Genomic DNA, 115,343 nt, shown 5'->3' on the forward strand with positions numbered 1-115,343 from the left:
ACGGGGGCGTCGCGGATGCCGGTCTCGCTGAAGACCGCGTAGGCGGCCTCGACCAACCGCTGCCGGGTCTCGGCTCTACGGCGCGTAATCCCTCTGGTCATCACACCAGCCTTATGAGTGACGCGATACACGATGCATCGGATACATCGTGTATTTACGATACACGGTGTATCCGCCCTGATGGGAGCCCCGCATGTCGTCGTTCCTCTACCGGCTGGGCCGGGCAGCGGCCCGTGGTCGCCTGCTGGTCGCAGCTCTGTGGGTAGTGCTGCTCGCGGTCTGCGGGGGAGTGGCGGTGCTGGCGAGCCAGGGCACCGACGACACGTTCGCCATCCCGGGTTCGGAGTCGCAGGACGCGCTCGACCACCTCGGCCGGGTCTTCCCCGAGGTCAGCGGAACCTCCGCCCAGCTCGTCCTGGTCGTGCCCGAGGGGCGGCAGGTCGACACGCCCGGCAACCGGGCCGCGGTCGCGGCAGCGGTCGAGCGCATCGGCTCGATCGGCCAGGTGGCCACCGTGGTCAACCCGTTCGGGCAGAACGTCACGGGCGCGGTCTCGGGTGACGGACGGGCGGCGTTGATCGCGGTGCCGTTGAAGGTGCAGCTGGCCGACGTGGAACCGGCGACGAAGGCCGGCCTGTCGGCCGTCGCCGGCGATCTGGCGAAGTCGGTGGGCGACGGCGCGAAGGTCCACACCGGTGGCGACGCGTTCTCCAACCGGGTGCCGAAGCTGAGTCCCACCGAGGGCGTCGGACTGCTCATCGCGCTGCTGGTGCTGGTGCTGATGTTCCGGTCGCTGGTCGCGGCCGTCATGCCGCTGGTGACCGCGATCCTCGGCGTGGGCGTGTCGATCGGCCTGGTCTACCTGGCCACCGTCGTCACCCCGATCTCGTCCACGGCGCCGATGCTCGCGGTGATGCTGGGGCTCGCGGTGGGCATCGACTACGCCCTGTTCCTGCTGTCCCGGCATCGCGACCAGCTCGCGGAAGGACTGGAGGTGGAGGAGTCCATCGCCCGCGCCACCGCCACCGCGGGTTCCGCGGTGATCTTCGCCGGTCTGACCGTCGTGATCGCCCTGCTCGGGCTGTCCGTGGCCGGAATCCCGTTCCTCACCACCATGGGAGTGGCGGCGGCGGTCGCGGTCGCGCTGGCCGTCGCGATCGCGGTCACGCTCGTGCCCGCCCTGATGTCCTTCGCGGGTACGCGCTTGCGTCCACGTGCACCGAAGCCCCGCAAACGCGCCAAACCGCAGGTGGCCCGGTGGTGGGTGCGCACGGCCACCAAGGCGCCGCTGGTGACGGTGATCGTGATCGTGATCGGACTCGCGCTGTGCGCGGTTCCGGCGCTCGAACTGCGGCTGGCGTTGCCGGACAACGGAACTGAGGAGGAAGGCAGCCCCGCCCGCGACACCTACGACGTCGTGGCGGAGCACTTCGGGCCCGGTTACAACGGTCCGCTCATCGTCACCGCCGACATCATCACCAGCACGGACCCCGTCGGGCTGGTGAACAGGCTCGCCGACGACATCCGCGGCCTTCCCGGCGTCGCGTCGGTGCCGCTGGCGACGCCGAACCCCAAGGGGGACACGGGAATCATCCAGGTCGTTCCCGCGACCGCGCCGGACTCGCCGCAGACAGACGAGCTCGTCAACCGGTTGCGTGACCGCGAACAGCACTTCCTGGACGCCTTCGGAACGAAGACGGCGGTCACCGGCATCACCGCCGTCGGCATCGACGTCTCCGCCCAGCTCGGGAATGCGTTGCTCCCGTTCGGGATCCTCGTGGTGGGGTTGTCGCTCGTCCTGCTGGCCATGGTGTTCCGGTCGATCTGGGTCCCGATCAAGGCGACCGCCGGCTACCTGCTGTCGGTCGGCGCCGCGTTCGGCGCCACGTCGTTCGTGTTCCAGCAAGGACACTTCGCCGAACTGCTGCGCGTCACCCACACCGGCAGCGTCATCAGCTTCCTGCCCATCATCCTGATGGGTGTCCTTTTCGGACTCGCGATGGACTACGAGGTGTTCCTCGTCTCACGCATCCGCGAGGACTACGTGCACCACGGCGATCCGCACCACGCGATCGAGACCGGCTTCGTGTCGGCGGCTCGCGTCGTCGTCGCGGCGGCGGTGATCATGTTCGCGGTGTTCGCGGCTTTCGTGCCCGAAGGCAGTTCCACCATCAAGCCCATCGCGTTCAGCCTCGCGGTCGGTGTGTTCGTCGACGCGTTCATCGTGCGAATGACCCTGGTCCCCGCCGTGCTCGCGCTGCTGGGCCACCGCGCGTGGGGCCTGCCGCCCGAGCTCGACCGGGCGTTGCCCGTGTTCGACGCCGAGGGCGACGGACTGGTTCACGAGCTGCGGCTGGCCGACTGGCCGGGCACCGACGAAGCAGTCAGCGCACGCGAGCTGAGCCTCGACGACGACCGCGGGCAACCGGTCTTCCGGGACGTGGATCTCCACCTTCCACACGGCGAAGTGCTCGTCCTGCACGGTGTGGGCGCGACCGGCAAGACCGCGCTGCTGTTCACCCTCGCCGGGCGCGTCACCAAACACCGAGGTGATCTGAAGGTCCTGGGCCGTGTTCTGCCACAACACGCCCACGCACTGCGCCGGGAGGTGGCCGTCATTGCTTGCCGTGCCAACACCAACCCCGTCGGTGAGGCCGCCGCCGCTCTCGCCGACGGTGTCGGCCTGGTGCTGCTCGACGACATCGACGTCGTCCTGCGCACCGATGCCCGGGCCGCACTGCGCGACCTGCTCGCCCGGCGCACCGCGTCGTTCGTGGTCACCTGCCAGGACCCCGAGCGCATCGCCGACCTGCTGCCCTCCACCGCCCACGTGCGCGCCGTGCGCCCGCAGCCCGTCGAGGTCTTCTGATGCTCAAGCCGTTCGCCAACTCGGCCCGCGCCCTCGCTTCCGGGCCGCTGACGTGGAAGACCTGGACCGGGCTGGTCCTCGTGCCGGTCGTGATCGCGGGTCTGCTGGCGTGGGCGTTCGCCACGCCCGACCGCAACCACGGCACGGCCACCGCCGCCGTGGTCAACCTCGACGAACCCGTCACCGTGAACGGCCAGATCATCCCGCTGGGACGGGAACTGGCCGGAAAACTGACCCACAGCACCGATTCGCCGTACAGGTGGGTGCTCACCGACTCCGCCGACGGTGCGGACGGCCTCGCCGACGGCACCTACGCCGCCGTGGTGACCATTCCGAAGGACTTCTCCGCACGCGCTACCTCCACCGCCACGGCGAAACCGCTGGAGGCGACCAAGGCCGTGCTCAGCGTGCAGACCACGTCGTCCGCGGGCGTCATCGACCCCGAACTGTCCGAAGAGGTCGCCCGCACCACCCAGCAGTCCCTCGACCAGCAGGTCGTGGAAACCTACCTGGACAACGTCTACATCGCCTTCGGCACGATCCACGACCAGATCGGCAAGGCTGCCGACGGCGCCCGGCAGCTCGCCGACGGCACCGGCCAACTCGTCCCCGGTGCCCGCCAGGTCGCTGACGGCTCGGCTCAGCTGAGCACCGCCGCCACGCAGCTCGCGGACGGGGCAGCCCAGCTCGCGTCCGGCACCGCCCAGCTCGCCACCGGCTCGTCGCAGCTGGCCGCAGCTGGCCGCAGGCCTCACGCAGGCACAACGCGACACCGCGCAACTCCCCGCGCTGACCAGGCAGCTCGCCGACGGCGCGAACCAGGTCGCCCAGGGCAACGAACAACTCGCCGCCACCGTGGTGCCGCTCGCCAACAGGATCATCGCCGCGATCGACGCCCTGCCCTCCGCCGCGGCCGGTGCCGCCGAGTTCCAGCGGCTGGCCGGTCAGTGCGCCGGCACACCGGAGTTCTGCCGCGAGCTGTCAGCGGCAGCCGACAGGTTCACCGCGGACGCCGGACGCATCGACGGTGCCAAGGCCACCGTCCGCGACGCCGCCGTGCGAGCGCGCGACTCCGTGCAGGCACTCGCTTCCGGCGCCCGTCAGGTGGCGAACGGCAACGCCACCCTCGCCGCCCGTTCCGCGGAGCTCGCCACCGGCATCGCCGACGCCGCCACCGGCGCGCGGAGGCTCGACGCGGGAGTCCGTCAGGCCAACACCGGAGCGCAGCAGCTGTCCACCGGAGCGGGACAACTCGCGACGGGAGCCACCCAGCTCGCCACCGGAGCCGGGCAGCTCGCCGACGGCGTGAACAAGGTCGACGGGGGAGCGCGGCAACTCGCGACGGAACTCGACAAGGGCCGCAACCAGGTGCCCTCCTACACCGATGCCGAGCGCGCCCACCTCAAAACCGTTGCGGCCGACCCCACCACCGCCACGGTCGAGAGCACCTCCGCGGGCAACCTCGGCATCCCCTTGTTCGCCGCACTGGCGTTGTGGGCGCTGGCCCTCGCCACCTACCTGGTCACCCAGGCCGTGCCGGGAGCAGTGCTGACCGCCCGCGAACCGACGTGGCGCATCATCATCCGCGCCGCCGTGCCCGGTGCCACCGCCGCCGCACTGGCAGCGCTGACCATCACCGCCGTGGCCGTACCCGCCCTGCACCTGGATTTCGCCCGCACCCTCGGTTTCCTGGCGGTCGCACTGCTCGCGGCCTGCGCGTTCGTCGCGCTCAACCAGGCGATCACCGCCCTCTTCGGCCGAGGCGGCCGGCTGGCCGCCCTCGCCGTGCTCGTGCTCACCGCCGCCACCGGCATCGTGATCACCCTGCCCGGACCACTCCACGCGCTCGCGGACTACCTGCCGACCCGTGGAGCGGTGATCGCTCTGCGGGCGGTGGCGACCGGCGGGCCGGGTCTGGCCACGGGAGTGGCGCAACTGTGCGCCTGGCTGCTCATCGGCGGCCTGGCCTCCGTTCTGATCACCGACCGCCGCCGCTACCTGTCCACCCGGCGGCTTCGCCTGCGCGCCGATCACCTGGCCGTCGCCGCCGCGTGACGCCTTCCTCGGCACTTCAGGGCCGTTGGACAGCGCAGCTGCTGGAACTTCCGCCACACCTCGGGAGGGAACGACCAGCCGCGTACGGAGCCGTCGGTCATCTTCACGCTGGTGTCGGCCTCGCTGTGCGGGCCGATCATCTTGGCGGAAAGTGCGCCCCATGCACTCCGCGCTAACGCCTCGATTAATGGAATGGAACTACGTTCTGCGGACTTCGATTTCAACTAAATGGGAGGGAGGTGTGGCGTCCGCCGCTGCTCGGCGTCGCCACAGCCTGCGGGCCGCGACGCCGAGCAGCAGGTGTCCCGCGATGGCAGCTCCCGCGACGACAAGGCCGAGTCGATAGCCGAGTCCGATGTGGATGACCAATCCCGCCAGAACCACCAGCAGGGTCACCAGACGAGCGACGTGACTCTTCACTCGGCGGCACCGGGCTTGTCCGCTCGAACGCAGTGCAGGAACCAGCTGACCTGAGTGGTCGACCTGATCTCGAAGCCGGCGTCGGCGAGCATGGGCGCGATTCGCTCGACGGGGTTGTCCCGCATCGTCTCGCCCGCCGTCGCCCCGACCAGGCGCCTGCCCAGCTTTCCCTTGGGTGGCAGGAAGTCCGCGATGAGCACCCGGCCGCCTGGCCGCAGCACCCGGAACATCTCGGCGAACGCGGCGGCGCGGGCCTCCGCGGGGATGTGGTGCACCGCCAAGCTGGACACCACCACGTCGAACGACGCATCTGCCTGGTCGAGCGCCTCCGCCTTGCCGAGCTGGAAGGAGCAGTGGGCGTTCGCTCGTGTCCGTTGTGCCTGGGCGATCATCGGTTCGGACACGTCGACGCCCACGGCGTGCCCGCCAGGCGAGGCCGCGTCGGCTGCGAGCGACGTGAGGTAACCGGGTCCGCAGCCGATGTCGAGGACCTCGTCGCCCGCGGTGACCTCGGCGAGTTCGACGAGGCGGCCGAAGATGCGCTTGCGGGTTCCGTTGAACGCCACCGCGGAGAACAGCTCGTACGCGAACGCGTGGCTGATGGCGCCGGGGGCGCCGTCGGGTGCTTTGCCGTGCAGGCGTGTCTTGTGCATCGACCCGTCCTAACTTAGTGACGACTAAGAAGTGGTGCGCCGAGCTTAGTCACGACTAAGTAAGGTTGTCTAGGATGCTTCCGTGACCGAACAACAGGCCCGTCGAACCCGGATGCCGGCGCAGGAGCGGCGCGAGTCGATCCTCGCGGCGGCCACCGAGGTGTTCGCGGAAGTCGGCTACCTGCGCGGCAAGACCTCGGTGGTCGCGCGCAAGGTGGGTGTGAGCGAACCGGTGGTGTTCCAGAACTTCGGCACCAAGGCGAGCCTGTTCGCCGCGGTCGTGGACCGCGCGGCCGAGTACGTCTGCCGCATGGTCGAACGCCTCACGACCACGAACCTGCCGGTGTCCGGCCTGCTCGAGACCATGCTCGATCCTGAGCACCTGGAGCACGTGCACAGCGCCGGCTCCGTCGGCGCGATCTTCGCCGACGCTTCCACCATCACCGGTGAAGCCGAGATCGAAGCCGCCGCCCGCAACGCCGTCCAACGGTTCGCGGCCGCGATCACCGCGTTGCTCGACCGCGGCCGCGCGGACGGAGAACTGCGTGCCGATCTCGACACCGAGGCTGCCGCCTGGTGGCTGCTCTCGTTGGTGTCGTCCCAGAGATTCCGCCAGGTGACGGCCGGCGACCCGAAGGCGGTCGAGGCGCGGCTGGCGGAGAGCACTCTGATGTATCTGACGGGTCGGTAGGACTGTCCGGTGTGGACGCCACGAGGGTGACGAAGGACAGGTTGAACAGCACGGCGAGCATGCCGATGACGGTGATCCACGCCGCGGGTTTCCCGTGCCCTCCGGTGGTTGCTCGGGCGTGCGGGTGTTCCGGAGCGCCGGCCTTCGCCGAACAACGTCCGCAAGCACTCGTGTCGACTGGAAATCAGACAGTCATCCGTGCGATCTTGCGAGTGCCGTCGCACCGGAACACCTTGCCCGGGTCAGAAGATCAAACAGCGCAGCCGTGAGCCATCGGTGTCGCAACTGGCGGTCTGGTCGTTGTGGATTCTGGTCCACTCGCCCTTCACGTGCCGCTTCCAGTTGGTCGGGGTGCCGAACGCCACCCAGTAGTCGACGTCGCTGAACGTGACCGCGTCGACGTCGACCCCCGTGAAGTTGCCGCCCCTGCTGTTCCCGTGGTGCAGGACGGTTTGGGTGCACCCCCAGATGACGTCCTTCCGGGTGGAGCCCCCGTCCTTGTTCCAGATGTGGCACCGGTGTGGTCTCGTGTTGACGTCAGCGGTGATGTCCTGGCTGGTGTACAGGTCGTGCCCGGAGAAGTTGTCCGCCCTGCCGCAGATGACGCCACCCGTGCAGCCCCCCAGCGGGGTCACGTCAGAAGCCGCGGCGGTCGACGTCGCCTGGGCGGGTGAACCCAGCGCGAGCGGGACCAATGACGCGAGACAAGCCACTACGACCCCGCGGGACAAGGATCGGGCAAATTTCGAAGAAAAAATGAACATGGCACTCCATTGATTGTGAGCTGAACTGTCGAAGTCCCCGCGGGAATAGAACTTTCTATCGGTGATCAATATTTGGGTACCGCCGGCAGTGAGTTGTTCGGCTTCCGGTGTCCAACGTCCTCGCACGAGTGACGAGGAGGCAACGCGTGATCGGCAAGTTGAGACGCTGGGACGAAACTCCCTCCCTGACCAGCGGATACGTCGGTCGCTGGGACGGCGCGAGGCGTGTCCCAGATCGTCGCGTTCGGGCGATGGACGAGATGGGTCGTTTCGGACACCCTTGAACAGTGGCCGCAGGCGGGGAACAGAATGGTGGTCGGCACGCGCGGGAGCTCGGCGACCGGCTGGAACAGCTCAAGACGGTCAGCGGCCTCAGTTATGACCGGATCGGGCGCAAGGTTCACGTGAGCAAGTCCGCGGTGCATCGTTACTGCCGAGGAACGAGCGTGCCGCGGGAGTTCGGCATTGTGGAGCGCATCGCGCTGGCGTGTGGTGCGAGCCGTGACGAGATGGCCGTCCTGTACGGACTGTGGTCACAGGCGACGACGCCCCACACCGATGTCGACGAGAGAATTCCTGCTGCTGCCCTCGATGCCGAGCGGCCACTGCCCACCAAACACGTCAGGTCCAGGCGGAGGCCGGCCTGGGCGTTGGTGGCCGTGGTGCTGATCGTGGTGGTGCCGGCGGCCGTTCTGGTCGGGAGCACAGCCGGGGGTGCACGGTTCGCCGCCGGAGGCCCTGCGCACCAGTCGGTCGAAGGTCCGGCGTGGACCTTGCCGCCCGCTCGGGTGAAGAGCGAACTGTTCGGGGTCACGATCAACAGTGCGACCGGGGCCATGCCCGCGTTCCGCGTTGGCGCTGTCCGTTTCTGGGACGGCGGAACGCGGTGGTCGGAACTGCAGCGGCAGCGCGGAGAGTTCGACTGGACGACGCTGGACCGCCTGGTCGGTGGCGCGGAGAAAGCGGGACTGCCCCCGATGTTCGTCTTCGGCAGCACGCCGAGGTGGGCGAGTCCGAACGGCCAGGCCGGCCCCTATCCCGACGGCACTTCGGCGCCTCCCTCCGACCTCGTGGACTGGGACCTGTTCGTCCGGGCGGTGGCCGAGCGCTATCGGGGACGGATCGAGGCGTACGAGCTGTGGGTGCTGGCCAATGACCGCCGGTTCTACACGGGCAGCATCGAGGTCCTGGTCGAGATGACGCGCAGGGCGAGCCAGATCATCCGCGCCACCGACCCGTCGGCCACCGTGGTGTGCCCCGGCATGGGCCGGTTGCAGACCGAAGAAGGTCTGTCGTTCCTCCGCCGTTTCGTCGAGCTCAACGGATACGACCACTGCGATGTGGCAGGCATCAAGCTGTTCCGCCCGAACGCGTCCGACCCTCCAGAGGCCATGCTCAACCTCACCACGGCGATCGACCGGGTGATGCACGATGCCGGCGTCCACCCGAGGTTGTGGAGCACCGGCACCGACTACTCGATCGCGACCCAGCCACAGCTCGACGAGGTCACCGCCCGCAACTACGCGGTGCGCTTCTTCCTCGTCGGGATGTTCGCGCGGGAGGTCAACCTCGAGCGTCTCTACTTCTACAACTGGGGCGGCACGAAAATCCCCATCGTGCTGCAACCGGTCGGTGGGGTGCCGACGACGGCCGCGCTCGCCGTCGAGCAACTGCAACGGTGGCTGCACAACGCCAGCATCCGTTCGTGCGGCAAGGGCCTCGGGGTGAACCTGCCGGCCAACGTCTTCGAATGCGTCTACACGGTGACCGACTCGGGCCAGACCTTCGACGCGACGATCCGTTGGACCGACAGGGGAACCGCCGCGGTCTCGGCGCCCCGCAACAGCTACGAGGTGTGGCACCTCGACGGGCCGGTGAAGAACATCCAAGCCGGTGACACCCTCATGATCACCGAGGAACCCGTTCTCATCGCCTCGAATCCGACAGCGCCTCGCTGACGCCGGAGGTCTGGACGTGAGCGAAAACCCCGAACGAACGCATGGCCGGTCGAAGGTGCGTGCCGCGGCGTACTTCTGTTGCGCCGTCGCCGGTTGCGTGCTGATCCTCGCGGTCGTGGTGGCGTTGGCGCTCACGGCCGACCGGCTGGGCGGTGGTGCCCTCTACTTCGTCGGCCTCGTCGCGGCCCACCTGATCTGCCAGCCGATCGGCAGGCACGTCGTCGTCAGGTGCTGGATCGGGTTCAAGCGGAACACCTCGGCAGACGGATGGTCCGCACTCCAGTCCGATCCCCGGCGTCCCGTGCTCTACCTGCGCTCGTTCCTGGTCGACGATCTGCTGGCGCGCACCGGTGAGACCGCGCTGGACTACTTCCGGACCGAGGAGGAGCGGCTCGCCCGCGCGTTCGCCGGGATCGGACCACTGGTGGCGATCGGGCGGCCGGGTGAGCCGCTTCCACCGGCCGGTGCGCCCCGTCTCTACGTCGGTGACGACTGGCGGGAGACGGTGCGCGAGCTCCTCGACCGCTCCCAGCTGGTCCTCGTCGGCGCGGGGCGGGGTGAGGGACTGCGCTGGGAGCTCGGCCAGGTCAGAGCAACCGTCGACCCGCGCCGCGTCGTGGTCCTGCTCCCGTTCGGGAACCGGGAGTACGACAACTTCCGCTCCGACGTGGCCGACCTGTTCCCGCACCCGCTGCCCGACCTCGCGCCGCTGCCCGAGGCCGACGACCACACGGTCCGGGCAGCACTGCACTTCCGCGAGGACTGGACCGCGGAGCCGGTCCGCCTCGGCACCGATCGCGCCACCAGCCTCGAGATGGCGCTGCTGCAGCAGCTCGCACCCGTCTTCGCGCACCTGGACGACACCCGTGCACCGGCCAGGCTGCAACGGCAACGCGATCTGAGGTGGCTGGCGCTGAGCTTGGCCGGTCTCGTCCTCCTGCTGTCCACGGTGTGGGGACTCCTGCGCGTCTTCGTGCTGCGCTGAGACCCGACCGGACCCTACGGCGCGGTGGCGTGGATGCCGGCCAGGACGACGTCGACGATCTTCTCGGCGACCTCGCGGGTGAACGGGTGGCGCCGCCGGTTGACGTAGAGGTACACCGGCCCGGACAGCAGCTCGGTGAGGAAGTAGCTGTCGACAGGCGGGATCTCGCCCCTGTCGACGGCACTCTCGAACCGCCGGCGGGCGGCGGCGAACTGCTGGTCGTAGGCAGCGCGCATCGCCTCGGCCAGATCCGTGTTCGCCGTGGCCGCGACGGTGGCCTGCAGCATGGCGCGGCCGACCGGGCTCGACAGCCGCTCGGCCAGCGCCACCAGGAAGTCGACGAGATCACGCCGGAGATCGCCGGAGTCGTGCAGAGGCGCGGAGTCCTCCGCGTACCGCAGCAACGCGTCTTTCACCAGCTCGGCGCGGTCCGGCCAGTTGCGGTAGACGCTGTTCTTGTTGACGCCGGCGAGCTCGGCGATCTCCTCGTAGCGCAGGCCGGTCATGCCGTCGCGGGCAACGAGCTCCATCGTCGCCGCGAGGATCTGCGATCGCACCCGAGCGTTGCGGCCGCCCGGTCGCGCTGCCGGTCGTGCGCCGGCGTCGGTCGGCTCCGAGGTCTGCAGGTTCTCCGGCACGCCCCGATTCTCACACCTCCTGCACGTGCCGGTGGACAGCTCGGTCGATCAAGGCTAGCTTAAAGAGACGAACTGTCTCTTTAAGGGGTTGAGGTGTGACCACGTCAGTCGGCACGGTCGAGGCCGGTGCGATCAAGATCGCCTACGCGGAGTCCGGCGCCGGCGAGCCGGTGGTCCTGGTGCACGGCGGCGAAAGCACGCACGTCCAGTACGACGCGTTCCGGCCCCTGCTGGGCGACGGCATCCGTGCGATCGCCTACGACCAGCGCGACTCCGGGGCGACGGTCAACCCACCCGGCCCGTACGGCATCCCCGACCTCGCGGAGGACTGCGTCGCGCTGATCAGGGGCCTCGGGTGCGAACGGGCGCACGTCTTCGGATCCTCGTTCGGCGGCTTCATCGCCCTGCAGGTCGCGGTGTCGGCACCCGACGTCGTGCAGTCGCTGACCGTCGGCGCCACCTTCGCCGACGCCTCGGCTCTGCGGGCACCTGTGGCGTCCGAGATAGTCGCGCTGTCGCCGGCGCGGCGCGACGCCCGGATGCTTGCCTTCGCCCTGTCCGAACGCGGGCAGGCGGACGCGGAGGTGGTCGCGAAACTCCGGGCGATCCTGGTCCACCGCTCACCGGAGGCGGACGCCCGGCGACTGGCCGCGGTTGCGGGCTTCGACCTCACCGGCCGCCTGTCCGAGATCACGGCGCCGACTCTGCTCGTCTACGGCGAGGACGATCCCGTGGCCACTCCCGAGGTCGGACGGAAGATCGCCGGCGTGATCCCGGGGGCGAGGCTGGAGGTGGTTCCAGGCGCACGCCACGGGATCACGGTGGAGTTCGCCCAGGAGACCGCCCGGCTGCTCCGCGAGTTCGTGCTCGCCCACCCGTCCCGATGAGTCCCGCTCGTCATCACCGTTGTGGAGAAACACATGAAGATCCTCGTCTCCGGCGCGGGCGTCGCCGGCCTCTCACTCGGGCGCGTCCTCGGGGTTCGCGGGCATCAGGTCACGATCGTCGAGCTCGCCGACCGGTTGCGCGGCAACGGTTCTCCCATCGACGTCCGCGGCGACGCGATCGAGGTCGCCGCGAAGATGGGCATCCTGCCCGCGATCCGCGACGCGCGGATCCGCATGACCGAGCAGGTGCACTTCGTCGACGAGAACGGCACGGCCGTCGGCCGGTTGCCCGCCGACATCGGCGACTCGCCCGACGACATCGAGATCGCCCGCGAGGACCTGTCCCGAATCCTGGCCGACGCACTGCCGGACGCCGTGGACCTGCGGCTGGGCGAGTCGGTGACCACGATCGCCGCCGACGACGGCCGGGTGGACGTCCGCTTCGCCTCCGGCCGTTCGGAGAGTTTCGACCTCGTCCTGGGCGCCGACGGCCTGCACTCGGCGGTGCGGCGGCTCGTGTTCGGTCCGGAGCGGAACTGGATCCGGCACCTCGGCCTCTACACCGCCATCACCGACATGCCCGGTGAGGCCGACGCCGAAGCCGAGCGGATCAACCCGATGTTCAGCAGTCCGGGGCACCTGGCCGGCATCGCCCGGTTCAAGGACAGGGCGATCGGTCTGCTGATGTTCGCGTCCGATCCCCTCGACTACGACTACCGCGACGTCGAAGCGCAGAAGCGGATACTGCTCGACCAGTTCGCCGACTGTCGCTCGTGGAGGGTCCCGGCCATCCTCGACGCGGTGCGCGCCGATCCCGACCTCTACTTCGACTCGGTCAGCCAGATCCACCTGCCGGCCTGGCACCGCGGCCGGGTCGCGCTCGTGGGTGACGCGGCCCACTGCGCGTCCCCTCTCGCGGGCCGGGGCACGTCCCTGGCGCTGACGGGAGCCCAGTTCCTCGCCGAGGAGCTCGAGCGATCGGGTGGTGACCACGTCACGGCGTTCCCGCGGTACGAGGCCCGCCAGCGGCCGTACGTCGACTTCGCCCAGGGCACGGTCGAAAGTGGTGGTGCGCTTCTCGTGCCACCGACTCGGGAAGCGATCCTCGCGCGCAACCAGCTGCTCCAGCCGGTCGCGGGCGGCCGGTAGCCGGACGAGGTGCGCGCCCGGCTCCAGCCCGTGGTCAAGTGGAGCGCGATCCGTGCCCGCCCAGCGCTCCCACCACCGCCCGAACCACCAGCTCGGCCTTGGACCTCCCGGCCTGGACGAGATCGGTGGCGTCCTCCGGCAGCTGGTCGGCCTCCTGCAGCAGGGCCAGGTAGACCTGGCGGCACCAGTCCGCGCCCGTGGCGGTGATCTCACCCGCCTCGCGCAGCTGGGCGAAGACCTCCTCGAGCCCGGCCGCGACCTCGGGGGTCAGCCCGCCGTGGCACCCGGTTTCGTCGCTCATGAGCTCCATGGCGAACCGGTGGCCGGCCTTGAGCTCGAAGACGATCTCGGTGAGGCGCCGGAAGGCCACGAGTGGAGGTGCCCCGTCCGCCCGCGACTGGTCGAGTGCCGTGAGGTAGCGCTGGTTGAGCTGCTCGGTCAACGCCTCCAGCAGTGCCCGGCGTGAGGCGAACCGCCGGTGCACGGTGGCACGGGTGAGCCCGGCCGCCTCGCCGATGCGTTCCAGCGACGCCGCCGGATCTGCGGCCAGCACCTCCTCGGCGGCCGCGAGGATCCGCGCGGTGTTGTGCTCCGCGTCCGCTCGCAGTCGCCGCCCCGTGTCTCTGCCCGCCGTTGCCACTCGGAAATGATACACGCCAGTATCACTTATTGCGCTAACTGTGACAGCTGTGTATCACTTAAGGGGAGGAGGTACTACAACATGGACCTGCAGCTGGAAGGCAAGCGAGTGCTGGTCACCAGAGCCAGCAAGGGAATCGGACTGGCGATCGTCAAGGCCTTCACCGCGGAGGGCGCGTCGGTCGTGGCCACCGCCCGCCGCTCGACGTCCGAACTGGAGCGCACCGGGGCCGTCTTCATCCCGGCCGATCTGTCCACATCAGACGGACCGCAGCGGGTGGTCGAGACCGCGCTGGCCCAGAACCCGCAGCTCGACGTGCTGGTGAACAACGCGGGAGGAGGCGACCCGTCGGACGAACTTCTCGAAGACCCGTTCAGCGGTGACGACGACACCTGGGCGAACGTGTTCGCGTTGAACCTCAACGCGGCTGTCCGCACCACGCGGGCCGCGCTGCCGGCACTCGCGAAGGCGCGGGGCGCCGTGGTGAACATCAGCTCCAGCAGTGCCCGCGACCCGCACACCGCGCCGTTGCCCTACGCGGCGGCCAAAGCCGCGCTCAACACCTTCACCCGCGGCCTCGCCGAGGCGGCGGCACGGATGGGTGTCCGGATCAACGCCGTCACCCCCGGTGGCACGCGGACCGAACTGCTGGTGGGCGAGGACGGGTACGCCGCACAGATCGCGGCACGGATGGGCGTGGAGCACAGCGATCTGATCGCGACACTGCCCCAGCAGATCGGCATGCTGACCGACGAGCTGATCGACCCGGACGAGATCGCCCGCGCGGTGGTACTGCTCGCCTCTCCCACCATGCCGAGCGCCATCGGGTCGAACTGGACCGTCCACGGTGGAGCGATGAAGTCCGCCTGACTCGTGCAAGGGGAGGCCTGGGCCCGGCCTCCCCGGCACGATGCGGCTACTTGAGCGGCGTGCCGCCCGAGTTGTGGTACGCGATCGTCTTGTTGATCAGGTTCCCGCCGTCGGACTCGACCGTGGTCTGTTCCTGCTGCCCCGGGCCGAACAGGAGGGCGGCGATGTGCGAGTTCGCCACCTGGTCGAGGTGCGAGAAGAACCAGTCGACCTTGTCGTCCTTGTAGTGGCCGAAGGTGTTGTTCTGCGCCGCGTTGCCCAGGGGGATCTGCCACAGGACCACCGGCTTGCCCACCGACTCGGCCATCGTCTTGTAGAACGCCAGCTGGGCGGCGGCCTTCTGGTCGGTCCAGAAGTAGTCGAGGCCGCCGTGGGCGGGCTGCGCGTACCAGCCCGCGTCGCGGTCCGACACGTCGGTGGCCAGGAAGTCGGCGTTCTGTGCGCCGAGGCGGGCGTAGTCCGTGACGCACTGCTGGGTGTTCTGCTGCCAGTCGAAGCAGGACAGGTGCAATCCCGCGGCGGTGTTCGGCGCGTACTTGTGCGCCATGTCGATCAGGCAGCGGGCGAGCCCGGCGGCGCTGTCCTCGTGCGATCCGCAGTCCGTCGGATTCGCTGCCTTGACCTGCGCGGCGATCTTGTGCGGGTCGCCGAGCGACCGGGCGAAGCCCCAGAAGTCGGGCTCGATGTCGATCATGTCGTGCGAGGTGCCGATCTTCTGGAGGAAGAAGCGGTAGTCGTTCAGGTACCGGGTGAGCAGGTCGGCCCTGTTGATGGCCTTGACCTCACCCGGACCATCGCCCTCGCCCGCGAGATCGCCGAGGTCGCGCAGCGAGTACCAGGTCCAGAGGAACTTCTGCGGGCGTGGGCTGCCCTTGTAGGTCGCCTGAGCTGCCTTGGAGTCCCGCCAGGTCACATACGTGCCGGGCGCCGTGGTGCTGCCGTTCCAGCAGCCCCACCAGCTCGTCCACGCGTCCTGGCAGCGGGCCGCCGTGTAGTAGTCAGACGAGGGCGCGGGCTGGCTGTGCACGTAGGCGTACTGCACGTCGAACGGCGCGGCGTTCGCCGAGGTGTCGTTCATCATCCCGCCGATGAGCACCTTGTTGCTGCCCATGAAACTCTTCGCCGAGCTGCCGCCGGGGGCGACCGTGGTCGTCGGAGCCGCCGACGTCGGCTTGGTACCGCTCGGAGCCTGGCTCGCCGGAGCGCTGCTGCCCGGCGTGGCAGTAGTGGTGGGCGCGGCGTTGGTGCTGGAGCTGCCCGCGTTCCCGGTGCCGCTGATGCTGCCGGCCGGGACGAGCTGCCACTGCTGGTTGGCGCCGTTCCAGTCGTGGTACAGCGCGATGCGGCCCCCGTCGGCCTTGGAGCCGATCGGGACCTCGACGGCCTTGTCGTTGAAGCGGTTGATCAGACGCACGTAGCTGTCCGACGACTTCTTCAGGTGGAACTGCTGGTTGGCGCCGTTCAGATCCTTCCACTGCACCACCTGGGAGCCTTCGGCCTTCGACCAGCCGTAGTTGTCCAGCACCTTGCCGGAGTACCGGTTCTGCAGCCGGTAGTTCCCGTCACCCGCCTCGATGAACTTCCACTGCTGGTTCGCCCGGCCGGTGCGGCTCCACTGGACCACCGGGGCGCCGTCGTACGCGGCGTAGCCGTAGTCGTCCAGCACCTGGCCGGTGCTGCGGTTGACCAGCAGGTACCAGAAGCTGCTGTCCACGGTTTCCGCCGAGGCCGTGCTGACCACGGCCACGGAGCTGCCCACGACCGCCAGGCCGACGGCCGCCCAGAAACCCCGACGCTGGTACAACCGACGACGGCGATGCGCCTGCGACCGCCTGAGAACAGCCGATGCGCGACTGCGGCGGGCGCGGCCGCCGTGTTCCGCCTCCGGGGGCGTGGATGGGCGGGGAAACATGCCGATGCTCTCCTTCAACCGCTGCCTCTGCCGAGACCTCTGTCCGGACACCACCCAGTTGCCGCCGCCCCTCGCAAAGGTTGCCCCGGACCGCCAAGTTTTTTCGGGCACCGCGCGCCGGCCGGCCTGCTCGGCGTTCATCAGGATCTGCTCGGCGTCGGTCTGCCCCTGCGCGGTGAGTCGCTTGCCGAAGATCCGGCGGAAGCCGAGCTCCTCAGCGGCCCTCCACATCCCGTGCGCTGGTGAGCGATCTTCAGCTGACAGGAATACGCGCGAAGGCGAATGGTGCCGGCCTCTCGTCAAGCCGACGCTCTTGGAGCGACAACGTTTCCAGAGACAGGAGGCAGGACGATGTCGATCACACGCAGGAGGTTGGCCCATCCGCTCATCGGCGCTGCGGTCGCGACAGCGGTTCTCGGCCTGGCCGCGGCGCCGTCTGTTGGCGCACAACCGGTTGCCGCGACAGCGCAGGTCGTGCCGGGCGCGCAGGTCCCGCTGGGGTCGCGGTTCATCCCGCCCCACGTGCGAGGCGATCGCGAGTTCGCCGGCCACGGACCACAGGTCGTGCTGGACGCGACACTCGTGCTGATGCGGTCCCGCATCGACGTCAGGTTGCACATGCGGGCGACCGAGACGATGTCGGACTGGACGACGGTCGAAGGGACCAGGACGACGACGATCTACTACGCCCCGACGGGGTTGTGCGTCTCCGGCGTCAGCGTCGGAACGGTCAACAACAGCCACTACCGGGACACCGACCACGACGTCGACGTGCTGACTCCCGGCGGCACGAGCTTCGTCAGCAAGTACGAGGTCGTCGGTGACACCAACGGATCCGAGGCGGGTACGCGCACCGGAGTCACGGTTTACACGAAGGCGTTCACGGTGCGACTGGTGCCTTGCTAGTAAGGGTCGACCACGCTCAGGTGTGGCATGACCATTGCCGCGGCCTCGGCCCGTGTGCGCGCTCCGGTGCGGTCGAAGATGTGCTCCAGGTGTTTGCGCACGGTGCTCACCGCGATGAACAACTCCCGTGCGATGGCCGCGTTGCTGCGGCCCTGCGCCGCCAGCTGCAGGACCTCGAGCTCCCGGCGGCTCAGCCGGGGCACACCGTCGCGCCTGCGCTGGGCGTCGAGGAAGATCTCGTACAGGTGCGGTCGGAGCAGCTGAAGCACGAGGCGGTCGCGTTCGCTGAAGTCGGCGCCGCTGTCGCGGTCGAGGATGATCCGACGCGTTCGGCCTGGTTGGACCGGCAGCCTGGCCGACAGCCGGTGCATCTGGGGCGGGCCACCCATCTCGATCACGAACGGAGTTCTGGCCAGCTCCGCCTGGGTGTAGAAGTCCGAGTACATGACGACGCTGTGGCGGTCGCCGGTGCGTTCCGGGTAGCCACACGGCAGGAAGTCCCGCCACAACGACCAGTACGGGTCGTCCGGGTCGACGCTGTCGCGCAGCAGGACGTGCTCACCGCACTCCGACCACTGTTCGACGAGGAAAGCCCCGTGCGGCGGGTCGAACTCGGTGAAACCAACGGAGTCGCATCGGATCAGGCGGCTCAACCCGTCGAGCGCCGCCCACGGCATCACACCGTCCGGATCGTCGCGCCTGCTCTCCTCCACGAACGTCACCAGCGCGCGGAGGTCGTGCTCGGACAGAAGCTCGGTCATCACCCACCTCCCGCGCCGAACGACGCTACGCCGCGCGACACCGCACCGGAATACGCTTGCAAGCGAATACAGGGACTCGTTGTGGTCATCTACCTGCTTTGCCGTCTGCTGCTGGCCGCGGTCACGTTGCTGGTCGGCAGTTTCCTGTCGTTCCTGTTCGTGGCGAGCGCGGGCAACCCGCTCGCGGAGGCACGGCTGCGCCCTGGTGTGACCGAGGCCCAGATCCGAGCACTGGAAACAGACTTCGGCTTGGACAAACCGGTGCTGCAACGGTATTGGTCCTGGCTCACCGGGTTCGTCCACGGCGACTGGGGGCGCAGTCTCGCGCTGGGCAGCGCACGAGCGGACGTCCGGACAGCCGTTCTGGACGCGGTATCCATCACCGCTCGGCTGGTCACCGCCGCCGTTGTGCTCGCAGTGGTGTTGGGAGTGCTGGTGGGCGTGCTTTCGGCGCTCGCCCAGTACTCGATCGTCGACTACGCCGCGACCGGGCTGGCCTACGTGCTGATCTCCATCCCGGTCTTCTGCGTCGCGGTGATCATCAAGGCCTGTGGGATCCAGTTGAACGACCTGCTCGAAACCCTCGGGCTGAGCAGGTGGCTCGTCACCGCGGGCCCGCCGGGGTACACCGATGGTCTGCTGGACCTTCTTTACCGGCACTCGGGGACGTTGGTGCTGCCGACGCTCAGCCTGATGGTGATCAGCTTCGCGGGGTACAGCCGGTTCCAGCGAGCGTCGATGCTGGAGGTTCTCGACTCCGACTACGTGCGCACGGCCAAGGCCAAAGGCATCTCGCAGGCGCGGGTCGTCATCAGGCACGCGCTGCGCAACGCGTTGATCCCCGTGGTGACGGCGTTCTCGATGGACTTCGGCGGCATCCTCGGCGGAGCGCTGGTCGTCGAGACGGTGTTCGGCTGGCCGGGCATGAGCCACCTGCTCGTGAGCTCGGTGCGGCAGTACGACCCGCACATGCTCATGGGCTGGCTCGTGGTGGCCTCGACCATGACCGTCCTGTTCAACCTGGCCACCGATCTGATCTACAGCGTGCTCGACCCGCGGATCCGCGCCCGCTAGGTTCCTCGCAGTGGAAGAGGCCGATGGGACTGGCTGGTCGAATGTGTTCTGGAGCCCGTGCTCCCGATTTGCTCCCCAACGCATCGCAAACGGCCCGCCGACGAAATCATCGACAGGCCGTCTGACCAGGTAAAACACACTGCGGCGTCGGGTACCTCTGGATTGCGAGATCGCCCGCCGGGCCGGTGCTCACGGTTGTGGCACGGACACGATGATGTTGCCGTTGTCGTCGAGGTGTGCGGGGTACGTGCGGATCGCTGGTTGGCCGGTGGCCGAGCAGCCCGTGGCGAGGTCGAAGGTGTGGTTGTGCAGCGGGCAGATGACGACGGTGTCGTCGATCAGGCCGTCGGCCAGTGGGCCGCCCGCGTGCGGGCAGGTTGCCTGGACGGCGCGGATCCGGCCGTCCCGCAACCGGAACACCGCGATCTGCTGACCGGCGACGACGTGTGCGCGGCCTTCGCCCACCGGGATGTCGTCGGCCCGGGCCACCGGGTGCTCCGCGCTCATCGCACCGGCACCCGGGGCAGGACGATCAGCGGGAGCGCGGTGCGGAACTGACCGGGGGTGACGGGGTTCTCCCCTTCCAGCCACGGATCCCGGTAGGCCGCCACGGAGGCCTGCATCGCCGCGTCCAGCCGGGCCGCGATGCCTTCGCTGTCCGACACCACGACGGCACGGACGTGGTCGATGCCGACGCGGGGGACGAAGGCGTAGGTCCGTTCCAGCCACCGGGCGTTCTCCCGGTAGTACTGCAGGAACCGCCCGGTGATGGTCATGACCTCGTCCGGACTGTCCACTGTGGTCAGCAGGTCGCCCTTGCGGACGTGCGCGCCCGCCGCGCCGCCGACGTAGATCTCCCAGCGGCCGCCCTCGACGGCGACCACCCCCAGGTCCTTGACCAGTGCCTCCGAGCAGTTGCGCGGACAGCCGGCGACGGCGAGCTTCAGCTTGCCAGGGCTCTCCAGCCCCTTGAACCGTTCCTCGATGGCGATCCCCAGCGCGGTGGAGTCACCGAGACCGTACCGGCAGAAGTCGGAGCCGACACAGGTCTTCACGGTGCGGAAGCTCTTGCCGTAGGCGTGGCCGGACGGCATGCCGAGATCGGCCCACACCTTCGGCAGGTTCTCCTTGCGCACGCCGAGCAGGTCGATGCGCTGACCACCGGTGAGCTTCACCAGCGGCACCTCGTAGCGCTCGGCGACCTCGGCGATCCGGCGGAGCTCGCCAGGGGTGGTCACCCCGCCCTTGATCTGCGGCACGACGGAGAACGTGCCGTCCTTCTGAATGTTCGCGTGCACCCGGTCGTTGACGAAGCGGGCGTCCCGCTCGTCGACGAACTCCGCGCCCCACATCATGCGCAGCAACGAGGTCAGCGCCATCTTGCTCGCGGCGTCCGGCCGCCCGTCGCGGGCGAGCTCGGCGAACACCGCGGAGACCGAGCGCAGCCCCCGCGACCGGATCTCGGCCATGAGTTCCGGTTTGTCCATCGGGATGCACGGCACGTACCAGTTCGCCGCGGGATCATCCTCGATCTTCCCGCCCGCGGCCCATTCGACGATGTCGGCGACCAGGCCCTTGCACGAGCCGCAGCCCTTGCCCGCCCTGGTGGCGTTCATGACCCCGGACAGCGTGCGTTCCCCCGCCCGCACGCGGGCGACGAGATCGGCCTTGCTCACTCCGTTGCAGTTGCAGACCTGGGCGTCGTCGTCCAGTTCGGCCGCGCCGACTGACGGAGCCGGTGTGCCGATGTCGAACAGGAGCTGGATGCGTTCCTCCGGCAGGGGCAGCCCGCGGTCGAAGGCCTGCATGAGAAAGGCGACCTTGCTCACGTCACCCAGCAGGGTCGCCCCGACGAGCCGGTCGTCGCGGATTATCACGGTCTTGTACACGCCGTGCCTCGGCTCGGAGAACTGCACGAACTCGTCGTCCTCGCGCTCGGGCTGCTTGAGACCCATGGTCGCCACGTCGATCCCGGCGACCTTGAGCTTCGTCGCCGTCCGCGAGCCGTGGTAGGCCGACTGCGGGTTGTGCCCGGTGACGTGCTCGGCGAGCACCACGGCCTGCTCCCACAGCGGCGCGACCAGGCCGTAGACCTCGCCGCGGTGTTGTGCGCATTCCCCGACCGCGTAGATGTCGTCGTCGTCGACCGAGCGCAGCTGGTCGTCGACGACGATTCCCCGTTCGACCGTGAGTCCGGAGACGATGCCGAGCCCGACGTTGGGGCGGATTCCCGCGGTGACGACGACCATGTCGCAGTCGATGCTGGACCCGTCGGCGAAGGTCACTCCCGTCACGATGTCCTCGTGCCGGATGGCGGTCAGCCGCTGTCCGGTGTGGACGGTGATGCCGAGCTTGTCCACCGAGCGGCGGAGCACGTGCCCGGCCTGGGTGTCGAGTTGCTGGTTCATCAGCAGCGGCGCGGACTGGACGACGTGCACCTCGAGTTCGAGCACGCGCAGGCCGTGTGCGGCCTCCAGGCCGAGCAGACCGCCGCCGATCACCACGGCTCGCCGGTGCTCGCGGGCGTGGTGAACCATCGCCGCGCAGTCGTCGAGCGTGCGGAAGCCGAACACTCCTGGAGTGAGTGTCTTGTCATCGCGCCACATTCCCTCGACGGGCGGGTAGAACGGCCGGCTGCCGGTCGCGATGATCAGCTTGTCGTACGGCGTGATCGAGCCGTCGTCGGCCAGCACCAGCTTGGCGAACCGGTCGATCCGCACGACGCGGACCCCGGCGTGCAACGTGATCCCGTTGTCCCGGTACCACTCCACGGGGTTGAGGAAGATCTCGTCCGCGTCGTCGGTGCCGGCGAGCAAGCCGGACAACAGGATGCGGTTGTAGTTGCCGTACGGTTCGTCCCCGAACATGGTGATCGAGAACATCCGGTCACCGCCGCGGTGGAGAATCTCCTCCACCGCCCTGGCACCGGCCATGCCGTTGCCCACCACCACGAGCCGCTGCGGGTTCGTCACGGCTTCCTCCTCAGATCTCGACCATGCCGAAATCGACCACCAGCGTTCCGGTCACGCCTTCGGGTGCGGCCACGTGGAGCTCGACCCGGGTGTCGCTGAGCAGATCCTCGACGACCCGCAGCGCGACGTGCGTGGACTCCCTCGCCCCGATGGGGAAGTAGCGCATGGGCTGCCCGTCGCGCATGAGCACCACGCACACCAGCTCCGCAGTGCTGTTCCCACCCCGGAAGTACAGCGGCTGCGCGGTGAACCCCAGTGGGACCACATAGGTCAGCGCCGGATCGAGCAGGAACGGTTTCTCCAGCCCCTGACCTTGGAAGGCGTAGACGCCCTGCAGGAATCGTGGCGTGGTTTGCACTTGGAGAGCTCCTCTCAGTCGATCCGGGACACCGAAACCGCGCAGGTCTTGAACTCCGGCATGCGGGAGTGCGGGTCGAGCTCGGGGTTGGTCAACGCGTTGACGCCCACCCAGTGGAACGGCACGAAAACGGTGTCCGGCCGGATGTTCTCGGTGATCCGCGCCCGGAACACCGCCGCGCCGCGGCGCGTGCGCAGCCGCACCAGCTCGTTCGCGGTGACGCCGAGCCGACGAGCGACGGCCGGATGCAGCTCCACGTAGGCGTCCGGCTCGATCGCCACCAGCGCGCGCACTCGCCGGGTCTGCGCACCCGACTGGTAGTGCTGGATCGACCTGCCCGTGGTCAGCCGGTAGGGGAACTCGTCGTCGGGCAACTCTTCCGGCTCCCGGTGCTCGACCGGGTGGAAGCGGGCCCGGCCGTCCGGTGTCGCGAACCGCTCGGTGAACAGCCGGGGCGTGCCCGGATGGTCCTGCGCCGGACACGGCCAGAAGACGCCCTGTTCGGCGTCGATGCGCTCGTAGGTGATGCCGGCGTAGTCCGCGGGACCGCCGGCGCTGGCCCGGCGCAGCTCGTCGAAGACCGTGCGTGGATCGTCGGCGAAGTACCGGCCACGGCCGAGACGGTCGGCAAGGGCACGCAGTATCTCCAGATCGGTCCGCACTCCTTCCGGTGGCGGCAACGCGCGCCGCCGCCGCAGCACCCGGCCCTCGAAGTTGGTGACGGTGCCGTCCTCCTCGGCCCACTGCGCGGTCGGCAGCACCACGTCGGCGCGCGCCGCGGTCTCGGACAGGAAGAAGTCGGACACGACGAGGAAGTCCAGTGCCCTCAGGCGATCTCCGACGTGGTCGCTGTGCGGTGCGGACACGACGACGTTGGACCCCATGACCAGCAGCACCCGCACGTCCACGCCGAGCCGGTCGAGCATCTCGTACGCCGAGCGACCCGGCCCGGGCAGTTCGCCGGGGTCGACACCCCACACCGCGGCGACGTGGGCACGCGCGGCCGGGTCGTCGAGCCTGCGGTAGCCAGGCAGCTGGTCGGCCTTCTGCCCGTGCTCACGGCCGCCCTGACCGTTGCCCTGACCGGTGACCGTGGCGTACCCGGAATGCGGACGCCCTGGCAGACCGAGGGCCAGTGCGAGGTTGACGAACGCGAGCACGGTGTCGGTGCCGTTGCTGTGCTGCTCGGCGCCGCGGGCGGTCAGCACCATCGCCGAGGACGCCTCACCCAGCAGCCGCACCGCCTCCCGCAGCGCGGCGGTCGGCACCCCGGTGATGCGCTCCACCCGGTCCGGCCAGTACGCCCGCACCGTCCTGCGCACCTCCTCGAAGCCGGCGGTGCGCGCCGCGACGTACTCCTCGTCGAGGAAGCCCTCCCGGATGGCCAGGTGCAGCAGCCCGTTGGCCAGCGCGAGATCGGTGCCCGGCACCGGTTGCAGGTGCAGTGCGGAACCGAGGGCCGTCGGCGTGGCACGCGGATCGACGACGATGTGGCGGGCACCGGCCGCGCGCCCCTCGTCGAACCACTGCATGACCGGTGGCATGGTCTCGGCCGGATTGCTCCCCACGAGCATGATCACATCGGCCTCGGCGATGTCCTGCACCGGGAACGGCATGCCGCGATCGATCCCGAACGCCTTGCCGGCGGCCGCGGCCGCCGACGACATGCAGAACCGCCCGTTGTAGTCGATCGACGCCGTCCGCAACGCCACCCTGGCGAACTTGCCGAGCTGGTAGGCCTTCTCGTTGGTCAAACCCCCGCCGCCGAAGCACCCCACGCTGTCCGGGCCGTGCCGCAGCTGACTGCGCCGCACCGCGACTGCGATGCGGTCCAGCGCGTCGTCCCAGGACGTCGGCCGCAGCGGGGCATCCCGGTGCGACCGCACCAGCGGCACCGTGATCCGTTCGGGGTGGTCGAGCAGTTCCGCGGCACGCCAGCCCTTTCCGCACAACCCGCCCCGGTTCGTGGGGAAGTCCTCCCACGGGGTGAGCACCGCAGGACGGTCTCCGGCCACCACACGGATCCCGCACTGAAGCGAGCAGTACGGGCAGTGCGTGGCGGTGGGAGCCGGCCGACCCATACGGACAGGTTCCGTGGCCCACGTTTCTGAACCGTTGTAGCCACGTTACGAAGCCCGTGAACGCCGAGTCCAGCGCTGCGCCGATCTCGCCGGACCGTCCCACGCCGACCGCTTCTGGCACTCCGGGGTTGTACGCGCAGTCACGAATTCTGCTGTCTTTCCTGTTGGACGATCCAGGCGCTGAGGTGGGTGCGGGTGGAGAAACCGAGCTTGCTCAGGATGCTCGCCACGTGGCCTTCGGCGGTGCGTCGGGTGATCACCAGCTGTGCGGCGATCTCCTTGTTGGTCAATCCCTTCGCGACGAGCTCGGCGACCTGCCGCTCGCGGCGGGTCAGTTGCGTGCCCGCGTGAGCCGTCACGGCGGCGGCAGGGGTAGCGGTCGTCGGCTTCTCGCCGAGCGCGTAGGCAACGGTTTGATCCGGACCGAAGCCGGCGCCGCGGTCGAACGCGGCCTGGAAGGCACGGTCACCGAGAGCCTGGCGGACCCGCTGCTCACACGCCTTGTGCGGGACGTTCCAGTACGGGGAGGTCTGCGGGAGTGACTCACCGCCCACCAGTGCCCAGATCCGGTGCGCAGCGCCGAGCAGCACCGCGGCCCGATCGTTCTCGCCCACCACGCCCGCGATCCACGCCAGCAGTTCGACGACCACCGCCGTGCCGATGGTGTCGTTGAAGGCGTGCGTGATCCGCAAACTGTCCTTGGCATGTGTGCTCGCTCGCGTCAACTCGCCGTGCCGCCATTCGATGTTGGCGAGCACGTGGAGCGTGGAGGCCCTGGCCCACTGTTCGCCGTGTCGCTCGCAGAGTTCCAGGCTTCGCCGGCACACCTCGGTGGCACGGGCGAGATCCTCGGAGTAGAGGGCCATGGTGGACGTGTTGTAGGCGATGATCAACGTGGTGGTCAGTTCGCCGGTGGCTTCGAAACGTGCCAGTGCGTTCTCGAACAACGCCGGGGATCGCTCCGGGTCGCCTTCCTGCCATGCCGCGGCTCCCAGGTTGGCGGTGGCGTAGGCCAACGTGGCCTCGTCGCCCAGTTGCTCAGCCAGGTCCCGGGACTCCTGCGCCATGGTTGCCAAGCCTGCGATGTCGCCTTGGATGACGGCGAGGTGGGCGTTGACACTCAGGGCGGTGGCCCGTTCCCCGGTCGGCTCGGTGTCCAGGCTCAGTGCGCGGTCCAGCCAGTGGCGTCCCTCGGCCGAAAGACCGCAGCTCAGCCAGTAGAAGTACAGGATCCCGGCCAGGTGCAGCCCGGTCCGGGACTCACCGGGGGTGCTGAGGCAGAACTCCAGTGCGAGGCGGAGGTTGGCGTGTTCGGACCGGAGCCGGGCGGCGATCTGGAGTTGGTCAGGGCCGAACCAGCGGGCCTCGCCGCGTTCGGCGAGGTTCAGGTAGTAGTCGCGATGTCGTTGGCACAGAACCATTTCTTGCCCGGCCGCGCGCAGGACTTCCTGTCCGTAGTGCCGGATGGTGTCCAGCAACCGGTAACGGGCCTGTGGGCTGTGCTCCTGGTCTTCCCGGATCAGGATCGACTTGTCCACCAGTCCGGCCACCAGGTCCAGCACCTGGTGGGGGTCGATGCCGTCCCCGGCGCACACCGCCTCGGCGGCGTCCAGGTCGAAACCGTCGGCGAACACCGACACCCGAGCCCACAGGATCTGCTCTGGGGGCGTGCACAGTTCGTAGCTCCAGTCGACCACCGCCCGCAGCGTCTGATGGCGAGGCAGTACCGCGTGGCTGCTTCCGCGCAGGAACTGGAAGCGGTTGTCCAGCCGGTGCAGGATCTGCTCCAGCGAGAGCACCCGCAGCCATGCCGCGGCCAGTTCGATCGCCAGCGGCAACCCGTCCAGCTGGTGGCAGATCCGTGCCAGCGTCGCGTGGTTGTGGGTGTTCACGGTGAAACCGGGCCGCACGGGTGTCGCTCGCTCCGCGAACAGCCGGATCGCCTCGTTGCTGACGAGTTTCCCCGGCTGGGGCGGGTTTTCGGGGTCGGGCAGCGGCAGCGGCGGGACCGCGAGGACGTGTTCGGCGGAGATGCCCAGGGCGTGCCGGCTGGTGGCCAGGATGCGCAGACCCGGCACTGCCGTGAGCAGATCGACCGACAGCTCCGCGCAACCGCCCGCCAGGTGCTCGCAGTTGTCGAGCACCAGCAGCAGTTGCTTGTCGTGCAGGTGGTCCACCACTGCTTCGCGGGGCGACCGCGCCGACCGGTCACGCAGCCCGATGGTGTCCGCGACAGTCTGGTCCAGCAACGTGTGGTCCTGCAACGCGGCCAGTTCGACCAGCCACACCCCGTCCGTGAACGCCCGTCGCATCCCGGCCGCCACCCGCACGGCGAGGCGGGTCTTGCCCACACCGCCGACACCGGTCAGCGTCAGCAGCCGGGTGGTGGACAGCGCCTGCCTGGCTTCGGAGATCTCCTTTCGGCGGTCCACGAAACTCGTGGCCTCGGCGGGAAGGTTGCCGCACAGGTGCGGCGGTTTCCTGCCCGATGTGGCAGGTCTCTGATTCATCTGTGTCATCCAGGGGCGAGCCGGATCTCAGGCGACCTGTTTGGCCGCCACGGGTAGGGAGTCGCCGCAACCGGCGACAGCGTTATCACCGCAGCACAGAGTCTGGCAGGACGATTCCTCGCGGGCGACGAACGTGAAAGTTGATCATGTTCGGGGGGATCGGCCATCGACCGGCACACCGATCTCCGTATGCATCCCGGTATTTCTCCCGGTCCCTCCGCGCCGGTTTCGGGACAACCTTGTCCCCCTCGAGTGCGGGAGGAAGCCAAGATGGCCGTCGGCTCCCGTCGACGCTCGCCCAGGAGTGTGGGCGGCGACGGTCCCCAGGCCCTTCACCTGGCGTCGGACATGCGGCGTCCCGCCAGGTCCGGTCCGGAGTTCCGGGCATCGGCCGGCCGGCACTCGAGCAGCGGGTGGCGCTTTTTTCGTCGATCTGTGCCGCCCGGCAGAGCGCGGTAGGGCTCCGGACTGTCTTTCTCCCCAGCGATCCGGCGCCCTGCCGCGCTCACTTCCTCGTCCACCACCAGATTGAGGTGTGATCACCGTGCAGGAGACGACCCGTCAGGACTCAGGTGATCGAGTGGGGGCGTCGTGATTCGCGCGCAGGCCTTCGGCGGAGGCGATGTGGTTCACCTCTGGATGCCGGATCCGGTGACCGTGCCCGGCCACGCCCTGTGCGGCGTGGCCGGTCCCGCCGTCCGCGAGCAGAACGGTCAGTTGTGCTTGTCCTGCTGGCGGACCCACGGGGGCTCGCTCGGGTCGGCGTTCACCCGAGCGACCGCGGCGCGCGGCTGCTGACAGGCGAAGCGAGTCACAGTTCCGTGCTCGCCGGGCTCGGTGCCGACGTCGGCGTGAACTGGACGGGGAGGGCCGACAGCCCTCGCATCCAGACCGATGGCCGCCACACCAGGGCATCGGGGGACACCGCCAGAGTGAGGTCGGGCAGCCGGTCGAGGAGGACCTCGACGGCGGTTCTGGCGATGATTTCGGCGAGTTCGGGCGCTGGGTACACACAGCGGTGTTCGCCGTGGCTGAAGGACATGTGGGCGCGGTTGCCCACGGAGTCGGCACAGGGGTTCTGCCGGATGCCGGCATCCGCGTTCGCGGCGGCGAGACCGAGGATGAGCAGGTCGCCCGCGCGGATGCGCTGGCCTCCGAGAGAGGTGTCCCGGGTGGCGAACCGGCCTGCCATGTTCTGCGTGGGTGTGTCTTCCCAGAGCACCTCGTTGAGTGCCTCGCCGATGCTGTTGCGGCCGCCGGAGAGAGCGAGGGCGAAACGGTCGTCGGTGAGCATCAGCCGGACGGTGTTGCCGATCCAGGCCGAGGTCGGCAGCTGGCCGGCGTTCATCACGACGACGATGTCGTTGACGATCTCGTCGTTGGTCAGAGCCGCCGGATGCCCCAGCAGACGTGAGGTCACGTCCGGGCCGGGGTGAGCCCGCCTGCTGTCGACCAGCTGCGCCACCGCACCGCGAACCCGCGCGAAGGCTTCGAGGGCGTCGGGGCCGCCGTCGAAGGCGATTCCCATGTCGCGCACCAAGGTTGTCGCCCCGGCATCGGACATGCCGCACGTCTTCGCCACTGCCAGCAGCGGAATGGGGGCGGCGTACTGCGCCGTCAGGTCGGCCTCGCCGGTGCCGGCGAAGGTGTCGATCAGCCTGTCCGCGATTCGTTCGCAATCCAGGCGGAGTTCGAACGGGTCGATCTGGGAGAGCGCGTCACTGACAGCGCCCGCCCGGCGCCGGTGCTCCTGCCCCTCGGCGAACAACATGGAGGGTTGGTACGCGAACAGGGGGAGCAGCGGCCAGTCCGGCGGGATCCTGTCCCAGGCGTTCCAGCGACGGGGGTCGCGAGCGTAGAGCTGGGGACTGCCGGTGACGTGGAGGAGTTCGCGGTAGCCGAGTACGAGCCAGGCGGGGATGTCACCGTCGAGCAGGACCGGGGCGACCGGACCGTGCTGGCGGCGCATGTCGCGGTACAACTGGCCCGGGTTGTGCTGGAACTTCGGCCCGTGCAACGCCGTGGCCCTGGGAGTGGCGGCGTGTGCCGGCGGCCGCGAGAAGTGCTGCGGAGTGGTCATGGGGTGGTCTCCTGGGCGGCGGACAGGGCGTAGAGGTGGTTGACGAGGGCGATCAGCACGGACTTGCTCGACTCACGCCATCGGGCGTCGCAATCGATCAGCGGCACCTCGTCGGACAGCGACAGGGCGTCCCGCACCTGGTCCAGGCTGTGCACCGGCGGCTCGAAGTTGTTGCGGGCGACGATGAACGGCATCCCGTGGTGTTCGAGCCGGTCGATGGCGTACCAGGAATCGTCCAGGCGCCGGGTGTCCACCAGGACGACCGCGCCCAGTGTTCCGGCGAACAGGCTGTCCCACAGGAACCAGAACCGCGCCTGGCCCGGAGCGCCGAACAGGTACAGCACCATGTGGTCGTCGAGGCTGATCCGGCCGAAGTCGAAGGCGACCGTGGTGCTGGTCTTGCCCCGCACGGCACCGACGTCGTCGATCCCGGCACCGGCCTGTGTCATGGTCTCCTCGGTGCTCAACGGACGGATCTCGCTGACGGAACGGACCATCGTCGTCTTGCCCACCCCGAACCCGCCGACGATCACGATCTTGACCGCGTCCGCGGCGGTGCCGGCCAGCGGGGGACAGTCGGTCAGGTCAGAGCTTCTGGAGTCCAACGAGCACCTTCTTCAGCAATTCGACGTTGGGCAGTCGCTGCACGCCCGCCTGGACCCTTGAGAGAGAGCGACCTTCCGAGGACTGGTCGTCGGCGTGAGAGCGGACAGAGGGGTGACGGGCGGAGACCCGGCCGGTGTCGAGCAGGTCGCACAGCAGGATCTTGACGACGCTGACCGGAAGGCCCAGCGCCGCGGAGATCTCCACGACGGCCATCGGCCGATGGCACATGTGCAGGATCCGGATGTGCTCGGACTGCATTCCCGGGCTGGGCCCGCGTTCGCTGATGATCAGGGTGACCAGATCGAACGCCGTCTCGTGGGCGCGGCTGCGCCCGCCGGTGACGGCGTACAGCCGGTCCGGGGTCTCGTCGTCGAACGGGCGTCTGGTCATGGTCTGTGGCTCGGTTCCTGTTCCCGCGGTACTGCGATCAGGTAGTCGCCGAGTTGCTCGACCAGCTCGTTCATGTTGTGCCCGACCAGACCGACATCGGCGGCTTCGGAGGCCACCACGGCGAGATGCGCGCCTTCTCCCGCCTCCACGATGAACAACAGCCCGCCGTGGAACTCGATCATCGACTGTCGCACCCCGCCGTTGCCGTCGCCGAACTCGACGGACGCACCGTAGGAAAGGCTCTGGATGCCCGAGGCGATCGCGGCGAGCTGGTCGGCCCGGTCGATGGTCAGCGCGGAGGTGTGGCAGAGCTTGAGCCCGTCCCTGGACAGCACCAGCGCGTGCTGGGCGCCGAACGTCCGTGCCAGCAGGTTCTCCAGCAACCAGTCGAGGCCGGGGTTGGTGGTGGTCATCTGGATTCCTCTTCTGGGGAGTGGGTGAGGTGACGGCCGGGGCTCTGGCTCCTGCTGGCCTGCCGGAACGTGCTGAACCGGTCGCCGATGTCGCCGCGCGGGCGTACCGGTCCCGGTTGAGGAGCGGGAGAAGGCAGGAGACCTGTCATCGCGGTCTGTCCGCGGCGGCGTTTGGGCAGGTCTGGCGGATCACCGGGCTCCGGCGCCGCGTGCGCTCCCCCGGCGGAACCGCTTGCCCGGGGTGGCGCCGCCGGCGTGGGCTCGGGTGTGCGCTCGGCTGACTGCATCACCGGACCGGTGCCACCGTTGCGCGGCTCTGTGATCAACTGCCGGGGGATCAGCATCACCACGCCGGTGCCCCCGCGCGAGGACGGCCGGAAGGAGACCGTCAGACCGTGCTTGTGGGCCAGGCAGCCGACCACCGCGAGCCCGAGCCGGGTGCCCGACAGCGTCGTGAGGTTGAGTTGTCCGGCGGAGACGGTCTCCGCGGCGCGGCGCAACGCGGCGGCGCTCATCGCCAAACCTCCGTCTTCGACGGTGACCACGACGCCGGCGTGCACTTCCTCCACGTACACGTGCACTTCGTCGGAGGGAGGGGAGAAGCTGGTGGCGTTGTCCATCAGCTCGGCGAGTGCGTGGATGACGCCTTCGGCGGCGTACCCGGCGACGGCGACGGTGCTGGTCGAGTGCATCCGCACCCGTTGGTAGGCACTGATGCGGCTGACCGCGCCACGCAGAACGCTCTCCATCACGATCGGCTTCGTCCAGCGCCTGCCGGAGCGTGCACCGGTGAGGACCGCGATGCTGTCCGCGAGGCGGCTGGCCTGTGCGGTGGTGTGGTCGAGTTTCAGCAGGTCGCCCAGGACGTCCTCGGCGCAACGGTTCTCCATGTCGCGCAGGTCCGCGAGCATGCTGGTGGTCAGAGCCTGCACCCGGCCGGCAGCGTTGGCACACGCCGACATCGCGGCCGTGCGCCGACGTTCACTGCGACCGATCTCGTGCGCCAGCGTCCGCACGATGCGCTGGTGAACGGCATCGGCCGGTTGCGGTACCTGGGCGAGCACGGTGTCCACCGATTCCCCGTCGCGCAACCGCTCCACCACTGTGCACAGCGTGTAGTCGTTGAGCCGCGCGGCGTCGGCCTGCATCCGTGCGATCTGCTCGCGGAGTTGGTCGGCTGCCTGTGCCGTGTACGCCGCGATCGCGAGGGCGATGCACAACAGGACGGATGCCGTCACGCTGAAGGCAGCGACGAGCGGGTCGTCAGCGGTTGATGTCCGGGCGGTCAGCCAAAGGCAGGTGCCTCCGATGACCACCACCGCGACCGGCAGGGTGAGCAGCGCTCGTCCGATCGGCGAACGCGTTGCCCGAAGGCTGACGGATGTCTGTGCGGCCATTGCTGGGTCCTCGAGGGCTGTCGGCGGCAGAGAAAACCTGGTTGTGCATGACTTCCGGCCAATTACCGTCCACAATGGATAAAGGTGTGCCGGATGGGTGGCGCGCAAAAGATTGCACAGCACGGCGGAGATTTTTGTCGTGGCGTTAAGCAACTGCTCACACGATGGCAGCAGCACCCGAGCATTCTGGCACCTCTTGTCGGGCTGATCGGCCAAATCACGTGCTGTTTCGTCCGGCTGAGCGCTTCGAACTGTCGACCCGTCACGGATCAGGAACCGGAAGTCGTCGGATCGGTGATTCATGAGCAGGTTCCGGACTGGCCGGGTGATCTGTGGCCATCGGGATGGTAGTCGCGCCGAGGATGTGGATGCAGTAAATGGTGACTCGACTGCGGAGAAACACGTATACCTGTTTTGTACGGGGAAGGGCGCAGTCCACGTGCAAGAAGCCGGACAGCAGTGCGCGAGTTGCTCGGTACTGCTCGCATCAACGTCGAAGGCCTGGAACCGGATTCGGTTCCAGGCCTTCGACCTGCAACGGGCGGGACCGTTCAGGCGCGTTCAACGCACGGAGTTGCTCCCGACCTGTGAGCGGATCGGCGCAGGGTCAGGTTGCGAGACCGATGAGGGCCGTCCCGGTGCACACCTCGACGACGGGACCGTCGATGAGAACGTGCACCGGTCCTGGCGCGTCGTGGACAACGGTCTGGGTCCCGCACGAGGTTGCGGTCACCGTTCGCCCCTCGTAACGGACTTCGGCAGATGAGTGATCATGACCGGCCGGCGTGGTCTCGCCGTCGGCGAGCAGGAGGTGCCGTACACCGGTCCTGCGATCGTCCGCCCCCGGTGCGGGCACGGCCGGGTGCGGTGTGAGCCGTACGAGGTCGGTGATGGCGTTGTCGAGGCTCAGCCGATAAGGAACGCTGAGTGCGCCGGTCCAGTTGCCATCGACGTCCGCGACCTCACGAATCCAGAAGAGCAGGCACGGTTCGCCCTCGGCATCAAGGAACCCGGTGGCCGCGTAGTGGCCGGCCCCGTACGTCAGCTGTTGCCATCGTCGTACGCGCATCCGGCCGTCTTCGAAGGTGCCGACTCCGGCGAGGACGTCGTGGGTCGTGCCGTCTCGCCACGTTGAGACGATGAGGACGTGCTGGTCGCCGATCTGGAGAAGTTGCGGGCATTCCCATGCCTCACCGGACGGTAGGGGGCCGGTCGGGGAGGTCCGTGTGCTCGCCAGCACGCCGTCGTACGTCCACTCTTCCAGGTCGTCGGACACGAACGTCAACACCGCCGGAGTGCCGTCCCGATAGCCGGCACCCACGAGCATGCGCCATCGGTCGCCGTCGCGGACGACGACCGGGTCGCGGAACACGCGCAGGTCCTCGCCTGCCGGTGGGGTCACGATGATGTCGCCTTTGTCCCATCGCTGCCAGCCGTCGTCGGCGGGGCGGGCGAGGCGAACGGCGCCGAGATCGATGTCCGGCCGGTCGACGGAGGTGTAGTAGATCCTTGCCGAGAGCGCCGATGCCGGGTCGGGGAGGACGAGTCCGCCGGACCAGCAGCCGAGTTCGTCGTCGCCGGGTTCGAGGGCGATCGGGTGGTGGGTCCAGGTGATCAGGTCGGGGCTCGTCGCGTGGCCCCAGCGGCAGCGCGGGTTCCAGGCGCGGGCGCCGGGCACGGTTTGGTAGAAGAGTTCGTAGCGGCCGTTGCGCCAGGTGACGGCGAGCGGGTCGTTGAGCCATCCGTCGGGCGCGGTGAAGTGCACGGCGGGTCTGACCGAGGTGCCGAGCCGGGTGGGCAGGTTCACCCCTTCACCCCGCTCGAGGCGATGCTTCCGATGAAGGCGCGCTGGAAGGAGAGGAAAAGCACGAGGACGGGAATGGTGATCAGGGTTGCGTACGCCATCATCGGCCCCCAGGCGACGTCGAGTTGGAAGAAGTACTGGACTCCGACCATGACCGGGCGAAGGTCTTCGGACTGCACGGACATGAGCGGCCAGAGGAACTGGTTCCACGCGTTCAGGAAGGTGAGGATGGCGACCGTCGCGGTGGCCGGGCCGGCCAGCGGCAGGATGATGCTGCGATAGATGCGGAACCAGTTCGCCCCGTCGATGCGGGCGGCCTCGTCGAGTTCCTTGGGAATGGTCGACAGGTAGGAGTAGTACAGGTAGATGGAGAACGCGTTCGCGACGAACGGGATGATCTGCACCTGGTAGCTGTCGAGCCAGCCGAACGTCCACAGTGGCCTGCCGTCCTGGACGACGAGCCAGGGAAGCTTGTTGGCCCACCACAGCAGTGGCAGGGCGAAGGTCTCGAACGGGACGACGAGCGTGGCGATGATCAGGGTGAGGACGAGGCCCCTGCCGCGCCACCGCATGCGGGTCAGGGCGAACGCGGCCAGGCTGTTGATCAGCACGCCCAGGACGACGGTGAGCGCGGAGATGCCGATGGAGTTCGCCAGGAACCGCCAGGCGGGCACGGTGCGGAAGACCTCTGCGTAGTTGGCCAGGGAGATGTCGCCGACCGGGAGGAAGGCCCTGGGGGAGCTGAGGTCGGCGAAGATCTGGTCGTCGGGCTTCAGCGATGAGACGAGCATGAAGAGGATGGGCAAGCCGAAGAAGAGGGCGAGCACGGTGCGGACGACGTGGCCGCCGGCGGTGCCGAAACCTCGGTCAGGTCGTCTGCGGACGGGCTGGCCGGCCGCCTGGCGCACGCCGTCCCGGGTGGCGGTGATGGTGGCCATGGATCAGTCCTTGTCGCGGGTGAGGAAGCGCTGCACGAGGGAGACGGTGAGCACGAGGACGAAGAAGACGAGCGAGATCGCCGACGCGTAGGCGGTCTGCTGTTGCTCGTAGCCGGCACGGACGGACTGGAAGACGAGGGTCGACGTCGAGTAGAGCGGTCCGCCGTTGGTCATGATCTTGATCTGGGAGAAGAGGCTCAGCGCGGCGATGGTGATCGTCACGAGGATGAAGCTGCGAGTGGCGCGCAGCCCCGGCCAGGTGACGTAGCGGAACTTCTGCCACCTGCCGGCGCCGTCCAGCTCGGCGGCCTCGTACAGGTCGCCGGGGATGGTCTGCAGGCCGGCCAGCCAGATGACCATGTGGAAGCCGACTGCCTGCCAGATCGACATGAAGATGATGGCGGGCATCGCCGTCGCGGGATCGTTCAGCCAGTCGGTGCCCTGGACGAGGTTGAACGACACGGCTTGAAGCATGTGGTTGACCAGGCCGTCGCGCTGGTACATGAACGTCCACAGGATCGAAACCACCACGATCGACGTCACCACCGGCACGAAGTACACCGCTCGATAGGCGTTGATGCCACGGATCCGCGCGTTGATCAGGAGTGCGAGAACCAGGGCGAAGCCGGATTGGAGCGGGACGACGACGAGTCCGAAGTAGACGGTGTTGCGCAGGGACTTCCAGAACAGCGGGTCGGCGAAGAGCCTCGTGAAGTTGTCCAGTCCGACGAACTGCGGGCCCTGCGGTGAGACCAGTCGCGCATTCGTCAACGACAGCACGAATCCCAACAGGGCAGGGACGAAGAAGAAGGTGATGAGCAGCACGACCGCCGGTGTGACGAAGGCACGCGCGGTACGCGCCTCCGCCCGGCGTGCGCGACGCAGGCTGCCGCCGGCACCGGGTTTGCCGGCTGACGACGAGATGGCGATTGGTGAGGACACGCGGCTCGACTTCCTTCGCTGTGCCGGGACGTAGCCGGACCTGAGGTAGCGGGGCGCGGACCCGTGACGTCGGGCCCGCGCCCCGTGGTGCCGGATGGTTGCTGCGCGGCCTGCGCTCAGAAGCCGTAGGAGTTGTTGGCCTTGAGGTCGGCGTCGATGTCGGAGACGGCCTGGTCGAGGATCTTCTTCGGGTCGCCGCCCGCGATGATGTCCTGTGCGGCCTTGGCGAACGTCGTGGTGAGGAACGGATAGCCGGGCGACGGCGGCCGGACCGTGGCGTACTTGGCGGACTCGTCGAGGAAGAACCGCTTGGCACCACCGGGCTGCCAGCCGTCGACCAACGCGGCGGCTTCCTCGGTGGCGGGGATGACGTTCTGCTTCTCCGCCATCGCGGCGAGGTACTTCTTGTTCAGCGAGAACTTGATGTAGTCCACGGCCGCGGCCTTCTGGTCACACGTCGAGCTCACGGCCCACTGCCAGGAACCGCCACCGATCTTCGGGCCGTTGCCGAAGTCCGGCGGGGGCATGACGATGCCGTCGTCGCCGAGCTTGGACAGGTTGGCGGAGTTCCAGATGCCCGACCACACCATGGCCGACTTGCCGTTGACGAAGTCGGCGAAGGCGTCGGTGCTGGACTTCGCGGGCGTGTACCCGCTCTTGACCAGGCCCTGGAACCAGTTCGCCCACTTCAGTGCCGCGTCCCCGTTGAGGTTCCGGTCGGCGGTCTTGTAGCCGTTGCGGTCGATGAGGTCGCCACCGAAGCTCTGGAGGAAGGGCGAGTAGCCGTAGGTCCACCACTCGGTGCCGCTGTCACCGGTGCCGAGATCGAAGGCGTACTCGTGCTTGCCGCTGGCCTTGATCTTCGCCAGTGCGTCGGCGAACTCCTGCGCGGTCCACGGCTGGTCGACCGTGGCGATCCGGACGCCGGCCGCGGTGAGGGCGGACTTGTGCGCGAACAAGCCCAGCGCGGCGTCGTACAGACCGATCGAGTACAGCTTGCGCTGGTAGTTGCCCAGGGTGCTCTTGAGCTGCTTGGAGACGAGGTCCTGCGGCAGGTCGAGCGGCGCGAGGTAGCCCGCGTAGGCCCAGTTCGGCACGATCGGCGCGTCCGTGTCGAGGATGCACGGGAGCTTCTTCGCGGTCGCCGCGGCGACGACGGAGTCGTTGTACGACTTCTGCGGAAACGCCTGGACCTTGACCTTGTAGGTGCTCTGGCTCGCGTTGTAGTCCGCGACGATCTGGTTGACCACGTCGAGCTCCGCCGGGTTTCCGGCGTTGTGCGTCCAGAGCGTCAGTTCACCCCCGCTGCCACCGCTTCCGCTGGACGCCACGCCGCAAGCGGACAGCGTGAGGGCTGCTGTCGCGACGACCGCGAGGGTCACCGCGCCGCGTCTCCCGATCATGAACCGCCTCATCCCAACTCCTCCTGACCGGACCGGCCTGCTGCCCGCGACTCGCCGCAGGTGGCGTGCCGTCTGGGGCCTGAAGAAACGTTTCACCAGACTATGAAGTAACGTTCCTTCAGCGTCAAGGACGTGTTTCGGATCCGTGTCCTGCCGGGCGCCCCCGATAGAGTCCTGTGGCGATGTCAGGTGGGCCTCGCGAAGGGCGCGCCTTGTTCCAGGAGGTGAAGAGGTTGGCGACGACTCGTCGGCCGACGCTCAAGGACGTCGCACAGGCCGCGGGGGTCTCGACCACCACCGCGTCGGTCGTCCTGACCAACCGCCGGGAGGGCGTCCGTGTCCCGGACGCGACCCGCCACCGCGTCCAGCAGGCGGCCGAGGACCTCGGCTACCGCCCGAACATCCTCGCCCGCAGCCTGCGGACCCAGACGACCCGCACGATCGGGTTCGTCTCCGACGAGGTGACCACGACCCCGTTCGCCGTCGGCATGCTCGCCGCCGCGCAGGACGAGGCAGCGCGCCACGGGTACCTGCTGTTCGTCGTCAACCTGGGCCCGAACGCGCCGCTGGCCCTCCAGGAACAGGCGATCGACCAGCTGGCGCAGCACCAGGTCGGGCATTTCATCTACGGCTGCATGTACCACCGCGTCGTCGACCCGCCCGCGGGCCTACCGGCGGACGCGGTGTTCCTCAACTGCGAAGCGAGCGGCGGCCGGCACCGCTCCATCGTTCCGGACGAACGACAGGGGGCGTACGAGGTCGTCAAGGAACTGATCGAGGCTGGTCACCGCCGGATCGCCTTCCTCGACGACCACCGGCATCCGCCGGCCTCTCGCCTGCGCTTCAACGGTTTCCGGGCGGCGCTCGCGGAGCACGGACTGGAGTACGAGCCCGCGCTGCACCTGGAGACGACCCCGTTCGTGCGCGGCGGTCTGGTCCTGTCCGACCTGATCGACCTGCCCGACGAGCGGCGGCCCTCGGCCGTGTTCTGCTACAACGACCGCATCGCCATGGGCGCCTATCGCGCCGCGCGCGCCCGCGGTCTCCGCGTGCCGGAAGACCTGTCGATCGTGGGCTTCGACGACCAGGAGTTCATCGCTTCGGAACTCGACCCGCCGTTGACGACGGTCCGTCTTCCGCATCGGGAGATGGGCAGGCTCGCCATCCAGCTCGTGCTCGACGAACCGGGTGCGCTCGACGACGTGCCCGAGTCCGAGGACGGCGTCATCCGGATCGCCGGTGAACTCGTGCGACGCGATTCCGTCGCCGAGCCGCGCGGCGCCTGGGGACAACGCACGCCGTCGTCCTGACCGGTTCGTACGATGGGGGCGTGTCAACCCCTGGGGACCAGCGGCCGACGGCGAGCAGATCACGCCGAGTGGATGTCGCACGCCTGGCCGGCGTCTCCCCGGCGACGGTCTCCTTCGTGCTCAACCAGACCGCCGGGCAGACGATCAGCGACGAGACGCGGCAACGCGTCCTGCAGGCGGTCGCCGAACTCGACTACCGCCCCAACCTCGCCGCGCAGGGGTTGCGGCAGGGGCGCAGCGCGACCATCGGCTTCGTCAGTCACGACGCCGACTTCGGCGAGTTCGCCGCGTCCGCGATCAAGGGGGCGCACGAGGCGTGCGTTCGTCAGGGGAGTCTGCTGCTGCTGGTCAACACCGGCGGCTCGAACAGTCAGGCGGCACAGCTGATCGCCGAGCTGCTCGACCGGCAGGCCGACGCCCTCATCTTCGCCGCGGTCGGCACCAGGTCGGTGGTGCTCCCGGACGCCGCGCGGCGAGTTCCCACCGTCCTGCTGAACTGCTTCGCCCCGCACGATCCCGTGCCCGCCGTCCTGCCAGACGAGGTGCGCGGCGGTATGGAGGCCACCCAGGCGTTGCTCGACCTCGGCCACCGCGACATCGCCTACCTCACCGGCAAACCCAGCCAGTGGGCCACCAAAGCCCGGTTGCGCGGCTTTCGCGACGCATTGCGCGGCGCGGGACTCGACCCGCGCGAGCACACCGTGCTGCCCGGCAACTACCACGCGGACTCCGGCTACGAACTGACGCGCACGTTGCTGCGGAACGGCCGCCCGCCGACCGCGATCATGTGCGGCAACGACCGGATGGCGGTCGGCGCCGTCATGGCCCTGCTGGAGGCGGGCATCCGGGTGCCCCAGGACGTGTCGGTCATGGGGTACGACGACCAGTTCCAGCTCGCGGCGGAGATCCGCCCGGCCCTGAGCACCGTGCTGCTCCCGTACCCCGCGATGGGACGACTCGCGGCCGAGCAACTGGCCGGCGGCGGGGCCACCGTTTCGAGTGGACGCACGCTGGTGCACTGCCCGCTCGTGATGCGCGACTCCACGGCACCACCGGCCCGCTGACGGCGCACCCGAGTGGCACCCCGCTGCGGAATGTCCCGCCACTGACCGGAAACTTCGCGGCAACACGGTCTTGACGTGCGCGGAGGCGGCAGCCTAGCGTTCCGAACTAACCCGGGTTAGTGATTGCACCGCACGGTCCCCTGACCGAACGAGGTTCTCCGGAGGAACAAGCATGGCCAAGTCGAGAGGCACGCCACTGCTGGCGTCCGTCCTGGGTACGAGTCTTGCGGCCTTCTGTCTCGCGCCGCCCGCCGCACACGCCGCACCGCCGCCGGGGGCCGGCACTGCCGTGAAGGTCTGGTTGACCGACGTCGACACCGACAAGTGGGTCGCGAGCCAGAGCGACGTGTCGTTCCAGACCAAGCGGACGACCAACCCGCTCACGATCAAGGTGGACAACACCGTCAAGTACCAGAAGATGACCGGCTTCGGGGCGGCGCTGACGGATTCTTCGGCCTGGCTGATCAACGAGCTCTCGCCCGAGGGCCGCAGCACCTTGATGAAGCAGCTGTTCGATCCCGCCACGGGCGCCGGCCTGAACATGGTTCGCCTGCCGATGGGCGCCTCGGACTTCGCCGCGTCCGGAAACTACTCCTACGACGACATGCCTGCGGGACAGACGGACCCGACGCTGCGGAACTTCTCCATCCGGCACGACGAGCCGTACATCATTCCGGAGCTGAAGCATGCGCTCGCGCTGAACCCGTCGATCAAGATCACCGCTACCCCGTGGAGCCCGCCGGGGTGGATGAAGACCTCCGACAACATGATCGGAGGCACGCTCAAGGACGGGTACGCCCCGGTGCTGGCCAAGTACTTCGTGAAGTTCATCCAGGCCTACGGCAAAGCAGGCGTACCCGTCCACTACGTCACGCCGCAGAACGAGCCGCTGAACGCGCCCACGTGGCCCGGCATGTCCCTGACCCCCGCCCAGCAGACCGAGCTGGTCGCCCAGATGGGCAAGGCGTTCGCGGCCGAGAAGCTGCCCACGAAGATCATCGCGTGGGATCACAACTGGGACGTGCCGTCGTACCCGGAGGCGATCTTCAACAACCCCGCCACCGCCGACTACGCGGTCGGCGCCGGATGGCACATCTACAGCGGCACCCCGATCTACCAGACCCTGACCCACAACGACTACCCGGGCAAGGAGTCCTACCTCACCGAAGCCACCGGCGGTGACTGGCAGGTCAGCAAGCAGGCGGCCTTCCGCGAGGCGCTCAACACCTGGCTCATCGACGGGACACGCAACTGGGCCAACGGCGTGATGCTGTGGAACATCGCCCTCGACCCCGACAAGGGACCTCTCAACAGCGACACCAACGGCATCGGCATCTGCCGCGGACTGGTCACCATCGATCCCAAGACCGGCAGCGTGTCCTACAACGTCGACTACCACGCGCTGGCCCAGGTCTCCAGGTTCGTGAAACCCGGCGCCCACCGGATCTACTCCAACACGTTCGGGGAGGGAAGCGTCGAGAACGTCGCGTTCCAGAACCCCGACGGCTCCAAGGTTCTGGTCGCCTACAACGACAGCGCCGCCGAGAAGACCTTCAGCGTCGCCGACGGAACCCAGTCGTTCGACTACACCCTGGGCGCCGGGGACGCGGTCACGTTCACCTACTCCGGCCCCACCCAGAGCGGCAACGTCCCGGCAGCGGGCAACGTCACCGACCCCACGCACGACTTCACCTTCGGCGCGACCACGATCACCTACGACCCGGACCTGCTGCCCGTCCAGAACGGCGTCAAGACCGGAAACGACCTGCTCACCTACTCCCTTCCGGCAGGGGCGTCCGTCAAGACGCCCGGAGCGGCACTCAGCCGGAAGGGGTGGACCGTCACGTCGTCCTCGAACACGGCGGGTGATCCGGCGGCCAACGCGATCGACGGCAAGTCCGACACCCGGTGGCGCACGGGAATCCGGGCGAAGAGCGGGGACTGGTTCCAGATCGACTTCGGCCGTCCCACGACGTTCAACAAGATCGTGATGGACAACACCGCGGACAACGCCTTCGACTCCCTCGCCAAGTACCAGGTGTACGTCTCGAACGACGGCGTCAACTGGGGCAGCGCCGTCGCCAACGGCTCGGGAGACCTCGGCAAAGTGGCCATCTCCCTGGCACCGCAGAAAGCGCGGTACGTCCGCATCGTCAGCAGTGCGCCGTCGTTCTTCTTCCGCTGGTCCATCGGTGAGATCAACGTGTACGGATCGTCGTACAGGACTGCGTCGATCCAGGCCCCGACCGCGGTGTCCAGGAAACTCGAGCTGCGGAAGTGGACCGCACCAGACGGGGCGAAAGTGACCGTCGTCTACAACGGAAGCCGCAGCAACCAGAGCTTCCCCGTGTCGGCCGACGGCTCGTACACCTACACACTGCCCGGTGGAACCTCGGCGATGTTCACCACGCAAGGCCTGCCGAGCCAGCCGGCACCGACCTTCAGCAGCCTCACGCCGAGCCAGGGCATCCCCGGCTACAAGTTCAAGATCACGGGTTCCCACTTCGGGAAGACCCAGGGCCTTGGCACCGTCTACTTCGGACCGGTCCACGCCAGGATCGAAAGCTGGTCCGACACCAGCATCAGCGCCTACGTGCCGGCCGGGCTCGCCAACGGGAAGTACGAGGTGTCGGTGATCGGCGCCGGCGGCAAACCAGCGGGCGGAGCTCAGTTCACCGTCTCAGGCCTGGGCACGGCGGTGGCCCGCGACGGCTGGACAGCAACGGCGTCGAACGTGAGTCAGTGGCCCACAGACGTGCTGGCGAACATGATCGACGGCGACACCGACTCCAGGTACAGCTCCGGAACAGCCCAGCAGAACGGCATGTGGATCCAGGTGGACATGGGTCAGCCGCGAACCTTCAACCGGGTAGTGCTGGACTCCGGCAGCAGCACCGGTGACTACGCGCGCAGCGCCGACGTCTACGTGTCCTCCGACGCGGCCGGCTGGACGAAGGTCGCGTCCGTCAGGGCGAGCGGCCAACAGATCGAGCTGGCCTCCTTCCCGACGCAGACGGCTCGCTACCTCAAGGTCGTCAACACCGGCAGCTCAGGCAACTGGTGGTCGATCGCGGAAGTCGGCGTGCACCACAAGACAGAGCCGGATCCAGAGCCGGATCCGGGCGCCCCGCTGGCACGCGACAGCTGGTCGGCAACGGCGTCCAACGAAAGCCCGTGGCCCAACGACGCACTCGGCCACATCCTCGACGGCGACACCAGCTCCCGGTACAGCTCCGGGACAGGTCAGTACGACGGCATGTGGATCCAGGTGGACATGGCGCGGCCGCAGACCTTCAGCAAGGTCGAGCTGGACTCCGGCAGCAGCAGGGATGACTACGCCCGCAACGCAGACATCTACGTTTCCTCGGATGGAACCAGCTGGACGAAGGTCGCATCCGTCGTCGGCGACGGCCAACCGGTCCAGGGTGCATCCTTCCCGGCCCAGACGGCCCAGTACATCAAGGTCGTCAACACCGGCAGCGTCGGCAACTGGTGGTCCATCGCAGAGTTCAACGTCTACCGGTAGCAACCCACACCGACCTCCGAGCCCGGATCAGCCTTCCTGCTGACCGGGCCCGGAGCCATTTTCGGCCTGGCATTGCCGATTCGACCGAGTCGGATGCGGTCGAGCCGGCCGGCTGAAACGTCCGCGTGGCTCACACCGCTCGCCTGATCCTGAACTGAAAGGAGGTGCGGCCCGCTTCATCCTTGCCGGTCAAAGCCCCGCACGCCCTGCTTGCTCGAGGCCGTTCTGTTCGGCAGACGGAGCGCCGGCCTCGGCTTGGGTGGCGGCCCGCAGTGCAGTTCAGTGCTGCGGAACTGTGCGTCCTGAACGTGTCTCTCCAGTCAGTGGACAGGACCTTTGGGATCTGCTTGATGCAGCGGCAATTTCGCCGTGCGAGGCTGCATGCTGTGAGCGCATGGGTGGTGGCGAAGAGGTCACCGGCGATTCAATCGGCCGCGATTCGCTGACCTGCGGTTCCACGAAGCTGGATCACGAGCATTCGTGCGGATCCAGCGGGTTGCGGGAGGACTTCTGCTCCCAATTTGCTCCCGCACAACGCAAAGGGCCTGCCGATGGTGGCCATCGGCAGGCCCTTTGACCTGGTTAAACACACTGTGGGCGATACTGGGATCGAACCAGTGACCTCTTCGGTGTGAACGGGTCCTGCTGAGTGTCAGGCCGCCGCGTCTGTCTCCGTATTCGTGTCCTGACATGCGCTAATGGGTTTTCAGGTTCTCGCCGTGTCGCGCACGTCTCGCCTGTGCGCGGCTGTCTCAGCTACCGGATTTACTACCGGCTCAGATCTTGTGCCCTCAGTGCGGGCCTGCTGATTGGTTTGCTGGCTGGCCTTCTGCGTTGCTGTTAGTTGATGGGAACTGCCAGCGTGTAGGGCTACCTGGTGGCGTAGGCGTGGTGGCGTTATCGTTGGTCGGTCCGGCTTTTTTCAAGTCGGACCGACCGTGAGGAGCCTGGAGTCGCGACTAGGCGAAGGGCGCGGGCTGGTTGCAGTCTTGCAGAAAGTCCGTAACGTTCGGTGCATCCTTGACTAGGACGCTTGTGTCTGACAGCTGCGCGATGTCGTGTAGTGGATAAGATAGCACCCGGCTTGCTCGTGGTGGACAGCGCTCGTCGGCGTAAGAAAGCTTTGTTGCGATGTCCCTTGGTGGGGCTTCTCGTGGAGTTAAGGGTTGCAGATAGCGCCTCTTGATGGGCGTTGTCAATCCTGTACATGCCGAGACGTACGTCCGCGCAGTTCAGTAGGCGTCGAGGTGTTGCCAGTCTTCATCCGACACGATCGTGGTGTGCTGGCCCGCTTCGCCTATCTCGCCGTCTCTCACGCCTTCACTGCGCTATGGCTGTCGCGCATGACCGACCATCAAGACCCTCCGCGCCGAACCGCCGAACCGCCGAACCGCCGAACCGCCGAACCGCCGAACCGCACGCTGATCTGGAACCAGACCCGCCTACGGCACGCGCCGCGCGAGTACGAGCGGCACTAAACGAACACCGCACCTACCGATCACTCACCGCCGCAGCACCTTCGACGGGACCGTGTCGGCGGAGTCATCCACGAGTATGGCCATGCTGCTTGACCTGCATGGATGCAGTTTTCGGCACGCACAGGGTCCTGGCCGTCACGTCGCCGGACGGCTCGGTGCCGCGCTACATCGGGCAGTTCGTGATCGACCAGCAGACCTCCATCGAACCAAACCCGCCCAAGACCAAAGCCCCAGGCGACTGCTACCGCCTGCTGCCCCTCGGCGAGGTCGGCGACGACCCCGCGCTCCACCCGCGCAGCATCGTCCGCGTGTACGAGCCGCCGACCGACACCCAACCGCCAGCCGGGACCGTCATCACCCAGACGATCTCGAAGGAGAAGATGGAGTGGGCCAACCGAACGCACACCCGCCTGCAGAACCAACTGGCGTCCTTCGTCGAAGCACACGGCTTGCGGGCTCTGTCACCGGCACCGACGGCGCCCAGTTCGACGTCGCGTTCTGGCTGGGCGACACGTTCGTCCTCTGCGAAGTCAAGAGCCTGCCTACTGCAAGTGAAACCGACCAGTTGCGCTACGGCTTGGGCCAGATCATGGAATATGCCGCACTCCATGCGCGCCAAGGAGATGAAGTGCAGTCGGTGCTGTACGTCGAACAGCGGCCCTCCGCAGACCAGTGGGAAAGTGCCTGCGCACGCGGCGGCGTGATCCTGGCCTGGCCAGAGGTCCAGGACCGAGTCCTCGGCGAGCAGCCGATCCGCACTCTCGCGGCCCTGTGACGAAAAGGGGCAGTCGTAGCCGAGCCGTGGTGTCGCCGAACGATGCCGGTGATGCGCGATACCGTCTCGGGATGCCGAGACCACCCGCAGATTGCAGCAAAACCCAGACGGACGCGGCGAAACCTGAGGTGGTCCAAGGCCGCTACCTCTACGAGCGGCTGGGCGAGAAACCCTTCCAACAGCTCTGCGGGGCCTTGCTGGCCCGCGAGTTCCCCAACGTCACCTGCATGCCGATGGGGCAGTCTGACGGCGGCCGCGACATCGTGCGCGACGTGCCCGGCGGCCGAGTCGTGTACCAGGTCAAGTGGTCGGCGAACCCGGTCCGGCATCCGGTGGCCTGGCTGAAGACCGCACTGGACGGCGAAGCCGCCAACATCCGGCGCCTGGTGCAGGAAGGCGCAACCGAGTACTACCTCATCACCTCAGTCGCCGGAACGAGCGTTCCCGGGCGCGGCACGATGGACAAGGTCGATCAACTGCTGTCGCGGTACTCGGCCGAATTTGGCATCCCGATGCGCTGCTGGTGGCGCGCCGACCTCGATGCCCGCTTGGTCTCCGCTCCGCAGGAGCTGCTGTGGTCGTTCGCGGAGATGCTTGCCGGCTGGGACCTGATCCGCTACATGTCCGACTCCCCTCGGTTGCACGAGCGCGAGGAACTGTTGTGCGACGTGGTGACGAACGTCGTGGCGACCCAGTGGGAGGAGGACTCGAAGGTCAAGTTCAAGCAGGCGGACATGGACTCGTACGCACTCGATGACCTGTACGTGGACGTCGAGGCGGATCGCGTGGTCCATCCGCAGGGTACGGAGCGCATGGGTTCGCAACGGCCCGATCTTGAGGGGGTAGGAGGCGCGGCCCAGTACCTGCTCACGACCGACAGGCCGCTGACTCTGGTCCACGGTGCGCCAGGACAGGGGAAGTCCACTTTCGCCCAGTTCCTGTGCCAGTTGCACCGAACGGCCTTTCGCGCCAAGGCCGTGGCGGAAACCAACGGTGTGGTGGTGGGCGAGTTCGTGGTCGAGCGACCACGTCTGCCGTTGCGCATCGACCTGCGCGACTACGCCTCCTGGCTACTCGGGCACGATCCGTTCGACTTCGCCGACACCAGCCCGAAGAAACCCAGGCGAACCGCTCGTTCGCTGGAGTCGTTCCTGGTGCGTCTGCTCCAGGCGAAGGGTGGTGACCTGCCCGTTGGGGTAGCTGAGGTCCACGACCTCATGGCACGTTTCCCCCTCCTGGTCGTACTGGACGGGCTCGATGAGGTTGCGTCGGCAAAGCTGCGCGAGGACGTCGTGGTCCGCATCGTCGAGTTCACCGCGCGCCTGGCCGCGAACCGATGGGCTCCGCAGGTCGTCGTGACCACCCGGCCGAACTCGTCGGGACTGGCCGAGCCGGTGGGAAACCAGTTCGAGACGATCACCCTGAAACCTCTCGGCCCCGAGCTGCGCCGGTCCTACCTGTCGAAGTGGGCTGACTCGCGCGGACTGCAAACGGGCGACAGGGCGGCTCTCGAGCGCATCTTCGAGACGCGGTCGGCCGAACCGCACATCGCCCAGCTGGCAGGAAACCCGATGCAGCTGACGATCCTGCTCTACCTCATCCAGAAACGCGGCGACTCGATTCCGCACGCCAGGACCGAGCTGTACCGATCCTACATGGAGACGTTCCTCGACCGCGAGGCCGACAAGACCCCGGAAGTCCAGAAGCACCGCAACGACCTGGAGGAGGTGACGGCCTACCTCGGCTGGTGGTTCCAGTCGCAAGCCGAGTCGACGGGAGCTGGCGGGCAGCTGCCGGTGAGGGAGATCAAGCGAACCATCCTGAGCTACCTGTACGACGCCGCCAAGGACACCCACCTCGTCGACGAGCTGTTCACGGCCGTCACCGATCGGGTCTGGGCCCTCACAAGCAAGGAACAGGGGACCTTCCGGTTCGACGTCCAGCCGGTGCAGGAGTATTTCGCCGCCAACTACCTCTACTACGTCGCCGGAGCGGAGCAGCGCCAGTTCGACGCCTCCGAGGTCTTCCGCGCCTTGGTCCGGCGCCCCTACTGGTTCAACACCTGCCGGTTCTACGCGGGCTTCGCCGCCGTCAACGAACTCGCCGCTCTCGCAGAGGTTCTGGAGGAGGAGGTCGAAAAGTCCTCGCCTCCCTTCGACACCAAGTCTCTCAAGACACTCATCGCGCACACTCGCGTGGTCATCTGGACCTTGCTCGCCGACGGCGTGTTCGCCGCACGACCGAGGACTCAGGAGCGCGTCGTCCGGTTGATCAGCGACGACCTGAGCGTCCGGATGATCGACGACGCGCTGCAGCGGCGACAAGATCTGCCGTTCATGGCCGCGGACCGAGGCGGATCTGCTTTCGTTGGTGCGCTGCGGGAGGCCATCGCTGCCGAGCCTCGGCAGCCGATCAACCTCATACGTGCCAAGCTCGTTGCCTGCCTGCTGCCGCGGGATGAACCTGCGGCTGCGGAGTTGTGGGACACGTGGTGGCAGTCCCGGCTCAGCGCGGCGGCAGGAACCAGCGAGGAAATCGTGTGGTTGAAGCTCGGCAGGCCGGCGCGGAGCGCCACCCATCTGCCAGATGCGATCGCATCGAGGTTGACTCTTGATTCGCCCGGCGCCGTTCAAGCGGCCATGGAAGCAGGATTGTCCGCTCCCAACGACTCCGCGCAGGCAAGCCAACTTCTGCGGGCTGTACTCGATGGGCATTGCAGCGATGCTTTGCCTGCGGTTTACAGCTGCGAGGCGGCCAATGTGGTGTGGCTGTGGGCTCCACACCACTTCTACCGAAAAGCTGCGGACGAACTGTCAGTCGTGACCCTCGCTACCGATCATCCAGCATTCATCCCGATCGCGGGTCATCAACGGCACGCCGTCAAGCGCTTGGTTGCCTGGGATCCCCGGTACGAGCGTGTGCACGAGGCGATGAAGACTCGGCACGGAAAGCGGACGACTACGTCCTCATGGAGCAACACAGCTCGCGAGCTGGCGGCGATCCATGGTCCGTCGCTGCTCGGCGCCGAGATCGCGATCATCGGAGCCGCGCTCCCGCCAGATCGCCTGAAGGCCGCCGATGACCTCACAGAGGGCTCGCATCCTTTTGGTGAAAGAACCGACTACGGCCTGCTTCTTCGGGAGGTCCGGCTGCAGCGGCTCGATCCCGCGTGGTGGACCTGCGCGTTCGAGAGTTATCCCGACCACCTGTCGCGCGCGACATGGTTGCTGAGCCTGCTCGCCGTCGCAGACACCACCGTGGTGGTCGAATGCTTGGAGCACGTCGACGAGGTAGTCAGCACGCTGCCTGCCTCTGGCCTGCGCGCGGTTCGGCTCGCCTCAAGCCGGATGGGCGCGTCCGGGCTCGGACGGCGCCTGCACACCAGCGTCCTGAGCCAGCTCGACGGATACTCAGCCGACACCGCTTTGCTGGTACTGCACCACACCGTTTTACCGGGGAGTCCCGATCCGCTGGATGAACTTTCCGACGATCTGCTCAGCGCCATGATCAACCTTGAGGCATGTTCGTGGCCGGCTGTGCGAGCCGCGCACATGCGCATGACCTTGTCTCCGTCTCTCGCTGTCGGTGACTTACTTCGCTTAGGAGGCCCTAATAGGTACCCTGACGCCGTCTCAAGCGGACTGCCCAACGATGTCATGCACGACCTGCTTACGAGACCTGCGGACGTCCCCGTGGAATGGTTGATGGGAGCCGAAGCGCAGCACTCGGCGACGGTCGCTCAACCTGACTTGGCAGACTTCGCGGTCGCTGAGGGCTGGTTCGACTGAAGGCAGATATGATCCTTTGCGGACCGGCCCGGGATGGCGTTGCCCGGTCGTACCGGGATCGCGGTTGTCCTTAGGCCTTGTCCATCACCTGGACGGCTGATGTGGGCGCGCGCCGTTTCTCATGCCGTTTTGCGCATATCGGCATGTCGCCATCGGGTGCGCCGAGTACCTCAAGGTGCGGCACACCGTGGCGATGAGCTCGTGCACCGGCGCGTTGCACGTCGGCCTTGCCGCACTGGGGATCGGGGCGGGTGACGAGGAGCATCCGTGCTGACCTCCCCGGCATGGTGAGGCGGGCACCAGCAAGGTGCGCTGCGACAGCCTGGACTACTGGATGTTCCAGGACCTCTACAGCAACAACGGGTTGGTCGAGGCCGCACTGGACCTCCTGGTGCACGACGAGTACCGCAAGAACCCGTCGGCGTTCGGGGACTTCGGGCTCGCCCACGTGGAGCGGGCCTACGCGCGGCTCGGCGAGAAGCTGTGGCCGTACCACTCCCTGGACCAGCTCAAGAAACCTCTACGAGGTGACACCCAAGTCCGCCGCGACGACGTCCAGACGGTCCGCTCTCTCGCCGCTGGCTGCGTCTCCGGTGGCCGGCGACGTGGTCAACCTCGACTACGCGGGCTACTTTTCCATGCTGTGCTAAGACACCCGCTGGAGCAAGGACGTCGACCACTACCGCAAGGAAGCGGAGTGGACAACGGCGGAGTATCCGCTCGTCGGCCACGCGATCGGCGTGTACCCGTGCGCGCTCTGGCCGTTTCCTCTCAGGACCGGGTCGTCGATCTCAAGCCCACGCCCCGAATCCTGATGGTGCAGAGCGAACTGGACGTGATCACCAACTACAAAGGCGCGCAACGGGCACACCACCGCACCTCGGGCAGCACCAGGATGGTCTCGGTCGACGATGAGGGCCAGCACGGCCAGTACCTGGCGGGCCCGTCCCACCTGCGTCCAGGAGGTCGGCGACAAGTTCGTCTTCGACGGCTGCCCGCCACGGACGTGGTGTGCGGTACGGCCCCTCTGCCCGACGAGTTCGCCGTGTTCCCCGTGCGGGATTCAGTGGCCGCGGTGCCGTGCGCTCCTCCGAACGCAAGATCGCCCCGCCGAGACGTTCCGCCGGTGGAGAGGAACTGCTCAAGGTCGTCACGCCCATCGACTAAGGCGTCACTTTCCGTTAGTTTGCCCGAGGGTGACGATCAAGGTCTGGCGGACCTGTGCTATGGGATTGCGGTTTGTGGTGCTGCAGTAGAGATGACAATACAAGGACAAAAACTGGTCAATCTTTCCGTGTCGGCGTTCACGGTGCGCTGGCGCTGGCCGGCGAGGCGGTGATGATGCAGTTCAGAGCGGGTTTGATGGCTTGGGTGAGCGAATTCTCCTGAGCTGTACAGCATTCATTGCGCATGTAACCCGTCATCGGCGCGCATTCCCCGGAACTGGAGGAAGACTCGAATTCGATACGCCCGAACGGCGCTCTTCGTTAGACTGTTTGGGCGTATTTGCGTAACTGCGGTTGCTCCACCCGGGTAATGTTGAGTGTTCACCTAACAGGTTGAGTGCGGCGCGATGTACAACTACTGACCGTGACAGCCGCCGTCGATATGTTCAACGACTTCCGCAGGTGGCTCAGGGCGCTCGACGACGCGGATCTCGGTGTGGTCCTGATGCTGAGCGGTCCGCTGCGTGCCGCCGCTAAGCTCCCCCGCGGCGCCGCGGGACTGCGGGCGCCCGTGCGGCGCGAGCTGATGGCGGTGCGTGCACGACTGGCGAAAGCGAAGGTGCATCAGCTCGTCCGGGTCGCGGAGGAAGTGCTGTCGCCGGCCGCCGACCTCCTCGTGCACCAACTGTCGTTCAACGAGGCCCTGGTCGCCGACCCGTCGAAAGAACAGCTCGCCGAGATGCTCGTCGCTCTCGGGCGTCCTGTCGGGACGGTGGTGCTGTACGGCCTCCTGCTGGGCGACGCGAACGCCACGCCGACCGCCACGCGGTATCGCACCGAACTCGAGGACGCCCTCCGTAGTGCGCCCAGGAAATCCTTGTCAGACCTCGTTCAGAGTGGAGATCGTGACGTGACCGACCGCGTAGAGCCCAGTGACGGGCTCGTCGAGCTCGATCTGCGGTTCACCGAGTTCCGGGCCTTCGCTGCGGAGATGTCGGCGTCCCTGCGCAGGCTGGCCGACGACGTCGAACGTGGCGGCGTGGCCGTGCTGACCGCACTCGTGGACGAGTACGGCACGCGGCGCGATCAACTCGTGCGTGACCTGGAACTGCCGGAACATGCGGTGTTCGCCGACGCCGAGTCGCGGTTGAAGGAGTTGCGGGAGAAGGAGGCCGAACGGCAGCGCGAGGAAGAATCGGTTGCCGCCCGCGCCGACGAGATCACCGACCAGATCCGCGGACTGGAGACCATTCTCGGCACGCTTCGCGGAGAGGCCAAGAGCGGGGTGATGGACAGCGTGGCGGCGCTGCGGAAGGAGTACGCGGAGCTCACGTCCTCGGGCGACCTCGACATCGAGATAGACCTCGAACCAGCGTCTCAGCCCGGGGTGGAAGCGGAGCTGGGGCTACAGCCCGAGGCCTCCGTCGAGCTCCCCGCCGAGCCGGAGCTCCAGCCCGAGCGAGAGCTGGCTCCACAGCCCGAGTTGCGGGAACCGTTGCAGGACAAGGAGATCTCGGAGCCCTTTCCGTCTGCGGACGTGACCCTCGGGAGCCGTCCGAGCCTGCTCGAGCACTTGGGGGTCCCGTCACAGGACGAGTTCCTGCACGGCTGGGACGAGGGCGACCCGCCGCTCGCGGTCGACCTGACGCGTGCGGGCAGGCTTGGCGAGGCCTACTGGGTGACGGCGATGTCGGGAGAGTTCGACCGCCGGGTCGCCGCGTTGCGCTTCGCTGCGGCCGCCTACGCGGTCACGAGCAACGCCGAGGCCACCGCCGTGCTCGCCGCGCTGGACCTGGACGCCCAGGAGCTGAGCGCCGACACGGAGGCCGCGGTCGTGGTGACCACCGCCGTGCTCAGAGCAGGGTTGGTCGCGGGGTGGGGTCACCCGCTGCTCGCCCAGCTCGGTCCGGAGCTGACGTTGCCGGCGCCCTGGCAGACGTTGGTGGACGCGTGCATTGCGGCGGTGCGGCGCGAGTTCCGCGTCGACTTCGAGGTCGGGCTCGTTCCACCGGAGGAGGACGTGCACGAGGCGCGTGCCGAGCTCGGCAGGCAGGCCGCGGTGCTCCTCGAGGAACTGCCTCGGCGCAAGAACAACTACCAACGCGCCACCCGGGTGCTGCAGCGGCTCATGGTGAAGGGCCAGCCGTTGTCGAACGCGCTCGAGGCGGTTCGGGCGTGGTCGGACAACGCCTCGAACGGCCAGGCGCTGTCCGAGGTGGCCGCCGAGTTCGCGGCACCGGGAGCTATCGACGGAATGATCAAGGCCGCCGACGCGGCGATGAGAACGCCCAAGCAGTCACGGGTGCCCATCGTGGCGACGGCGTTGCGCACTTTGCGCCGCTCCGTCGAGGAGGTCGGGGCGATCGTGCAGGAGGCGGACGCGGTGCACCGCAGGTTGACCGCCGCCGAGTCCGACGACGCCGCGCTCGGTCAGAAGCTGCGCCGCGCGGCCGACGAGGCGGGCTCCGCCGAGGTTCCTCCCGGGATGGTCGGCGCCGCGGTCTCATTGCTGCACAGGTGGCTGGAGACGACAACCAGTCCTGTGTGGACCGGTTTCGGCCCAGGGGACTCACCGTTGTCCAGCGAGGCGCCCGGTATCGCCGAGCCGAGCGTCGACGTGCTGCTGCCGCTGCCGGACCTGCCTCGTGACGCACAGGGCCGGCCGGACCAGGATGATCTGCGCACGTCGGCGGTGCTCGCGCGGTTGAGCGAGCCGCTGGACCTGGACGCGGCGCTGCGCTCCTACTGTGAGATCGGGAATCTCCGCAGCGCGCTGAAGATGATCGAGCTGGCCGACACGGGCTTCTGGGCGGAAACCCAGCTGGCCGCGTCGGCCGCGGAGAAGGTCGCCTCAGCACGGGAGGTGCTCGTCCGGAAGCACCGCGCGAACCTGATGAAGGCGCGTGAGCTGTTCGCCCGAGTGCGCACGCAGAACCTCCTGGACCAGATCGAGGAGTCGACGGTCAGCGGCCGTCTGATGACGCTCGACAAGGTGCCAGACGGACGGTTCGACGAGGCCGCACGCCACGTGAGCGCTCTCGTCAGCGGCCTCGAAGCCAAGCAGCGTTCCTGGGGCGAGGAGCTCCGCGCGGAACTCGCCGCGTTGACGCTCACGGACCAGGATCGTCGGCGAGTCGCCGGCCTGTTGGAGGACGACGACACCGTGACCGCGGCGGAGTTCCTGGCGTTCGTCCGGGAGGGCAAACCGCTGCCTGAGTACGCCGAGCTGACCGGCCAGGACCTCAAGGCGTTCATCGGCGTGCTGGCCGACGGTGTCGCTCGCAACCTGATGGCTCCGCAGACCGGCGCCACCCATTGGGCCAAGCTGATCGTGAAGGATGGTGAGCTGGCAGAGCTCGGCGCCGTGGGAGTGAAGGCGTGGGACTCGCTCACCGACAACCGCCAGCACGGCGGTGACCAGCTGCCGGTGGTGGTGAAGGACATCCTGCGCGCGCTGGGCCTGAACTCTTCGACTCGGCCGCGGGAGTACAACCAGCGGCAACGCCTCGGCTTCCGCAAGTTCCGCGTGCAGGCGGTGCCGAGCGACGGTTCGTACGTGTCGGTGCTCGGGTCCGCCGCTTCCGAGTACAACGTGATCGTGGTGACGGACGAACGCCGGGGACGGACCGTGCTCGACGTCCTCGGTCCGGAAGAGTCCGGTCGGGCCAACGTCGTCCTGTACCTGCACCCGATGGACCTGGGCGCGCGCCGCCAGCTCGCGGCACACGCCGTCGGTACCTCTGCACAGGCGCTGGTGGTCGATCCCGCGGTGTTCAGCTGGGTCGCCGCGAAGGCACCGGGCTCGTGGCGGGCCACCCAGCGCGTCACGTTGCCCTGGACGGCGCTCAACCCGTACACCCCGTTCGTCGCGGGTCTCGTTCCTCCTGAGGTGTTCGTGGGACGTGCCAAGGAGATGGCACAGGTGATCGACCCGCACGGCGGGTTGTTCATCTACGGCGGACGACAGCTTGGCAAGTCGGCGTTGCTGCGCAGGGTGGAGGCCACGTTCAACTCGGCCGACGACCAGCACGCCGTCTACCTGGACCTCAAGGGACGCGGAATCGGCGAGGCCGAACCCGCCAGCCGCATCTGGCGCGAGCTCGTCGTCGAGCTCAAGGAACGCGGAGTGCTGCAGTCCAAGGTGGCCGCCGACGTCTCGGCCGACGACGTGGTCACGCAGATCCGCACCTGGCTCAACAACAAGCCCGGCAAGCGCTTGCTCCTGCTGGCGGACGAAGCCGACGCGTTCCTCACCGCCGACTCACGTGGCGTGCCGACGGCGGGTGGCGTCTCGACGTTCCCGAACGTGTTGCGGCTCAAGGAGCTCATGGAGTCCACCGAGCGGCGGTTCAAGGTCGTGTTCGCCGGCCTGCACCAGGTGCAGCGGTTCGGTCACCTGTCGAACGTGCCGCTCGCCCACGGTGGTCCCGACATCCTCGTCGGACCACTGGACGCGGCCGACGCACGCAAGCTCGTCGCCGAGCCGCTGGCGGCACTCGGTTACACGTTCGAACAGCCCGAGCTGGTCTGGCGACTGCTCGCGGCGACGAACTACCAGGCAAGCCTGATCCAGATCTTCTGCGAGGAACTAGTGCGCACCCTGCACAACCGGGTCTCGCAGATCCAGGACCTACCGATGCGGATCCGGGAGAGCGACGTCGAGGCGGTCGCGGCGAGCGACCGGGTACGGGCCCGCATCGCCGAGCGGCTGCGCATCACGATCAACCTCGAGGACCGCTACAGGGTCCTGATGCTGATCATCGCTCTGGACAGTCTCGAGGACTCCTTCGGCGCCGACTACAGCGCCGGCGAACTCCTGGAGAAGGCCCAGGTCTACTGGCCCGAGGGCTTCGACGACATGACGGTCACCCAGACCAGGATCCACCTCACCGAGATGGTGGGGCTTGGGTTGCTCATCCGGCTGTCGGGGCAGGACAGGTTCGCGGTGCGCAGCCCGAACGTGGTCAACATGCTCGGTACGAAGTCGGACCTGGAACGCGAGCTTGGGGAGACCGACTTCGACCTGCCCTACGAGTACAACCCACGCGACGCTCGCCGCCTGCTCCAGATCGACGGCAACGACGTGGACCGCAGGAGCCCGCTCACCGACGGGCAGCTGTCCGCCCTGACCGGTTCGACCGCGGGGTTGTCCCTCGTCGTCGGATCTGTGGCTCTCGGCATCGACCGAGTCGCCCAGGCTGTCAGCGACTACGCCAAGGTGCGCAGTCTGAACGTGGACATCTGCAAGATGGGCACCGACGTCACCAGGGCTCTGCAGGCTGCTTCGCGCCGCAAGCGGCCGACGGTCGTCGTCGCGGACCTGCGCGGCAAGTCACCCACGGAGATTCGTCGCGCGGAGCAGCTGCTGACCGAGTCGTCCGTAGCCGCAGTGCTGGTGCTGGAGCGCGACGAGGCGGAGAAGCTCGGCGCCGAACCCGTCCGGCTGGCCCGGTGGACGGTCGGCAGTCTGCGCAGCTGGCCGGAGTGCCCGTTCGATGTGGTCGAAGCACGCACCAGGTTGATCGAGGCCACCGGCGGCTGGCCGGAGCTCGTGGAGGACCTGATCAGCACCGTGGTCCGGCGCGGACGGACCCAGGCACAGGCGCTCGACATCGCGAGGCGCGGCACAGGCGATCGCGAGTGGGCCGCGAAGTTCCTCGACCAGGCGGACGTCAGCGCGGGTCTGCGAGACCGGATCGGCGTCTGGGTCGACTACTTCGACCCCGGCGACCTAGCCTCGCCGGCGGACGTCGCGGAAGCGTTGGAGATCGATCTCGCCCACGCGACAGCGCTGCTGGAAGAGCTGGCGGAACTGGGAGTGCTCGACGAGGGCGCCAACGGCGTCTCCCTCGACCGAGTGGTCCACCGCTGCCTGACGACGCTGCGCGGCACGCCGTGAGCAGGCAGTTGTGGGAACTGCCTTCGCTGCCTGGTCCGCGCGGCCATCTCGACGTCCTGTCGCGTGACCTGGATGACGGGTTCAGTTGCGTGTGGGTGCTTCCGGATGAACTGGTCGAGCGGGGAACGGCCGACGATCTCGTCGACATCGCCGGTGCGCGGCCCGACAGCGTCCGGGTCGAGGCGCCGCAACGGAGCCGGATGGTGGTGCCCGCGGCGCACCGGTGGCAGGCCCCTGCGGCCGTGACGATGCCGGCATGGGTCCGGAACACTTTGGGAATCCTGGATTTCGACGAGCCCCAAGATCCTGCGCCGATCGTGGCGGACCGTCCAGAAGAGACGGTCGTGGACAAGTTGGGCGCGTTGTTCGATATCCCGCTGACCGGCGACCCGCTGGCGTGCCTCGCCCTGGACGAGCAGCTGTCCGGCAAGGTCGTCGTGCTGTGCGGGTGGGATGGCTGGGACACCGCGGATCTCGGCGCGTGCGTCAGCCGGTTCACCGCTCTGCTCAAGGAACACGGGCTCGCCCCCACCTCCAGGCCGCGTCTGCTGGTCGCGGTCAGGGAGGGCGACCTGCCGGCGTCCGTGCTGGAGCGATCCGACCCGGTGACCACGAAGGTGCACTGGTGGTGGGACGTGTACGGCCGCCTGGACACCGCCACCGTCGCCGCGGCCGTACGTCGGCAATCCCCGTGGAAGACGACGAAAGGCAAGACAGCCATCCTCCGACAGCTGGTCGCGACCGAGGTGCTGATCGAGGTCGCCGGGCCTGACCTGCTGCTCGCCGAACACCTCGCCGGATCCTGGAACGGCCAGGCATCCACGCTCGCCGAGCAGATCGAAGCGCTGCCGTACGACGCCGTCGACGACGTCGTCCCTGCCGAGATCGATGGCCGGGCAGGGGGCGCACGTCCCCCGCAAGCGCTGCGAAGTGCTTGGCGCAAAGGAGTTGTGGACCGGTGGGACAGGCGCATCCGGATCAGTCCCGCGGCCAAGTTATCGTCCGCTGAGCACGGCAACCTCGACTCGTTGATCTGGCGCGGGCAGAGTCGTGCGCTCACACCTCTGGTGGACGGATGCCGTGCGCGTCTGGAAAAGGTGTTGCGGGACAACGCGTCGGCGTCAGTCATCGAACTGCTGGAGCGGGGGCAGGACACTCACGACTGGCGGCGGACTCGTTCCAGGCAGGGGACGCTGGAGCTGGGCGCGATGGCCTGGGCGGTCAGCAGCAGGCGGGTTCAGTTGTCCCGCCCGGATGCCGACCTCTTGTTCTGCGCGCGGGACGTCCGCAACTCTTTGGCGCACCTGAGTCCGTTGACCGATGAGGAACTCGACCGGCTGGCCGCGGTGATGCCGGAAACCCTGTGGTGAGGTGAGAGCATGTCCTTCGCGCGAAGTGCTGATCCGTTCTTCAGCGACTCGGACACCTACACCTTGATCGAGCACATCGCGAACCAGCGATCGCTCGTGATCTACGCCGGTGCCGGCGTCACGATTGACCGGACCGGGCAGTCGTGGCCGGCTCTCGTTGAGAAGCTGCTCAGAAAGCACAAGGACAGCGACGAGGTCTGCCGGGCGATCATGGCGACGAATACCCCGCTGCAGGCCGGCTCGATCGTGAGCCAGCTGTACCTCAACAGGTCGGACGGGTGGCGGACCGAGCTCGGCAACGACATCCGTGGCTGCCTCTACGAAGGCCGCGCCTGGCGGCAGGGCTCACTCGCGACGGCCGCGGTGAGGCTCGCGGCGGCGTTGGCTGACCACGGGCGGGAGTACTGCGTCGTCACCACCAACTACGACGACTTCATCGAGCAGGAAGTGCGCGTCCTCGCCGAGGACCGTGCGCGACGCGGCCTGCCTCCGATCGAGCTGCGGACCTCGGTGGTCGAACCTCAGGATGCACATCCGGACTTCGAGATCGTGGACCACGTCGAGCCCGGCCAGATCCTGCATCTACACGGCTACGTGCCCAACAGGACCGGGGAAGCCACCGACGTGGTCCTGAGCGAGAAGGACTACATGGCATCGCAAGCGCGCACGAGCGCGGTGCTGGAGTACCTCTTCCGCCGGCACTCGGTGATCATCGTCGGGTCGAGCCTGACCGACGCACCGCTGCTGAGCGCGCTCGCCAAGACCGTTCCCGGCGATAACGAGCAGCGGCTGCGAGTGGCGGTGACACCGTTGCAGAGCCTGCAGTTCCCGCCGGACTCGGACGCGTTCATCGGTGACGTCAAGGAAAGCGTCACTGACCGGATGGCTTCTTTCGGCGTGCGTGCGGTTTTCCCGGACTTCTTCTACCAGACCGCCCAGTTCCTGGCCGAGGCGAGGATCAGCCTGGACCGTCGGGACCCCGACGCCGTGGGACTGCCCGCGTCCGCGGTCGCGAGGTACCGCACCCGGCTGCACTCGTGGTGGAAAGCGTGGAGCGAGGAGCGCGGCGGCACCGAGCTCGAACGGCAGTTGACAGACCACCAGAAGCTGTGCGAGGCCATGGCACGCATCCGCCAGATGCTCAGCATCCCCCAGGCGGAAACGGTGAAGCTGGAGATCTGGGTGAGGTGGGACCCCAGGAAGCCTTCGGGTCTGCGGCTCTGGGCGTCCACCACGAACCTGTGGCAGCACACCGAGGTGATGAGATGCGCCGACATCGTCGCGAACTCGGCGTACACGTCGGTCCAGGCGTTCTGCTCGGGCCAGCCGGGCATTTACCCGTCTGACAGCGACAGGTGGAAGACCTACCTCTGCGTGCCGACGAGGGTCGACTCGGTCGACGGCGACCTGCCGATCGCCGTGATCTCCCTGGCGTCGATGCGAGACGGGAAAACGTCGCGGATCAGCGAGAAGAACGGCGCGCTGCTGCGCCGGGTCATCGTCGAGGTGATGAAGCCGGTCGCGGAGGCGATCACCGGGGGATGAGCGTGGCCTGCTTCCCGTACTCGCTGACTCGCAGCTCCAGCTCCGCGCGGAGGTGCGTGTCGAGATCGGCGAGCGTGCGTTCGTCGCCCAGCTCCAGACAGGCGTGGACGTTCTGTTCGACCAGCTCGTCGAACGGCAGCGGTGTGATGGGTTTCGTGCGCATCAGAACCGTGCCGACCCGCTCGTACACCCAGCCTGATGGCAGCGACTGCGATCCGTGCTCGACTGGTGACGCCATCGCCACGACCTCCCGTCGACCGTTGTGCTACTTCATCGTCCTCGGCCCACCCCATATAACACCGGAACAGTGATCGACATGAGCAATGAAGCGACTCCACTCGCGCGCTGGACGGTGCCGGCGGTCGCCGTCGTGGTCCTGGCGATCAGCGGCGGCGTGCTGGCCGTTCTGCGGCAGTCGGTGGACGGCTTGGTGTTCGCCGCGGCGGACAAGAAGGCGACGGCGCTGCTGGACATGGTGAAAGTCGCGGCGTCGCTCGCGGTCGGTGGAGGCGGCCTGTTCGCGTTGTACCTGGCCGCACGCGGGCAGCGCACGCAGGAGCTCAAGCTGGCGCTGCGCCCGCTCGCGGTGACGGAGGAGATCCGGCGATGGGTACATGAACTGCTCTGACAGCTACTAGATGACCTGAGTGCCGACCTGCTGCTGTGTCCTCCTCTGGCCAGCGCTGGTTGGTTCAGCGGCTGTCGCGTTCCTCCCCGCCTGCGCTTCAGGCGACCTGGCTGGTCGGGTAGCGGTCTTTGACGTGGGCGTGGAAGTACTTGCCGTGGCTTGGCGCCGCCATGAACTTGTCGTGCACCTCTGCCGGGACACCGGTGTACTGGTAGGTGTGGCCGCTCTTGAACACCACCTCCAGAGTGGCTGAAGCGCTGTCGTATCCGATGGACCGGGTCTGCTGCACGGATTGGTGACATCTGAGTTGGCTTGCCGTGATGGTGAGCTGGGAGGATGTCGCTGTGCCCAAGCCCTACCCCCAGGAGTTCCGCGACGATGTCGTGCGGGTCGCTCGTGACCGCGAGCCCGGCGTGACGGTCGAGCAGATCGCCAAGGACTTCGGGGTGCACCCGATGACGTTGTTCAAGTGGCTGCGCCAGGCCGAGATCGAGGACGGCGCCAAGCCCGGTACGAGCCGGGCCGAGTCGGCGGAGCTGCGTGAGGCGCGTAAGCGGATCAAGTTGCTGGAGCAGGAGAACGAGGTCCTGCGCCGGGCGACCGCGTACTTGTCGCAGGCGAACCTGCCGGGAAAAGGCTCTACCCGCTCGTGAACGAGCTGGCCGCGGACGGGATTCCCGTCGCGGTGACGTGCCGGGTCTTGAACATCGCTCGACAGCCGTACTACCGGTGGCGTGCCCGCCCGGGCACCGCTACTGAGTTCGAGCGGGCTCAGCGGGCGAACGCGTTGTTCGACGCGCACCGCGACGATCCGGAGTTCGGCTACCGGTTCCTGGCCGACGAAGCCCGCGACGCCGGCGTGTCGATGGCGGATCGGACCGCGTGGCGGATCTGCTCGTCCATGGGCTGGTGGAGCGCGTTCGGCAAGAAACGCGGCCGCAACGGCAAGAAGACCGGCCCGCCGGTGCACGACGACCTGGTCCGCCGCGACTTCACCGCCACAGCGCCGAATCTGTTGTGGCTGGCCGACATCACCGAACACCGCACCACAGAAGGAAAGCTGTATCTGTGCGCGGTCAAGGACGTCTCCTCCAACCGGATCGTGGGCTACTCCATCGACTCCCGGATGAAGTCCCGTCTCGCCGTCACCGCGCTCACCAACGCCCTCGCCCGCCGCGGTGACGTCGCCGGCTGCGTGGTGCACACCGACCGCGGCTCGCAATTTCGATCCAGGAAATTCGTCCGTGCACTCGCTCGTCATGGCCTGACCGGGTCGATGGGCCGGGTCGGCGCTGCGGGCGACAACGCCGCCATGGAGAGCTTCTTCGCGTTGCTGCAGAACAATGTTCTCGACCGGCGTACCTGGAACACTCGCGAGGAACTGCGGATCGCGATCGTCACCTGGATCGAACGCACCTACCACCGCCGCAGACGCCAAGCTGCCCTCGGCAGGTTGACCCCCATCGAATACGAAGCAATCATGACCACGCCAGCCAGTCAGGCTGCGTGACTACAACTGTCACCTACTCGTGCAGCAGACCCACCGGATGTTGGACGAGATGACGTGCCTGTGCTGCATGGTTCTCCCGCTTTCAGGGCTTCTGACCTGCGGATTCAGTGAGGGCGAAAATTGTCGGTGTGCTGCGGTACAACTACAGGGAGCGGAGGGGACGACATGACAGATCAGAGACCTGACGGGCGACTGCCGAACCCCAACGGCTGCCGGTGGTGCGGGGCGGACAGGCACGGTCACGACCAGCGGTGGGTCCCAGGAGTGAAGTGGCACGGCTGGGAACCGCCGACGAGCGAGCAGCGCAAACACCGCATGCTCGCCCGCCGCGCCAGGCGTCCGGACTGCGGCCGCGGAGCTACTGACTTGCTAGCTTCCTGAGCCTGGCGAAGGTGTCACGAAGCTCGCGGGGAACCTGGTCAGGCTCTTCGAGCCGCATCGTGACTTCCAGGACCATCGCCGGCTTGCCACGAGGGAAGTTCTCGGACTGCTCGCGCAACATGCGAGCGACCTTGTCGCTGAACTTGCCCTCACCGCGCTGAGCGGTGAAGTCGGCTGCGGTCCAGTCGCCTCCCGGCCGCGGCCAGGCCACGTTGGCCGTGCGTGCCCAGATGTCGTCGTCGAAGAGCTCCTCCAGCTCCTTCTTGTTCGTGGACTTGCCCAACCAGGAAACGACTTCTTCCTGGCGGGTTCCGAACTTTGTGGAGAGGTTGGCGGGACTGAAGATCCTGCTCTGGGTCTCGCTGTCGGCGTCGATCATCAGGACCACCGTGCGGTCGTGCTTGACCAGGTAGCTCGCCAGGTGCAGAGCGCCGTCGTTGCCGCCACATGCCCACAGCGCTATCCCAGCGGCCTGCAGCGACAGCCCTTCGGAGAGCGCGAACAGCACCGGGATCGCCTGCTGCTCGGTCTCGCCCTCGACGGCGAGGAAGCAGCGTTCGTGCAGCAGCACGGAGTTGCGCAGGCCGACCGCCGCAGCCACGGCGCCGAGGTGCCGGTCGAAGTCGGCGTGTGCCGCGGTGCCGAGACGTTCGACCAAGGTCCGTCGATGCTCGTCGAGGCGCAGAAGCACGACGTCCCGGATGTCGACGCCGTCGATCAGGTTCATCGAGTGGGTCGCCACGACGACACTAACGTGCGGCAGGTTCGCCTGCTCGCGGATCAGCCTCATGACCTCGCGCTGGAAGTGGTAGTCGAGGTGAGTGTCGGGCTCGTCGTAGACCACAATCGACTGGACGGGCGGCATGACGGCCTCTGCGCAATCGGCTGCCGGGCTGTCGAGAAGCTCACTGGTGGCTTCCCACACGGCCATGGAGATGCGGCGCGCGCTGCCCTGACCAGACCGGTCGAGCCGGACCGCCTCACCGCTCGCCCGCTCCAGCCGCAACGATGTCGGTCCCAGCACCGGGGCCACGGTCACGGTCGGCTCGACGGTGACCGTCGCGATGTCCGGGCACCGCTCGGCGATGTGGTCGGCCAGCGGCTTCGCCTCGATCGCCAGCCAGTTCGTGGCGTCGGTCGCGAGCTCCTCGATCTGACCGCGAACGGCGGATTCGTCCAGATAGGACTTGAACCGTACGCTGAGCACGGACCGGATCGCCGCTTCAGGCTGTAGTGCGGTGCCGTCGAACGCGGCCAGTCGCGGCATCCGGTCGAGCAGCCCTCGTGGGACCTCGGTCCAGCCTTGACTGCTCGAGTGCTTGGCGGCGTGCTCGCGCAACGCGGTGAGCAGCTCGGGCTTGTTCGCCTTCGCCAGGCCCATGCCGTACGACACGGCGAGCGTCCGCAGTTCGGGCACGCGCTTGCTGTCGAGATCGCGCAGGTCCTCGTCGTCGGGCATCGCCGCCCAGATCTGGTAGCGCGGATCAGCCCCGGCCTCGGCGATCCGGCGAACGCGGACCGAGGCCGGCAGCGCGAAGGCCTCCTGCTCCAGCACGTCGAGCGAGAACGTGCCGGTGACCTCCACGTGTGACTGTCTTTCGCCCGCCTGACCCGCGAGGTACGTCCTGTCGTCGTCGGTCAGCTTGTGCGTGCCGAGCAGGAACCCCAGCGCGCCGAGGGCGGCGGACTTACCGCCGTCGTTCGGTCCGGCCAGGATCGTGGGCTTGCTGATGGGGATCTCCGCGACGTCGGCGAGCGAGCGGAATCCTCGTACGGAATAGCTTTGAAGATGCGCCAATGACTGTCCATCTCGAATAGTCGATCGAAAGGGATCCTCCGGCCACCTTGCTGCGATCCGCCTCGCCGCGACCTGGTGGGGAGCACCCTAGAGGGTCACTCGGTCGGAAAGAAAACCGACGCGCCGCACGTTTCGTCGCAGTCGGTTCGGAGGTGGCTCAGGGTGTCACTCGATTGAGTGACGCCCTGTTGGCCGAGGTCATGAGATCGCGCGACATCGAGGCGTTGCTCGCCGGGGTGGAATTCGAGATTTGATTGTCTGGACCAATTCGCAGATTGGAGGGTAGGTTCTCCCCTCTCGTGCTGCCCCGTAGCACTCACCGGCGAAACGGCGAGAAACACCAGAAGTCGCAGTGGGAACTTCTGAGCAGCTCGAGGTGTTTGGGGCAGGTACTGTGCATCGAGAGCATCTGGGCGACCAATTTCCGGAACCTCGCAGATCTGTATGTGGCGATCTGGCCGGGCGCGGTGGTCGTTGGCGAGAACCACGCGGGCGGCTCCATGCGGGCGTGGTCCACTGCAGCCTGGAAGGTCGAGCACCTCGCCGGCGATCGTCACGCCCGCCTGTGTGCCGCCGCTCTGGCTGTGGCCGCGAAGGTCGCGGCACCGAGCCAGTCGTCGCTGCCGGAGCCGATGGCAGACACCACGCGGGGAGTGAACCCGCCGATTGCGGAGTCGATCGCGATGCCGGACAGCCGGGTTCGTGCTGGACATCTGGCCGTACAGCGAAGGCCAGTCACCGCTGACGGCCGAAGAACAGACGCCGAAGTGTGCAGGATGGCTGCTGCGAGCACAGACCACCGAGCTCCATGGCCCTTCACCGACGAGATCACCCTGCACTCCGGCCAGACTCCCGTGGTGGTGCGGCGCCCCGGTTACGCGCAAACACCGTGGGCGACGCGGTTGCCTGGTTGCCGGAACAGCGCGTGCTGTTCACCGGTGACCTCTTCTTCACCAACGAGTCCGGACGAGCCGGTCACAGGCACGGGAAGATCAGGAACATACACGCGCCGCAGGTGTGCGCGTGTCGGTGTGGTCGATCGAGAGCATCCGGCAATGCGCGCCCGCAGCGATCCGGTTTCGGCTCACACGGGGCAGTGTCACTAGGCGGCCACTCGACGAATCGACTGTCGCGTCAGCACATCAGATGAATACCCGAGACGTCGAACAGTCCAAGGAGATCATCAGGCAGCAGCAGGAGGCCGAAGTGGCGCTGCTTGCCCAACGCGAAAGAGTCAGGGAGATCCAGGCGCGGTGGAGGCGGTTGCAAAGCCCCGGAAGCCGACCTCCGCACGCAGACGGCGATGGTGAGAAGACAAGTTCGGCCGAGCCCGGCGAGAAGGCGTCGCGGCGCTTGAAGCCTTGGTTCAGGCGAGGAGCAAACAGTCCCAAGTGGACATTGAACTAGCTCAAGCACGCGAGGCGACACGGCCATTGCGGACGCTCGAGACGCTCTTCCCGCAGGGGTGACTCTGACCGTCGCACTCCAGACGACTACGTCAACTCGTGACGACCTTCTGAGGGAGGTCGTGCGCCCGCTGGCCAGCGAGGTGAACCAGCGTTGGAAAACCCTGTTTCCAGCTCGCGGCGACCTGCGCACCACGGCGTACGGCGAAGTTACCCGAGCCATCAGCGGGCACGACCTGCCTTTCACCGCGTTCAGCACAGCCGAAAGCATAGGAGCAGCGATCATCATCCGGCTGCTCACGGCTCAGACGGCGACCGGAGCGAGTTTCTGCTGGTTCGACGAGCCGCTCGAACACCTCGATCCGGAGGTTCGCCGACGCGTTGCGAACCTGCTCTCCCGTGCGGCAAGGGGAGCTGGCCCGCTCCGGCAGGTGGTGGTTACAACCTATGAGGAACAACTGGCTCACCACCTTCATGTACGGGATGAACAGCACGTACACCTCATCGACGTTCGCCAAACCACTTGATGCGTGGATCGTCGAACGCCGTGGGACTTTAAAACAAGCGGTGTAACTCTCGATCATCGACGGGACCGTCTCGGCGGAGTTATCCACGAGTATCGTCATGCGGCTTAACCTGCGTGGATACAGTCTCGGCACGCGCAACGTCAGGACCTCGAACACGAGCCCCCAAGACAGTGATTGGTCTGCTCTAGCTGCCCTTGTCGACGGACTGATGTGACGTGCGGCGAGGCAGGTTTGCTACCACTTTTACTACCGAGGCTCCGAGAGCAGAGAGCGCTCGACACCGAGAGATCTTCGATCTGCGCAGGTCAGAGGCTTCGGTTGTGATGATGATGCCGAGAACGAACCTGGTGACCTCTTCGGTAGTGGGCGAATAGATCACGGGCTGGATGGGCGAAAAGTCGCTGACCTGCGGATTCGCTGTCCGCAGACCTGAGGTTGGCAGGGCAGTTCCGCCCTACGCAACTCAGACGGCCTGTCGATGAAATCATCGACAGGCCGTCTGACTAGGTAAAACACACTGTGGGCGATACTGGGATCGAACCAGTGACCTCTTCGGTGTGAACTCTCGGCAGAGAGGTCAACTTCAGTCTTTGTCGAGGTCAGAGGGCCTATGGTGCTCTCTGTAGGTCAGCGGCCACCAGGCTGGTTGCTGTACTTCGCTGCTGTACAGCAGGACGCGAAGTCCGTCCTGACTGAGGCGTAAGCGCTGGGAGAGTAATGAATGCCCCACCGGAAGCCTGCGCCTCAGGTACCCGCTAGGCCGTCGCGTGCCAGTGGACGACGTATCCCGCTGCCTCGGCTGCGATGAGTGCATCGAGCTTCGACAGGTTCGTTCGCTGCGACATCTTGAAGGACTTGCCGCGGCGAGCGTCCAGCACCAACGCTGTCGCTCCGGGGAGCGTCTCGTTCATCGTGAGCTGGAGGATACGGAGGCCCACGTTCGCCGCTTCCTGAGTGAGCGGGAGCTCCTTCAGGTACACCAATACGGCGAACAGTGATCCATCTGGAAGACGGAGCCCGAGGTGTGGCTTGACCGTCAGTTCGAGGTCTCCTGATCGCCAACTGGTCCCGTTGACCTGGACGCCGGTGGCCTTGAGCTTGCGCAGCCAGGCCAGGTAGCCGGTCTTGATCTCGGTGAACGCCTTGGCTTGACCGCGTTTCGAGGCGTTCTCGATCGCTCGGTCGAAGATGGAGTCAGGGTTCGGCGAGTTAGCTGCGCTGCGCATGGCGTCCCGGGCTGGCTCGTAGAAGCCTCGACCGTGGAAGTCGTCTGCGAGGTAGACGGCCTTCTGGTCGGACACGATGCTGATGCGACCTCGTTGGCCGCTGGTGGCGTACTCCATGAAGGAGATCGCGCTGATTCTGACCGGGGACAAAGGTGTTCTCCAGTGTTCGTCGTCGAGGAACACCCGCCCCGACCTTAAGACTGTGTTAACGATGTGGCTGATCACTGGGCGATCAGCCACATCTACAGCTAGGGTCCGTAGTTGCGAACACAGGGCCCACGGAGGGGTGCTACCTCAGGCAGGTAGTCCCGCCGTGGGTCTAACTGTATGTGGCGATCCCGACAGAACGGGGGGTGCCACACAGGTGAATCTCGTTTTGTCACCTGTCGTTTGGTTGCAGTCGGTCATCGGATCTACCTGATCGCCGCTTGCTGTGGCCATCCATCTGGCTGATGCCTCACTACCGTGGTTTGGCGACACTGACTGCGCTTGGCTCGTGACGGCCTGCGCCGGCAGAGTCTTCGGCTGCGGTCCGGATTGGCCGACATGATCACGAAGGGAAGCCTGGACAGTGTGGGACTCCAGGCCGACCGCTTCGGTGTGAACGGCACCGGCTACGCCAAACCGGCGTCACCTCGAGACCTTCTGCCAGCAGCTTCACGATGGCCCGCTTCCTTGGGCACGTCATACCGACAGGTGAACACGAGGTCAGCGATGGGGGTACTCGCGTTCTTAGACGGCAACCTTGTTCCCTGTAGTGAACTGCTCCTGGCGGTGGGGCAAGACTCGACGCTGTCGCGGCCAGTTGGCGTTTGAGTCGCTGATCGAAATCGCCGAGGCGACTGCAAGAGACCTGTACGTCATAGACGCCGGTCAGTGCTACTGCACATGCCACCGAACGATCTTGTTGGTAACGGCATCCAGTAACACTCAACGCTTGTTGGTCGATTAGTCGTTGCCCTACTCAGACGGGAGGACCTGGAATTGTCTGCCAAAAAGACTTCGAAGAGTGCTGCGTCCATGCCCAAAGCGTCAGATAAGGTCAATTGGACGAACGCCGTAACCGCAGTAGCTGCCGTTGGAGCATGGATCACGAGTACTGTGGTGGCTGTACACGGCCCGTTCAATCAAGGTGACATTGCAAAGCAGCAATTCATTGCAAGAGTAGGTGTAGCGTGCAGCGCTCAGCGTATGTGGGAATTTGACACGTTGCTCGCACCTGGAACAAGGCTCGATAAGGGTAAGCTTGACACTATTCTCCCGTACCTTGAAGGCTCGATGAAGGCTTTTCGGGAGATCGCGGCACCGAAAGAGATGCAAAAGGAGTGGGCTGACGTGGTGAAGAGGAATGATCAGCGGCTGACAATTTGGCTCGACGCGCGGAAGATTGCCGACGCGCAACCTGACGATGCTGTAGACGATATAAACACGTATCTCCAAGCGCAGGTGCAGAGCCTAAATTCTCTCGACCAGAAGAACGCCGAATGGTACGCCGCAAACAGTGTCAGCTGTGCGCCGCAGCAGCCGATAAAGACCAAACAGAGCTGAGCGTGCCTCGCTGGGGCGCGGGCGCAATTGGTGTTTCCGCTGTCCGGTAACCCCGTGAATGGTTATCGACTGGTCGTCTAGTCAATTAGTCGTTGATGCACCCATTGATGGATATTGTCGATCAGTTCTTTATAGGACTTGATGTTCGCTAGACCTCCACCGTAGCTTTTTCCATGCGCCGTGTCGTTACGTATCTTCAGCAGTGTTCCAAGGAGATCGCGATTGGCATCCTTGTCCAGAAACTCCTTTAGTTCTTCAGTCCACGCATCGCTCAGTCGACCAATTAGTTTCTCGAACGCACCTGGATTCAGGTTTGGCGCGTTCTTGAACCACGATAGAGCGAATGTCTTGGCGACAGGCCCGGATGTGTCTGACACGTAGGCACATATTGCCATATGTAGGAGCTGCTCAAGATACCCGGAAAAGCGAACGCATAGGTACAGGTGCAAGTCCTGTTGCACGTTAATCGGTACGGTGGTGTACGAATCTCTGTATCGTTGGTAGGTTGAGTCTACCGCCGATTTCATGCGGTGTATCTCACGCCGCGCCTGTTCTCGGCTGCTCGTCGTCATGGCTGCTCAAACGCCTTGACGGCAAGCTGAAGGCGCTTGTTTACGCTCGCGCGGTGGGACGTACTCTTTTCGGTGTTCTCCCGAAATGCTTTGTCACTTTCCAGATTGGTTAGGCCGCGTTGCACGTCGCCAGGTGCAATCGATGTGTTTGACCGAATGGCCAAAGTGAGTCCTGAGAGGATTGCATCGGTTCGCGCTGCGTTGATGCTGCGTTCTCGTCGGAGTGCCTTCTCGCCTGCGGCTTCAACTAGCAAGGCGCACGCCTTTGCGAATTCCTCTTTCTCTCGTTCGGCTTCTTGCTCGGTCATTCCTTGGTTGGCGTCAAGGAAGTCCGTCATGAACGTTGCGAGTGGGGGCTTGAAAGCCTTATCGTCGGAACTGAGTCGCAGGGCGACGCTCTTCAGTGATAGATAGCGAAGGATCAACTCCTGGTCCTTAAGATCTCGGTGTACTGGGCCGAATAGTGTGCGCCAGTTCTTGTCAACGTTCATTTCTCGAATGGTTTGCATCAGGCGGCCGGGGAAGATGGCCACTCGGATTTGCTGCTCGTTGAGCTTTGTGCCGCCGCTGTTAATTCGCTCGAACAGGGCGTATATCGCCAGCTTTCCTTTGTCCCCTGTGGGTAGAACGACAGTGGCTTGGATCAACGCGTTGTTGAGTAGCCGTTGGTCGGCAGGCTGAAGCTGGTCGTAGGTCAAGCCGTGAAACGACTGTTTGCTAGAGGCGTAGTCCAGAGCGAAGTCGCGCTCTTCAGTGGGCGCCTGGTATTTTCCGCGATAGAAATCACGCAGGGTTGTCAGTCTCTGCTGGCCGTCCAAGACGATGTACTCGCGTGATTGCAGTTCGACGAGAAAGATGCCCGGAACCGGATATCCGAGCAAGATTGATTCTATGAATCGGTCCATCTGCTTTTTCTTCCACACGAAATTTCGCTGGAAGGCGACGTAGCCAGTACTCGCTACTCTTGGTTCTTCAGGATCGAAGCGGGGGACAATCAACTCGCCGCGATTGAACCTGCGGACAAGTCCCTCGACATCAAAGTCGACTCCAAAATAGCGAAGGGATTCTTCTGCTGATGGAGGGCTGAGCTCGACTTCATTTTCATCTTCCTCCGGGTCTAGAACCTCGGTGTCGGAGTCATCGAGCGAGCTTTCGTTGATATCCGTCACGCTGTCTCTCTCCTGTGTGCTCTCTGATTGACTTGGTCCCTCAACGAGGGCCGGGAGGTGCGTCGAGGGACTTCAATGCGGTCATTTAATGTTGTTGAGAATATGGTCGCGGAACTCCCAGGACCGTGCGAGGATGCAAGCGCCAGGCGACGCCATCGGTTCAGAAGTCAACATCCTCTTGACGGTCTCGTTAGAGAACGGAACGCCCTCTGAGACGGACGTCGACTCGATCGCCGTCACCAGTGCCCCTTCTGCGTTGATCTGCACCGTGTTTCCGAAGATGTCATCGAAGACATCGTCATCGATGACCACAACCGTTAGCAGAGTGGCGGTCAACGTGAGAGTGTCGAGTCCCATACCAAGGCAGTAGGCGTTCAGCCTGTTCTCGGCTCGTGCCTTCTCCAGTGCCCTGTAGAACGCCCAGTCGTCGTACTGGATCGGCACACCCTGACTGCCGTCGCGCTCAGGCTCGCCCAGCAGCTCCTCGGAGTACTCGCGGACCATGTTGCGCCACAGGTTGAAGTCGTTCTTCATGTCCCATGAAGCAACGCTGGATGGCTGGAACTCGCCTGCGGGGATGAGTCCGTAAATGCCGGCCGCGGTGGCTACCTTCGCGGGATCACGCCAATGCAGCAGGAACGTCGCCCGGCCGGTGTCGCGCTGGCGGCGCAGTGTGAGCGTCTCGATCGCGGGCATGACCGCACGCCGACGCAGATCGAACGGATCACCGATCAGCCCGCGTAGCGGCAGAGCCGTCCAGTCGGGTACTTCGTCAGCTGGCCCGGATCGCACTACCGAGGCCAGCTCGTGCGCGGCAGCCTCCGAAGCGTCCAGCTTGTCGAAGTAGGTACCTAGCCCGAAACCCAACCGCGGGGAGTCGCCACGGAGATCCGCGCTGAGCAGGCGGTAGCTCGCGCGGTTCTCGAAGAGCGCCGGCCGATCCAGGTACCGAATTGCTGAGGTGTACCGCTCGAACCGGTGGCCCGGCGCACGCAATGGCAGCACGCTCGACGCCTCTGGCTCGGCTCCGGTCACCTCGATCGGGACAGGCTCTTCCAACCAGTCAAGCTCGATGTCCTCAAGTCGGATCGGCCGTTCAGGCATCCACTCTGGTCGCGCCATGAACGGCGCGTCGCCCATGTGGAACTCGGAGCTGTACAGCTGTTTGGCGAGCTGCGCCAGCTCGCCGCGGTGGCGGTTCAGGAAGCGCCGGTTGCGCCTCCAGTCACTTTGGCTGGCCTCCACGGGGTCAGCGGCATCAACGAGTGCGTCGGTTGCTGGGGGAGCGACTGGCTGAAGCAGTTCCTGTGAGACGCCGACGTGGCTCGGAGGGATGTTCAGGCGGTTGGCGATGCGTAGCAATGTCTCCAGGTCGCGCACCTGGCGTTGGCCGGTCTCGATCTTTGAAACGTAGGACTGGTCCAGGTTCAGCAGCTTCGCCATCGCCGCCTGGTTCAAGCCGTTCGCCTGGCGGTACTCCCGCAGCACCTCGGCAAGCAGGCCGGTGTTCAGGCTCGCCTCCTGCGTCGGCCTGGACAACCACTGCTCTTCTTCGGCCATTTTCTTGGCGCTCCCGTGTCTCGCTCGGTTGCTTGACCAGCACGTATGCCGGTCAGTCATTCCCTTTGGTGCGATAGGACAAACGGTCTTTGGACATTGGGTTGTCGCGGGCTCGATGCTCGATCACATGAAGCCGAGCAAGCACTCAGTCCGCGGGCAAGTCGGTGAGCAGGTCCTCAAGACGCTCGTCGATGGCGTCAACCTCGCGGCGGACCGCACGCAGTTGCGTGCGCAGTTCGACCAGGCCTGCTCGGGTGTCCCGCAAGTGCTGTTCGGGGGAGGTGGCTTTGGCGTTGTGGTCCGAGACCACGGCGCCGGCGTTTGGTTTGACCTTGACGCGGCCTTCGGTGGCCAGGATTCGCACCGCCTCGCCGATGGTGTTGGGCGCGGCGCCGTACATCTCCGCCAGCTGGCGATAGCTGGGGAGCTTCGTTCCAACGGGGTACTTGCCGGAGTCGATCTCATGGCGCAGTAGATCAGCGAGTTCGGCGCGATTGCGCTGCTCAGAACCAGTCTCAACATCCTCGGCCACGACGTCAGCCTACCGGTGTCTTAAGCCACCTGTTGACACGTGTTGCCCTCTTCCCTACTGTCTCAAGTCACATCAACTGACTTAAGTCAGTTTTAGGAGGTTCACCCGATGAAGTCCCGAATTTTGATCACGTCTTTCCACAGCGAGGACCGGCTTCACCTGGTCGATGAGATCGCTGGTGGCGTTGCCGATGCATCCGCCATGGGCGATCTGGAGCTGCTGAGTGCCGCACTTCAGGAGGCGTTGCAGGCTCACGAGAACGGTGAGGTCATCGGTCCCGGGGTGGACGAGGTGACGCTGCGCCGGGCTGAACGACGCGCCCGTCTCGCGGACGACCGCCGTGAGCAGAACACGGTGGTTCTGGGCGGTGTGGCGTGAAGACCGCCCGCGAGATCGAGAAGACCCGTGTGGAGCACTCGCTGAGCAGGCATGACGGGCTGTACCAGCTGCTGGTGACGCTGCCGGGGGCGAACTTCGGGGGCCACCCCGCCTGCACCGACGAGGACCCGGAGCTGTTCTTCCCCGAGCCCGGTCAGGTGGCGCAGATCAGCGAGGCGAAGTCGGTGTGCGTGTCCTGCCCGATCGCCACGGCGTGCTTGTCGTACGCGCTGCGTCACGGCGTGGAGGGCGTGTGGGGCTGCACCACCGAAGACGAGCGCCGGGCGATGCGCCGGCCGGACTGGACCGGGAAGGCGGTGGCGTGATGAACGAGTTGATGGAGATGACGGAGCTGGCTGCGCGAGTGCTGCGGAAGCACCCGGTGGCGCCGCGTGTGGCCTACGTCAGCGTTGGCTACGGGAGCGCTCGTGGTGGGTTGGGCGTGGACTTCCAGCTGCCTGGGGGCAGGAATGCGCAGCAGGCGGTGACGTCGGTGGCGAGGTGGGCCGCGGCGCTGGACACGGTCGTGAGCGTCATCGACCACGACAACTACGTGGAGATCAGTGCTTACGCCACTGTGGACGGAGGTCCGGTCCGTGTGTGGGATCACCTGCACGGGCGTGAGATCGCCGAGCTGATCATGGCTACCGGTGTCGATGTCTACGACACGCGGACGGAGTTCGAGCCCGCGGTGCTGCTGGCTGCGTTCGCGGCTGAGGCGGTGGCGTGATGCGGTTCTTCGCGATGTGGCCGCTGGCCGCGTTCGGGTCGTTGCTCAAGCTCGTGTTCTGGGCCGCAGTCATCGGCGTTCTGTGCTACCTCGCGTTGCCGGAGTCGTTGCTGCCATTGGCTTTCGCGGCGCTTGGTGGCTTCGTGCTGGCGATGGTGCTGGTGCTCAAGGCGGTCACGAAGTCGCGTTCGAGGCGGGGTGAGCGGTGATGACGCTGGTGGATCGCAAGGCGGTGCGGATCGCGGCGAGTACCGAGGCGGACATCCGGCGTGCCGACGCTGCGGCGACGCGAGAGCTTGAGGTGGCTCGCGCGGAGATCGAGCTGGCCCGCGAGCGTGCTCAAGATGAGCGTGCGGCACGCCTGGCCCGGCACGAGGATCGGCAGGCCGAGCGCGCCCGGAAGCGGCTGGAACGGCAGGAACGCAAGGCCGATCGCCGGGAGCTGGCCGAGCAGCGGCGGGTGGTGCGTGCGGCCTGGTCGGCGCGTGTGACCGGGTGGCTGGCGGATCGGGTGATCGTGGTGCCGATCGTGCTGGCGATGGTGGGCGCGTGGTGGGGGCAGTTCCAGCTGTTCAGTCAGCGGCTTGGGTGGCCGGCGCTGCTGGCTGCTGCGGCGGCGACGGGTATCGAGTGCATCGGGTTCGTGTGCGGCCGGTTGGCGCATGTGGCCCGGCAGGCGGTCGTGGTGGCCACTGTGGACGGCCGTCAGGTGGAGCGTGATGACTCCGCGTGGGTGGAGCGTCTGGTGATGTGGCTGGTGGTCGGCTACGCGGCCGGGTCGAACTGGGCGCACTCGGGTGACCCGACGGTGGGTGTGCTGTCGATCGTGGGTGTGGCGGTGTGGGAGACGCGGGAACGTCGTGCGCACCGTCAGGCGCTCGCGGCCGCCGGTCGGCTTCCGGCACGGCGTCCGCGGTTCGGTCTGGTGCGGTGGTTGCGGTACCCGATGTGGACGTGGCGGGCGTGGTCGGTCGCGCTGCGGCACGGCCTGACCGACGCGACCGAGGCATTGGCAGTCGCCGACCGCGAGGCGGCCGAGCACCGCGCCCGCAAGGCCGCGGACAAGGCGCTCGGGTGGAGGGCGCGGCGTCGGTTCGGTCGCGTCGTGGCCGCCCGGATCAAGGCGACCGACGAGGAACGCCGCCGCGTGGCCGAGGCGGTCATCCGCGAGGCGGAGCAGGTGACCGGGGCAGCGGCTCTGCTGTTCGGTCCGGACGTCCTTCGGCAGCGGGCGACCGGGCCGCGACCGACCAGTGACAAGGCCCTCGGTGACCGCGACGACGAGCGGCCCGGCAGGTCGCGTTGGCTCGGATGGTTGCGGGTGGCCGGTCACGGCGACCGCGTGGCGGCCGAGACCACCGATACCGAGCCCGTGGTGATCGACGGCGTGGACATCACGGACCTGATGCCCGCCGCGCGGCAGGCCGCGACCGAGCTGGGCGACCGGCTGTCGCGTGACGCGCTGTGCGACGCCCTGCGCGCGGCCGGGTTGACGGTCGGTGGCAAGCGCCGCAAGGCCGTTTACGACGCGGTGCTGGCCGAACGCGACCGAGCTGCGTGACCGGCAGGGTGCGGCATCCACGCCGCGGTGGGTGCCGCGCCCGGCCGGCCATCGCACTCGGCAGGTCACAGTCCCGAGAAGGGGTACAGCAGATGGGCAACAGCCAACTGACGTTCGGGGAGCCGGAGTTCTTCGCCAGCTCCCACATCCACGACTACTGCAACAACGTGCGCACGCTGATGCGGCCGCTGGTGAGCGAGCTGCACGTGAGCGCGGAGGAGCTGGAAGCGGCGCTCAAGCACGTGAAGTCGGTCAACCCGCACGTGTTCGGGCTGGACTCGCGGGTGCGGGCCAAGCTCGTCGCCGCGCACCTCAAGCGCGCGTCCGAGGCGGCCGAGGTGATCTGCGCGTCGGCGGTGCGCACGTACCTGAGCTTCCGCAAGCACTACGTGGCGGAGATCGACATGACCGCGAAGAACCGCGGCCGGAACTTCCAGTTCGACAAGTAGGACGTCGCGTAACCGTTGGTACCGCGAGGAAACCGCACGGAAGGGAGAGATCAGTGGGAAGCAGGCGGATGGCAGGCGGCGACCTCGCGGCCAGCAACTCCGAGCAGGGTTACTACGTCCCGCGCAACTACGTGGGCAGCAAGGTGGCCCCGTACCTGGGGCAGTGGATGCTGATGCTGCTCGCGTGGCCCGTGGGGGCGCTCACGCACTGGATGATGGCCGACTCGGCACAACTTCCTTGGCTCACACCGGGTCTGGCCGTGATGGGCGCTGTTCTGGCTGGTGTGGCGTGGAAGGCGGGCGGCACCCGCTCACCGATCACGCAGACCCATGCGGCGCTGACGGTGCTGATCGGCACGGGCTGGATGGTGGCCTGCGCGATCACCGCGCCGTGGACGAACCCGCTGTTCGGGCTGTGGCTCTACGGCGGCGCCGGGCTGGCGATCTCGTGGAACATCCGCCGTGCTCTGCGCGGTGGCGAGGGTGACGCCACGAGCGGGCTGTTCGAAAAGGTCAAGCTCGCTGGGGTGAAGACGAAGGCGATCGAGGTGGCCCCGAACAAGGTCACCGCGGCTCTGGCTCTTCCTGCTGGTGAGGTGTCGGTGGAGGACGTGCAGGGGGCGTCGAACAAGCTGGCCGGCGCGCTGCGGCTGCACAAGGGTGCGGTCCGCATCAGCGGCGACCCAGACGACCTGTCGCAGGCCACGATGACGATCGTTCCCAACGACGTGCTGCGCCACCCTCAGCCGTGGCCTGGTCCGTCGGCGCCGGGTGGGTCCATTGTGGAACCGCTGGTTCCGGGCCTGTACGAGGACAACGAACCGGTTCAGCTGTGGCTGCCCGGTGACAAGAAGACCGCCCGTCAGCTCACCCACGTGCAGGTCAATGGCATGAACGGCTCGGGTAAGTCGCACGGCGCCAAGATCGCGTGGACCGAGATCGCCACGCGCCGCGACGTGGTGCTGATCGTGCTCGACCCGTCCAAGGGCGAGCAGACCGTCGGGTTCCTCGGGGACAACGTGCACACCGTGACCGGACACAAGGAGTGCGCGCAGTTCATCACCCGCGTGCCCGCGGCCATCACCGAGCAGGCCTCGCAGCTGGGCAAGTGGGGCTTTGACCAGTGGGTGCCGCAGGCCTACTCCGAGCACGACATGCCGTTCATCGTGCTGTGGATCGAGGAGGCTTCGCGGGTGCTCGAAGACGCCGCGACGCTGACCACGATCGCCGAAGAGGCCAGGTCCGCCGGTATCTCGGTGGTGTTGTCGCAGCAGAAGTCCAGCTTCCGCCGCATGAGCACCGACATCCGCTCGCAGCTCGGTGCGGGCTGGTGCTTCGGCGTCAACGACGCCAGCGACGCCGCGTTCTGCCTGTCCGACGAGATCGTGGAAGCGGGCGCGGCGCCGGAGCGGTGGAAGAACCGCCGGGCGGGCTCGTTCTACCTGGAGGCGCCCGGTATCGAGGAGGACCGGATGGTCATGCCCGCCCGCACGTTCGCCACCACCGACGCCGACATGTCCGCCGCTATCAACGATTGCCGCGACGTGCGCGCCGCGTTGTGGCCGCGTACCGCCGAACTGCTCGGACTGCCCACCCGCCCTGCGGGAACCACGACGGCGCCCGCGGGCATCCGCGAGAACTTCGCCCCGCTGCACAGCCTGGAGTCCATGCCCGACATCACCGACGAGGAGGCGTCCACCCCGCTCGAACTGCCCGCTGACCCGGAGTCCGATCTGGACGGCGACATGGACACCGAGCTGCCCGAGGACATCCCGCTGGATCTGCCGACCGGGCGCCCGCCGCGCCGCGTGGCACGGGATCGCCTGCGCCGCATCGTCGAGAAGCTCGTCGCCGACGGCCGCCAGGAGATCACCGTCCGGGACCTGCCCGACCCCGAAACCACCTTCGGCCGTAGCCGCTCATGGGTCTCGGGTGAGCTCGCCGCGCTGGCCCGCGACGGGGTGCTGCAGGAGGTCGGCACCGACGGCAAGGCCACCGTGTACCGCCCCGCGACCGGACACGCAGCGTGACACCTAGCGGGTGCCTGACGTCAGCGCACGTCACCTGACGTCAGGCGCCCGCACTCCCGCCCAATGCGCGCGGGTGCGCGTGCGCGCGCGAAACCCCATTCATAACACCGTTCTGATTGAAGGCTGACGACACGTCGGCCTGGTCTCGCACACCCCAAATCGACTACGCAGAGTGACATCTGGAGGGCGTCATGACCCGCTGTGAGTTCGTCGCAGTCCCCACTCAGCAGCACAACACCGAGGCCGTAAAGGCCGCAGACCTGGAGGTGCGCGACGAGCTGCGCCGCACCGACACCAAGGCGATCGGCATGCTCGGCTTGTTCAGCGTCGCGCTGGCCGCGCTGCTTGCGCTGATCGCCGCGCACCCCAGCACCTTCGCCACCGTCCTGCTGCGACTCGCGGCCCTGCCGGTCGCCGTGTCGATCGTGCTGCTGCTGTCGGTGATCCGCCCCGGCATCGTCCACAACAGCCCGCACGGCTTCCCGCGCTGGGCCATCTTCCGCGGCCAGCCCGCGGCGCTGCTGGACGACCTCACCGCACCCGACGCCCTCAATGGCCGCCTGGAAGTGCTGGCGGCGCTGTCGGCCAGCCTGCTGACCAAGTACCGGCGCATCCGCGCGGCAGTGCACCTGCTGGCCACCGGGTTCGCGCTGCTCACCCTCGCCTCGTTCACCGCCTGAACCGCAGGGGATCACCGTGACCACCACCGCCGCACAGCAGGCCGTGTACGAGATCGAGACCCTGGCCCACCACGAGGCCGCGCACGCCGTGATCGCCCTCGTCGGCGGCGGCACCGCCCCGAAGGTGCGGATCTGGCAGGCCAGCCCGACCCGCTGGCGGGGCTGGACCGACATGACGTTCGACGAGACCCCCGAGGGCGACCACGCCGCCGCGCTCGCGCTGCTGGCCGGCGTCCCCGCCGAACGGTTCTGGCTCGAATCCCACAACGTCCCGCGCGCCCGCTGGCCGCACGACGTGGACAGCAGCGGCGCCTACGACCGCCAGACGGTCCACGAGTGCCTCGCCCGCATCCCGCGCGACCAGCGCCCCGCCTTCCACGCGGTGCAGAGCAAGGCCGAACGGCTCGTCATCGCGCACTGGGACCGCATTACCGACCTCGCCGCCCGCCTCATCGAGGCGCGTTGCCTGCACCACGTCACCGCCTGAGCGTTCAGGGAGCCACCGATGACCGAGATTGATCCGTACCGGCTCGCCGTCGCGGTACACGAGCTGGGCCACCTCATCGCGTGGCAGCGGGCCGGGCTGCACATCAACGAGATCCGCGTGTTCGGCACCGGCGAGCGGGCAGAGGGCTACGTCGACCTCGGCAGGCAGCGCATCCGCGATACCGACCAGGCCCGCGCCTACCTGGTCGGCCTGCTCACCGGCAGGGAGGCGGAAGTGCGCTGGTGCGAGCTGTCCGGCATGCGTCACCACGACTACACCAGCGAGCCCGACATGCGCAGCTTCCGGCGCCTGCGCCGCCACAAGCTCGCCCGCCATCTCACCGACGCCGAACTCCGGCACGACGCGCGAGCGCTGGTGCGCGCGCAGTGGGAGCAGATCACCCGACTGGCGCCACGGCTCGCCCGGTGCGGCTGGCTCCCGCTGTGACTCGCGCACCGCGCCGCCTGCCGATCGCACACGTCCACGGCTGAACCCCAAACACACCAACGAAAGGAACACGACCATGGCCGGTCTTCCCGAGGTCACCGTCGCCGGAACCCTCACCGCCGATCCCGAACTCCGCTTCACCCAGTCCGGTATCGCCGTCGCGAACTTCACCGTCGCCGCCAACGACCGCCGCTACGACCAGCAGTCCGGGCAGTGGGTCGACGGCGACGCCACGTTCCTGCGCTGCACGCTGTGGCGCCAGCCCGCCGAAAACCTCGTCAACTCCGTCGGCAAAGGCAACCGGGTGCTGATCACCGGAACGCTGCGGCAGCGGCAGTTCGAACACGAGGGCCAGAAGCGCACCGTGCTGGAACTGGACGTCACCGAATGCGGGCCATCGGTGCGCTGGGCCACCGCGAAAGTCACCAAGGTCACCCGCACCAACGGTGGCGGGTCCACCCCGGCCGCGGACGCGTGGGGCAGTGCCCCGCCCGCGAGCGGGTCCGGGTTCGCCGACGAGCCGCCGTTCTGACCGACACCGGACGTTGCGGGGCGACGTCGGCAAGCCTCCGCCCCGCAACTCCGCTCTCCCACCGCTTCCACGGTTTCGAGGAGCCAGCCATGAGTACCACCAACACGATCCTGGCCACCACCACGGCCGCCGCTGCCGCGGGCTACCTGGCCACCAGCGCCTACGCCCTGCACCTGTTCAAGCGGCTGCACATCGACGCCCTGACCGGTCTGGGCAACCGGGAGGCGCTGGGCATCCTGGCCCATCGCGCGGCCACGCGCCGCCCCGGCTCGGTCGGGTTGCTGCTGCTGGACGTCGACAACTTCAAAGCCATCAACGACACCCACGGCCACGGCGGTGGCGACATGGTGCTGAAGGTGCTCGCCACGCGGCTCAATGCGCTGCGGCTGCCGGGAGAGCACGCGATCCGGCTGCACGGTGACGAGTTCGTGCTGTGGCTCGGACGCGTGCCGTCCGGCGAGCGTGGCCGCCAGACCGCCGCGCACCGTGTCGACGCCGTACGTGCCGCCCTGACGAAGCCGATCTTCCTTGACCGGCTTGGACGTGAACGCCAGCGCCTGAGCGTCGCGGTCAGCATCGGCGCGCAGACCCTGCCCAGCCGCGGCGTGCAGCTGCCCGCGCTGCTCGCCGGCGCCGACGCGGCCATGTACGCGGACAAGCACGGCCGCCACCTCACCAGCCTGCCCACCACCGGCCGCCTGCGCGACCACCGACCAGGACGAGAGAGCGCCTGATGGGCAGCCGGACGCGCCCGATCTGCGAAGTGGTGCTGCCGTGGAACGGGCAGAGCGCGTTCTGCCGCGGCCGGGAGGGCGGCCTGATCGTGTTCGCCTGGCGCGGCAGGCCCGGCGCCGTCCCGCCCGGCCTCGCCACCCGCCGCCAGCTCCGCGCGATCGGACTGCGCCCCAACGGGCAGGGCGCGCAGGCGCTGCTGTGGTTCCGCCACCGCCGCCCCTACCGCCGCGAAGAGCTGTGCGACCTGTTCCGCGTGGACCTCGCGGCGCAGGTCCGGCCGCTCACCGCCGCGCGGATCTTCGCGCTGGACAAGGCGATGGCCGCCCGCCGCTGGTGCCCTCAGTGCGAGCAGGACGTCGGCTACTGCGTGCCCACCTCCTACGGGCGCTGCTGGACCTGCTTCGAAGCCAACGAATCCGAGGAGGTGGCGTGATGAAGACCGGCAGCCTCTTCACCGGCTTCGGAGGTCTCGATCACGCTGCTCACCGCGTGTTCGGCGGTGCGCTCGCCTGGGTCTCGGACAACCACCCGTCAGCGGTCAAGCTCCTGGCCCACCGGCTGCCCGATGTCCCGAACCTGGGCGACATCACCGCCATCGACTGGAACCAAGTCGAGCCCGTGGACCTGCTCACCGCAGGTTTTCCGTGCCAGGACATCAGCCCCGCCGGCAAACGAGCCGGTATCGAAGGAGCCCGAAGTGGCCTCTGGACCCACGTCGTCGACGCCGTTCGCGTACTACAGCCCCGACACGTCGTGCTGGAGAACGTCGCTGCCCTCCTTGTTCGAGGACATGCCCGAGTCGCCGCCGACCTGGCCGCGCTCGGGTATGACCTGCGGTGGACATGCCTACGCGCTTCCGACGCCGGGGCACCACACCGCCGTGACCGGTGGTTCGGCTACGCGACACCTGCTCAAGACCCCGACCGCGCAACTCGCCGTGAATGGCGGCTCGCAGCACCCGGACAAGCGCAAAGCGGGCGGCCACGGGCCGACGCTCGCGGACGAGGTGGAGCACCTGCTGCCCACCCCGAAGGCCACGGACGGCACCAAGGGCGGCCCGAACTAACGCGGCTCGTCGGGCGACCTGACCCTGCCGTCCGCGGCTGCGCGGCTGCTGCCGACGCCGACGCGCGCCGACGCGGAGCGGACCAGCGCGACCTACGCGCGGGGCAACCCGACGCTGTTCGGGGCGTTGAGTGGGGAGCCTTCGAGCCCGCCATCCGCCGATGGGAACACCTCCTCGGACGACCCGCCCCTGAACCCACCCAGCCCGGAACCCGAGGCAACCACGTCCTGAGCCCGCGCTTCGTCGAATGGCTGATGGGCCTCGACGCCGGCTGGGTCACCGACGTGCCGGGCCTGTCGCGCACCGAGCAACTGCGCCTGCTCGGCAACGGAGTCGTCCCACAGCAAGGCACCGCCGCCCTGCACCACCTGCGCCAGATCGACCTCGTCGACCACAGCGAGCGCGCCGCGTGAACCCGCCCATCAACCCCCAAACCAGCGAAGGGAGCCCGGCCATGAGCACCGAACCCGACCGCCTCACCGAGATCCTGCGCGCCGCCGCACGCGGCTGGCACATCTTCCCCGCCGTACCCGACGCCAAGCGCCCGTTCGTCGACCAGTGGGAAGCCCGCGCCACCACCGACCCCGCCGTGATCCGCGACTTCTACACCCGGTACCCGCGGCACAACGTCGCGATCGCCACCGGTCCCTCCAACCTCGTGGTCGTCGACTGCGATGTCGCTAAGCCCGACGAGGTGGCACCGGATGGCTTCAACATGCTCGGAGTGGCAACGGGGCTCGATGTCCTGACGCTGCTGGCCGAACGCGCCAAGGCCACGATCCCGCCCACTTACGCCGCGCGCACCCCGTCCGGCGGCACGCACCTCTACTTCCTCGCGCCCAAGGGCACGGCGTTGCGCAACACGGCGGGCACGCTGGGATGGCTCGTCGACACCCGCGCGCACGGCGGCTACGTCATCGCTCCGCCGTCGACCACCCCGGCCGGCCGTTACGAGATCACCGACGACCGCCCGCCGGTCGAACTGCCCGCCTGGTTGGTCCAGGCACCCGCCGTTAAGCCGCCTATGGCCGTCTCAGCGCCCAACCAGAGCGCCCCTGCGCAACGCTCCGCGTACTTGGACGCGATCGTGCGCGGCGAGTGCGCCAAGGTCGCAGCGGCCCAACGAAGCCGCCACAACAAGACCCTGTTCCAGGCCGCGCTGAGCCTTGGCCAACTGGTCGGGGGCAACGAGATCAGCCACTCCGACGCTGCCCACATGTTGGAGCAATCCGCCGCCCACATGGCCGCCGGCGACTGCGACTGCACCCCGCGCCAGATCACCGCCACAGTCCAGTCAGGACTGAAGTTGGGCGCCACCAATGCCCGGCGGCTCGACAACCGCGCCGCCTGACCCCATCCCAACCGATCACACCAAGGAGAACGCATGTCGAAGTGCAGCACGTTCCTGTCCCACCTCGAAACCGCGGTCGAGGCGCTCAACGCCGCCAACTCCGCCAAGGGCTTCGAGTTCGCCAAGAAGGACCAGATCACCACGGCCGCCCACGCCGGCGACCAGATCGCGAAGGACCTCACCGACATCCTGCTCGCGATCGACACCGCGCTGGAGAAGCTCGCGGAGACGGCCAAGGAGCAGGGCGTGAAGGCCAGCGGCTCAATCGGCGACGCCAGCGCGGCGTTCTTCACCGCGGGGCGTGCGGTCAACGCGGCCCTGAAGCACACGGCCAAGGCGACCGACGCCGCGCACGCCGTCGACTTCCCGGCCATCAACAAGTAGCACCCCGGCCCGGTACCGGCCGCGTGCCGGTACCGGGCACCCACTCCGTCCACTCCAGACACCGCAGTTGGAGGCACCCCGATGAACGCGACGAACATGCACCCGCACGAGAGCGGTGCTGCGCGCGTTCTGCGTGCTGTGCCGGACGAACCCGGCCAGTCCGGAGACACCTGGGAACAGCCGGTTCCGCTCTCGGCCGCGCAGCGGGCGCTCCCGCCATTCCCGGTCAACGTCCTGCCGGGCTGGATGGCCGACATGGTCGACGCCGTCACCGAGTTCACTCAGACCCCGCCCGACCTCGCCGGATGCGTCGCGCTGTCCGCCCTGTCAACGGCTGCGGGCGGGCGCATCACCACCCGCATACGGCCGGGCTGGACCCAGCCGGTGAACCTCTTCTTGGTCGTCGCGCTGCCACCGGGCTCGCGGAAGTCGGACGTGTTCGCCGCGATGGCCGGACCCATCCGGGCCGCACAGGCCGAACTCGTCGAACTCGCCCTGCCCCAGATCGAGGAGGCCCGCGTCCAGAAGGCCGTCGCTGAACGGGAAGCGGAGAAGCTGGAGAAGAAGGCCAGTACCGCCGACGCCGCGTCCATCGGCCTGGCCGGTGACGCCGCGCTGCGCGCACAGGAGATTGTGATCCCAGCCAAACCGCGCTTGGTCGTGGACGACGTCACCGCGGAGATCGCCGCCACCATCATGGCCCAACAGGGCGGACGCCTCGCCGTGCTCGCACCCGAGGGCGGCATCGTCTCCAACATCGCCGGGCGCTACTCCGGCACCCCGAACTACGAAGTCTTCCTGCGCGGCCACGCCGGCGAATATCTCGAAGTCGACCGCCAGGGCCGCGAATCCGACTTCATCGAACACGCCTACCTCACCCTCGGACTCGTTGTACAGCCGCAGATCATCCGCGACCTGGGACAGATCAAGGCCGCCAAGGAACGCGGCCTGCTCGGACGCTTCCTCTACTCCCTGCCGGTCAGCACCGTTGGCTACCGCGAGATCCGCGTACCCGAGATGCCCGAGCACATCGCCGCGGACTACCGCGCCCGCATCGGCGGCCTGACCCTGCAACTGGCCATGTGGTCGGCGCCCGAAGTCGTCGACTTCAGCGCAGAAGCGGACGAAGCCATGTTCGCGTTGCAAGCGGAGATCGAGCCACGACTAGGACCGCGCGGCGCCTGGCACCACATCGCAGACTGGGCAGGCAAGTACGCCGGAACCGTTGCGCGCCTTGCCGGACTGCTGCACCTCGCGGACCGGCCCACCGACGCCTGGCACCACGAGATCGGCGTCAGCACGTTCGCGCGCGCCCGCGAACTCGGCTCGTACTACCTCGCGCACGCGCTCGCGGCGTTCGACCACATGGGCAAGGACGAGGCGTACGACGACGCCCGAGCCCTGCTCGGGTGGATCGTCGGCGAACGTCTTCGTCAGTTCACCCGCCGCGATGCACATCGCGCCAACCGCGGCAGGTTCACCACCGCCAGCGAGATCGGCCCGGCCCTCGAACTGCTCGAAGAGCACGGCCACATTCGCCAGCTCCCACTGCCCGAGCGGCAGGGAGCAGGACGCAAACCGAGCCCGACCTACCTTGTCCACCCCGTTCACCAGGCCGCAGACCGTGGACAGTTTGGACAGAATGGCCAGAATCCATGACCGGGCACAGTTCGTGCACGTCAAAGGCTTGTGAGCTGATCGCGCCCGCCGTGGACACAATGGGACACAACTCGGACAGAATTCGGGCCGCTCCACTGGCCCGAGGACCGCCGACTGGGTCGCGCGGTAATTGTGTCCAGATTCTGTCCCATTCTGTCCAAGCGAACCAAGATCACCGCACACCGGCGCTGAGCAGTGCAAACGACACCTTGCGGCCAATTCTGGCCATTCTGTCCAAACTGTCCGAGCCCCGGCGTGCCCAGATCCAGGGAGCACCCGTGAACGACAAGCTCGCCCTCGTCTCAGGCCAGCCACCTGGCTCGCGCAAGACGGAGGCCACGGTGACCACCGTGATCCAACCTCGTTGGCTCACCGTCAAGCAGGCAGCGCAGCACCTCGGCTACAGCCTCTCGAAGACCAAGATGCTCATTGCCACCAGGCAACTTCGATCACTCAAGGACGGCGGCAGTCGGCGGATTCTGCCGGAGTGGGTGGAGGAATACGTCCAGCGACGGGTTCAGGAGGCTGCCTGATGGCAGGCAAGGCGCGCGAGAACGGCGAAGGATCGATCTTCCCGTACAAGAACGGCTTCGCGGCCTACGTGTGGATCACTACGCCGTCCGGTAAGAGGAAGCGCAAGTGGGTGTACGGGCCGGACAGGGAGACCGTCCACGCCAAGTGGGTCAAGCTCCAGAACGACGCGAACGAGGGGCCGGTGACCTCCTCGGTGCCGAAGCTCGCGCCGTACCTCTACGGCTGGCTGGACGACATCGTCAAGCCGAGCCTCGCGCCGCTCACGCACAAGACCTACGAGACGTTCATACGCGTGCACATCGTGCCGGGGCTGGGGGAGAAGCCGCTCAACTTCACCGTGCGCGAGGGGCAGCTCTGGATGAACAAGCTCGCCCGGACCTGCCAGTGTTGCGCACAAGGCAAGGACGCCCGGCGCGCGGAGGACAAGCGGCGCTGCTGCTCGCTGGGCAAGTGCTGCCAAGAGCTGCTGTCGCTGCGTTCTCTGAACGACATCAGGGGATGTCTGCGGTCGGCGCTCACCCACGCGATGGCCGAGGACCTGCTGAAGAAGAACGTGATGACGCTGGTCAAGGTCAAGCGGGCTGGGGAGCGCCGGCGCAAGCCCAAGCGCAACCGCTGGTCCACCGAGCAAGCGAAGACGTTCCTGGTGTCGGCGCGACAGGATGACGACCCGTTCTACGCCGCGTACGTGTTGGTGATCGCGATGGCCATGCGCAAGGGAGAAGTGCTGGGGCTGCCTGAGGACGCTGTCGACGAGATCGAGCAGGTCCTCGACATCGCCTACCAGCTCCAACGGGTGGGTGGGAAGCTCCTGCACCGCGAGACCAAGACGGCGGCCTCGGACGAGACGCTGCCCATGCCTCCGATCGCCGCCACAGCGGTCCGGCTGCGGCGGAAGCAACGTGAGGCGGATCGAGTCGAGGCAGACATCGCCTGGCAGGAATGCGGCCTGTTGTTCACCACCCGGCATGGCACGCCGATCGAGCCGCGGAACTTCAACCGGTCATGGGACCGCCGATGCGAGAAAGCTGGCGTTCCCAAGATCACGGTTCACGACGGCCGACGGAGCTGCGCCTCGCTGCTCGCGGAGCTGAACGTGCACCCTCGGGTGATCATGCGCATCCTGCGGCACGCGAACATGAAGGTCACGATGGAGATCTACACCGAGGTCTCCGACGAGTCGACGCGAAAGGCACTACAGCAGCTGAGCGAGAGCCTCGGTATTTGAGCCGCAGCTGTACTTTGCTGCTGTACGACAAAGTCAGAGGCCCGGAACCTGAATGGCTCCGGGCCTCTGACCTGCAATGGGCGATACTGGGATCGAACCAGTGACCTCTTCGGTGTGAACGAAGCGCTCTCCCGCTGAGCTAAACGCCCGTGTTCTGTTGTCTTGCTGTCCCGCTCTCGCGGTGTGGCCATAGCTTACAACATCATCAACGAGAACCAAAAATCGGGCTCTGCAACCAGCTCCACTCGACGCCGAACCAGCCGCCGACCAGCGCGAACACGTTCAGGAGGTAGCAGGTGGCCAGCACGATGGCGCAGACGCCGGCCATCACCAGGCCTCGGACCCAGGCCGGCTGGCGCTTGAGCCACTCGACCCAGCGGTCGTAGTAGCGCTTGGCGAACTTCAGGACTCGGCCCGCCCACTCGAACTCCGTCGCGAGGATTGCCAGGCCTGCGAAGACCACCAGCCAGCCCGGGCCGGGGTACGGGATCATGATGATGCCGCCGACGAGGACCAGGCCGCCGATCACGCCCACGCCGATGCGGTAGGCGAGGTTCAGCGCCGGGTTCCGGTGGAACCAGTGGCGCCAGCCCCTGTGCTCGTCGGGCTTCGTGTCGGGCTTCGTCATGTGTCGATCATCCTGTTGGGACTCAGGCGGGTGCAACCTGGCCTCCTGCCAGCACCTCTGAGGGTTTCTGAGGTGCTTGGCGGCCTGGTTCCAGTGATACCGCGAAGGTCGTGTGCTTGTGCGCGTCGGCGGACCAGCTCAGCAACTGCGGAGTGGTCGAGCCTGCGGGCACGTCGAACACCGCCAACGGTACCGGCGCTTTCGTACTTGCACCCCAAACCACGTAAACGTGACTCGAGTCGTTCGGCTTGAGGTTCATCGGCACCACGGCGCCTGAGGTGGGGCTCGAGAGGACGACGGCCGCCTCCTCGCCGGAGCCTGTGCGCAGGACCGCCCTGTTCGTGGCCGGGTCGGCGGCCAGGGAGAGGGCCGTGTTCAGGTCGTTCGTGCGGGCCTGGGCGGCCGCTACCTCGCTGGATAGCTGGTTCACGCGCACGCCCAGGTAGCCGCCTCCGGCCAGGACGGCCAGTGCCGCGGCGGCGGCCAGCAGGACTCGGCCCGTGCGGCGGCTGTGTTGTGGGCGGCGCAACGGGGTCGGGGCCGCGTGGCGCGGGCTGGGCTGGGGCGGGATTTCCTGGGGGATGTGCTCGATCTGTTCCATCAGCCTCGCGCGCAGGCGGGGTGGTGGCTGCTCCTGGCGGACGGCGCCGCCGATGCCCGCGAGCACCTCCTGCGTCGACCGTACGGTGCGCTGGCAGGCGGGGCAGGTCGGCAGGTGGTCGCGGACCACCGCTTCCTCGTCCGGCTCCAGGGAGTGCATCGCCCAGCCGACGGCGAGCTCCTCGTGAGGGCACAACTCGCCGTTCACCGGTTTGCTCCTGTCGTCTCGCCGGTCTCGCCGGCCCACAAGTTGCCCAACGTGCCTCTCAGGCGTCTGATCGCGGCGAACGTGCGCGATTTCACAGTCCCCAGCGGCACGCCGGTCAGCTTCGCCACCTCGCACTGCGTGTAGCCGCCCAGATAGGCGAGGGCGATGACCTGCCGCTGCTCCTCCGGCAACGTGTGCAGGGCCGCTCTGACCTCGGCGCTCACCACGCTCACCAGCGCTTCGTGCTCGGAGCCCTCGACCGGGGGTGAGACGTCGTCGGTCAGGGGAACAGTCCGGCGGCGCTGGGTGTTCTCCTTGCGTACGGCGTCCACCGCGCGGTGGTGCACCAGGGTCATCAGCCAGGTGCCGAAACTTCCGCGGGTGGGGTCGAACCTGGCGGGGTGCCGCCAGAGCGCGAGGAAGGCTTCCTGGACGACGTCCTCGGCCAGTTCGGGGTCCACGCAGATGCGTCTGGCCAGCGAATAGGATGGTGTGCCGTACCTGTCGTACAGCTCACCGAACGCTGACCGGTCGCCTTGTGCGAGCCTCTGCACGAGCTCGAAGTCGGTCGGCCGGCCGTCGCGTGACGCGGCGGGTGGACCGGGCGAGTCAGCCACCAGAGATGTCCTCACGTCCAACATTCGCGCAACAGCCGGTACCGGGTTCAGGTTAGACCCAGCAAGATGGGGGTCGCTGTACGCGGGCTAAGAGCGAGGAGGGTACAGAGCGCGTGCAAACGGTCGCCGTGCGCAATCATGCTGACCCGATGGGGTGATCTGCGTCCGAATTGCGAGCGTTCCTCGCCACATGCACGTCACAACTAAGGTGCTCGGTCGTTTCATTGACCGGGAAGGGAGAAGAGGGTAACGACGATGCGCAACGATCACGTGACGCTCCGCTCGACAGCGGTCTTCGACCTGCTGGCGCCGAGGACCCCCGCGGTCCCGGTTCAGGTGGAGCTGCGATACGACACGAAGGACCCGTACGCGGTCGTCGCCGCGTTCCGCACCGGCCGTGCCGGTTGGGTCGAGTGGGTGTTCGCCCGCGACCTGCTCGCCGACGGTCTCATCGCCGACGCCGGCGACGGAGACGTCCGGATCCGCCCCGCCGCCGACGACCCCGAGGTCGTCGTGATCGAGCTGAGCTCGCCTTCCGGGCACGCCATGTTCGAGGCGTCCGCCCAGGAACTCGCAGACTTCCTCGACCGGACCTACGACGTCGTCGTGCCGGGCAACGAGCACCTCTGGGTCAACGTCGACGAGGCGCTCACGCACCTCATCTCGAACGACCTGAGCTGAATCATCCGAGGTAGGGGGCCCGCGAAGGTGGTGCGGGTACCCCCGGTGAAACCCGCTTGAACCCCTCGTATAAGGTTTGTTTCAACATCACGAAGTCAGTGATGTACGCGGATGTAGCGCAGTTGGTAGCGCATCACCTTGCCAAGGTGAGGGTCGCGAGTTCGAGTCTCGTCATCCGCTCTGTGGGTCCTCAGTGGATAGTTGGCTGTGGACTCATGCTCCTGGCGGAGTGGCCGAGTGGCTTAGGCAAGGGCCTGCAAAGCCCTGTACACGGGTTCGATTCCCGTCTCCGCCTCGGACGATTAGCTCAGCGGGAGAGCACTACCTTGACACGGTAGGGGTCACTGGTTCAATCCCAGTATCGTCCACTCGGATCACCAGCGGGGCCAGGTGCACAACGCACCTGGCCCCGCTGTCGTTCCGGGGTCTGCCGGCGTCCCCGCCACGCTCAAGATCAGCCGATTTGGAACTTCGGGGGACCGTCGGATAAAGTTCCTCTCGCACCACGGGAAACCCGCAAGGGAAACCTGAGGGGCACGCGGATGTAGCGCAGTTGGTAGCGCATCACCTTGCCAAGGTGAGGGTCGCGAGTTCGAGTCTCGTCATCCGCTCGGACGATTAGCTCAGCGGGAGAGCACTACCTTGACACGGTAGGGGTCACTGGTTCAATCCCAGTATCGTCCACTCACCCGAGAAGCCCTCGATCAAATCTGGTCGGGGGCTTCTTGCTGTTCGCGGCTTGGTGCGTCGGCCGCCCAGTTTTTGTCCAATTTTTGGTCGGAACCGCCGAAAATGCCCACTTTTTTGTCTTTTATCGACGCGGGTGGCGCGTCTACCGTTGTGCGCTGTGTCCGGCTACCAGTTCGATTTCTTCATCAGCTACAGTCGTGAAGGCAATGTGCAGAAATGGCTGCTCAACCATTTCTACAACAAGCTCAAGGACTGCCTGGCAGACGAGAGCGCCCTCCCGCCGCGGATCTACATGGACCGCCACATGCCCCGGGCTGTCGAGTGGGCTCACAACCTGCAGACCTCGCTGCGGCACAGCAAGATCATGATTCAGGTCATGACGCCGAGCTACTTCAGATCCGGCTGGTGCATGGCGGAGCTGTACAGCATGCGGGCCCGCGAGGAGATGCTCGGGTTCGCCAGTGCCAAGATCCCGCAGGGGTTGATCTACCCGATCCTGTTCTCGGATTCAGAGAACTTCCCCGAGGCGGAACGGATGCGCAAATGGCATGACTTCAAGGAATTCGCGCATCCCGATCCGGTGTACCAGCAAACGGTCGACTACATCCACTTCCACAAAGAAGTGAAACAGCTGGCGCGTGATCTCGCCGAGCTGGTGAACCAGGTGCCCGACTGGCGACCGGACTGGCCGATCGTCGAACGCCCCGACCCGATCGTCACTCCACGCCCGCCCCTACCGAGGTTCAAGCCATGTCCGGAACCGTGATCACGTTCTACTCCTACAAAGGCGGCGTCGGGCGCAGCTTCACCCTGGCCAACGCGGCGGTGCTGCTCGCACGCTGGGGTTACCGGGTGCTCGCGATCGATTGGGACCTGGAAGCTCCGGGTCTTCATCTTTACTTCCGGCCCCACGTTTCAGAGATGCCGCCCAGTGGTGTGGTCGATCTCGCACACGACTTCATCCAGAAAGTCCAGTACCCCGCCTCCCACACCGTGCGTGTCGACGTCGAGGGCGTACTCCACTTGATGGCCGCTGGGAAGATCGTCGACCATCGACTGGACGCCTCCTACGCCCCCAGGATGCAGGAGATCAACTGGGAGGCGCTGTACGAGGAGGGGTTCGCCGAGTTCCTCGAGGAACGCCGCGCCGAGTGGATCGCTCAGTACGACTTCGTGCTGATCGACAGCCGAACCGGCGTCTCGGACATCGCCGGTATCTGCACCGCCCAGTTGCCCGACCGTCTCGTTGTCGTGTTCACCGCGAACGACCAGAACCTCAACGACGTCGTCGACATTGCCCATCTCGCGGACCAGGCCAGGGATCGGCTGCCCTACGACCGTCCACGGCACCAGGTCATGCCGGTGTTGTCCCGGCTCGACAACCGGATGGAGTACCAGCGGGCTGAGGAGTGGCAGCAGAAGTGTGCGGGCGTCGTCGCGCCCTTGTTTCGCAACTGGCTGGTCAAAGGCGTGACGTCCGAACAGATGTTGCGGCACCTGACCGTGCCCTACATCTCCTACTGGAGCTTTGGCGAACTGCTCCCGGTCGTGGTGGAGCGACCGCCGTCACCGGACCAGATCTCGTTCGCGCTGGAGACGGTCGCCGCTGTGATCGCTCAGCAGTTCGACCGCACGGACCTGCTGGCCGACAACCGCGATGCCTATGTGGCGGCGGCCCGGTCGCGGCGGCGGAAGTTCGACCTGGACCTGCTGGTGTCGAGCCCCCGGAAGCAGTGGCGCACCGGGACCGAGCTGATCACCGAACTCCGGCTGCTCGGTCTCAAGGCGGACCGGTCAGTCTCCGGTGATCCGGAGATCCTTGACCAGGCAGGAGACGCCGCCGAGCACCTTTGCCTGGTTGTGGCAGGCGAACTGAGCCGGTGGCAGCTCACCGAGGCGGAGCGGTTCGTCCGGCGCACGCTCGGCCCAGACGGTGCTCAACGGCAGATGTTCTGCCTGCTGACCCGTGGCACGGACCGCGAGCTGCTGCCCGGCTTCCTGCGCAACCTCCGGCACCTGGATTTCGATCCGGGCGTCCGGCCGGTCCGGGTGGCGCGTGAGCTGCACGACCTGATCAAGGCAACCCCCGCGCCCGAGGCCGAGCCGGACCAGGAGGCGTTGAGGGACGCCGAGGCGGCCCTGCGCGAGTTGCCGGACCAGCTGCCGTATCCCGGGAGGTTCGTGCTCGTCGAGGAGACCGTGCGCGGCATGGCTGGCGCGCTCGACGACGGAGACATGGACCTGCTGCGCGACCGGTCCGCAGACCTGTCGCTGCTCGGCAAGCCGCACCGCAACGGAACCGGAGTGGCGGTGCCGGAGCGGCTGCGCACCGAGGTGAGCGCACTGCTCGCCCGGATAGAGCGACGAATCACCGCGTTCACGAACTGAAAGGGCGGCGTGATGCCGGAGACGTATGCACCCAGCGCGAGGGCCGCACTCCTCCAGTTGTGGTTGGAGGACCGAGTGATCCCCAACGTGGAGCTGGTCAAGCAGTACAAGATCGAGCTGTCCAAGGACGACCGCAACGCCTTGAATAACGCCGGGCTGCTCGAGTCCTCGAAGGAGGGTAGGAGGCTCCTTCACCGGATCACGGACCAGGGCGTCGCCTGGTGCACGAGCGACCTCATGGACGGCGACGCACCGTCACGGATCGGCCCGCTGGCACGGGTACACGCCTTGGTGCTGCGTCGGATCGTGCGGTTCGTCTACGAACGGGGGTTTCTCGCTGAGGCGATTCGCTCCGGTGATCTGGAGTCGTTGATCCGTCAGGTGTACCTGGATCTCGGTGACGGCTATCAGGACTGGGTCCGACTCGCGAAGATCCGCCCGCGCCTCAACGGCGCAGACCGCGAGGAGGTGGACGACACCATGCTGAAGATGGTCAAGACCGGCTACGCGCATCTGGTGCCCAGCTCGAACCGCAAGATGCTGACCGACGAGGACCACGCGGCCGCGATCCGGATCGGTGGCGAGGACAAGCACCTCATGGCGATCGAGGAATCATGACCGAGCACCTGCGTGAGGCGCTGGCGGTCGTGCGGTTCAACTCCGCCGAGACACCTGACGATGTCTGGCACGCCTCCCCGTTCCACATCGAAGGCCTGCACACCAGGGCTGAGCACCGCCTCCGGGCCGGCATCGCCGATGCGAGGGACAGCATCGGCCCGAGCGTTGGCGGTCTCGTGCTGCAGGGTGAGAAGGGCGTGGGCAAGACGCATCTGCTGGGCTCGGTGCGCAGGATGGTGCAACAGCAGGGCGGCTACTTCTTCCTCGTGGAAGTCACGTCCGGCATGGCGTTCTGGGACGACATCGCCGACGCGATGCGCAGCGAGCTGCGTCGTGCCAACGACGACGGCGAGCTGCAGCTCACGGTGCTCCTGCGGCAGTTGTGCCTGGGTGCCGATGCGCCTCCGGAGGCCGCCAGAGCTGTTCTGGGTGAGGCAACTCTGACGCCCGAACACCTCCGCACGTTCGTCACCGGTCTGCGCAAAGTAGACAGTCGCATCGCCGTGGAGTGTGGGGACACCATCCGAGCGTTGGTGCTGTACGCCTCGGAGCACTCCGACATCGGCCGGTCCTTCCTCAAGGGGGTCGACGACGCCGGGGAGGAACGTCGCCGCTGGGGCTTGCCGGCGGAGGCGAACCCGTCCCGTGCTCTGGTGCGCGACATCTCCCGTGTTCTCGCCATGACGGGGCCTTGCGTCATCGCCATCGACCAGCTCGACACTTTGGTCAACAAGGGGCAGGACGAGGTCGGGGAGAAGGTGACCAACCCGGAGCTGGTGCAGGAGATCGCAGACATCTCGGACGGCTTGATGCAGCTCCGTGAGACGACGAGGCGCACGATCACCGTGGTGGCCTGTCTGATCGACACGTGGCTGATGCTGAAGTCGATTGCGAGCGACACCGTCGAGGACCGTTTCACCACGACGCCGATCCTGGCCGCGATCGCTGATCCAGAGATCGGCAGGAAACTGGTCGAGAAGTGGCTGGGCGTGATCTACCAGCGCAACGGCATCACTCCACCGCATCCGACCTGGCCGGTGGCGCCGAGCGCGTTCGAGCCCGGGAACTGGGCGAACCGCACGCCCCGGCAGCTGCTCAAGCGGGTGCATCAGCACGCGGAAGCCTGTTTGTACGGCGAGATCAGGGAACTTGGTTCGTTCGACGAGCCACTGCCCTCCGACGTGGTGGCGGCACCTGTCACCGCGGGGCCCGAGCCGGACTACATGTCAGAGCTCGACGCCAGGTTCGAGCACTTGAAGCAGACGGCCGAGATAGCGGCGGTGGAGGTCAGACCGGCCAACGAGGACGAGATCCTGCCGGCCCTGCTCCTCGCCGGACTCAAGTCCTGGATCACCGAGGTCGGCAACGACGAGCTGAAATGGCACCCGGAGCCGAGTTCCGACGACATGCGGCTCCACGCCGGGCTGAGGCTCACCGTGAACGAGGAACTGGACACCCAGGAGCGCTGGGGTCTGCGGTTCATCGCGAGCAGTCACGGCAACCGAGTGCTGCGCAAGCTGCGCGACGCGCGTGCTGCGGCAGAAGGTTCGCACGGGGGCCGCGGCCGGCATCTGGTCATCATTCGCAACGGGCCGAAGGGCTGGACGGGCATGGTGACGCAACGGCTCGTGGCCGAGCTCGAGAGCGCGGGGGGTCGGTGCATCGACATCACGGACGACGACCTGAGGACATTCAGCGCGCTCAAGGAGATCTCCGCGGCACGGACCCACCAGCTGCTCGCCTGGCTGGTGGCACGGAAACCTGCCAGCAGCACCACGTTTCTGCGATCGGTGCTGCCACGGCAGGAACGAACGGCTGTGAGCCACCAGGAGACGCGCCCGCCGCCCTCGAAGCCGCAAGCGTCGAAGCTGGCAGCCCCGCAGCCGAAACCATCGCAGCCGAAATCCCAGGAGCCGAAGCCTCAGGAGCCTCAGCCGAAACTTGCGGCGAGCCCTGACGCGATCGTGCTCGGGATGGACGGCGAGATCCGCATCGAGCTCGAGTCGTTGCGCAAGCACGCCATCGTGTTCGCGGGCTCCGGCAGCGGGAAGACGGTGTTGCTGCGCAGGATCGTCGAGGAGTGTGCGCTGCGCGGGGTCTCGGCGATCGTGCTCGATCCCAACAACGATCTGGCGCGGCTCGGGGACGCCTGGCCCGAGCCGCCGGAGCAGTGGCGGCCGGGGGACCAGGAGTCGGCCGCGGAGTACCTGGCCGGCACCGAGGTCGTCGTGTGGACGCCGGGACGGGCGAGCGGACGGCCGCTCACCTTCCACCCGTTGCCCGACTTCGCCGAGGTGCGGGGGGACGAGGACGAGTTCGTCGCGGCCATCGAGGCTGCGGTGGCGCGGCTGGTGCCCCATGCGCGGATCGCCAACGGGACGAAGTTCGCGGTCCGCGGGCGTGCGGTGCTCAAGGAGGCGTTGAAGCACTACGCGCGTGAGGATCGGCGGGACCTCAACGGGTTCGTGGATCTGCTGGCGGAGTTGCCGGAGGGCGTCAGCAAGTTGACGTCGGCGGCGGCCACGGCGGCTGATCTCGCGGAGACCTTGAGGGCCGCGATGGTCAACGATCCTCTGCTCGCCGGGCAGGGGGAACCGACGGATCCCGGGGCGTTGCTCCGGCCGTCGCAAGGGAAACGGGCTCGGGTCTCGGTGATCAGCTTTGTCGGGTTGCCGTCGGACGAGCAGCGGCAGGGGTTCATCAGTCAGTTGCAGCTGGAGGTGTTCGCCTGGATCAAGCGCAACCCCGCGGCGGACCGGCCGCTCGGCGGGCTTCTGGTGATGGACGAGGCTCAGACGATCGCGCCGTCCGGTGGGGTCACGGCGAGCACGCAGACCACGATCCTGCTGGCCTCGCAGGCCCGCAAGTACGGGTTGGGGTTGTTGCTCGCCACGCAGGCGCCGAAAGGCGTGCACAACCAGGTCACCGGCAACGCGACCACGCAGTTCTTCGGGCGGTTGAACAGCCCCGCGCAGATCGCCGCGGCCACGGACATGGCGCGGGCCAAGGGGAGTTCGATCGCGGACATCTCGCGGTTGGAGCGCGGGCAGTTCTACGTCACCGGGGACACGTTCGGGTTCCGGCGGATGCGGGCGCCGCTGTGCCTGAGCCACCACCCGCCCAGTCCGTTGCGGCTGGAGGAAGTGGTCGAGAGGGCCAGGCGGTGACAAAGGGCGGTGTCCCCTCCAGGGGCACCGCCCTTGCGCGTCACGCCGTTGTCGACAGCATGTCCTCGATGCGTTGGCACAGCGTGGGGAACAGCTCGGTCGAGCCGCCGAGGACCACGAAGTTCACGGTCTCGTCGCCACCGCAGTGGACTTCCAACGCGTACACGGTGTCGTTCTCCCGTTCGACGCGCACCGCGACGGTCGTGTCGCCCAGGTGCACGCTGCCGGCGAGGCCGCGCTTGGTGAGCTCGGGCGATGCGGCGGCGAACTGTTCGGCCAGGGCGCGCAACGGGGCCTGCGCGGGCTCTTCGGCCGGAGGCGTCGTCACCTCGGCGACGGACACCCGGTCCCTGCCCGCGGTCTCCGCCGCCTCCACCCGGCTCACCAGGACGTCCACCAGGCCCTCGTCCGCACGCAGGTAGGGGCGCGGTGACGACGCGGGGACCTCGCCGGTCAGCACGGGCAGCACGTGCTCGTCGCCGTCCTGCGCCGCGAGTTCGTCCACAGTGGACACGAACGGCACGAGGAAGCGCACCTGCGCGTCCGGCTCGTCGTTGTTCTCCAGCACGGTGAGGCCGCGCTGCCGGCACGCCTCGACGACCTCGTCGGCCACGGCGCGCTGGTCCTCGGCGAACGACACGGCGATGTCGTAGGTCGCGGATTCGGTCACTCCAAACCTCCCTGTTGACTCCCGGCCGGCGGCCGGGAGCGTGCAGCATCCGCTCCCGGTGTTGACCAGAAGTGGATGAGGAGTGGACGTGTTGACCACTGCGGTGGGCAACGGGAAACACCTGGTTCAGCCGTTTTTGAAGATGAATCCTCGAAGGGAGCCCGCCGGAAGCGGGCGAAATTCAGAAATCAAATCCGATTCCCTTCGGAGGATTCGCCATGTCCAAAATCGTGTCCTCTTTCATCGCCGGCGCGACCACGCTGGTGACCGCTCTCGCCGTCGCGGCCGCTGTTTCCGGTGGTGGCACGGCCAGTGCGGACGAGAACCCGCCGGTCACCACCACGACCACCACGCAGACGCAGGACGGTGGCGGCAACCCGTGGCACGGGTGAGCTAGCCGCAAATGCGCCCCGGTCATTTTTCGAAACGGCCGGGGCGATTGCGGTGCCGGTGTTGGGGATGGTGTACTCGGCGCACGCCGGAGCGGGAGGCAATCGTGTCCGAAACTTTTGGTGAGCTGTTGCGTCAGCACCGCGTCGCCGCGGGGTTGTCGATGGGGCAGCTGGCGAAGCTGATCCACTACAGCAAGGGTTATCTCAGCAAGATCGAGAACGACCTCAAGCCGCCGACCCCGGTCGTGGCGCGGCTGTGCGACGGCGTCCTGGACGTCGGCGGGCGGCTGGTCGAGGCCGCGGCGCGGCAGGGCGCGGGACTCGGCCGGCGGCAGGTGCTGGTGGCGGGGACGATGCTCGGCGTCGGGGCGTTCGCGGGCGCGGGGCCGCGGTCGGTGCCGGACGAACAGGTGCTCGCCGGGATGCGCACCTCGTTCGAGAACCTGAAGGCCCTCGGCCTGCACACCAGTCCGATGCTGACGCTCGAACCGTTGAAAGCCTTGCAGCACACCGTGCACGGCATGGCGCGGGAGAACACCGGGCCGGTCGGCACGCGGCTGTTGCGGCTCGCCGCGCGCATCGCCGAGTACACCGGCTGGATGTGCCAGGAGGCCGGTGACGAGCAGGGCGCGCTGTGGTGGACGCGGCACGCCTCCGAACTCTCCCGCGCGGCAGGCGATCCGGACATCGCGAGCTACGCGTTCGTGCGGGAGGCGGGCCTCGCGCTCTACCGGCAGGACGCCTCCGCCACGATCAACCTCGCCCAGCAGGCGCAGTGGATCGGCAGCGCCGGTGCCCGCGTTCTCGCGCTGGCCGCACGACGTGAGGCGCAGGGACACGCGCTCGCGGGTGACCGGTACGCGGCGGAAAGCGCTTTCGACCGTGCCGCGCACCTGATGCGGTCCGCCACGACCGACAGTCCCTACCCGGCGCTCGGGTCGAGCGCGCCCGATCCGCTGGAGCTGGCCAGGGGATGGGCGATGTCCGACCTCGGCCTCAACGCCGAGGCCGCGGCCGTGCTGGACCGGCAGCTCGCCCTGGTACCGGCGAACTCCCGCCGCACCAGGGCCCGCTTCGGCACGCGGCGGTCGCTGGCGCACGCGTTGTCAGGCGAGGTCGACGAGAGCTGCCGCACGCTCGCCCAGACGCTGGACGACGCCGCGCACGTCGACTCCGCGACGGTGCGGACCGACCTGCGGCAGCTCGCCAGGACGTTGGGCAGGTGGCACAACCACCGCGCGGTCGTGGCGGTCTACCCGGACCTGAAACGCCTGCTGACTCACCGCTGACCGCACGCGCAAGCCAGCGCCGCGCGTTCGTCCCGCACCTCCTCGGCCTCCGGCTGGCCGAGCTCGCGGAACGCCACCTCGGCCGCGTTCCAGTGCGGCACGGCCTCGGCGTGCCGGCCGAGGGCGTGCATCGTCCGCGCCACCCCGATTTCGCCGTGCGAGCGGTGGGTCAGGTTGCCGGTGCCGCTCGCCACGTCCAGCAACGACTCGTAGAGGCGCAACGCGGCGAGCAGGTCGCCCTGGTCGCGCACGGTGGCCGCGCGGTCGTGCAGCAGCCTCGCCTGCAGCTCCGCGTCGGCCAGCCCGGCGGCCGCCTTCGTCGCGAGGTCGTGGTGGTGCAACGCCGCCTTGAACCTGCCCGCGAGCCGGTGGGCGTCGGCGATGTTGGTCAACGCGTAGGCGGACACGCAGGCGTCGCCGATCTCGACCGCGATCTCGTGCGCCTCCAGGTGGTCGGGGATGGCCTCGTCGAACATTCCGAGGTGCTGCCGGTTCGCGCCGCGGTTGTTCAGCGCGTGCGCGAGTCCTTGCAGGTGACCGATTTCCCGCAGGATCGGCACGGCGTCGTCGTGCTGGCGCAGCGCGACGTCGAACCTGCGGTGCTGTTCGTTGAGATAGCCGAGCATGCTCAACGCGTGCGCCCGGCCCCGGAGGTCCCCGCACTGCTCGTACTTGGCCAGCGCGGCCTCGAAGTGCCTCATCGCGACCTCGTGCGAACCGAGCTGCATGGCGGACATCGCGAGTGCGCACCGCGCCGCCGCCTGGCCCGCGACGTCACCGAGCCGCGCCCACCTCGCCAGTGCCTGCTCGGCGAAGTCGCGTCCCTCGGCGTGTTTGCCGAGCCTGTCGTTCGCGGTGGACAACCGTTGCAGCACGTGCGCCTGGCTGTGGTCGTCGTCCGTGCGCACGGACCTGACGGCGTCGATCCAGTCCGCGAACCGGTTGGCGGTGTTGAAGTGCCGCCAGATCAACGCGGCCAGCCGCCACCCGTGGTCTCCGCCCGAGTGCCTGATAGCGGCCATCAGGTTGTCGCGTTCGACGTTGATCCACTTGTGCGCCTCGTCCGCGTGCGTGAACCGCAGGCCGAGCGGGCTCTCGCGGTCCACCGACGGCAGGATGGTGAGGTCGAACGGGTACGCGACGCGCACCGCGTTGGCCAGCGTCACGAGGTAGAAGTCGAGCAGGCGTGCCAACGCTTCGGGGGACGGCGGTTGTGCGGCGGCGAACTCCTTGACGGAGTCCAGCATCTGGTAGCGGTCGAGGCCGACCTCTTCCAGCAGGCAGACCTCGTGCAGGTCGTAGAGCAGCTTGCGGGTGGCGGCGACGTCACGGCCGACGAGCGCGGCTGCGGCGTTGATGTCGACGTCCGGGCCGGGCAGGTGGCCGAACAGGCGGAAGACGTGCTGGAGCTCCTCGTCGAGCTGCAGGTAGGACGCGCGGACGGCGGCGGTGCCGTCCTCCTGCCACGGCCCGGTCTCGTCCATCAGGCCGAGCAGGTGATCGAGCGACCACCTGTCGTGCCGGCGGAACAACGCGGCCGCGACGTTGATCGGCATCGGCAGGTAGCCGCACCGCTTGACCAGCCCGGCCACATCGGCTGACCGGCCGCGGATCCGGAACGGGTCGGTCAGCGTCTGGAACATCGTCAGCGCGTCGTCGGGAGGCAGCGGGGACAGGCGCAGGTGCGCGCTGATGTCCGGCTCGCCCATGTGCCTGCTCGTCACGATCGCGAAGCAGCCCTCCGCTTCCGGCAGCAACGGCCTGACCTGCTCGGGGGAGGCGGCGTTGTCCAGCACCACGAGCGTTCTGGTGCCGTAGAGCCGGGACTGGAACAGCGTGGCCTTGCGGCCCACGGTGTCCGGGATCTGTTCCGCAGGGACACCCTGCTCGACGAGCAGCTGGGTGAGCGCGTCCGAGATCGACATCTCGACCACGTTGGGCGTGAACCCGTTGAGCCGCAACAGGATCTGCCCGTCGGGGAAACGGCCGCGGAGCCGGTGGGCGGCTTCGACGGCCAGCCCGGACTTCCCGATCCCGGGGGCGCCGCTGATCCAGATCGCGCGGCGTTCGCCCGTCGAGGCCGCCGCTGACTCGATCTCACCGAGTTCCGCCGCGCGGCCGGTGAACGCGCGGGGGCGCGACGGGAGGGAGCTGACCGGCTCGCCCCGCCGAGCGCGTTCGGCGAGGTTGCGCAGCACTGTTCCCGGCTCGATGCCGAAGTCGGCGAGTGCCTCGGCCGCGGCGTCGAACACGCGGACGGCGCCGACGCGGTCGCCACACGCGATCAGCGCGCGCATCAGCAGCTCGGAGTACTTCTGGTTGTCCGGTGCGGTGCGGACCGCGCGGCGCATCCGGTCCCGGGCGGACCGGTAGTCGCCGACGACCAGCTCCAGCTCGGCCAGGTCACCGAGCGCGTCGTCGTAGCTCTCCTCCGGAGGGATCACCTCGGCGCCGCCGACGCGGTCGATGTCGATGTCCTCCAGGAACCGTCCTCGCCGCAACGCGACCGCTTCGCGCAGGAGTTCTATTGCCCCGCGCTGGTCGTTGTCCTGCACCGCCTGCGCGGCTTGCGCCCGCAGCCGGTCGAAGCGCACGGTGTCGATCTGCTCCTCGTCGACGCGCAGCACGTAGCCCGTGGGGGTGGTGTCGATCGAGGCGTCGGTGAGCTCGAACGCCGTGCGGAGCCGCTTGATGTAGCTGCGGACGAGACTTCGGCGGTCGGGGTTCTTCGGCCACACCGTCTCGGTGAGCCGTTCGGGTGACACGGGTTTGTTCGCGTGCAACAGGAGTACGACGAGGATGAAGCGTTGCTGCTGGTCCCCCAACGGAACGGAGGTGTGTTCGTGCCACGCCTCCAGCGGACCGAGCATCCGGAATTCCACGCCGTCCTCCTAGCCGTCCGACTGCTGTCTGGGTGGAATGTCGCGCAAGGGTCCGTTGGCGTGTCAGGAAATCATCTTTTTGTCCACGTTTGATCAACGCGATCCGGTAACGGTTGCCCGCGTCACGCTTGGTGGTGAGGGGGAGACCGATGGTGTCCGATGTGTTGCCGTGTTACGTGGTGTGCGACGTGTCGTTCTCGATGACCGACCACCTCGGCGAGGTGAACGCCGGGATGCGGGAGTTTCGCGGTGCCCTGCACGCGGACCGGCGCGGGGCCGACCGGATTCGGCTCTGCGTGGTCGTTTTCGCGGAACGACCGCACGTCGTGCAGCCGTTGCGGCCGGCGCTCGCCCCAGCCGAAACCATTACACCCCGCCAGGAATCGGGTTCTGACTTCGGTTCCGCGTTCACCCTGGTGCGCGACACCGTCGAGCGGGACGTGCACGGCCTGAAGGCGCAGCGGTTGCGGGTGCGGCGGCCCGTGCTGTTCTTCGTCTCCGACGGCAGGGCGACCGATCCGGCCTGGCCGCTCGCGCTGGCACGGCTCACCGCGTCGGCCTCGTGCCCGGAGATGATCGCGTTCGGGCTCGGCGCCGTCGACCAGCCCGCGCTCGACCGCATCGGCACCTCGCGGGTCTTCCTGGGCTGCGACGGTGTGCGCCTGGGGATCGCGCTGGTCTCGTCGGTGGCGCGGACGGTCCTGCGTCCGGAGCACGTCTGACGGATCCACGGCGTGTCCACTTCTCGTCCACACGCCCGCCGCAACCTGCCTCCGCCGCACGTCAGCACACAAGGGGAGGAGAGCGGAGATGACGACGAACCTGGTTCGCGAGCTGAAGACACTGCGCAAGGGACGGGGCGTGCACGCGGGGCGGATCGTCGACAAGGTCGGTGCGGGCCTCGCCGCGGCGTGCGGGATCACCAGGGCCGACGGACCGGCCGCGGCGAGGCAGAAGCTCGTCACCAGGCTGACCGAGCTGGTCGAGCAGCTCCCCGAGGACCTCCAGCTCGCGGCACGGGCGGCGTTCGGTCTCATCCCGGACGTGCGGCACCCGCTCTACCAGGAACGCGTCGGCTGGGTGGCGGCGATGATCGACCGCGACGCCCGCACCGTGCGCCGCCGCGTCGACGAGGCGGTCGACCAGCTGGCCGAGCTCGCCGTCACGACCGCCCGGCGCGACGACGGCGGCTGGCACACCGCGGAGCTCAGCGTCGCCGTGGCACTGGACCAGGGGCAGCCGGAGGTGCTGGAGCGCTACCAGGTCGTCGTCGACTCCGACGGGGTGGACTCGCTGGAGTTCGCGTCGGTGTTCCCGGTGCGCAGGCGCGACGTGGACGTGCACCTGCTCTACGGAGGCACGTTGCAGGACCGGGGTTCTCCGCTGGAACGCCCCGGCTTCACCCTGGTTCCCGCCGAACCGCTGGCACGCGGCGCGACCTACGACTTCGCGGTGAGGTATCGGCTGCTCAACCGCGACGCGATGCACCCGTGCGTGCTGCACGTGCCCGAACGGCCGTGCGAGGTGTTCGACCTGCGCGTGCGGTTCGAGCACGACCGCAAGCGCTTCGTGCGGACGTTCGACGGCGTGCTGCAACGGTCCGACACCGAACCGAGCGGAAACCAGCACGCCGTGGACCGGGCAGGCGAGATCCACGTGCGGTTCCGGCGCCTGCTGCCGGGCCTGCTCTACGGCGCGCGGTGGGGAGGCTCGGCCGTGTGCTCGGCCCGGCGCGCCTCATGACCGGCGCGGCCAGGTGAGTGACATCGAAGCCAAAGGGAGATCATCGCGATTACGGTGGGAGGCTGATCGCGTTGCTGGATCACACACTTGAACAAGCCTGCAAGCGGGCTCCCAATCCTTCTGGATACCGTTGTTCGTGGGTTGATCGGCTGAGGCTGTGAACAGCTGGCACGTTTGAGGGGAACGGTGGGCGGACTGATGGAAATCAATCCTGCGGCGCATTACGAAAACGTGATCTTCTCCAGGCGAACGACGGAGTTCATGCGTCGAGAGGCGATTCTCGCCCCTGACGGTTCATCGGCCGATCTGCTGGCAGGCCTGATCGCGCGATTGGCCGGTGCAGAGCAGGCACTCGGGGAAGCAGCACACGATGCGGACGACGCCTTGACTGATTTCTACGACTTCACCCGGCGTGGGTTGTGCACCCTCGGTTCGCCTCTGTTGACGAACATCGCCGCGGGGCGTCAGGCCCTCGGTTCATGTTCGGCGGTGCCGCTGAAGGTTCGTTCCCTGGTGGCGGCCGACCTCGACTTGGCGGAAGCGTATTACAACCTCAACATGGGATCGGGCTATGATCTGAGCGATGCCGAAGACCCGTGCGCGTTGCTGCAGCGTCTCAACCAACATGCGGCGCGCGTGCAGAATTCCGGCAGTTGTGAGCGTTACGTGGGCAACATCGCGCATATCAGTGTGCATCATCCGCAGGTCCTGGACTTCATAGCGGTGAAGACCGGCCGCGACGACCTGGTTCACTTCAACATCTCGGTCGACGTCACGGATGACTTTACAGCCGCTCTGGCAGCTGGTTCGAGCATCAGGATGACTGATGGTTCCAGGCGGGGTGCCCAGGAGATTTGGGACGCGTTGGTGGCGTGTGCCTGGAGTTGCGGCGACCCAGGGTTGATCTCCCTCAAGCGGTACAATGCGGGTAACGCGCTCAGTGAGGTTGCGCCATACGTCACTACGGCGCCCTGTGCGGAGGTCGGCCTTTCGCCCGGCGAGACGTGCGTGTTCGGCTACGTCAACGTTGCCGCGTGCCTGAGTGCGGGGCCGAATCCAAAGGTGAACCTGGATCTGGTCGGCAAAGTGGCCGCTTGTCTCACTCGGATGCTTGATGACGCTGTCGAAGCCAGTGTCAAGGCCCTGCCGGTTCCGGCGAGCGCAGCCGTCATGGCATCGAAGCGAAAGATCGGCATCGGCCTGTGCGGCCTGGCTGACGCGCTATTGTGGATGGGGCTCGACTACGCCTCTCCGGAGAGCCTTCAGGTCGTTGCGGATGTGTTGGCGACCATCAACTTCTGCTCGAAGGAGGCGTCTTTGCGGCTGGCGCGGCGCCGCGGCCCTTTCGCCCGTTTCGACGATTCGCGATACCGGCACGATCCGGGCTTTCTCGCCCGGTTCGGTGAGATTCCTACTGTGATCGATCAGGTCGCGTGGCACAGGCTCGCTTCGCATGCGGCACGAGCAGGATTGCGCAACGTGATGACGACCGCTCTTCCGCCGTCGGGTCGCAGCGCTCTGCTCTTGGGTGTGAATCCGAGTATCGAACCATTTCTTACGTTGCATGACGGGGCCGACTGGGTGCTTCCGCTGCGCGTTATGATCGGCGCCAATCTTGTGCGGGCCGATGAGTGCTGGGGATCGCTGTTCAGGACCGCGACCGAGATATCGTCCGATGAACACCTGAACCTGCTTCGCATTGCGGTTCGTCTGGTTGACGACGGTGTCTCGAAGACGATAAATCTTCCGCAGAGCGCAACGCTGGAAGACGTGTGTCATATTTTCCGGCAGGCGTGGGATGCGGGATTGAAGGCCATCTCGGTCTATCGAGCCGGCAGTCGAGGTATTTTGGCCGCCTGAGCGAATGTGGTTGGCGTAGAGGGGATGGCCGATGCGCACCGACGACACGGCGCCGTATGAATTCACGGGCTCATTTGGCGTGCAGCTCAGGAACTTGCGAAAGGCCTGTAGGATGCGGCAGATCGAACTTGCTGTCGAGATCCCGGTGGATCACAGCTTGGTGAGTCGTTGGGAAACTGGTGCGATCCTGCCGTCTCGCAAAGATCTGGACAGGATCTGCACCGTTCTGGCCGTAGCGGATGTGTCACTCGAGGGGCTGCGTTACGCGTGGCGCCGCGACCGGAACGCTGCGGAAATGGATGATGCTCTCGTTTCCGGTCGCGCTGACTGGGTCGAGTCCTTGAGGCTCTCGGTGGACTCGGTCCGGTCGTTGCGCAAAAGCGGGCAGCCCAGGGTTGCCTTGCTTCTGGGTCGTCGTGACGCGGCGCGCCACCTGGACGCCGCTCGCTCGCTCCCGTGGCACACGGACAACCGTGCCGTCCTGACGGTGCTGGCGGAACTGCTGCTGGAGGAGTGCAAGGCGGGCCTTGACTACCTGCCGAGGGCGGAGGTGCGCGCCGGTTTCCTGGGCCAGGCGCTGGGCGATCAGCGGCTCGTTGTCGAGGCGATAGGCGGGGACGCCAGACTTTTCCACACGATCGCCGCGGAGGGTGTCGCATACGTGTCGGGGGACATCGACAAGGCCCACCTTCTCAGTCGTCATCTCCTCGACAGTCGCGAAAGCATTCCCGCTGAGTGGTTGCCCGAGATCGTGCGGGCCAGCGCCATCAACGCGGGGCGGCTTGGTGACGTGTCCGCGTTGCGCGTCGCTGAGGACACTCTCACGTGGCTTCGTGCCCACCGGGCCGATCTCCCGTCCGGGACGCACGCGTTCGTTCTTGAAGGCCTGGCCCGCGGCTGGTCGGGTGTCGACCTCGGGAGGGCTGTCGAGGTCATCGCCGAGGCATGGGAGGCAAGGGCGTCCGCGGAGGACTCGGAGGGAGCATCGTCACTACGCTTCGTGCAGATCGCTCGCAGCCAGGGAGAGATCGAAGTCGCATTGCGCTCCCGCGACAACCTCACTGACACCCTTGCGAAGCTCGGGAAGGCCATCGATGCCAGTAGGCGAAACCAATACGACAAATATGAGGCTCAACTTGCCGCACTGATTGGTCGATTGAACAGAGAGTGACGTGCCTGCTGCCCAGGGGAAGGACGACGAGATGAACCACCTTGCGTTCCAGTACTGCCCGAAGATCGCGGTCTTCAGTGCTGATGGGAGGAAGGTCCTGCTTTGCCGGAGGAAAGGAGAACAGGACTACGACGGTGTCTTCTCTCTGATCGGAGGGAAGATGGAGCACTCCGACGTGACGATCGTCGACGCGCTCAGCAGGGAGAAGACGGAGGAGGTGGGGGAAAGTTTCGCGATCAACGTTCTCCCGCAGTACAGCGTCAACGTCAACTTCGTGAAGGCCGACGGCAGCCACATGATCCTGCCGCACCACCTGGCCCGGCACATCGCCGGCGCGCCGGTGTTGAACCACGAGTACTCCGAGTTCGCCTGGGTGGATTTGGGAGAACTGGCCGCATTCGGTCCGAAGGTCGACAACATCACCTGGATCACCGCCGCGCTCAAGCGCCTCCTGGCCATCGTCGCTGACGACGACTTTGTGACCATCTGACGCCTACCCACCGGAGCACTTCCGCCATGCACCGCTATTACGACGACGTCTACGGCTTCAGCCCGGTTCCTGACGGCCTGCTGGGTGACCTCGTTGCCAGCAAGGCCGTCAACCGCCTGAGGGGCGTGGGTCAGGCAGGCGCGTCCTCGTTCGTTCGCGCGGGCCGCAGCAACACCCGTTTCGAGCACAGCTTGGGGGTGATGACACTCACCCGAATCCTTGGCGGCAGCGAGACAGAACAGGCCGCGGGCCTCCTGCAGGATCTCTCCCACACCGCTTTCTCTCACACGATCGACTATGTGTTCGATGACCGCATGGAGGAGTTTCACGAGCGCATCTTCGCCTCCGTCATCGAGCAGAACGACGTGCCGGAGATATTGGCCCGGCACGGCCACAACTGGCGGGAGCTGTTCTCGGAGCTGAACCTCCAGCGGGTGGACGTGCCCGCACCAGGCTTGTGCGCCGACCGGATCGACTACACCTTGCGGGACCTCATGAAGCTCGGCTGGATAACTGCGTCCCAGGCCCGTGCCTTCGTGGACCAGCTGACCTTCCGTGATGGCGTTGTGGTGTCTCTCGACGTGACCGCCGCTGTGCGCTTCACGGAGTGGTACGCCCACCTTGTGGGCGAGGTCTTCCTGCATCCGCTGGAGCTGTACGCACACCACACCTTCGCCCGGCTGCTCAAGGAGGCCTTCGCGGCCGAGGTGCTGACGGACGAGGACCTCCTTTCCACCGACGATGTCGTCTTGTCCAAGCTCCTCTCCGACGACAAGAACGGCTTCGATCGTGCGTTGGCCGCGCTGCGTCGCGTCCGGACGGTGACCGTCGGAGACCCTGTGCACGGAGTGCGGGTGCACGGCAAGGGCCGCCGGATCGACCCTCCTGTCGTCGTGGACGGCGCGGTAGTCCCCTTGTCACAGGTGCGGCCGGACACCAGTGCCCTGTGGACGAAGGTCGAGCGCGTGTCGCGCGACGGTGTTCTGGTGAGCGCCGGCTCTGCTGACGAGGCTTTGAGCCTCGGCGTTGTTCGATGAACGAGTTCGCGGTGGAACTCACCGCTCTCTCCTCGGCTCAAGCAGATCTGCTGCGCGGTGCCAGGCTGGCCGCGCCCCACGCACTGAATCCCGTGTCAGGATTCCTTGTGGGTGCCGCGGTGCTGACCGCGGACAGCAGGCAGTACCGGGGAACGTTTTTCGAGTCGTCATCCTTTCCGCTCGGCGTGTGCGCCGAATCCGCCGCGTTGGCCGCCGCTGTCACGGACGGCGCACGGGAGTTCGAGGCGATCGCTATCGTTGGAGGAGACCCCCGCTCCCACGAACGCGGTCGCCCGGTGACGCCGTGCGGCGGTTGTCGGCAGCGCATCCTCGACGTGGCGCACGACGTCGTGGTGCTCTGTGCCAACCTTGATCTTTCCCTGATCAGCCGTTACCGGATAGCCGACCTGCTTCCCTTCGCCTTCAGCGCCGACGACCTACCGCCCCGGCCGGGCCTTCCGGAATCCGAGAGCATGCCGCAGCCGTAGTTCCACCACACCGAGCACGCACAACTGGCCGAGCTTCATGACCGGCGCGGCTCGTACCACCGCTCGCCCGCGGGTTCGCCCGCCATGTTCCACGCCCAGGACCTGGTGGGCGTGATCCGGCAGTAGAGGCCGGGGCCGACGAGCCCGACGCGGTCGACCGGGTCCTCCGCGGTGCCGTAGACGCGGATGGCCCGGGCGCTGAACGGGGTGAGCGAGACCAGGTCGTCGACCACCAGCGAGACCGCGCGGCGGCCGGCGGTGATGTTGCGGAACTTGCGGGTGCGCAGGACCTGCTCGCCCACGCCGCCCACCCAGAAGTGCGTGCCGTCGTACTCGAACGCGACGGGGACCACGTCGGGGTGGCCGTCCTCGTTGATCGTCGCCAGGCGGGCCAGGGGTTGCTCGCGCAGGTAGGCGATCTCGTCGTCGGTGAACATGCCCCTCATACGAACAGAAGTGCGCATTTTCGACTACATCTGGACGGATGCGTCCACTCGTGCTGATCGACGTCGACGGCCCGCTCAACCCGTGGGCAGCGAACCCGAAGCCGCCGAACTACCGGCCGTTCGACATCAGGGTCGGCTGGCGGCGGAAGCTCCGGATCTGGCTCGATCCGGAGCACGGCGACCAGTTGAGACGGCTGGCCGACGAGGTGAACGCCGAGCTCGCGTGGGTCACCACGTGGATGCACCGGGCGAACACCGAGATCGGGCCGCGGCTCGGCCTGCCCGCGCTGAAGGTGGTCGAGTTCCACGACGAGCACGGCTGGAAGTACCCGGCCGTGGCCAGGTACGCGTACGAACGGCCGCTGGTCTGGTTCGACGACGACTTCGGGCTCCACGCCGCGCGCAGGCAGGAGTTCGTCCACAAGCGACGGCAGCTGACCACCGCGCTCGTGCACGTCGATCCGCGCACCGGGATCACGGCACAACACTTGAGTGAAGCCCGGAAAGCACTCTCCGGCAACCCCTGAGCCGCCGAGAATTCACGGTTGGAGTCGAGAAGGTCTCAACCGGCGCGGCTGGCTTGACAACGAAAGCTGTCCGCGCGAATCCTCCGCCTGTGCTGAAGCGAGGGAACGTCACCACGAAACTGATCGGTGTCGGCGCGTTGGTGCTTGCGGTGGCAGCCTGTGGCGCCCCGCCCGCCAAGGAGACGCCGGCCGGTGCCGCCGGGACCGCCAAGTCGGCGAGTGAGCTCGGTGGTATGGACAAGCTGGTCGAGGCCGCCAAGAAGGAGGGCAAGCTCAACGTCATCGCGCTGCCCCCGGACTGGGCGAACTACGGCGAGATCATCAAGGCGTTCGAGGCCAAGTACGGCGTCAAGGTCGACTCGGCTCAGCCGGACGCCTCCAGCCAGGAGGAGATCAACGCCGCCAAGCAGCTCAAGGGCAACGACCGCGCGCCCGACGTGTTCGACCTCGGACTGAACGTGGCGCTGGCCAACAAGGACCTGTTCGCGCCGTACAAGGTCAGCACCTGGGACGACATCCCCGCTGAGCTCAAGGACGCGGACGGCCTCTACTACGGCGACTACGGCGGCTTCATGTCGATCGGGTACGACGCCGCCAAGGTGCCGGCGCCGACGAGCGTCAAGGACCTGCTCAAGCCCGACTACAAGGGCAAGGTCGCACTCAACGGCGACCCGACGCAGGCCGGTGCCGCGTTCTCCGGCGTCATGATGGCGTCCCTGGGCAACGGTGGCTCCGCCGACGACATCGCGCCGGGCGTCGAGTTCTTCAAGCAGCTCAAGCAGGCCGGCAACTTCCAGCCGGTCGACCCGTCTCCCGCGACGATCGAGTCCGGGCAGACGCCGGTCGTCATCGACTGGGACTACACCAACGCCGCCCAGACCGAGAAGCTCAAGGGCAAGATGGACTGGAAGGTCGTCGTCCCGGCCGAGGCGCAGATCGGTGCCTACTACAACCAGGCCATCAGCAAGGACGCGCCGCACCCCGCGGCCGCGCGCCTGTGGCAGGAGTTCCTCTACTCCGACGAGGGCCAGAACCTCTACCTGAAGGGCATGTCCCGCCCGGTGCGCCTGGACAAGATGGGTGACAAGGCGGACAAGGCGGCGAAGGACAAGCTGCCCAAGACCGAGGGCAAGCAGGTGTTCCAGACGCAGGCGCAGGCCGACAAGGCCAAGGCCGTCCTGACCGCGACCTGGGCGCAGGCCATCGGATGACCTCAGTCGCTCCCGTAGCGGCAGCCCCCGGCGGTTCCACTCGCAAGAGTGGGGCCGCCGGTCGGCCATCTGCGGCCGCCTGGCTCGTCGCGGTGCCGTTCCTCGCGTTCGTCGGCACCTTCCTCGTCTACCCCACGGTGCTCGTGCTGGTCGGGGCCTTTCAGGACTCGGCAGGCGGGTTCACCTTCGACAACCTCTCAACCCTGTTCACCGGCGTCGTGTTCGACGCCTTCGTGCGCAGCATCGAGCTCTCGGCGCTCACCGCGCTGATCGGCGCGATCTTCGGCGCCCTGCTCACGTGGGCGATCGCGGTCGGCAACCCGGACGGGATGCTGCGCCGGGTCGTCGTCGCGGCCTCCGGTGTGCTCGCCCAGTTCGGTGGCGTGCCGCTGGCGTTCGCGTTCCTCGCGACCGTGGGCTTCGAGGGTCTCGTCACGAAGTTCCTGCGTGACAACGTTGGCATCGACCTGTTCGCCGGCAGCGCCTGGCTGTTCGAGCTGCCCGGCCTGACACTCGTCTACACGTTCTTCCAGATCCCGTTGATGGTCATCGTGTTCCTGCCCGCCCTGGACGGTCTGCGGCCGCAGTGGCGCGAGGCCAACGCGTCGCTGGGTGGCACGAGCTGGACGTACTGGCGTCACGTCGGCGGCCCGATCCTGACGCCGCCGTTCCTCGGCGCGCTGCTCCTGTTGTTCGCCAACGCCTTCAGCGCCTACGCCACGGCCGCCGCGCTCGTCTCGCAGGGCAGCCCGATCGTGCCGTTGCAGATCCGCGGTTTCCTCACCGGCGAGGTCGTGCTCGGCCAGGAGAACCTGGGCAAGGCGCTGGGCCTCGGCATGGTGATCGTCGTGAGCATCGCGATGGGCGTCAACGTGCTGCTGCAGCGGAGGGTGGCCAAGTGGGTTCGCTAGTGAAGCAGCGCGTCCTGCGCACGATCGTCCTGCTGGTCCTGGGCGTCTACTTCATCCTGCCGCTGATCGCGATGGCGGAGTTCTCCACGCGGGGCAAGGGCGGCAGCCGCAGCCTCGAGTCGTGGACGTCCATCGTCGACGACGAGGGCCTGATGGAGGCGCTCGTCAACTCGCTGCTGCTGTCGGTCACTTCGGCGGTTCTGATGCTGGTGCTGCTCGTGCCGACGATGGCGTGGATCCGGCTGCGGCTCCCGCAGCTGCAGCGGCTCGTGGAGTTCCTGTGCCTGCTGCCGCTCGCGATCCCCGCGATCGTGCTGGTGGTCGGCATGGCGCCGCTCTACGCCTGGGTGAACTACTTCCTCGGCGACTCACCGCTGACGCTGACCTTCGCCTACACGATCCTGGTGCTGCCGTTCGCCTACCGCGCGATCGACGCCGGACTCGCCGCGATCGACCTGAAGACGCTGGCCGAAGCCGCACGCAGCCTCGGCGCGTCGTGGTTCACGGTGCTGTGGAAGGTCGTCGTGCCGAACATCCGCGTCGCGCTGCTCGGCGCGTCGCTGCTGTCCGTGGCACTGGTGCTCGGCGAGTTCACCATCGCGTCGCTGCTCAACTTCGACACGTTGCAGGTGCAGGTCAACCTGCTCGGCAAGCGCAACGCGGGCGTGTCCATCGCGGTGTCGTTGCTGAGCCTGCTCTTCGCGTTCGTCCTCCTGTTCGCACTTTCCTACGTCGGCCAGCGGCGCCGTCAGACCGTGGTCGAGGAGTAACAACACATGGGTCACCTGGAACTCAAGGGACTGCGCAAGTCCTTCGGCGGCAACACCGCGCTGGACGGTCTCGACCTCGACCTCGCGGAAGGCGAGCTGGTCAGCCTGCTCGGCCCGTCCGGCTGCGGCAAGACGACGGCACTGCGCATCGTCGCGGGCTTCGAGACCGCCGACTCCGGCACGGTCACGGTGGGCGGCAAGGACATCACGAAGGTCCCGGCCAATCGGCGGGACATGGGCATGGTCTTCCAGGCCTACAGCCTCTTCCCGAACATGACCGCGGCGCAGAACGTCGCGTTCGGCCTGAAGATGCGCAAGGCCGACGCCAAGAAGGCAGGGGAGCTGCTGGAACTCGTCGGTCTGGCGCACCTCGGCGGCCGCTACCCGCACCAGATGTCGGGCGGTCAGCAGCAACGGGTCGCTCTGGCGCGTGCGTTGGCGATCCAGCCGCGCGTGCTGCTGCTGGACGAGCCGCTGTCCGCATTGGACGCCAAGGTCCGCGTGAACCTGCGCGACGAGATCCGCCGCATCCAGACCGAGCTCGGCATGACGACGTTGTTCGTCACGCACGACCAGGAGGAGGCGCTCGCCGTCTCGGACCGGGTCGGCGTCATGTCGCACGGACGGCTGGAGCAGCTCGACACCCCGTCCGTCGTCTACCGGGAGCCGAAGACGGCGTTCGTGGCGCAGTTCGTCGGCGTCACGAACTCGGTCGAGGCCAAGGCGGAAGGACAGACCGTCGTCATCAACGGCGTCACCCTGCCCGCCGCCCACGACCAACCGTCCGGAAGCGACGTTCGCGTCATCGTGCGGCCGGAGGACATCGGCGTTTCCGCACACGACGGCGACTCCGGTGGCAAGATCGTGGGCGACGTGCTGACCCAGTCGTTCCTCGGGCCGGTCACGCGGATCTCGGTGAGGGTCGGCGAGCAGGTGCTGCGCGTCGACCAGCCTTCCAACGCCGCGGCCGCCTACCAGCCCGGCACGCAGGTCGCACTCGACCTCAGCGAATCAAGGATCATGGTGGTACCGGGATGATCAGAAAGCTCCTCGCGCGCGACACGGCGGAGGCCCACCGGGTCGCGACGCCGTTGGAGCTGTTGTTCGACCTGAGCTTCGTGGTGGCGGTCGCCCAGGCCGCCGCCTCGTTGCACCACGCCGTGGTCGAGAACCACATCGGCCACGGCGTGCTCGCGTTCTGCATGGCGTTCTTCGCGCTCTGGCTGCCCTGGCTGAACTTCACCTGGTTCGCGAGCGCGTTCGACAACGACGACACGCTGTACCGGATCATCACGATGGTCCAGATCGCCGGAGTGCTCGTCATCGCCTCGGGCATTCCACGCGTGTTCGAGCACGACGACTACCGCGTCGTCGTCAGCGGGTACGTCGTCATCCGGCTCGCGATGGTCGCGCACTGGCTGCGCGCGTCGCGGGACAACCCCCAGCACCGGGCCTGCACCCGCCGCTACGCCGCCGGCATCGCGGGCATGCAGGTGTTGTGGGTGCTGTGGGTCGTGGTCGCGCCGCCGAGCATGCAGCTGCCGCTGTGGGTCCTCGGCATGATCGGCGAGCTGCTGGTGCCGGTGTGGGCCGAACGCGCCTCGTCGACGACCTGGCACCCCCACCACATCGCCGAACGGCACGGTCTCTTCACGCTGATCGTGCTCGGCGAGTCGATCCTGGCGGCGACGCTCGCGTTCCAGAAGGGCTTCGACAGCGGCGTCAACCTGATCTCGCTCGCCGCGGCGTCGCTGATCATCGTGTTCTCGGTGTGGTGGATCTACTTCGAGGCGCCCACCCACCTGCACAACATGAAGAAGGCGTTCCTCTGGGGCTACGCGCACCTGCTCATCCTCGGCTCGATCGCCGCACTCGGCGCCGGGCTCGCCGCGTCCGTCGACTACGACCTGCACCTCTCGCACGCGCCGGGCACGACGGTCGCCGCGTTCACCACCGTGCCGCTCGCGATCTTCTTCCTGTGCGTCTGGTACGTGCAGGACTGCCCCGGTCAGGCCGGGCTGCACAAGTACCTGCTGCCGCTGGGCTCGGTCGCGGTGCTCGCCGCGACGTTCGGACCGGCGCCGATCCACGTGACGGCGGGGATCGCGGCGGTGGTCGTGGTCCTCACGCGGCTGGTGCAGGGGCAGCCTCAGCGGGTCGAGGTGTAGTCGACTAGCGTGTCGCACGTCCAGGCCGCGCTGCCCTCGGCCTGCGGCATCCTGTCAGGCTGCGGAGTTTCGCTCAGTTCTGACACCGGGGGTGAAATGATCGTCGCCATGAACGGTGTTCGTGAACTCCGCCTGGTCGTCACCGCCGCCGACTACGACGAGGCCCTGCGTTTCTACCGAGACGTGCTCGGCCTCGAGCAACGGGCGGCCTTCGCGTCCGACGGCGGACGGGTCACGATCCTGGAGGCCGGCAGGGCCACGCTGGAGATCACCGATCCGCCGCACGCGGAGTTCATCGACCAGGTCGAGGTGGGTGAGCGCGTCGCCGGGCACATCCGGGTCGCGTTCGAGGTGGACGACTCCGCGGCGGTCACCCGTGACCTGGAGGCCGCGGGCGCCGAAGTGATCGCGGAACCCACGCGCACGCCGTGGAACTCCCTCAACGCGCGGCTGAAGGCGCCTGCGGGACTGCAGTTGACGCTGTTCCAGGAGCTGGGCGAGTGACGATCTCCGCTGCCGGTTATCGCGACCTCGCGAACCGGGACGTGCTCGCGTGCGCCGTGGTGACGGTCGCCGCCAAGCTACCGATGTCCATGACGCCGCTGATGATGGTGTTCCTGACCAGGGACCTGCCCGGCGGTTACGTGCTGGCGGCGTCGCTGACGGCGGTGTACGTGCTGGGGGAGATCCTCGGCGCGGCGCTGCTGGGGCTTCTGCTCGACCCGTCACGGATGCGCGGGCAGCTCAGCGCGGGGCTGGTCGTCGGCGCGGGTGCGTTCACGACGCTGGCGTTGACGACGAACACGACGGTGCTGGTGGTGGCGGCGCTGATCGCGGGCGCCGGACCGTCGACGACGCCGGGCGGGCTGCGCGCGATGCTGCTCGGGCTGGTGCCGGACTCGTTGGTGCCCAAGGCGATGGGCTTCGACGCCATGATCACGCAGGTCGTGTGGGCGGTGGCGCCCGCGCTGGTCACCGTGCTGGCGTTGAGCGTCGACCGGCGTGCGCCCGTCGTCGTGTCGGTCAGCCTGATCGTCGTCGCGGCGTGGCTGGTGTTCATCCTGCCGCGCGGGCACGTGACATCCCGCTCCGGCACGGCGAAGGTGCGCGTGGTCGTGTCTGCGTGGCCGATCTACCTGGTGAGCGCGGCGGCTCTGGCGCAGCTGGCGGTCGCGGAGCTGGTGCTGCCGGCGTTGCTGGAGCACCGGGGGATCGGCATCGGCTGGACCGGGCCGCTGCTCACGGGGTTCGCGGCGTGCAGCGCGCTGGGGGCGGTGCTGTACGGGCTGCGGCCGTGGCCGGGATCGTTGCGCGCCCAGGGACTCGTGCTGCTGGTGATCACCGCGACCTGTGTCGGAGCGGTGGCGTTGTTCCCGAACCTGCCGGGCATCGCGGGTGCGTTGCTGGCGGCCGGGTTGTTCCAGTCCGGCGTGCTCGTGACGCGGAGTCTGGCGCTGCGCGAACGGCTTCCGGTCGGGGCGCACGCCCCGGGGTTCTCGATGATGTACGCGGTGACCGGCGCGGGTTACGGCCTCA

The 115,343-nt window shown here is 67.3% G+C and carries 104 protein-coding genes, 6 tRNA genes and 2 pseudogenes (2 of these 112 running past the window's edge); 75 read left to right on the forward strand and 37 right to left on the reverse strand.

The annotated features are described in order from the left end of the window. Window positions 1-101, reverse strand: partial view of a TetR/AcrR family transcriptional regulator gene (locus tag AOM45_RS18980; RefSeq protein WP_030466347.1) — the 5' end (the start) only. It extends 553 nt beyond the left edge of the window; the window shows 101 of its 654 coding nt (coding positions 1-101); the start codon lies at window positions 99-101; the stop codon falls past the left edge of the window. A gap of 92 nt (window positions 102-193) precedes the next feature. Here AOM45_RS18980 and AOM45_RS18985 point away from each other — a divergent pair, with 92 nt between their 5' ends. From AOM45_RS18985 to AOM45_RS52920, 3 genes and pseudogenes are all read left to right on the forward strand, one after another. Further along, the gene (locus tag AOM45_RS18985; RefSeq protein ID WP_030466346.1) at window positions 194-2,869 is read left to right on the forward strand and encodes an MMPL family transporter; all 2,676 of its coding nucleotides are present in this window, start codon (window positions 194-196) and stop codon (window positions 2,867-2,869) included. After that, window positions 2,869-3,570, forward strand: a pseudogene (locus AOM45_RS52915) (YhgE/Pip domain-containing protein); the annotation flags it as partial. The gene AOM45_RS18985 and the pseudogene AOM45_RS52915, both read left to right, overlap by 1 nt. Before the next feature lie 154 nt (window positions 3,571-3,724). Continuing rightward, window positions 3,725-4,924, forward strand: coding sequence for an ABC-2 transporter permease (locus AOM45_RS52920; RefSeq protein WP_236703744.1), 1,200 nt, complete (start codon window positions 3,725-3,727; stop codon window positions 4,922-4,924). A gap of 416 nt (window positions 4,925-5,340) precedes the next feature. On the opposite strand, the gene AOM45_RS18995 is transcribed toward AOM45_RS52920, so the two are convergent. Further along, window positions 5,341-5,997 carry a class I SAM-dependent methyltransferase gene (locus AOM45_RS18995; protein WP_030466345.1) on the reverse strand — a complete coding sequence of 219 codons (657 nt, stop codon included), beginning with the start codon at window positions 5,995-5,997 and terminating at the stop codon, window positions 5,341-5,343. 82 nt (window positions 5,998-6,079) lie between these two features. Here AOM45_RS18995 and AOM45_RS19000 point away from each other — a divergent pair, with 82 nt between their 5' ends. Further along, complete coding sequence (locus tag AOM45_RS19000) at window positions 6,080-6,688, forward strand: TetR/AcrR family transcriptional regulator (protein WP_236703745.1); 609 nt, start codon at window positions 6,080-6,082, stop codon at window positions 6,686-6,688. Window positions 6,689-6,930: 242 nt separating this feature from the next. Here AOM45_RS19000 and AOM45_RS19005 read toward each other — a convergent pair whose 3' ends face one another. Next, window positions 6,931-7,323, reverse strand: coding sequence for a hypothetical protein (locus AOM45_RS19005; protein WP_156093677.1), 393 nt, complete (start codon window positions 7,321-7,323; stop codon window positions 6,931-6,933). Window positions 7,324-7,739: 416 nt separating this feature from the next. Between AOM45_RS19005 and AOM45_RS19010 the strand changes: the two genes are divergently transcribed. Next, a complete protein-coding gene (locus AOM45_RS19010; RefSeq protein ID WP_051782953.1) occupies window positions 7,740-9,410 on the forward strand; it encodes a helix-turn-helix domain-containing protein in 1,671 nt (556 codons plus the stop codon). A 16-nt stretch (window positions 9,411-9,426) separates the two neighbouring features. Then, window positions 9,427-10,395 (forward strand): hypothetical protein, encoded by a 969-nt coding sequence (locus AOM45_RS19015; protein WP_156093676.1) that lies wholly within the window; start codon window positions 9,427-9,429, stop codon window positions 10,393-10,395. 14 nt (window positions 10,396-10,409) lie between these two features. Here AOM45_RS19015 and AOM45_RS19020 read toward each other — a convergent pair whose 3' ends face one another. Further along, entirely contained in the window at window positions 10,410-11,033 is a 624-nt protein-coding gene (locus AOM45_RS19020; protein ID WP_236703746.1) for a TetR/AcrR family transcriptional regulator, read from the reverse strand. Between the two features lie 95 nt (window positions 11,034-11,128). Here AOM45_RS19020 and AOM45_RS19025 point away from each other — a divergent pair, with 95 nt between their 5' ends. Both AOM45_RS19025 and AOM45_RS19030 read left to right on the forward strand, forming a co-directional pair. Next, on the forward strand, window positions 11,129-11,920 hold the full coding sequence (locus AOM45_RS19025; RefSeq protein ID WP_030466339.1) for an alpha/beta fold hydrolase: 792 nt from the start codon (window positions 11,129-11,131) through the stop codon (window positions 11,918-11,920). 33 nt (window positions 11,921-11,953) lie between these two features. Further along, complete coding sequence (locus AOM45_RS19030) at window positions 11,954-13,069, forward strand: FAD-dependent monooxygenase (protein WP_030466338.1); 1,116 nt, start codon at window positions 11,954-11,956, stop codon at window positions 13,067-13,069. A 34-nt stretch (window positions 13,070-13,103) separates the two neighbouring features. Here the strand turns inward: AOM45_RS19030 and AOM45_RS19035 are convergent, their stop codons facing one another. After that, window positions 13,104-13,709, reverse strand: coding sequence for a TetR/AcrR family transcriptional regulator (locus tag AOM45_RS19035; protein ID WP_035909531.1), 606 nt, complete (start codon window positions 13,707-13,709; stop codon window positions 13,104-13,106). Window positions 13,710-13,790: 81 nt separating this feature from the next. Between AOM45_RS19035 and AOM45_RS19040 the strand changes: the two genes are divergently transcribed. After that, window positions 13,791-14,579: an SDR family NAD(P)-dependent oxidoreductase gene (locus tag AOM45_RS19040; RefSeq protein ID WP_030466336.1), complete on the forward strand. Its 789-nt coding sequence runs from the start codon at window positions 13,791-13,793 to the stop codon at window positions 14,577-14,579. A gap of 46 nt (window positions 14,580-14,625) precedes the next feature. Here AOM45_RS19040 and AOM45_RS19045 read toward each other — a convergent pair whose 3' ends face one another. Continuing rightward, complete coding sequence (locus AOM45_RS19045) at window positions 14,626-16,722, reverse strand: RICIN domain-containing protein (protein WP_236703747.1); 2,097 nt, start codon at window positions 16,720-16,722, stop codon at window positions 14,626-14,628. 120 nt (window positions 16,723-16,842) lie between these two features. Between AOM45_RS19045 and AOM45_RS19050 the strand changes: the two genes are divergently transcribed. Then, window positions 16,843-17,397, forward strand: a complete 555-nt coding sequence (locus AOM45_RS19050) for a hypothetical protein (protein ID WP_030466334.1) — start codon at window positions 16,843-16,845, stop codon at window positions 17,395-17,397. On the opposite strand, the gene AOM45_RS19055 is transcribed toward AOM45_RS19050, so the two are convergent. Further along, window positions 17,394-18,158: a helix-turn-helix transcriptional regulator gene (locus AOM45_RS19055; RefSeq protein WP_030466333.1), complete on the reverse strand. Its 765-nt coding sequence runs from the start codon at window positions 18,156-18,158 to the stop codon at window positions 17,394-17,396. The genes AOM45_RS19050 and AOM45_RS19055 overlap by 4 nt on opposite strands. An 81-nt stretch (window positions 18,159-18,239) precedes the next feature. On the opposite strand from AOM45_RS19055, the gene AOM45_RS19060 reads away from it, so the two are divergent. Continuing rightward, on the forward strand, window positions 18,240-19,232 hold the full coding sequence (locus AOM45_RS19060; RefSeq protein ID WP_030466332.1) for an ABC transporter permease: 993 nt from the start codon (window positions 18,240-18,242) through the stop codon (window positions 19,230-19,232). A gap of 189 nt (window positions 19,233-19,421) precedes the next feature. Here AOM45_RS19060 and AOM45_RS19065 read toward each other — a convergent pair whose 3' ends face one another. From AOM45_RS19065 to AOM45_RS19085, 5 genes are all read right to left on the reverse strand, one after another. Beyond that, the gene (locus AOM45_RS19065) at window positions 19,422-19,739 is read right to left on the reverse strand and encodes a Rieske (2Fe-2S) protein (RefSeq protein ID WP_030466331.1); all 318 of its coding nucleotides are present in this window, start codon (window positions 19,737-19,739) and stop codon (window positions 19,422-19,424) included. After that, window positions 19,736-22,204, reverse strand: coding sequence for a nitrite reductase large subunit NirB (gene nirB, locus AOM45_RS19070; RefSeq protein WP_030466330.1), 2,469 nt, complete (start codon window positions 22,202-22,204; stop codon window positions 19,736-19,738). The genes AOM45_RS19065 and nirB overlap by 4 nt, the downstream gene beginning before the upstream one ends. Window positions 22,205-22,214: 10 nt before the next feature. Next, window positions 22,215-22,562 (reverse strand): hypothetical protein, encoded by a 348-nt coding sequence (locus tag AOM45_RS19075; RefSeq protein ID WP_030466329.1) that lies wholly within the window; start codon window positions 22,560-22,562, stop codon window positions 22,215-22,217. Window positions 22,563-22,576: 14 nt separating this feature from the next. After that, entirely contained in the window at window positions 22,577-24,643 is a 2,067-nt protein-coding gene (locus AOM45_RS19080; RefSeq protein ID WP_030466328.1) for a molybdopterin oxidoreductase family protein, read from the reverse strand. Window positions 24,644-24,783: 140 nt separating this feature from the next. Next, window positions 24,784-27,153, reverse strand: coding sequence for an ATP-binding protein (locus AOM45_RS19085; protein ID WP_030466327.1), 2,370 nt, complete (start codon window positions 27,151-27,153; stop codon window positions 24,784-24,786). 624 nt (window positions 27,154-27,777) lie between these two features. Between AOM45_RS19085 and AOM45_RS19090 the strand changes: the two genes are divergently transcribed. Beyond that, on the forward strand, window positions 27,778-27,951 hold the full coding sequence (locus tag AOM45_RS19090) for a hypothetical protein (RefSeq protein ID WP_156093675.1): 174 nt from the start codon (window positions 27,778-27,780) through the stop codon (window positions 27,949-27,951). Between the two features lie 13 nt (window positions 27,952-27,964). Here the strand turns inward: AOM45_RS19090 and AOM45_RS19095 are convergent, their stop codons facing one another. The 9 genes from AOM45_RS19095 to AOM45_RS19135 form a co-directional block, all read right to left on the reverse strand. Then, complete coding sequence (locus tag AOM45_RS19095) at window positions 27,965-29,233, reverse strand: cytochrome P450 (protein WP_030466325.1); 1,269 nt, start codon at window positions 29,231-29,233, stop codon at window positions 27,965-27,967. Beyond that, complete coding sequence (locus AOM45_RS19100) at window positions 29,230-29,766, reverse strand: GTP-binding protein (protein WP_201780024.1); 537 nt, start codon at window positions 29,764-29,766, stop codon at window positions 29,230-29,232. Before AOM45_RS19100 ends, AOM45_RS19095 begins: the two co-directional genes overlap by 4 nt. 52 nt (window positions 29,767-29,818) lie before the next feature. Then, window positions 29,819-30,229, reverse strand: coding sequence for a DUF742 domain-containing protein (locus AOM45_RS19105; RefSeq protein ID WP_030466323.1), 411 nt, complete (start codon window positions 30,227-30,229; stop codon window positions 29,819-29,821). Next, window positions 30,226-30,642: a roadblock/LC7 domain-containing protein gene (locus AOM45_RS19110; protein WP_030466322.1), complete on the reverse strand. Its 417-nt coding sequence runs from the start codon at window positions 30,640-30,642 to the stop codon at window positions 30,226-30,228. The genes AOM45_RS19105 and AOM45_RS19110 overlap by 4 nt, the downstream gene beginning before the upstream one ends. After that, on the reverse strand, window positions 30,639-32,216 hold the full coding sequence (locus tag AOM45_RS19115; protein ID WP_372497399.1) for a sensor histidine kinase: 1,578 nt from the start codon (window positions 32,214-32,216) through the stop codon (window positions 30,639-30,641). Before AOM45_RS19115 ends, AOM45_RS19110 begins: the two co-directional genes overlap by 4 nt. Window positions 32,217-32,646: 430 nt before the next feature. Beyond that, complete coding sequence (locus tag AOM45_RS19120) at window positions 32,647-33,846, reverse strand: glycoside hydrolase family 32 protein (protein ID WP_051782950.1); 1,200 nt, start codon at window positions 33,844-33,846, stop codon at window positions 32,647-32,649. Beyond that, on the reverse strand, window positions 33,843-34,781 hold the full coding sequence (locus tag AOM45_RS19125) for a carbohydrate ABC transporter permease (protein ID WP_030466319.1): 939 nt from the start codon (window positions 34,779-34,781) through the stop codon (window positions 33,843-33,845). The genes AOM45_RS19120 and AOM45_RS19125 overlap by 4 nt, the downstream gene beginning before the upstream one ends. 3 nt (window positions 34,782-34,784) lie before the next feature. Continuing rightward, window positions 34,785-35,723 carry a carbohydrate ABC transporter permease gene (locus tag AOM45_RS19130; protein ID WP_030466318.1) on the reverse strand — a complete coding sequence of 313 codons (939 nt, stop codon included), beginning with the start codon at window positions 35,721-35,723 and terminating at the stop codon, window positions 34,785-34,787. A 116-nt stretch (window positions 35,724-35,839) separates the two neighbouring features. Beyond that, entirely contained in the window at window positions 35,840-37,138 is a 1,299-nt protein-coding gene (locus tag AOM45_RS19135; protein WP_030466317.1) for an ABC transporter substrate-binding protein, read from the reverse strand. A 221-nt stretch (window positions 37,139-37,359) separates the two neighbouring features. Here AOM45_RS19135 and AOM45_RS19140 point away from each other — a divergent pair, with 221 nt between their 5' ends. The 12 genes from AOM45_RS19140 (at window position 37,360) to AOM45_RS19180 (ending at window position 59,047) form a co-directional block, all read left to right on the forward strand. Next, entirely contained in the window at window positions 37,360-38,436 is a 1,077-nt protein-coding gene (locus AOM45_RS19140; protein WP_030466316.1) for a LacI family DNA-binding transcriptional regulator, read from the forward strand. A gap of 68 nt (window positions 38,437-38,504) precedes the next feature. After that, entirely contained in the window at window positions 38,505-39,500 is a 996-nt protein-coding gene (locus tag AOM45_RS19145; RefSeq protein ID WP_051782948.1) for a LacI family DNA-binding transcriptional regulator, read from the forward strand. Between the two features lie 172 nt (window positions 39,501-39,672). Beyond that, on the forward strand, window positions 39,673-43,026 hold the full coding sequence (locus AOM45_RS19150; RefSeq protein ID WP_051782947.1) for a discoidin domain-containing protein: 3,354 nt from the start codon (window positions 39,673-39,675) through the stop codon (window positions 43,024-43,026). 1,280 nt (window positions 43,027-44,306) lie between these two features. Continuing rightward, window positions 44,307-44,504: a hypothetical protein gene (locus tag AOM45_RS51805; RefSeq protein ID WP_030466313.1), complete on the forward strand. Its 198-nt coding sequence runs from the start codon at window positions 44,307-44,309 to the stop codon at window positions 44,502-44,504. A gap of 385 nt (window positions 44,505-44,889) precedes the next feature. Next, window positions 44,890-45,279 carry a hypothetical protein gene (locus AOM45_RS50940; protein ID WP_156093674.1) on the forward strand — a complete coding sequence of 130 codons (390 nt, stop codon included), beginning with the start codon at window positions 44,890-44,892 and terminating at the stop codon, window positions 45,277-45,279. 71 nt (window positions 45,280-45,350) lie between these two features. Further along, window positions 45,351-49,067: an NACHT domain-containing protein gene (locus AOM45_RS19165; RefSeq protein ID WP_156093673.1), complete on the forward strand. Its 3,717-nt coding sequence runs from the start codon at window positions 45,351-45,353 to the stop codon at window positions 49,065-49,067. 121 nt (window positions 49,068-49,188) lie between these two features. After that, window positions 49,189-49,341 carry a DegT/DnrJ/EryC1/StrS family aminotransferase gene (locus AOM45_RS53810; RefSeq protein ID WP_156093672.1) on the forward strand — a complete coding sequence of 51 codons (153 nt, stop codon included), beginning with the start codon at window positions 49,189-49,191 and terminating at the stop codon, window positions 49,339-49,341. A 253-nt stretch (window positions 49,342-49,594) separates the two neighbouring features. After that, on the forward strand, window positions 49,595-49,717 hold the full coding sequence (locus AOM45_RS53510) for a hypothetical protein (protein ID WP_269083651.1): 123 nt from the start codon (window positions 49,595-49,597) through the stop codon (window positions 49,715-49,717). A 98-nt stretch (window positions 49,718-49,815) separates the two neighbouring features. After that, entirely contained in the window at window positions 49,816-50,406 is a 591-nt protein-coding gene (locus AOM45_RS53815; protein ID WP_369406702.1) for an alpha/beta hydrolase, read from the forward strand. A gap of 251 nt (window positions 50,407-50,657) precedes the next feature. Next, complete coding sequence (locus tag AOM45_RS19170) at window positions 50,658-56,132, forward strand: hypothetical protein (protein ID WP_156093670.1); 5,475 nt, start codon at window positions 50,658-50,660, stop codon at window positions 56,130-56,132. Then, window positions 56,129-57,502: a hypothetical protein gene (locus tag AOM45_RS19175; protein WP_030466309.1), complete on the forward strand. Its 1,374-nt coding sequence runs from the start codon at window positions 56,129-56,131 to the stop codon at window positions 57,500-57,502. The genes AOM45_RS19170 and AOM45_RS19175 overlap by 4 nt, the downstream gene beginning before the upstream one ends. Window positions 57,503-57,511: 9 nt before the next feature. After that, complete coding sequence (locus tag AOM45_RS19180) at window positions 57,512-59,047, forward strand: SIR2 family protein (RefSeq protein ID WP_030466308.1); 1,536 nt, start codon at window positions 57,512-57,514, stop codon at window positions 59,045-59,047. Here AOM45_RS19180 and AOM45_RS19185 read toward each other — a convergent pair. Then, window positions 59,034-59,285: a hypothetical protein gene (locus tag AOM45_RS19185; RefSeq protein ID WP_030466307.1), complete on the reverse strand. Its 252-nt coding sequence runs from the start codon at window positions 59,283-59,285 to the stop codon at window positions 59,034-59,036. The genes AOM45_RS19180 and AOM45_RS19185 overlap by 14 nt on opposite strands. Window positions 59,286-59,363: 78 nt before the next feature. Here AOM45_RS19185 and AOM45_RS19190 point away from each other — a divergent pair, with 78 nt between their 5' ends. Further along, window positions 59,364-59,675 (forward strand): hypothetical protein, encoded by a 312-nt coding sequence (locus AOM45_RS19190; RefSeq protein ID WP_156093669.1) that lies wholly within the window; start codon window positions 59,364-59,366, stop codon window positions 59,673-59,675. Window positions 59,676-59,772: 97 nt separating this feature from the next. On the opposite strand, the gene AOM45_RS19195 is transcribed toward AOM45_RS19190, so the two are convergent. Next, the gene (locus AOM45_RS19195) at window positions 59,773-59,964 is read right to left on the reverse strand and encodes a KTSC domain-containing protein (protein WP_030466305.1); all 192 of its coding nucleotides are present in this window, start codon (window positions 59,962-59,964) and stop codon (window positions 59,773-59,775) included. Window positions 59,965-60,019: 55 nt separating this feature from the next. Here AOM45_RS19195 and AOM45_RS19205 point away from each other — a divergent pair. After that, a protein-coding gene (locus tag AOM45_RS19205; protein ID WP_156249732.1) for an IS3 family transposase occupies window positions 60,020-61,185 on the forward strand; the annotation gives its coding sequence in 2 pieces (ribosomal slippage) (window positions 60,020-60,304 and window positions 60,307-61,185; 1,164 coding nt in all). A gap of 358 nt (window positions 61,186-61,543) precedes the next feature. Here the strand turns inward: AOM45_RS19205 and AOM45_RS19210 are convergent. Then, a complete protein-coding gene (locus AOM45_RS19210; protein WP_030466303.1) occupies window positions 61,544-63,364 on the reverse strand; it encodes an ATP-dependent nuclease in 1,821 nt (606 codons plus the stop codon). A gap of 808 nt (window positions 63,365-64,172) precedes the next feature. Between AOM45_RS19210 and AOM45_RS53820 the strand changes: the two genes are divergently transcribed. Then, window positions 64,173-64,514 carry an MBL fold metallo-hydrolase gene (locus AOM45_RS53820; RefSeq protein WP_369406701.1) on the forward strand — a complete coding sequence of 114 codons (342 nt, stop codon included), beginning with the start codon at window positions 64,173-64,175 and terminating at the stop codon, window positions 64,512-64,514. 348 nt (window positions 64,515-64,862) lie between these two features. Here AOM45_RS53820 and AOM45_RS52925 read toward each other — a convergent pair whose 3' ends face one another. Then, window positions 64,863-65,396, reverse strand: coding sequence for a hypothetical protein (locus AOM45_RS52925; RefSeq protein ID WP_236703749.1), 534 nt, complete (start codon window positions 65,394-65,396; stop codon window positions 64,863-64,865). 656 nt (window positions 65,397-66,052) lie between these two features. Then, entirely contained in the window at window positions 66,053-66,706 is a 654-nt protein-coding gene (locus AOM45_RS19225; protein WP_236703750.1) for a hypothetical protein, read from the reverse strand. An 837-nt stretch (window positions 66,707-67,543) separates the two neighbouring features. Between AOM45_RS19225 and AOM45_RS50950 the strand changes: the two genes are divergently transcribed. Further along, entirely contained in the window at window positions 67,544-68,071 is a 528-nt protein-coding gene (locus AOM45_RS50950) for a hypothetical protein (protein WP_156093668.1), read from the forward strand. Between the two features lie 77 nt (window positions 68,072-68,148). Here AOM45_RS50950 and AOM45_RS51810 read toward each other — a convergent pair whose 3' ends face one another. The 4 genes from AOM45_RS51810 to AOM45_RS19245 all read right to left on the reverse strand — a co-directional run bounded on the left by AOM45_RS51810 (window position 68,149) and on the right by AOM45_RS19245 (window position 71,904). After that, window positions 68,149-68,643, reverse strand: coding sequence for a HEPN domain-containing protein (locus AOM45_RS51810; RefSeq protein ID WP_162185617.1), 495 nt, complete (start codon window positions 68,641-68,643; stop codon window positions 68,149-68,151). Then, complete coding sequence (locus AOM45_RS19235) at window positions 68,640-69,812, reverse strand: DUF262 domain-containing protein (protein ID WP_030466298.1); 1,173 nt, start codon at window positions 69,810-69,812, stop codon at window positions 68,640-68,642. The genes AOM45_RS51810 and AOM45_RS19235 overlap by 4 nt, the downstream gene beginning before the upstream one ends. Before the next feature lie 81 nt (window positions 69,813-69,893). Then, complete coding sequence (locus AOM45_RS19240; protein ID WP_030466297.1) at window positions 69,894-71,372, reverse strand: helix-turn-helix domain-containing protein; 1,479 nt, start codon at window positions 71,370-71,372, stop codon at window positions 69,894-69,896. A gap of 145 nt (window positions 71,373-71,517) precedes the next feature. Further along, complete coding sequence (locus AOM45_RS19245; RefSeq protein ID WP_081901926.1) at window positions 71,518-71,904, reverse strand: winged helix-turn-helix domain-containing protein; 387 nt, start codon at window positions 71,902-71,904, stop codon at window positions 71,518-71,520. Window positions 71,905-72,012: 108 nt separating this feature from the next. Between AOM45_RS19245 and AOM45_RS50960 the strand changes: the two genes are divergently transcribed. From AOM45_RS50960 to AOM45_RS19335, 20 genes and pseudogenes are all read left to right on the forward strand, one after another. After that, the gene (locus AOM45_RS50960) at window positions 72,013-72,282 is read left to right on the forward strand and encodes a hypothetical protein (protein ID WP_156093666.1); all 270 of its coding nucleotides are present in this window, start codon (window positions 72,013-72,015) and stop codon (window positions 72,280-72,282) included. A gap of 80 nt (window positions 72,283-72,362) precedes the next feature. Then, on the forward strand, window positions 72,363-72,608 hold the full coding sequence (locus AOM45_RS19250; protein ID WP_030466294.1) for a WhiB family transcriptional regulator: 246 nt from the start codon (window positions 72,363-72,365) through the stop codon (window positions 72,606-72,608). After that, window positions 72,608-73,012: a hypothetical protein gene (locus AOM45_RS19255; RefSeq protein ID WP_030466293.1), complete on the forward strand. Its 405-nt coding sequence runs from the start codon at window positions 72,608-72,610 to the stop codon at window positions 73,010-73,012. The genes AOM45_RS19250 and AOM45_RS19255 overlap by 1 nt, the downstream gene beginning before the upstream one ends. Beyond that, window positions 73,012-73,221: a hypothetical protein gene (locus tag AOM45_RS19260; RefSeq protein ID WP_059362596.1), complete on the forward strand. Its 210-nt coding sequence runs from the start codon at window positions 73,012-73,014 to the stop codon at window positions 73,219-73,221. The genes AOM45_RS19255 and AOM45_RS19260 overlap by 1 nt, the downstream gene beginning before the upstream one ends. Continuing rightward, on the forward strand, window positions 73,221-74,573 hold the full coding sequence (locus AOM45_RS19265) for a DUF2637 domain-containing protein (protein WP_030466291.1): 1,353 nt from the start codon (window positions 73,221-73,223) through the stop codon (window positions 74,571-74,573). Before AOM45_RS19260 ends, AOM45_RS19265 begins: the two co-directional genes overlap by 1 nt. An 8-nt stretch (window positions 74,574-74,581) precedes the next feature. Beyond that, complete coding sequence (locus AOM45_RS19270; RefSeq protein ID WP_500789578.1) at window positions 74,582-75,022, forward strand: TraA-like protein; 441 nt, start codon at window positions 74,582-74,584, stop codon at window positions 75,020-75,022. Window positions 75,023-75,075: 53 nt separating this feature from the next. Continuing rightward, window positions 75,076-77,052 (forward strand): plasmid transfer protein TraB, encoded by a 1,977-nt coding sequence (traB, locus tag AOM45_RS19275; RefSeq protein WP_156093665.1) that lies wholly within the window; start codon window positions 75,076-75,078, stop codon window positions 77,050-77,052. Window positions 77,053-77,243: 191 nt separating this feature from the next. Then, on the forward strand, window positions 77,244-77,732 hold the full coding sequence (locus AOM45_RS19280; protein WP_030466288.1) for a Pycsar system effector family protein: 489 nt from the start codon (window positions 77,244-77,246) through the stop codon (window positions 77,730-77,732). A gap of 16 nt (window positions 77,733-77,748) precedes the next feature. After that, complete coding sequence (locus tag AOM45_RS19285; protein WP_030466287.1) at window positions 77,749-78,219, forward strand: hypothetical protein; 471 nt, start codon at window positions 77,749-77,751, stop codon at window positions 78,217-78,219. A gap of 18 nt (window positions 78,220-78,237) precedes the next feature. Continuing rightward, the gene (locus AOM45_RS19290) at window positions 78,238-78,666 is read left to right on the forward strand and encodes a hypothetical protein (RefSeq protein ID WP_030466286.1); all 429 of its coding nucleotides are present in this window, start codon (window positions 78,238-78,240) and stop codon (window positions 78,664-78,666) included. A 76-nt stretch (window positions 78,667-78,742) separates the two neighbouring features. Next, window positions 78,743-79,198: a single-stranded DNA-binding protein gene (gene ssb / locus AOM45_RS19295; protein ID WP_030466285.1), complete on the forward strand. Its 456-nt coding sequence runs from the start codon at window positions 78,743-78,745 to the stop codon at window positions 79,196-79,198. Window positions 79,199-79,287: 89 nt separating this feature from the next. Beyond that, the gene (locus AOM45_RS19300) at window positions 79,288-79,932 is read left to right on the forward strand and encodes a GGDEF domain-containing protein (RefSeq protein WP_051782944.1); all 645 of its coding nucleotides are present in this window, start codon (window positions 79,288-79,290) and stop codon (window positions 79,930-79,932) included. After that, window positions 79,932-80,366: an RRQRL motif-containing zinc-binding protein gene (locus tag AOM45_RS19305; protein WP_030466283.1), complete on the forward strand. Its 435-nt coding sequence runs from the start codon at window positions 79,932-79,934 to the stop codon at window positions 80,364-80,366. The genes AOM45_RS19300 and AOM45_RS19305 overlap by 1 nt, the downstream gene beginning before the upstream one ends. Then, window positions 80,366-80,779, forward strand: a pseudogene (locus AOM45_RS52930) (DNA cytosine methyltransferase); the annotation flags it as partial. The gene AOM45_RS19305 and the pseudogene AOM45_RS52930, both read left to right, overlap by 1 nt. Before the next feature lie 474 nt (window positions 80,780-81,253). After that, window positions 81,254-81,412 (forward strand): hypothetical protein, encoded by a 159-nt coding sequence (locus AOM45_RS52935; protein ID WP_236703763.1) that lies wholly within the window; start codon window positions 81,254-81,256, stop codon window positions 81,410-81,412. Window positions 81,413-81,453: 41 nt separating this feature from the next. Then, window positions 81,454-82,350 (forward strand): bifunctional DNA primase/polymerase, encoded by an 897-nt coding sequence (locus AOM45_RS19315; protein ID WP_030466282.1) that lies wholly within the window; start codon window positions 81,454-81,456, stop codon window positions 82,348-82,350. 33 nt (window positions 82,351-82,383) lie between these two features. Beyond that, a complete protein-coding gene (locus AOM45_RS19320) occupies window positions 82,384-82,734 on the forward strand; it encodes a hypothetical protein (RefSeq protein WP_030466281.1) in 351 nt (116 codons plus the stop codon). An 81-nt stretch (window positions 82,735-82,815) separates the two neighbouring features. Beyond that, window positions 82,816-84,393: a YfjI family protein gene (locus AOM45_RS19325; RefSeq protein ID WP_051782943.1), complete on the forward strand. Its 1,578-nt coding sequence runs from the start codon at window positions 82,816-82,818 to the stop codon at window positions 84,391-84,393. Between the two features lie 278 nt (window positions 84,394-84,671). Further along, window positions 84,672-84,926 carry an excisionase family DNA-binding protein gene (locus AOM45_RS52365; RefSeq protein WP_236703751.1) on the forward strand — a complete coding sequence of 85 codons (255 nt, stop codon included), beginning with the start codon at window positions 84,672-84,674 and terminating at the stop codon, window positions 84,924-84,926. Beyond that, complete coding sequence (locus AOM45_RS19335) at window positions 84,926-86,155, forward strand: tyrosine-type recombinase/integrase (protein ID WP_030466278.1); 1,230 nt, start codon at window positions 84,926-84,928, stop codon at window positions 86,153-86,155. Before AOM45_RS52365 ends, AOM45_RS19335 begins: the two co-directional genes overlap by 1 nt. Before the next feature lie 77 nt (window positions 86,156-86,232). On the opposite strand, the gene AOM45_RS19340 is transcribed toward AOM45_RS19335, so the two are convergent. The 4 genes from AOM45_RS19340 to AOM45_RS19355 form a co-directional block, all read right to left on the reverse strand. Then, window positions 86,233-86,304 (reverse strand) — tRNA-Val (locus tag AOM45_RS19340). Window positions 86,305-86,360: 56 nt separating this feature from the next. Next, window positions 86,361-86,783, reverse strand: coding sequence for a TIGR02611 family protein (locus tag AOM45_RS19345; RefSeq protein ID WP_030466277.1), 423 nt, complete (start codon window positions 86,781-86,783; stop codon window positions 86,361-86,363). A 22-nt stretch (window positions 86,784-86,805) separates the two neighbouring features. Continuing rightward, entirely contained in the window at window positions 86,806-87,591 is a 786-nt protein-coding gene (locus AOM45_RS19350) for an anti-sigma factor (RefSeq protein WP_030466276.1), read from the reverse strand. Beyond that, the gene (locus AOM45_RS19355) at window positions 87,588-88,208 is read right to left on the reverse strand and encodes an RNA polymerase sigma factor (RefSeq protein WP_236703752.1); all 621 of its coding nucleotides are present in this window, start codon (window positions 88,206-88,208) and stop codon (window positions 87,588-87,590) included. The genes AOM45_RS19350 and AOM45_RS19355 overlap by 4 nt, the downstream gene beginning before the upstream one ends. A 255-nt stretch (window positions 88,209-88,463) precedes the next feature. Between AOM45_RS19355 and AOM45_RS19360 the strand changes: the two genes are divergently transcribed. From AOM45_RS19360 to AOM45_RS19405, 10 genes are all read left to right on the forward strand, one after another. Then, window positions 88,464-88,889 carry an SsgA family sporulation/cell division regulator gene (locus AOM45_RS19360; RefSeq protein ID WP_030466274.1) on the forward strand — a complete coding sequence of 142 codons (426 nt, stop codon included), beginning with the start codon at window positions 88,464-88,466 and terminating at the stop codon, window positions 88,887-88,889. A gap of 107 nt (window positions 88,890-88,996) precedes the next feature. After that, window positions 88,997-89,069, forward strand: a tRNA-Gly gene (locus tag AOM45_RS19365). A gap of 43 nt (window positions 89,070-89,112) precedes the next feature. Further along, window positions 89,113-89,184: transfer RNA gene (locus AOM45_RS19370), tRNA-Cys, on the forward strand. Between the two features lies 1 nt (window position 89,185). Then, window positions 89,186-89,257, forward strand: a tRNA-Val gene (locus tag AOM45_RS19375). A 170-nt stretch (window positions 89,258-89,427) separates the two neighbouring features. Next, window positions 89,428-89,500: transfer RNA gene (locus AOM45_RS19380), tRNA-Gly, on the forward strand. Window position 89,501: 1 nt separating this feature from the next. Beyond that, window positions 89,502-89,573 (forward strand) — tRNA-Val (locus AOM45_RS19385). 163 nt (window positions 89,574-89,736) lie between these two features. After that, window positions 89,737-90,345, forward strand: a complete 609-nt coding sequence (locus AOM45_RS19390; RefSeq protein ID WP_030466273.1) for a TIR domain-containing protein — start codon at window positions 89,737-89,739, stop codon at window positions 90,343-90,345. Continuing rightward, entirely contained in the window at window positions 90,330-91,967 is a 1,638-nt protein-coding gene (locus AOM45_RS19395; RefSeq protein ID WP_035909516.1) for a KGGVGR-motif variant AAA ATPase, read from the forward strand. Before AOM45_RS19390 ends, AOM45_RS19395 begins: the two co-directional genes overlap by 16 nt. Before the next feature lie 75 nt (window positions 91,968-92,042). Continuing rightward, on the forward strand, window positions 92,043-92,585 hold the full coding sequence (locus AOM45_RS19400) for a hypothetical protein (protein WP_236703753.1): 543 nt from the start codon (window positions 92,043-92,045) through the stop codon (window positions 92,583-92,585). Continuing rightward, window positions 92,582-95,752 carry a helicase HerA domain-containing protein gene (locus tag AOM45_RS19405; RefSeq protein WP_030466270.1) on the forward strand — a complete coding sequence of 1,057 codons (3,171 nt, stop codon included), beginning with the start codon at window positions 92,582-92,584 and terminating at the stop codon, window positions 95,750-95,752. Before AOM45_RS19400 ends, AOM45_RS19405 begins: the two co-directional genes overlap by 4 nt. Window positions 95,753-95,792: 40 nt before the next feature. On the opposite strand, the gene AOM45_RS19410 is transcribed toward AOM45_RS19405, so the two are convergent. After that, complete coding sequence (locus AOM45_RS19410; RefSeq protein WP_051782942.1) at window positions 95,793-96,422, reverse strand: hypothetical protein; 630 nt, start codon at window positions 96,420-96,422, stop codon at window positions 95,793-95,795. A 218-nt stretch (window positions 96,423-96,640) separates the two neighbouring features. On the opposite strand from AOM45_RS19410, the gene AOM45_RS50965 reads away from it, so the two are divergent. Both AOM45_RS50965 and AOM45_RS19415 read left to right on the forward strand, forming a co-directional pair. Then, entirely contained in the window at window positions 96,641-96,814 is a 174-nt protein-coding gene (locus AOM45_RS50965; protein WP_156093664.1) for a hypothetical protein, read from the forward strand. Window positions 96,815-96,918: 104 nt separating this feature from the next. Continuing rightward, entirely contained in the window at window positions 96,919-98,103 is a 1,185-nt protein-coding gene (locus AOM45_RS19415; RefSeq protein WP_030466268.1) for a helix-turn-helix domain-containing protein, read from the forward strand. Here AOM45_RS19415 and AOM45_RS19420 read toward each other — a convergent pair. Beyond that, window positions 98,094-100,985, reverse strand: coding sequence for an AfsR/SARP family transcriptional regulator (locus tag AOM45_RS19420; RefSeq protein ID WP_236703754.1), 2,892 nt, complete (start codon window positions 100,983-100,985; stop codon window positions 98,094-98,096). The two genes, AOM45_RS19415 and AOM45_RS19420, sit on opposite strands and share 10 nt — an antisense overlap. A 149-nt stretch (window positions 100,986-101,134) precedes the next feature. Here AOM45_RS19420 and AOM45_RS19425 point away from each other — a divergent pair, with 149 nt between their 5' ends. From AOM45_RS19425 to AOM45_RS19455, 7 genes are all read left to right on the forward strand, one after another. Beyond that, window positions 101,135-101,707: a vWA domain-containing protein gene (locus tag AOM45_RS19425; protein ID WP_030466266.1), complete on the forward strand. Its 573-nt coding sequence runs from the start codon at window positions 101,135-101,137 to the stop codon at window positions 101,705-101,707. 88 nt (window positions 101,708-101,795) lie between these two features. Continuing rightward, a complete protein-coding gene (locus tag AOM45_RS19430; RefSeq protein ID WP_051782941.1) occupies window positions 101,796-102,728 on the forward strand; it encodes a hypothetical protein in 933 nt (310 codons plus the stop codon). Window positions 102,729-102,914: 186 nt separating this feature from the next. Next, a complete protein-coding gene (locus tag AOM45_RS19435; RefSeq protein WP_081901925.1) occupies window positions 102,915-104,588 on the forward strand; it encodes a ribonucleotide reductase barrel domain-containing protein in 1,674 nt (557 codons plus the stop codon). A 31-nt stretch (window positions 104,589-104,619) separates the two neighbouring features. Then, window positions 104,620-105,759, forward strand: coding sequence for a helix-turn-helix domain-containing protein (locus AOM45_RS19440; RefSeq protein WP_030466263.1), 1,140 nt, complete (start codon window positions 104,620-104,622; stop codon window positions 105,757-105,759). A 31-nt stretch (window positions 105,760-105,790) separates the two neighbouring features. After that, window positions 105,791-106,249, forward strand: coding sequence for an NUDIX hydrolase (locus AOM45_RS19445; RefSeq protein WP_156093663.1), 459 nt, complete (start codon window positions 105,791-105,793; stop codon window positions 106,247-106,249). Window positions 106,250-106,275: 26 nt separating this feature from the next. Next, window positions 106,276-107,286, forward strand: coding sequence for an HD domain-containing protein (locus AOM45_RS19450; protein ID WP_051782939.1), 1,011 nt, complete (start codon window positions 106,276-106,278; stop codon window positions 107,284-107,286). Then, window positions 107,283-107,774 (forward strand): cytidine deaminase, encoded by a 492-nt coding sequence (locus AOM45_RS19455; protein WP_051782938.1) that lies wholly within the window; start codon window positions 107,283-107,285, stop codon window positions 107,772-107,774. Before AOM45_RS19450 ends, AOM45_RS19455 begins: the two co-directional genes overlap by 4 nt. Before the next feature lie 35 nt (window positions 107,775-107,809). Here AOM45_RS19455 and AOM45_RS19460 read toward each other — a convergent pair whose 3' ends face one another. Then, window positions 107,810-108,211, reverse strand: a complete 402-nt coding sequence (locus AOM45_RS19460; RefSeq protein WP_030466259.1) for a PPOX class F420-dependent oxidoreductase — start codon at window positions 108,209-108,211, stop codon at window positions 107,810-107,812. 47 nt (window positions 108,212-108,258) lie between these two features. Between AOM45_RS19460 and AOM45_RS19465 the strand changes: the two genes are divergently transcribed. The 8 genes from AOM45_RS19465 to AOM45_RS19500 all read left to right on the forward strand — a co-directional run. Further along, entirely contained in the window at window positions 108,259-108,747 is a 489-nt protein-coding gene (locus AOM45_RS19465; protein ID WP_030466258.1) for an HAD domain-containing protein, read from the forward strand. A gap of 89 nt (window positions 108,748-108,836) precedes the next feature. After that, window positions 108,837-109,958 carry an ABC transporter substrate-binding protein gene (locus tag AOM45_RS19470; protein ID WP_236703755.1) on the forward strand — a complete coding sequence of 374 codons (1,122 nt, stop codon included), beginning with the start codon at window positions 108,837-108,839 and terminating at the stop codon, window positions 109,956-109,958. After that, window positions 109,955-110,869 (forward strand): ABC transporter permease, encoded by a 915-nt coding sequence (locus AOM45_RS19475; protein WP_030466256.1) that lies wholly within the window; start codon window positions 109,955-109,957, stop codon window positions 110,867-110,869. The genes AOM45_RS19470 and AOM45_RS19475 overlap by 4 nt, the downstream gene beginning before the upstream one ends. Next, entirely contained in the window at window positions 110,857-111,639 is a 783-nt protein-coding gene (locus AOM45_RS19480) for an ABC transporter permease (protein ID WP_030466255.1), read from the forward strand. The genes AOM45_RS19475 and AOM45_RS19480 overlap by 13 nt, the downstream gene beginning before the upstream one ends. A 6-nt stretch (window positions 111,640-111,645) precedes the next feature. Further along, window positions 111,646-112,677: an ABC transporter ATP-binding protein gene (locus AOM45_RS19485; RefSeq protein ID WP_030466254.1), complete on the forward strand. Its 1,032-nt coding sequence runs from the start codon at window positions 111,646-111,648 to the stop codon at window positions 112,675-112,677. After that, entirely contained in the window at window positions 112,674-113,807 is a 1,134-nt protein-coding gene (locus AOM45_RS19490; RefSeq protein WP_030466253.1) for a low temperature requirement protein A, read from the forward strand. Before AOM45_RS19485 ends, AOM45_RS19490 begins: the two co-directional genes overlap by 4 nt. Before the next feature lie 108 nt (window positions 113,808-113,915). Continuing rightward, window positions 113,916-114,311, forward strand: coding sequence for a VOC family protein (locus AOM45_RS19495; RefSeq protein ID WP_030466252.1), 396 nt, complete (start codon window positions 113,916-113,918; stop codon window positions 114,309-114,311). Then, window positions 114,308-115,343, forward strand: partial view of an MFS transporter gene (locus AOM45_RS19500; RefSeq protein WP_201780015.1) — the 5' portion only. The gene runs 125 nt beyond the window's last position; the window shows 1,036 of its 1,161 coding nt (coding positions 1-1,036); it begins with the start codon at window positions 114,308-114,310; the stop codon falls past the right edge of the window. The genes AOM45_RS19495 and AOM45_RS19500 overlap by 4 nt, the downstream gene beginning before the upstream one ends.

The sequence above is a fragment of the Lentzea aerocolonigenes genome (assembly GCF_000974445.1).
GTDB lineage: Bacteria > Actinomycetota > Actinomycetes > Mycobacteriales > Pseudonocardiaceae > Lentzea > Lentzea aerocolonigenes.

Bases quoted from the DNA above. Each gene is read 5' to 3' on its own strand.
- AOM45_RS53810 (WP_156093672.1), top strand. From the start codon at position 49,189: ATGCCGTTTTGCGCATATCGGCATGTCGCCATCGGGTGCGCCGAGTAC.
- AOM45_RS50950 (WP_156093668.1), top strand. From the start codon at position 67,544: ATGCCCAAAGCGTCAGATAAGGTCAATTGGACGAACGCCGTAACCGCA.
- AOM45_RS19290 (WP_030466286.1), top strand. From the start codon at position 78,238: ATGACCGAGATTGATCCGTACCGGCTCGCCGTCGCGGTACACGAGCTG.
- AOM45_RS52935 (WP_236703763.1), top strand. From the start codon at position 81,254: ATGGGCCTCGACGCCGGCTGGGTCACCGACGTGCCGGGCCTGTCGCGC.
- AOM45_RS18985 (WP_030466346.1), top strand. From the start codon at position 194: ATGTCGTCGTTCCTCTACCGGCTGGGCCGGGCAGCGGCCCGTGGTCGC.
- AOM45_RS19445 (WP_156093663.1), top strand. From the start codon at position 105,791: ATGAACCACCTTGCGTTCCAGTACTGCCCGAAGATCGCGGTCTTCAGT.
- AOM45_RS19440 (WP_030466263.1), top strand. From the start codon at position 104,620: ATGCGCACCGACGACACGGCGCCGTATGAATTCACGGGCTCATTTGGC.
- AOM45_RS50960 (WP_156093666.1), top strand. From the start codon at position 72,013: ATGAAGTCCCGAATTTTGATCACGTCTTTCCACAGCGAGGACCGGCTT.
- AOM45_RS19450 (WP_051782939.1), top strand. From the start codon at position 106,276: ATGCACCGCTATTACGACGACGTCTACGGCTTCAGCCCGGTTCCTGAC.
- AOM45_RS19055 (WP_030466333.1), bottom strand. From the start codon at position 18,158: ATGACCGAGCTTCTGTCCGAGCACGACCTCCGCGCGCTGGTGACGTTC.
- AOM45_RS19425 (WP_030466266.1), top strand. From the start codon at position 101,135: ATGGTGTCCGATGTGTTGCCGTGTTACGTGGTGTGCGACGTGTCGTTC.
- AOM45_RS19395 (WP_035909516.1), top strand. From the start codon at position 90,330: ATGTCCGGAACCGTGATCACGTTCTACTCCTACAAAGGCGGCGTCGGG.
- AOM45_RS19460 (WP_030466259.1), bottom strand. From the start codon at position 108,211: ATGTTCACCGACGACGAGATCGCCTACCTGCGCGAGCAACCCCTGGCC.
- AOM45_RS19465 (WP_030466258.1), top strand. From the start codon at position 108,259: ATGCGTCCACTCGTGCTGATCGACGTCGACGGCCCGCTCAACCCGTGG.
- AOM45_RS19490 (WP_030466253.1), top strand. From the start codon at position 112,674: ATGATCAGAAAGCTCCTCGCGCGCGACACGGCGGAGGCCCACCGGGTC.
- AOM45_RS19165 (WP_156093673.1), top strand. From the start codon at position 45,351: ATGCCGAGACCACCCGCAGATTGCAGCAAAACCCAGACGGACGCGGCG.
- AOM45_RS19405 (WP_030466270.1), top strand. From the start codon at position 92,582: ATGACCGAGCACCTGCGTGAGGCGCTGGCGGTCGTGCGGTTCAACTCC.
- AOM45_RS19040 (WP_030466336.1), top strand. From the start codon at position 13,791: ATGGACCTGCAGCTGGAAGGCAAGCGAGTGCTGGTCACCAGAGCCAGC.
- AOM45_RS19110 (WP_030466322.1), bottom strand. From the start codon at position 30,642: ATGACCACCACCAACCCCGGCCTCGACTGGTTGCTGGAGAACCTGCTG.
- AOM45_RS19030 (WP_030466338.1), top strand. From the start codon at position 11,954: ATGAAGATCCTCGTCTCCGGCGCGGGCGTCGCCGGCCTCTCACTCGGG.
- AOM45_RS19320 (WP_030466281.1), top strand. From the start codon at position 82,384: ATGTCGAAGTGCAGCACGTTCCTGTCCCACCTCGAAACCGCGGTCGAG.
- AOM45_RS19455 (WP_051782938.1), top strand. From the start codon at position 107,283: ATGAACGAGTTCGCGGTGGAACTCACCGCTCTCTCCTCGGCTCAAGCA.
- AOM45_RS19125 (WP_030466319.1), bottom strand. From the start codon at position 34,781: ATGGCCACCATCACCGCCACCCGGGACGGCGTGCGCCAGGCGGCCGGC.
- AOM45_RS19280 (WP_030466288.1), top strand. From the start codon at position 77,244: ATGACCCGCTGTGAGTTCGTCGCAGTCCCCACTCAGCAGCACAACACC.
- AOM45_RS19150 (WP_051782947.1), top strand. From the start codon at position 39,673: ATGGCCAAGTCGAGAGGCACGCCACTGCTGGCGTCCGTCCTGGGTACG.
- AOM45_RS19345 (WP_030466277.1), bottom strand. From the start codon at position 86,783: ATGACGAAGCCCGACACGAAGCCCGACGAGCACAGGGGCTGGCGCCAC.
- AOM45_RS52925 (WP_236703749.1), bottom strand. From the start codon at position 65,396: ATGACGATACTCGTGGATAACTCCGCCGAGACGGTCCCGTCGATGATC.
- AOM45_RS50965 (WP_156093664.1), top strand. From the start codon at position 96,641: ATGTCCAAAATCGTGTCCTCTTTCATCGCCGGCGCGACCACGCTGGTG.
- AOM45_RS19045 (WP_236703747.1), bottom strand. From the start codon at position 16,722: ATGTGGAGGGCCGCTGAGGAGCTCGGCTTCCGCCGGATCTTCGGCAAG.
- AOM45_RS18995 (WP_030466345.1), bottom strand. From the start codon at position 5,997: ATGCACAAGACACGCCTGCACGGCAAAGCACCCGACGGCGCCCCCGGC.
- AOM45_RS19190 (WP_156093669.1), top strand. From the start codon at position 59,364: ATGAGCAATGAAGCGACTCCACTCGCGCGCTGGACGGTGCCGGCGGTC.
- AOM45_RS51810 (WP_162185617.1), bottom strand. From the start codon at position 68,643: ATGACGACGAGCAGCCGAGAACAGGCGCGGCGTGAGATACACCGCATG.
- AOM45_RS53820 (WP_369406701.1), top strand. From the start codon at position 64,173: ATGGCCCTTCACCGACGAGATCACCCTGCACTCCGGCCAGACTCCCGT.
- AOM45_RS19305 (WP_030466283.1), top strand. From the start codon at position 79,932: ATGGGCAGCCGGACGCGCCCGATCTGCGAAGTGGTGCTGCCGTGGAAC.
- AOM45_RS19065 (WP_030466331.1), bottom strand. From the start codon at position 19,739: ATGAGCGCGGAGCACCCGGTGGCCCGGGCCGACGACATCCCGGTGGGC.
- AOM45_RS19180 (WP_030466308.1), top strand. From the start codon at position 57,512: ATGTCCTTCGCGCGAAGTGCTGATCCGTTCTTCAGCGACTCGGACACC.
- AOM45_RS19255 (WP_030466293.1), top strand. From the start codon at position 72,608: ATGAACGAGTTGATGGAGATGACGGAGCTGGCTGCGCGAGTGCTGCGG.
- AOM45_RS19080 (WP_030466328.1), bottom strand. From the start codon at position 24,643: ATGGGTCGGCCGGCTCCCACCGCCACGCACTGCCCGTACTGCTCGCTT.
- AOM45_RS19300 (WP_051782944.1), top strand. From the start codon at position 79,288: ATGAGTACCACCAACACGATCCTGGCCACCACCACGGCCGCCGCTGCC.
- AOM45_RS19430 (WP_051782941.1), top strand. From the start codon at position 101,796: ATGACGACGAACCTGGTTCGCGAGCTGAAGACACTGCGCAAGGGACGG.
- AOM45_RS19315 (WP_030466282.1), top strand. From the start codon at position 81,454: ATGAGCACCGAACCCGACCGCCTCACCGAGATCCTGCGCGCCGCCGCA.
- AOM45_RS19105 (WP_030466323.1), bottom strand. From the start codon at position 30,229: ATGACCAGACGCCCGTTCGACGACGAGACCCCGGACCGGCTGTACGCC.
- AOM45_RS19185 (WP_030466307.1), bottom strand. From the start codon at position 59,285: ATGGCGTCACCAGTCGAGCACGGATCGCAGTCGCTGCCATCAGGCTGG.
- AOM45_RS19085 (WP_030466327.1), bottom strand. From the start codon at position 27,153: ATGAATCAGAGACCTGCCACATCGGGCAGGAAACCGCCGCACCTGTGC.
- AOM45_RS19135 (WP_030466317.1), bottom strand. From the start codon at position 37,138: ATGAGGCGGTTCATGATCGGGAGACGCGGCGCGGTGACCCTCGCGGTC.
- AOM45_RS19325 (WP_051782943.1), top strand. From the start codon at position 82,816: ATGAACGCGACGAACATGCACCCGCACGAGAGCGGTGCTGCGCGCGTT.
- AOM45_RS19265 (WP_030466291.1), top strand. From the start codon at position 73,221: ATGACGCTGGTGGATCGCAAGGCGGTGCGGATCGCGGCGAGTACCGAG.
- AOM45_RS19360 (WP_030466274.1), top strand. From the start codon at position 88,464: ATGCGCAACGATCACGTGACGCTCCGCTCGACAGCGGTCTTCGACCTG.
- AOM45_RS19485 (WP_030466254.1), top strand. From the start codon at position 111,646: ATGGGTCACCTGGAACTCAAGGGACTGCGCAAGTCCTTCGGCGGCAAC.
- AOM45_RS19495 (WP_030466252.1), top strand. From the start codon at position 113,916: ATGAACGGTGTTCGTGAACTCCGCCTGGTCGTCACCGCCGCCGACTAC.
- AOM45_RS19050 (WP_030466334.1), top strand. From the start codon at position 16,843: ATGTCGATCACACGCAGGAGGTTGGCCCATCCGCTCATCGGCGCTGCG.
- AOM45_RS19475 (WP_030466256.1), top strand. From the start codon at position 109,955: ATGACCTCAGTCGCTCCCGTAGCGGCAGCCCCCGGCGGTTCCACTCGC.
- AOM45_RS19335 (WP_030466278.1), top strand. From the start codon at position 84,926: ATGGCAGGCAAGGCGCGCGAGAACGGCGAAGGATCGATCTTCCCGTAC.
- ssb (WP_030466285.1), top strand. From the start codon at position 78,743: ATGGCCGGTCTTCCCGAGGTCACCGTCGCCGGAACCCTCACCGCCGAT.
- AOM45_RS19240 (WP_030466297.1), bottom strand. From the start codon at position 71,372: ATGGCCGAAGAAGAGCAGTGGTTGTCCAGGCCGACGCAGGAGGCGAGC.
- AOM45_RS19095 (WP_030466325.1), bottom strand. From the start codon at position 29,233: ATGACCACTCCGCAGCACTTCTCGCGGCCGCCGGCACACGCCGCCACT.
- AOM45_RS19260 (WP_059362596.1), top strand. From the start codon at position 73,012: ATGCGGTTCTTCGCGATGTGGCCGCTGGCCGCGTTCGGGTCGTTGCTC.